This is a genomic window from Pandoraea pulmonicola (genome assembly GCF_000815105.2).
Taxonomy (GTDB): Bacteria; Pseudomonadota; Gammaproteobacteria; order Burkholderiales; family Burkholderiaceae; genus Pandoraea; species Pandoraea pulmonicola.
The window spans coordinates 5,345,731-5,461,073 of the sequence record NZ_CP010310.2; the positions used below are offsets into that span (position 1 = coordinate 5,345,731).

The window sequence follows — 115,343 nt, forward strand, 5'->3', positions numbered from 1 at the left end:
CGAGATCCTCGCACAGCAAGCGCAGGCGCACCGGCGCGCCGTCGCACTCGGCGATCTCCTCGGAGAGCAACGCGGGCAGCCAGAAGCGACGGAACAGTTCGCCCATGGGCGTGCCGGGACCGACGCTCGTGAGGGTTTCGTTGTCTTGCCTGGAAAGCATGCCTGCCTCCTTGCAGGTGGGGCCGGCGCGTCGCCCTCTGCGGGGCGTGCGCGACCGATGGCCTTAGTCGGCCGGGTGCCAGAGCACGAAGCCCATGGCGTTGCCCGTGCCCGCCGCCGAGCGGTAGCACGGCACGTAATCGACCAGCTGCATCATCATCGCTTCGGCGTTCGCCGCCGCAATGACCGGCAGCCAGTTCTTCACTTCCGAGGTGCCCGACTGCAGCAGCGCTTCGTCGATGCCGCGCAGGTAAGCGGTGTCGGCCCGCGCCATCGCGTCGAGCAACGCCCGATCGAACGCTTCGTCGATGACGAAATGGCTCAGCCCGCCCGAGGCGATCAACGCGACGCGGGCGTCGTCCGGCCACACATGCAGCGCGTCGCGCAGCGCCAGCCCGAGGTCGACGCAGCGCGTCGCCCGTGGCTGATTCGGCGGATAGAACGTGTTGAGCATGATCGGCACATGCGGCGGCACGCGCCCGTGCATGAGCCGTTGATAGACGAAGCCGAAGGCGTGCGGCATGCCGGTCGGACCCTCGTTGCCGCGTTGCGGGACTTCGGTCGAGAGCGTGATGTCGTGTCCGCGATCGGTGAACGCCGTCGCCAGATGCCGCGCCAGCGGCGCATGCGCCGGATACTCTGTGCGCACACCCGGTTTGATCGCGGCCGACGAGATCGAGATGCCCGGCGGCATCTTCGCCAGACGCGCGGCGCTTACCGGCTCGTCGAAAACGGACTCGCCGCCGTAGAGCCACAGCGCGGGCGTGATGGCGGGCCCGAACACTTCGCGCTGGTCGTTGCCGACGATCACGACGACATCGGGGGCGGCGTCGTGCAGCGCCTGAGAGAGTGTCTCGAGCGCCGTCGCGCAACGCGCCGCGTGCGCCTCGCGCGCGGCCAGCGCGACCTGCGCGTCAAGGTTTTCGCCGGCACGCAGCGACACCAACTCGTCGAAACCGTACGTCCGGCCACGAAACGGATGGGCCGGCTCGGCGTGATCGGCGCGCACGCGCAAGTCCCAGTCGGCGGGCGGTGTGGAAAGCATGGGGCCGTGGGACGTGCCCACGGCCAGCACGATCTTAGCCATGGCGCATGTCCCGCGGCGGCTGCGACGGCAGTTCGGCGTCGACCACGTTGCCGTGCTCGTCGACACGCACGCCCATCGCATCGTGGAACGCGCGCTTCACCGCTTCGGGCTGTCCTGCCTGAAAGGCGTATTCCTTGAGATGCTTGCCGATGATCGGATGCGCCTTGAGTTCGTCGCGCGTCAAGCCGTCGACGAACAGCCGGCGCGCCGCCACGGGCAGATCGATGCGGACGTTCTTCTCTTCGTCGCGCACCAGCCCCTTCGGATCGCGGCCTTGCGCGACGGCATCGAGTTCGTCGAAGAAGTGGCGGCGCAACATGGCGATGCCGCGGTCGCTCGCGCCGAGGTTCTCCCGCGTGCGGTCGGCGATGCGTCCCTGGCCGACCCACGCGACGAAATCCTGGTTCATCACGTGGCTCGATATCCATTGACCGGTCGCCTCGTCCTTGACCGGTCCGTACCATGCCGGAATCTTCTCCTGGACGTACGGCTCGCGCTCGCGCGGCACGCGGTTGAACGCCCAGGTGATCGACAGCGTGTTCTCGTCATCGATCGGTACACGCCATTCAAAGTGGTCGCCCAGGCAAAAGACGTTCGGCCACAACGCCAGACGCCCGACCGCCCACAGCGGATGCTTCTCGTCGGTGTCCTCGCGCACGCGCTTGTAGATCAGGCCGTATTCGAATTCCTCGAAGCCCAGCTTCGTGTGCGTCGGCGCGTAGGGGCCCGTGTCGCCGCGCAGGCGCACGCTCCAGTTCGAATGCATCCATTCGAAGTGCACTGGATCGATGGAGTTTTCCTGGCACTGGAACCAGTTGCACGGCACCTCCGAGATCACCACCTGGCGAAAGCCGTTCGCCCAGGTGAAGGGCTCCCAGGTCGGCACGAGCGGCGCGGGCAACGGTCCCATGTAAGCCCAGATCATCCCCGCCTTCACCTGCACCGGGTACGACTTGATCTTGATGCGATCCTTCAGACGCACCTGCGGATTGGCGATGTCCTCGTATGGCTGCTCGGTGCACTGCCCCTTCTCGTCGTACAGCCAGCCGTGATAGTTGCAGCGCAGACCGCACTTCTCCACGAAGCCGTAGGCCAGGTCGGCGCGACGGTGCGGGCACTGACGATCGACCAACCCGTAGTTGCCCGACAGATCCTTGTAGAGCACGAGGTCCTCGCCGAACAGCCGCGCCGGGCGCACCGAAATCTCGTCGAACTCGCTCTCGGCTCCGATCGGATGCCAGTAACGTCGCAGCAAATCGCCCATCGGCGTGCCGGGCCCGACTTGCGTCAACAACTGGTTCTTTGCCTCGCTGAGCATGGATGTCTCCGTCCGTTTCTTGTGGGATGCGCACCGCTATCGACGATGCATTTGCGCATACTGTATGCGTGTTTATTTTGCATGTCAACGCCCTTTGTCGGGCGAATTGCGTTCCCACGTCTCGCTTCACATCCTGCCGACGCCCCGGCGACGGCGCGAAAACCCGCGGGTTTAGGCGGTTTCGCCTATTGACGAGACACGCTTACAAACATACTGTATGCGTATTATACACCGTTGCACGCACCGTTTGATCGGCATCGAGGTCACTCGGCAAAGCGTGCCCTACGCTGCGACGACCATGTTCCGAACGTCCGATTTTCTGCCTCGTTCCCCATCATCAGCGTCCACCGAATCCAGCGACTCCGCCGTGCCAGCCACCCCGGACCGCTTGCCGGTCACGCTCCTCACCGGCTTTCTCGGCAGCGGCAAGACCACGCTGCTGCGCTCGTTGCTGGGTCACGCCGGCATGCGCGACACGGCGGTGATCGTCAACGAATTCGGTGAAGTCGGGCTGGATCATCTGCTCGTGCAGACGCTCGATGCCCATACGGTGCTGCTCGAGAGCGGTTGCGTCTGCTGTGCCGTGCGCGACGACTTGAGCGAAACATTGCTGTCGCTGCACGCGCAATTGCGCAGCGGCGACATCGCGCCATTCTCGCGCGTGGTCATCGAGACAAGCGGATTGGCCGATCCGAGCGCCGTGGTGGCGATGCTGCTGCGCGATCCCGCCCTCTCGCGACGCTTCGTGCTCGACGCCGTCATCGTCACCGTGGACGCCGTGCACGCGCTTACGCAGCTCGCGCAGCAACCGGAGGCGCAGCGTCAGGTCCTGCTCGCCGATCGGTTGCTCATTACCAAGACGGATCTTGTCGACGACGAGGGGCTCGACGCGCTACAGGCCACGCTGACCGAGCACAACCCCGCCGCGTCCCAGCGTCTGTGCGAGCACGGTCGCATCGCGCCGTCGGAAGTGCTCGGGCTGGGCATGCACGCCGCGCGCCACGTCGCCGAGGACACGCTGCGCTGGCACGATGCCTCCGCGCCGCGCTATCGATCCGTGTGCCGCACGCACGGTGTGCCCGGCGCACAGGATTGCGTCGACTGCGGCCCGCTCCGGCTGATGCCGGGGACCGAGCCTTCGCACCGTTCGGATGTCGTGGCCCACTGCATCACGTTGGAGGCGCCACTCGAGTGGGACGTCATGAGCAGTTGGCTCGGCGCCGTGGCGTTTCATCACGGCGCCGATATGCTGCGACTGAAGGGACTGGCCGACGTGTGCGGAGAAGCCGGCCCTGTCGTCGTCCACGGCGTGCAGCATCGCCTGCATCCGCCCGAGACCCTGCCCGCATGGCCTGCACGGCCCTCGGACGGCGGCCCGACGAACACAGGACGATGCTCGCGCTTCGTCTTCATCATGCGCAACGTGCCGCGCGAAGCCCTGCTCGCACATCTGGCACACGCGCAGTGCGTACCCACATAGGCTATGCGCAATGTAGTATCTTGTTGCCGACAAAACGACCAGGAATCCCATGCCACGAGAAAAAACAGAAACACCCGTCTGGAAACTCGGCCGCGCCGAATCGACCGCCATGCGCGTCGAACGTCAGATCAAGGAGGCATTGCTCGACGGGCACTTCGCCCCGGGTGATTTCCTCGGCTCGGAAAACGATCTCGCCACGCAGTTCGGCGTGAGCCGTCTGCCGATTCGCGAGGCGTTGGGTCGTCTGCAGGCGCTGGGCGTCGTCGATATCCGCACGGGCGCCGGCGGCGGCGCGCGCATCGCCCAGGGCAATCCGGCGCTCTTCTCCGAAGCCCTGGCCATTCAGCTCAAGCTCGTGGGCATGTCGGCCGAGGAGATTTTCGACGCGCAGTTCACGATAGAAGTCGCCGTCGCGGGACTTGCCGCACAGGCAGCCACGGCGGAAGACATCGAGGCGCTCGAAGTGGCGCTGGAGAACGCGCAGGCACTGGTGGGCACGCAGCACGAGTTCACGCAGGCGTCGATGGCGTTTCGCAATACCGTCGCGCATGCGTCGCACAACCATTTCCTCGAAGCGATGATGCAGGCGATCGTGCACGTGCTGTACCGTTCGCTCACGCCGTACACGACCGAGACGGTGGCCAAGGGCGTGATCAAGCGCCACCGCGAGCTGCTCAACGCGATCCGCGCTCGCAACGACGAAGCCGCACGCCAGGTGGTGTCGCAGAACCTCACCGTGTTGCGAGAGAAGTACCTGGCCGCGCGCGACGCGGCGGCGAAGGCCGCGGCCAAGCGCTGACTTCCGGCGCGGGTTCCGGCAAAAAAAGAACCGCGTCCCCCGACGCGGTTCGCAAAACCGGCTCACCCCCAAGCGAGCCGGCACTGCCCGATGGCGAGCGCGGCAACGATCGGTTCGACCGCCGCCCGCTCACAGGAACGCGCCGTCAGCGGTTCCAGCCGTAGATGTCCAGCGACGCTTCGCCCGCCTCCAGCCGCCGGATGATTTCCGCTTCCTTCGCTTCCCGCTCGTGCGCGGCGCTCAACACTGCATCGAGCGACGCCTGCGGCAGCGCCACGACACCGTCGGCGTCACCCACGACCACGTCGCCCGGCTGGATGACAATGTCTTCGAAGCGCACCGGATAGCCGATCCATCCACGCGCGGCGAAGTCCTTGCCGGTACCGCGGATGCACAACCCTCGCGCGAAGACGGGGAAGCCGAAGCGCTCGAGAATCGCGCCGTCGCGCACGCAACCGTCGATCACCAGTCCGCCCAGCTTCCTGGCGCGGCCCATCGTCGACATCACTTCGCCCCAGTAGCCGGCGTCGTAGTGACCTGCGACGCGTACGACCAGCACGTCGCCCGGGCTCGCCAGCGCCAGTGCGCGGTGCAGCCAGAGGTTGTCCGCCGGGGGCGCGTCCACCGTCAGCGCCGGACCGCACACGCGAAACGACGGCGCCATCGGTTTGATCGCCGCCGGCAGCGCGCCGATCTTGCCCGCGGCTTCGTGAAGCGTGGCCACAGGCAGCGCCGCCACGCGCGCAAGGCTGGCAGCGTCGGGTCGCGTGAAGTCGAGGTTGACCGTCGGCAAACGGGCGAAAGGATATTGCGACGTGAGCGATGTGGCGTCCATGCGTCGTCTCCTTAGCGTTGGCGCGTTTGCAGTTGGTGATAGCCCAGTTCCTTGCGCGCGTCGTCGAGTCGCTTGCCGCCGCGCACGGCATCTCGAATGTGACGCTCGGCGGCGTCGATGGTCTCGGCCGCGTTAAGCACCGCGGCCTCGTGCTCCCGCGGAATCACGACGACACCGTCGGCGTCGCCGCGCAGAATGTCGCCAGGATTCACGCGCGCGTTGCCGATGTTGACGGGCACGCCGACCGACTCGACCTGAACGCGATCCTTGCCGGTGCGCATCCAGTTGCCGCGGCTGAAGATCGGGTAGCCCAGTTCGAGCGCAAGCGACACGTCGCGGCAGATGCCGTCGATGACGGTGCCCGCGATGCCGCGTCGATGGGCGATCTCCGTGAGGATGTCGCCCCACACCGTACAGTCCTCGCGCCCGCCGTTGTCGAGCACGAGCACGGTGCCGGGCGGGATGTCGTCGATGTAGTCGCCGACGGTCCCGGGCGGCGTGCTGGCCGGGCCGTATTGCAGCGTATAGGCGCGACCCGCCATGCGGTAGCGGCTGTCGCGTGCTTTGACCTGATGGCATTGCCCGGCGATGCCGAGCCGGTCGAGCGCGTCGCTCAGCGTGGCGGTGTCGAGCGCCGCCGCGCGGGTGACGTTCGTGTCTTGCGGTTGTGTCATGGCATGTCTCCTGATGATGTGTCCGGCGTGTCGCTTGCCGTCGCTTGCCGTGGCGTGCTGCCGCTTGGCGTCGCTTCCCGATGCTCAGGCGGCGGCGTCGTGCAGCATGTGTTCGTAGTTCGCCCCCATCACCTCGGTAACGGGCTGTCCGGCCAGCAGCGACTTGGCCATGGCGGCTTCGCGCGCCGCGATCTGTTCGGCGGCGGCCAGCACGCGGTCGATGTCCGCGGCGCTCACGAAGACCACGGCGCTGTTGTCGGCGATCACGTAGTCGCCGGGCGCGACCGTGAATCCATCCACGTTGATCGCAACGTTGGTGCCCGCTTCGGCAACTCGGCCGCGTGCGGTGCGCGCCGTCAGCGCGCGGCAGAAGACCGGTAGATCGTAGTCGCGCGCCTCGTCGATGTCGCGCACCGGCCCATCGGCGACGATGCCGGCAATGCCGCGCTGCACGGCGGCGAGCGACAGGATGCCGCCCCAACTGCCGGCGTCGAGGCCCGTGCGTTGTTCGACGACGATGATGTCGTCAGCCCCCGCGAGCATCACGGCGGTCGTGCCGAGGTGACGGGGCGCGCCGGTGGAAGGCGGCGCATCGGCCGCGGCGACGAGCTTCACGGTGACCGCACGCCCGGCGATACGGCGCGAGCCCGCGCGCTGCGGCAAATGACTGACGGTGCTGGGCAACCCGAGTTTGTCGAGCGCGTCCGAGACGGCGCAGGCATCGAGTTTTCGCAGCCGCGAGACGGCGTCGGTGCAAGCGTTCATGGCGTGTCCTTGCAAAGTGAGGTGAGGAATCGGAAGCGATCGCGCGTCAGGCGGGCGCCCAGTAGGCGAACGCCATCGCGTTGCCGGTTCCCGCTTCGGTGCGATAGCACGGCACGTAGTCGACGAGCGTCATAGGCCAGTCGAGGTCGTGCATCGCAGCCGCGAGCGGATACCAGCTCTTGATCTCCGCCGTGTTGCCGTTGAAGTACGGCTCGGGAATTTCGGCCAGCGCGGCCTCGTCGCGCGCCGCGAAGGCGCTCAGCACGCGTTGATCCAGCGCCTCGTCGATGACGAAATGCGTCATCCCGCCCGAAGCCAGCACCGCCACGCGCATATCGCGCATATTGCCGGGCAAGCGCTCGATGGCGGCGCGCAGCGCGTGGCCGAAGTCCAGGCAGCGCGCCGCGCGTGGTTGATTCGGCGCCACGCCGACATTGAGGAAGATCGGCACGCTCGGCGGCGGAACGTCGCGCATGATGCGCCGGTAGAGAAAGCCGAAGGCATGCGGAATGCCGTGCTGGCGATCGTCGCCGCCCGGCAGGCGTGCCGACCGGGCGACGTCGAAGTGCGCGTCGCACAGTGAGCGGATAAGGGCGTCCGCCACCCCAGGCGCCCCCGGGTACGTGGCGCCCTCCGGCGGACAATGCCCCGCTTCGGCGATGGCGACGCCCGGCGGCAGACGCTCGACCTGCGCAGGCGTCAGCGGAATGTTCTCGATGCGCTCGCCCGCGTAGACGGTGATCGAGGGCGTCAGATCTTCCTTGAAGACTTCGCGCTGATCGTTGCCGAGCAGAATCACGACGTCCGGCCGCGCGGCGGCGAAGCGCTCGGCGAGCGTGTCGAGCGCGCGCTGGCAGGCGTCGAAACGCGCCTGCTTCGCCTCGGGCTCGATGGCTTCGGCAAATCGCGGCGCCTCGTGTGCACGCGCGGTGAGCAGCGCATCGTAGGACAGCGCTTCGCCGCGAAACCAGTGCTGCGGATTCTTGCGGTCGGCGCCGGCGCGCAGATGCCACATGTCCGGCGGCGTGGCCAGCATCGGCCCGTGCGAACATCCCATCGCAAAAACGATCCGTGCCATCAGCGCGCCTCCCGGCACGGCACCGACGCATGGCGCCAATGCACGACTCCTGCCTGCCTCATGTGTGTCTCCTTATGCCGGCATCCGTGACAAAAAGGGGGATGTCGGTCGAACCGATTGAGCGTCGAATCGCCGCTCAATCAGTATTACTGTATGCGTGTTTTGACGAAGAATAGGCGGGTTGCGTTTGGCTTGTCAACGCCCCGCCGGATATTTTTTCGTCGGGTTTGACACTGATCACAACAGACATATAGTATGCGTGTTATGTCGCGCCGTCCTGTGGACAGGCATTCGTTCATGAGCCGCAAGTCGCGCGCAACACTCACCACGATAACGATACTGGAGACAGACATGACCCAATCCGCGATGGACGCCCGACCGGCGAACGCGCCCCCGCCCGATCCCGCGCACGCCATGCCGGCGGCGCCATCCTCATCCGCCGCATCGAACGCAGCGGCGGCCCAACCCGCGGCCCGCCGCGTCGGTCTGCGCGACTGGTACATGCTGATCGTGCTCACGGCGATCTTCGTGCTGTCGTTCATCGATCGCTCGTCGCTCTCGCTCGTGGTCGGTCCGCTCAAGCAGGAGCTCGGCGTCAGCGACTTTCAGATGAGCCTGCTGCTCGGGCTTTCGTTTGTGGTGCTCTACAGCACGTTCAGCATTCCCGCCGGCTATCTCGCGGACCGGTTCAGCCGGCGCGGCATCATCGGCTGGGCCGTATTCGTGTGGTCGTCGATGACCGTGCTGTGCGGCTTCGCATCGAACTACCTCCAGCTCTTTCTCGGACGCACCGGCATCGGCATCGGCGAAGGCGCGCTGCAGCCGGCGGCCTATTCGATGATTCGCGACACCTTTCCGCCGGACCGGCGCGGGCGCGCGTTCGGCATTTATCACATGGGACCGATGCTTGGCGTCGGTTTTTCGCTTTTCGTCGGCGGCATGCTGCTGAGCGTGTCGCAAAGCGGCGATGTGGCGCACTGGCCGATTCTCGGCTCGCTCCGACCGTGGCAGTTCGTGATCGTGGTGCCCGGTCTCGTGGGTATTCCCCTCGCGCTGCTGATGCTCACGTTGCGCGAACCGGCGCGGCCCGCGAAGCAACAGAGCACGGATGCCCCCGGCTACCGCGATGCGCTTCGCTTCGTTCGCAGCGAGTGGCGTCTGTATGTTCCGCTGTGGGTGGCCGCCACGCTCTATGCCATGGCGATCTCGGGCTTCAACGCATGGTTGCCGACCGTCATCGCGCGCGCTTGGCAATTGCCGCTGCCGAGCATCGGCCGCATGCTCGGGCCGCTGATGATGGTATCGGTGCCCGCCGGGCTCGTCATTCTCGGGGCCGTCATGGACCGGCTTTCGCGCCGCGGACGCCGTGCCGCACCGCTCGAAGTGGCGATGGTTTCGACGTTCCTCTCGTGCCTGGCGACCCTCTTTCTGGCCTTCACGGACAACCATGCACTGGCCGTCGTGCTGTACGTCTGCCACACCTTCTTCGCCAGTCCGATTCCATCGTCCGCCGGCGCGACGATGGCGCAGATCACCCCCGGACGCATGATGGGCAAGCTCTCGTCGCTGTTCTTCCTCGTGCAGAACCTGCTGGGGCTGGCGCTCGGCCCCACGGTCGCCGCCACCATCTCGCACCTGTTCTTCTCGGGTCCGATGGCCATGGGCTACGCCATCATCACAACGTTCTGCGGCTGCACGGCGATCGCCGCCGTCATGTACGGTCTCGTCGCGGTGCAGGTCCGACGTCGAAACTTCGAATAACGCCCCGGGGCGGCACCGCCCCTCGCTGCGCGGCACTGCCTTTCACAGCGCGCCGTCTGTCTTCGGACAGCGGCGCGTTTTCCGTTGCTTTGCTTTGCCTTCCCTCACGCCGGCCATGGCGATCCGTTTCCCCGTCCCCATAAAAAAACCACCGCAAAATTCGCGGTGGTGAAGGTACGACGCCTGATGCCTTCAGGGGATTCGATTCAGAAGCGGTGTCGCAAACCGATACCCACGCCGGTCTGGTCCTTCCCGTTCGGGAATTCGGCGCGCTGCGCTCCGTGGCCGACGCTGTAGTCGACGGTGCCGTACAGCGTGGTGCGCCGTGAGAAACAGTACTCGGCCAGCAACACGTAGGTCTCGCGCGATCCCTTGCCCGCATCGCCGGTCACGCCGTTCACGTTGGTCGCGCGATCGTAGTAGAAGGCTGCCGACAGGGTGAGCGGCTTCGAGACCTGATACGCCACGCCGGCGAAGAACGCGTTGTCCTTGCGCGGGTTCGGGCCGCCGGCCACGCCGCGTCCCGAGAGGAAGCCGTCGACGAAGCCGGTCTTGTCATTGCTGTTGTAGTAGCCGAGCGTGAGCGTGGCCGGCCCCCACTCGTACTTGAGATCCAGGTTGTAGATCATCTGCGTGTTGGCCTGGATGTCGCGGTTCTGCAGCACGTTGGCGGCAATGCCGAACGGTTTGCCCACGTACGCCACCGAGAGCACATAGCCGGAATTGCGCGCCGTACTGCCTGCCACGCCGCCGACGATGTACTCGAGGCCGAACTGGATGTCCTGGTACCGCTTCATGTACTTGACGGCGTTGTTCGCGCCGTTCGGACCGTTCGTGCCGAACACGACGGGCATCCACTCGTTCTGGTCGTAGTTGCCGACGGTGAGCGGATCCCAGCCCTCGATCAGGAGTTCCCAGAGCGGGTTGTCCTGCGTACCCACGGTGAGTTTGCCGTAGTCGCCTTCCAGGCCGACATAGGCCTTGCGGTTGAAGATCTTGCCGTTGCGCTGCGACGTACCGTTATTCAGGTGATAGCCGCCTTCGAGCATGAACAGCGCCTTCATGCCCTGGCCGAGATCTTCCTTGCCGTGGATACCCCAACGGCTTTGCGAGATGGCGCCGTCGGTGAGCGCGAAAGTGCTCTTGTTGTCGCGGGTGGCGCCGGACAGATAGCGAAGGCTCGCATCCGCCACGCCGAACATCGTCACGCTCGATTGCGCGAACGCCGGCGAGGCGATCAACGCCCCGGCGGCCAGAGGAAATGCCCATGTCTTCATTTAATGCCTTCCCCAATGCGCCAACCGCCCTGCAGCGGCCGGCCATGATAGCACCGCCGCGACCTGCGCCACTCGCCGTCCATTCCGCAAACATCGGCAATATATTTCGTATAACTAATTAATTGTCGTGCATCTGCGGATACACCTCTTCCTCGCCTGTCTCCATATCGCTGGCGAAGCCAATGACGGACGATGACGACCCCCGACCGTCCGGCGCGTTCGAGCGCCGCCAGTCTCCCTGTCGCGACTATAAATTTGTATACCTAATTATTTTGATGTATGCTTTCCGTCGTGGCACCCTCCTGAATGGCAAGCGTCCTGCGCGCCGTTGAAGTGATTCGGAGGCGCGGCGCTCCATGCCCGGAGCGTCGCATTTTTCCGAACTCCCGCGACAAGCGATGCCCGCATCGGCACGCACCGCCCGTCTACCGCTACCGCCCGGCTTACTTCGCGCCGGCCGGCTTCACAGCGATCACTTCGATTTCCACCAGCCAGCCCGGGTCGACCAGGCGCGCCGCCTGCAGCACGGAGCGTGCCGGCAGGTTCTGGCCGTTCTTGTCGAAGAACTGGTAGTAGCCGTTCATGAAGCCACCGAAGTCCATCACGTTGTTCTTCGCGGGGTCGCCCACGAGGAATACCTGCATCTTCACCACGTCCTTCATGCCGAGATTCATGGTCGCGAGCAGGGCCTGAATCCGCTTGAGCACGCTCACGGTCTGCTGTTCCGTGTTGCCGTAGCCGCCGCCCTCGAGCTTCTCGGGAACCTGCCCGCTCAAATAGACCGTGGTGGCATTGGCCGGAACTTCGACAGCCAGAGCGAGCGGCCCCGGTGTTTTCGGCAGGTGGCGCACCACCTCCTGCGCGCCGGCCGCGTGCGTCCACCACATGGCGGCGCCCAGCGCCGCGATCTTCCACCAAGCATTTGCTGACATCGTCATATTGCTTCCTGAAGGTTGTTGAAACGATGGCGCGCGCGTGCCCACGCGCGCCGGATTCACCGACGCGTGACTGTCGCCGTGGCTTGCCGGGTACTGCTTCGAACCGGCGTGCCGCGTCATACCCCGCGGCACGCCGCGAACGTCAGTTGCCCTTGGTGCCGCCTTCCGCTTCCTTCGCCGCCACGGTCTTGCGCACGGCCGCGACCTGCTCGACCGTTACCGGAGCCGCGCTGTTGCCCCATTCGCCGCGAATGAAAGTCACGACCGCGGCGATCTGCGTGTCGTTGAGCGACGAATTGAACGTCGGCATGCCGCCGCGTCCGCCGATCACGGTCTCGACGACCTTGGCGGGATCCCCCAGCACGAACTTGGCGCCCTTGAGCGCGGGAAACGCGCCGGGAATACCCTGCCCGCCCGCCTGGTGGCAGGCGGCGCAGTTGTTGCCGAAAAGGGTTTTGCCCGAGGGCGTCTGCGCGTGCGAAATACCGGCCGCAAGTCCCAGCAACGCGATCGACCACAACTTTTTCATTGCCTCACTCCTATACTTTTCTTCTGACTGCCACTGACTTTGCTGCAAAAAACGAAAGTGCGAACTCGCTCGCCTCACGCGTTCAGGCGCGCGTGCAGCTGCTCGATCTGATACCAGGCCGACTCGATGGCGCCGGCCTGCCAGCCATTCAGGTGACTCATGTGCTCGCCGGCGAGGAGCGTGCGGCCCTCGCCCTTGAGCAGACGCGGATACGCGGTACGGCGGCCGGCTTCGCTCCAGTCCGCCCAGCCGCCGAGGTTGTACTTCACGCGATGCCACGCCACCGAGAACGACGACTCCGCCGAATCGCGGTACTGCCCCGGGAACACCTTTTCGCCGGCCGCCAGGCCGAAGTCGGTCCGATCCTTGAGCGACATCGCACTCACCTGCGCGGCCATCGCACCGAAGTTGTAGTAGGACAGCAGCGTGCCCTTCTTGCCCTGCCAGTTCGTGGAGGGCAGCGAGATCAGCGTGGCGCCCTTGATATCGGTCTGGATGTGACCGCCGTAGATGAAGTGGTCCTCTTCCCAGAAACGTCGCTTCATCTGCACGCCCAGCTTGCCGACCGGCTCGTAAGCAACCTGCATGGCGTCCTTGAAGCCATCGGAGAAGTCGGTGTCGATCTGCTTGAGCACCGACAGCGGAATCGTGCACAGACAGAAGTCGCCCTTGACGGTGCGCCCCGCGCCGGTGCGCGTATCCTTGCACTGCAGCACCACACCGCCGTCGGTGTTGCGCAGGCTCACGACTTCGGTGTTGTAGCGGATCATCTTCCTCGTGCGGCTCTCGAAGGCCTTTGCGATGTGGTCCATGCCGCCCACGGCCTGAAGCATCGTTTTCTGTTGCTCGATGTCGTTGGCCGAGCGATAGATGTTGCCCAGCTTCGACTTGAGCAGATCGCCGAACTGCAGCGGATCGGTGAGCACGCCGGCCTGCACGCCCGGGTAGGTCTTGTAGCCGCGCGCCGAGGTGCCCTTGTAGTCGAGATCCTTCTTGTTCAGGTAGCCCTCGTGCACGAGATAGTCGAGCAGCAGCGTCTTGTCGGCTTCGCTCAGTTGATCGTTGAGCTTGCCCGCGCGCAGTGTCTTGGCGAACAGCTCGTCGGTATAGCCGCGCATGTCGGCCTTGATCTCGAACTGGCGCAGGCGCTTGCCCGCGAGCGGGCCGTCGATGTTCTCCTTGTAGACGTAGGCGGCGTCGTTGTCGTTGTTGAAGAGCTCGAGCGGCACACCGAACTCGCGCGTGTAATGCAGCGTGGATTGCTGGCAGAACGGAATGCGCCACGGGCCGTGGTTGATGTATTGACCGTCGTCGAAGTTGCAGACCTGACGCTCGCCGCCCAGCTCCGTCAATTCGAAGCCGCGCCGTGCAGTCTGACAACGGCCGCCGGCGAAGCCGCGCGCTTCGATGATCTCGCACTGGTAGCCGAGCTTCGACAGTTCGTAAGCTGCCGTCATGCCCGCCAAACCGGCGCCGAGAATGACCACGCGCTTGCCGCGGCCGCTGCCCGACAGACGCGGGGGCGACGTGCGCACCGAAGCCAGGTCAACGCCCCATGCCTTCATCGTGGCCAGCATGAGACCGCTGCCGCCGATGGCCAGCGTGCGCATCAGGAAGTCCCGACGCCGCAGTCCGCCGCCCCCGCCTCCTGCTTCCGCCCCTGCGATCGAACCCATCGAACCGAACGTCTTACCCGTGGTGTGCTGCGCGTCTGACATGACTCTCCTCACTCGTGGATGATGCAACCTGTCGCAAATGCCAACGCCGTGCGCGCGATGTGCGAGGGCGCGCCACGGCCTTGCGGACGAGCGCAACCGTCTAGCGCACGCAGCGCTTCGGCGAACGAATACGGGGGAATGTGAGAAGGCTCAGGGCGAGTGGCCAGAGGACCGCATGATGTCTCCTTAAGCGCGAATTCCGGAGCGAGCTCGACGGTCTTGCGCCGTCGTAACGCCGGGTTCTTGTCTTCTCGTGAAACGTCACCCACCGAGCCGGCCGACCGCTGCTCCGGGGGGACGTGCGACCGGTCGAATGCGAAACACGCCGGCACTGCACTGCGGAGCCAATCCTGCTCAGGGGAATCGGGTATGCTTGCTCGCCTGCTGTGCTAGGTTTGCCCGCCACCATAACGACCATACTATATGCGTGTTATGGCTTCGGATATTAGCGTTACTACTTAGCGCTCGTATGCTTGGGGGTTGGTGCGATCAGCATCAGTGGCAGCGCCGCGGCGAGCGCGGCGCGCGAGGAATGGCGCAGCGACTCAGGAACTCAGGTCGCGCCGGCGTTCGCCAGTTCCCGGAAGTTCATCCAGTGCGAACTCACGAGCCAGCCCGCATCGACCGGCAGGCTCACGCCGGTAATCGCACTCGATTCGTCGCACATCAGAAAGCTCACCGCCGCGGCGATTTCATCGGTGCCGACGAGACGCCCCAGCGCCGAGTGCGCCTCGATGGCGGCCGCGCTGCGCTTGCCCGTGGCGAGCTTGTCTTCGAAGATCGGCGTGAGCGTGAAGCCGGGCGCGACGGCATTGACGCGAATGCCCGACGCTCCGAGCTCGCCCGCCGCGAGTTGGGTGAGCGCGCCCAATGCCACCTTCGCCGGGGAATAGGCGTGCAGCGGCAAAGGGCGCAACTCGTTGATCGAGGTGATGTTGACGACGGCTCCCGCACCGGCCCGCGTCATGAGCGGTGCGAAGGCGCGCAGGCAATGCTGCGCGCCGAAGTAATTGACCTCCCACACGCGGCGCTGCATGTCGTCGTCCATGGCAAGCATGGGCGTCACGTCCTGCAACACGCCTGCCACGTTCACCAGACCGGCGACACCGCCGCGCGCTTGCAGCGACGCAGCGAGTGCGTCCACAGCAGCGTGATCGGTCACGTCCAGCGCCGCCAGATGCATCCTCGCGTTCTCGGCGCGCTCGCCGAAAACATCGCGCAGACGCGTCAGGTCCAGGTCCGTCGCCACCACATGCCAGCCGTCATCGAACAAGCGATTGGCCACGGCCAGCCCGATACCACCGCTCGCTCCCGTCACGACAACGGCATGTCGTGCGTCACGCAATGCGTTCAGCGAAATGCGCCTGGGGCGAGCAGGGGAAGTGTTCATACACAGCGTCTCCGTCAGGTTGCGGCATCATTTTATTTTCTAAACCTTCCGTTTAGTTTATCCGCAAGCGCATCGGAGACGTCAAGCTTTTTTTGTCGGCGCCCGGGCACGCGTCGGTTTACCGCCACCCGCCCTGGACCCACGGGCGGTCTTCTTCGCCAGCGTGGGCACGGTGCCGTTCGGTCCGATCAGGCCTTGCATGACGAGGTCGACGTGCTCGCGCACGAAGGCGCGCGTGAGCGGTTTGTGCCCGACGAGCAGGCGGTAGTAGAGCGGTGCGTAGAGGATGTCGAGGACAACGTCGGGATCGCCTGGCTTGATCAGACCGCGCGCGATGGCGTCGCGCACGATCTCCACGCCCTGCTCGCGACGCGCCGAGACGTAGCCGTCGCGAAACGCCTGTGCGATCTCCGGATCGGACTGGCCTTCGGCGATCAGGGCGCTGATCATCGCGCCCATCGGCCCGCAGAATTCTTCCGCCATCTTGAGCAGTCGCGAGAAGATACTGTCGAGCTGCAACTCCTCCGGATACGGCAGCGCCTGCCCGGCCTCGCGCAGGAACGCCGTCATGATGACGGACGCGCGATTGGGCCACCACTTGTAGATGGTCGCCTTGCTCACGCCGGCGGCAGTGGCGATGGCCTCCATGGTCGTGGCGTGCAACCCCTGTTCGAGCAGCAGACGGTAAGCGGCGTCGAGCACGGCGCGCTCCGCTTCGACGCTGCGCTTGCGACCGCGCCGGCCTGGCGGGGGAGATTCGGGATTCGACTGACTTGACATTCGTGGCGCCCAGACAAATACTAAACTAAACGTTTAGTTCATAAATAACGTTACCGCCTTGCCGGACAGGATGCAAATATCCGGTGGCCTTGCCGGCAAGCGGTGCGTTGGCTCGGAGAACGGAATGCTGAAGTCTGACACAGTTTTTTCCTCCTTTGATCTGCCGGCGGCGGAGGTCATCGAGGACACCGGCGTCACACCGGCCGAACGGCGCGTGCGCGAGGACCTCGCCGCCGCGTATCGTCTGTGCGCGCGCAACGGCTGGGACGATCTCATCTACACGCACCTGTCGGCGCGCGTGCCCGGGCCGTCGCATCACTTTCTCGTCAACCCGCTCGGGCTGTCGTTCGACGAGATCACGGCGTCGAATCTGGTGAAGATCGATCTGGACGGACGCGTCGTGGGGCATTCGCCGTATCGCCCGAACGCGGCGGGCTTCGTCATTCACGGCTGCATTCATGCGGCGCGCGAGGACGCCACCTGTGTAATGCATCTGCATACCGAAGCCGGCATGGCGCTGTCCACGCTGGAGGAAGGGCTGCTGCCGATCACGCAGCACGCCATGCGCTTCGTGGGACGGCTCGGTTATCACGACTACGAGGGCATTGCGCTGACCATCGACGAACGCGACCGGTTGCTCGCCGACCTCGGCGACAACGCGGCGCTGATCCTGCGCAACCACGGCACCCTGACCGTCGGACGCTCGGTCGGTCACGCGTTCGTTGAAATGTTCTATCTCGAAAAAGCGGCGCGCGCTCAGTTGCTCGCGCAAAGCACGGGCGCCGCGCTGCGCACGCCGCCGCGCGAAATCGCCGAGTTGACCGCGCATCAGTGGGTGACCGACCTGCGCGGCTCGGGCGACCGGGAATGGCCGTCGCTGCTGCGTCAGTTGGAGCGCGACGGTCACGATTACAAGCAGTGACCGGACCATCGCCGACGGGGTCGATGGAAGATCGATCGGCAGCCGGGCCGTAGCGACGCGCAGCCGCGCGGGAAAGCAGTGGGTCGTAATACAGCTGTGCAGTTTGTGCAGTTGCGAATTTGCGAAGTTGCATCAGGTAGTTCGTATCATGCAGCAGGTAGTCGTCAGCATCCAGAATCAGAACCATGACGGAGACACCCCTTGAACCCGACCATCGCATCACAGGCGAGCCAGCCGGTGGCCGGCGGCGATAACGCCGCCGCCCTCGACTCGCGCATTGCGCAGGAGACCATCGGCCAGCTGTTTCGCCGCATCCTGCCCTTCCTTATCCTCTGCTACATCGTGGCGTTCCTCGATCGCGTGAACGTCGGTTTCGCGGCCCTGCACATGAACGGCGACCTCGGCTTCACGGCCACCGTCTACGGCTTCGGCGCGGGGATCTTCTCCATCGGCTACTTCGTGTTCGAGGTGCCCAGCAACCTGATTCTCCATCGCGTGGGTGCACGCGTCTGGATTGCACGAATCATGGTGACGTGGGGCATCGTATCGGCCGGCTTTGCGTTCGTATCGGGCGAGACGTCGTTCTACGTCATGCGTTTCCTGCTGGGCGTGGCCGAAGCCGGGTTCTTCCCGGGCATCGTGCTGTACCTGAGCCTCTGGTTCCCCGGACGGGCGATGGCGCGTGCGACCGCGATCTTCATTCTCGGCCTGCCGCTGGCGGTGCTCATCGGCGCGCCGCTCTCGACGGCGATCCTCACGTCGTTCCACGAATTCGCCGGGCTGCGCGGCTGGCAATGGATGTTCCTGCTCGAAGGCGGCCTCGCCGTGGTGGTCGGCGTGATCGCCTACTTCGTGCTGGGCAACTCGCCGGACAAGGCCGGTTGGCTCAGCGAGTCGCAGCGCGAATGGCTCGTACGCACGCTGGCGCAGGAGCGCGCCGCGAAGGAACGGACGCGCCAGTACGGCGTGATGGAGACGCTGCTCTCCGGCAAGGTGTTGCTGCTGGCGTTCGCGATCTTCTGCAACATCACGGCGCTGTTCGGCATCACGCTGTGGATGCCCCAGATCATCAAGGGCATCGGTGGCCTGGACAACACGCGGGCCGGGCTGCTCAGCGCGGTGCCGTACGTGTGCGCCGGCATCGCGATGGTCGTCAACGCAAGGCATTCGGACAGGACCGGCGAACGCCGGTGGCACATCCTGGTGCCCGCGGCCATCGGCGCCGTCGGACTGGTGATGGCGGGCAATGCCGCGTCGCCCTACGTCGGCATCCTCGGCCTGTGCATCGCCGCGGCCGGCATTCTCGCGTCGAACATCCTGTTCTGGCCGCTGACGCCCATGTTCCTCACGGGCGCCGCGGCGGCGGCCGGGATCGGTCTCGTGAACTCCGTCGGCAACCTGGGCGGCTTCGTCGGTCCCTATCTGACCGGCTGGGCCAAGGACACCTTCGAGGGCTACGGCGCGAGCATGACCACGCTCGGCGTCATGGTGCTGGCCTACGGTCTGCTGCTCTTCGTGTTCCTGACCATGACCACGCGGCATGCGATCGGCGCCGGCACTGCCGCCACCACCGGGGCGGCACGGCCGGCGTCTCACTGACGTCACAAGTTCGCCGCGCGGCCGAATCGTGCAGTCCGGCCGCGCCCACCTCCCCCACGCTTTCTCCACGCTTTCACCGGGTGTCGGGCGCCGTGCTGCGCGCGGCTTCGCGACATCGTGACACCGCTCTTCGCCATGAACATTGCCAACACGCTCGCTCGCGCGGCCCAGCGCCATCCCACCCACATCGCCACCTATCTCGGGGCTTCGCCGCGGCATGACTACGCCACGCTTGCGCGCCGCTGCGCCGGCATCGCCCAAGGTCTGCGCGAAATGGGGCTTGCCGAGGGTGCGCGCGTGGCGCTGTGGATGCGCAACCGTCCCGACTACCTCGAATGGCTTTATGCCATCTGGTGGGCCGGCCTCGTCGCCGTGCCCATCAACGCGAAGCTGCATCCGCGCGAGGCGGCATTCATCGTTGACGACTCGCAGGCCGCACTGGTGCTGGCCGAAGCCGACGATCTCGACGCGCTGGGCGCATTCGTGCCCGATGAAGTGAAGCGCATCACGCCGGACGACGCACCGATTGCCGCCTGGGAGGCGGCGCCGGCGGACGCGCTCCGTTCGCGCGACAACGACGATCTGGCGTGGATTTTCTACACGTCGGGCACGACGGGACGCCCCAAAGGCGTGATGCTGTCGCATCGCAACCTGTGGTCGATGGCGGCGTGCTATCTGACCGACGTCGATCCGGTCGGGCGCGGCGATCGCACGCTCTACGCCGCACCGATGTCGCACGGCGCCGGTCTCTATAGCGTCGTCTTCATGATGCAGGCGGCCGCGCACGTGTTTCCCGTCTCCGGCGGGTTCGACGCCGAAGAGATGTTCGCGCTGGCGAACGCACTCGGAAACCTCTCGTGCTTTGCCGCGCCGACAATGGTGAACCGGCTGGTTCGGTACGTGCAGGCGTGCGGCGTATCGTCGGCGGGCTTCAAGACCATCGTGTACGGCGGCGGACCATGTATGCCGCCGATATCGAACGCGCCCTGTCGGCGATGGGGCCGAAGTTCGTTCAGATCTACGGACAGGGCGAGTCGCCAATGACGATCACCGTGCTGCCGCGCGACGAGATCGCCGCGACGTCCCATCCGCGCTGGGCTCAGCGCCTCGCCTCGGTCGGGCACGCGCACGCCATGGTGGAGGTCAGTGTGGCGGACGACGCGGGTCGTCCGGTGCCGACGGGCACGCCCGGCGAGGTACTGGTGCGGGGCGACGTCGTGATGCAGGGCTACTGGCGCAATCCGGAGGCGACGGCGAAGACCTTGCGCGACGGATGGCTGTGGACTGGCGACATCGGGATACTCGACGACGACGGCTTTCTCACCCTCAAGGACCGGTCGAAGGACGTCATCATCTCGGGCGGCACGAACATCTATCCACGCGAGGTGGAGGAAGTCCTGCTGCGCGCCGAGGGCGTATCGGAAGTGGCGGTGATCGGCGAGCCCGATCCGGAATGGGGTGAGGTCGTGGTGGCCTATGTCGTCTGCGCGCCCGGTGCGGCGTTCGACAGCACGGCGCTCGACGCCCATTGCCTTGCGCACATCGCCCGATTCAAACGGCCCAAGCGTTACGTGAGTGTGCAATCGCTTCCGAAAAATCATTACGGCAAGGTGCTGAAGACCGCGCTGCGCGAAACGAAGCGTTGAGTGAAGACACACTTCGACCCACCCGCATGCGCCTTGCATGCCTCACATCGCCCCTGTCAAATTCGACAGGATGACGGCGCAATGGATTGACTGCGCACAATTAGTACTCCAGTATTCCGCACACTCGCGCCCGTCGTCACGGGCGCGTCACGGTGGAATACAACTATATGAAAGCTGGCGGATTCCTTTTCCGTCTTGCCATCGTCTTGATGATGGCCGTCTCGGGGCACGCAGCGGCCCAGGTGACCGACAAGACAGTCACGTTTGCAGGTGCGGCCTATGGCGGGGACGCCGCCAGCATCGACAAGCGCTTCCCCTACTCGCGCGCCTACGAGGCCGGACTGAAGGCGTCCGGCGACTCGCCGTACAAGCGTCTGCTGGCGGCCGTCAATCAGAGCCCGCCACAACACTTCAAGCTCACCACCGGCCCGATCGACCAGCTCAAGGGACGCGATCAGGCGCTTGTCGTGTCGCTCGTCGTGAATTCGGAGACGGTGTCCGTCGAACGATTCGGTGCGATTCGCAAACTGTTCGTTCTGCTGCGCGGCCAGGTGCTGTTCTTCGATTTCAAGTCGATGACCGTGCTGCGCTCCTATCCGGTGAGCTTCGGCTATGTCGACAATCTCGATCACGAGCCGACACGCGCCGAAGTGCTGGCGCGCGTGCGCATGGTCTACGAGGGCGCCGGCGACAAACCGGGCCTGTACACGCGCTTCGCCTCGGCGGTGAGCGCGGCGCAGTTGCCGGACCAGGCACCGCGCTACCTGCAGGTCACGCACGTGGACGTCACGCCCGAGGCGGCCGCCGTACTGCCCGAGTACCTCAACGCAACGCCGGGGGCGGCACAGACGTGGGTCGCCGACATGGTCAGCGAAGCGATCTCCACGCGCGTCGGCGTGCCCGTCGTCCCGTACTCCAAGGGCTACGCGATCGGCAACGTGATGTCGATGCAGGTCATGGACGGCACGGTCTTCAATCTGAAGCTGCCCCAGCCCGATTACGAAATCGACGTTTCGCTCAAGAACTTCAAGAAGATCAAGTACAGCGAAAACGCGGTCGGCACCGCCTATATCTATGGCAGCTACGCGGACATCTCCATTCGCGAGCCGCTGACCAATGCGACCTACCTCAATACCTCGCTCAAGAACGGCGAGGTGAAGCCGGTGCCGGCGTCGCAGACGTGGGTGGACGACTTCCCCGCGTACTACGACTCGGTCAACGGTCTGTTCGTGAAGCTTTCCGAGTCCATTGCCGGAAAGGACACGTCATGGGTGAAGTCCGCTGCGTCGGCGTCGGACATCTCGTCACAACTCGACAAGACGATGGGACTGATGAAGCTATGCAAGTGATGAAGAAACTGATTTTGCTGTTCGCGGCCGCGATGTTCGCGTCGACGGCGGCAGCCCAGGTGCAGCAGGCCCGCGGCAAGGCGACCGTGACGTACGAGGGCTGGTCGATTTCACGCGAGGACAAGGCGCGTGCCCTGTCCGCCGCCCAGATGAAGGCCGTGGAGTTCTACTACGCCGAAGCGGGCGAAGCCGAATCGGAGAACTTCGACGCCATCCGCCAGAAGATTCTTGCCGAACCGGACCGCTACATTCTCGACTCGACGATCCTCGCCGAAGACGAGAACTCGGACAAGAAGCAATACACGGTGGCGGTGCGCGTGTCGCTCAACGTGGCCAATCTGCGCCTTGCCGTGAAATCGAACTCCGCCGTCGCCAAGGGCGGCCCCGCCGGGCGCTCCCCGCTCGCCTTCATCTTCGTCTCGCGCGAAGTCGGCACGTCGCGCGCCTATGACGACCGGGTGTACAAACGCGTCGACGGCAAGGTCGACGTCAAGGGTCAGGTCAACGTCTCGGAGCAAGGCACCGAGGGCGAGAACATTCGCGGCAACCAGGTCGGCACCCATGCGTCGTCCAGCACGAAGATGTCGGCCTCGATGCAGCGTTCGGCATCGATCGAAACCGGCGGCAGCACCACCCGTCGCGCGACCGATACGACCTACCGTCTGATTCCGAGCGCGAACCTGTCGCAGGTGTTCACGTCGACGTTTGCCAAGGCCGGCTTCAAGGTCAACGAAGCCGCGCTGGTCGAGCCGTACACCGGCGGTCAGTTCAAGGTCGCCAACGTCGAAAACGACTACAAGACCGGCATGGATCTGAAGCCTGCCACGCTCGCGTCGATGGTCTCGGGCATGCGCGTCGCACGCATGGCGTACATCGCGCTGGGCACGCTCGACGTCGGCCTGGCCGATCGCGATCCGAACTCCGGACTGATGCGCGTGGCCGTCACGGTCAACGCGAAACTGCTCGACATCGGCCAGACGATCCCCGACACCATCGCCTCTGTCGGCCCCGTGCAGTACGCCGGCACCGGCCCGACCGAAGACGAAGCACGCACGAATGCGCTGCGTCTGGCCGCCAACAACGCCTCGCGCGAATTGACCAGCCAGATCACCAATCTCAGTTTGCGTTAATTGCACGACTTACCCTCCCTCCTGAAGAAGAGAAAGCAGATCATGAAGAAAATCATCGCTTGTGCCGTCGCCGCCGCTCTGGTCGGCGCCTCCGGTGCCTCGTTCGCTCAACTGGGCGGCCTGACCAGCCTCGTGGGCGGTGGCAGCAAGTCGAGCGAAGGCTCGGCCGATCTTTCCGGCCAGCAAGCGGCCCTGGTGAAGAACTACGTCGCCGCCAACGTCGACGTGCTCAACGCCAACGCCAAGATGGGCGAAGCGCTGGGCCTGAAGACGCAGGCCGAACAGGCCGAAGCCGTGATCGCGCAACTGAAGTCGGGCGCCACCGACGACAAGGCCGCGGCGTCGAAGGCTGCCACGGCCGTGGGCGACACGAGCGGCGCCATCGCGGCCAAGCTCAAGGAAAAGCCGGTGCTCGACGATGCATCGAAGAAGACCTTCGCGCAGGGCCTCGGCCATCTGGCGCTCGGCCTGGTGCACTACGTCGGCATGCGTAACGACGTCACGTCGATGGGCAACAACATGAAGAGCGCCTCGCCGATGGCGCTGACTTCGCTGGGCGGCGCCGCTTACGTGGTGTCGAACTTCCCGGGCTCGGTGACCGAAGCCGGCAAGGCACTCAAGAACGCCGTCGACTTCGCACGCAGCAATGGCATCGAAGTGCCGTCGGACGCCACCAAGGCACTCGCCGCGCTGTAAGCCGGACCACAGAACAACGACATGATGCGTAACTCGCTCACGGGGGCCCTCGCGGCCCTCTTTTTTATTGCCGGCTGCTCGCAAAAGGCAGCCGAGCCGCCCCAAGCCACCGCCTCCGCGCCGAGCGCCGCGGCGCCGGTCCCCGATGTGGGCAAGGTCGAGTCGGAGAAGACGACCGCCACCGGTTTCGGCAATACGGCCGGAGAAGCCATGCTCGAGGCCATGAAGGTCGCGCTCCTGCAGGTCAACGGCGCCGTCATGCAGTCGGAGAGCGTGGCGGCCAAGTATGGGCTCGACGTCAGTCTCAATCAGGACTCGGCGTCGCTGCGCGCAAGCGCTTTCGCCGAAGTGGTGGCGCAGCGCTCGGGCGGCGTCATTCAACGTTTGCGCGTGGTGAGTCTCGACGAACCGGGAGTGTTGACGAAGCGCTACAAGGCCACCATCGAGGCCGACATCGCGAAGTTCAAACCGTCGGCCGACATGCAGAAGCTCAAGGTCGTGGTCGGCCCCGTCGTGTTCGCACAGGCGACGCTGCCGATGGGCGACGCCAGCGTGCCGTCGCGCCAGGTCGCGGCAACGCTGCGCCAACGCGTGAGCGACGCTCTCGTGCAGACGGGCCGCTTCGCCGTGCTCGATCGCGAGATGAGCCCCGAGATCGAGCAGGAGCTCGACATGATCACGTCCGGCCAGGCGCCGAGCGCCGAACTGGCGAAGCTCTCCCAGGCCGCGAGCGCCGACCTCGTGTGGAGTGCGCGTGTGAGCGCGTTCAACTACACGCGGCATGCGCGTCAGTTGCGCACCAGCGATCGCGAGCTCGTGAGTTATTCGGGCGGTTGGGCACTGTCGCAGAAGATGGTGAACGTGGCGACGCGCCAGGTCTCGGCCGCAAGCAGCCTGAGCGCCACGCTGCCGGCAACGGCACCGACGACGCTCGGCACCGGCGTGGACAGCCAGCGCATTCTGACCGACATGACCGACCAGGCCAGCAAGGCCATCGTCAGCGCCATCCTGCAGGCGACGTTCCCGATCACGGTCATCTCGCGCGACGACACCAACGTGGTGGTCAGCCAGGGCGGTCAGGCGTTGCGCGAAGGCGGCCGCTACGCGGTCGTCGCGCTGGGCAACGAGTTCAAGGATCCGCAAACGGGGCAAAGTCTCGGACGCGCCGAGAACCCGTGCTGCGAACTGGTGGTCGAGCGGGTGACGCAGAATCTCTCGTATGGCCACCTCGACAACGTTCGCGGCAATCTGAATCTCGATACGCTGCCGATCGCCGGACTCCAGGTGCGCGGCGAGATCGCGGGCAAGCCGGCACAGGCGAGCGCCCGCGGCGATACCCAGGTCGCGGCGCAAGGCTCGCAACCGGCGCCGGCCGCGAAGGCCCCCAGGAAGAGCGCACCATCGGGCGGCGGCCAGGCCGCCCCGGCGAGCGCCCAGGACGACAAGTGGTAAACCGTCTGCGCGCCTAGTCCGAGTCGATGCGTTGAGAACCGCCGCCCCGCCAGGGACGGCGGTTTTCTTTTTTTGACTGTCCGGTCGACGCAACGGTGTTGCCTTCCCCAGCCTCGCCCTATCGCTCTATCGCCCTATTGCCCTCACGCGAACATCACGCGACGCGAGTAGAATCCGCATCGCGCGGCAGCATGCCGCAGCCTTTGACGGGACATCCTCATGAAGACAATCGTTGCGCTGGCGTTGATGGTCACCGCGAGCTGGGCGCATGCCGAGAAGATCGGCGACGTCAGCACCGCATTCAAGCTGTTGGGACCGGATCACAAGATCGTCGTGGACGCCTACGACGACCCGAAGGTGCAGGGCATCACGTGCTACGTTTCACGCGCCAAGACAGGCGGCATCAAGGGCATGGTCGGGCTGGCCGAGGACAAGGCGGAAGCGTCGATCGCCTGCCGTCAGGTGGGACCGGTCGCCTTCGGCAAACCGCTTCCCCAGGAAGAGGAAGTCTTCTCGGAAGGTCTGTCGCCGCTCTTCAAGAAACTGCGCGTCGTGCGCATGGTCGACAAGGCGCGCAACACGCTCGTCTACCTGACGTATTCCGACAAGCTCATCGACGGTTCGCCCCAGAACAGCGTGACCGCCGTGCCCATCGACCGCGCCACGCCGATTCCCTCGAAATAGTCGCCGACCGGCGGGAGTCAGGCGCGCAGCAAACCGAATCGCTTCAGCTTCCGGTAGAGCGTGTTGCGGCTCACGCCGAGCTTGCGGGCCGCGGCGCTCACCTGCCCCTGGCAGGCGTCGAGCGCCGCGCGCAGCGCCTGACGTTCGGCCAGTTCCAGCGGCGCATCCGCGCTCACCGTCGGCGCGTCGGTCCCCGGCGGCGAGGCATCGGCCTCGCGCAATTCGTCCGGCAGATCCTCCAGCGTGACGACACCGCTCTCGCAAAGCGCCACGAGCGTGCGGATGACGCTGCGCATCTGACGCACGTTGCCCGGCCAGGCATAGGCACACAGCCGATCCTGTACCGCTGGCGTCACACTGAGCGAGCCGTCCGTCCGCGCCTGTGACAACAACCGTTGAATCAGGTCGATCTTGTCCTCGCGCTCGCGCAATGGCGGTATGTTGACCTCCAGACCGCTCAGCCGGTAGAACAGATCCTCGCGGAATTGCCGCTCCGCGATGCGTTCCGACAAATCGCGATGCGTCGCGCTGAGAATGCGGATGTCGAGCGGCACCGGCTCGCCGCCGCCCAGTGGCACCACCATCCGCTCCTCCAGCACGCGCAGCAGCCGCGTCTGCATGGCGAACGGCATATCGCCGATCTCGTCGAGAAATAACGTGCCGCCGTTGGCCTGCCACAGCTTGCCGTTCATCCCCTCCTTGCGCGCCCCGGTGAAGCTGCCGCCGACGTAGCCGAACAACTCGCTCTCGATCAGCGATTCGGGAATCGCCGCGCAATTGAGGGCGACGAACGGGCCGTTCGCGCGAGCACTCGCCGCATGCACCGCGCGCGCGAAGACTTCCTTGCCACTGCCGGTTTCCCCGCGGATGAGTACGGGAACGTCGTGCGCGAATACGCGGCAGGCGCGCGAAAACGCTTGCGCGAGCGCCGGGTCCGCAAACGGTTTCGCCACCGCTTGCGCCGCGGCGTCCGGGAGACCGTCGGTGCGACGCGTCGCACGGATTGCCGCACGCGCGGGCGCTCGCACCATGGCGAGCAACAGTTCGCTCGTGTGGGTGCGAATCGGCCAGCAGGTGCTCGGTGCGGGATGTCCTTGCGCGAAGAGAGAATCGAGCGTGGGCGCGAACCATCGATCGATGCGCGAGCCGACGATCTCGTCGCGCGCGATGCCAAGACGATTGAGGGCGCTCTGGTTCGCGGCGAGCACGCGTCCCGTGTCGTCGAAGGCGATCAGCGCCTGCGCGAAACCGCCGAGGTGATCCGCCTGCTCCTGCAATTGCAGCAGCCACTCGTCGCGATATTGCTGAAAGAAATACTCGCTCTCCACGACCTTGGCGCTGAGATTCACGAGGGCGAGCGTATGGAACTGGCTCTGCCGGGTGACGTCGGCGCTCGTGGACGACACGTCGATGACGGCGAGCAATTCGCCCTGCGGCGCGAACACCGGACTCGCGGTACAGGTGAGCGGCGTGTGCAGCGCACGGAAGTGATCCTGCTGGCAAATGATCACCGGCGCGCGTTCGACCACGCAAGTGCCGATACCGTTGGTGCCTTCGCACGACTCGCTCCAGTCCGCCCCCGGCCACAGGCCGGCGCGATGAAACGCATCGCGCGAGCGCTCGTGCAGGCGCGAATCGACGATCACGCCGTCGGGGCCGGTGAGCAGCACGGCCTGGTCGGGATGCGTCAGTTGGCGTTGCAGGCGTTCGAGCACGGGCATCGACACGTGACGCAGACGTTCCATGGCATTGCGCCGCTCGCGAAGTTGCGTCGACTCGAGCACGCGTGGCGCCATGCGTGCGCCCGGGTCGAGCGCATGCTCGTCGAAGCAGCGGCGCCACGAACTGGCGATGTTCGGGTCCGTCGCCGCGACGGCAGACGTCATGTCGCCCTGAACAACGTTCAACACGCGGCGTGCGTGCGCGAATTCTGGAGTCGCTGGCATTGGTCGTCTCCCCCTGCCGGATGGTCTCGTAGTCGTTCCCCGAAGCATCTCCCATGCCGGGGAGGAACGCAATGCGGGAAATCAATCGCGCAGCGCGCGGCGATTGCCTGTCTCACGCCTGGGACAGGCGGTGTCACGGGTGGTGACACACCTGTCACGGATTCGATACACGTTGCTTGCCCGCATGCAGCGGCGATGTCCGTCCAGACGGCATTCGGCGCGGGTGGCCCGCGAATTGCTTACCGGTCTCGCGTGGCCGATGCGCCACCGACACGACAATATCCGGAGACACGACATGCGATACGCCCCACCCGGCACGCCCGGTGCCCTGCTGTCCCTGCAACCCCGTTACGAAAACTACATCGGCGGCAAGTTCGTCCCGCCGGTGGAAGGACGCTACTTCACCAATACGTCGCCGGTCACCGGAGGCGTCATCGGGGAGTTTCCCCGCTCCGGCAGCGCCGACATCGAACTGGCCCTCGACGCGGCGCACGCGGCGGCGGCCAAGTGGGGCAGGACGTCGGTGCAGGCACGCTCGCGCATTCTGTTGCAGATCGCCGATCGCCTCGAAGACCATCTCGAGCGCTTCGCCGTGGCCGAGACGTGGGACAACGGCAAGGCGGTGCGTGAAACGCTCGCCGCCGACCTGCCTCTCGCCATCGATCATTTCCGCTACTTCGCCGGCTGCATCCGTGCGCAGGAAGGCACGGCGGCGGAGATCGACGAGCACACCGCGGCCTATCATTTCCACGAACCGCTGGGTGTCGTCGGTCAGATCATTCCGTGGAATTTCCCCTTGCTGATGGCCGCGTGGAAGCTCGCGCCGGCGCTCGCGGCAGGCAACTGCGTGGTGCTCAAACCGGCCGAGCAGACGCCGCTGACGATCACGCTGTTCGCCGAGTTGGTCGGCGATCTGCTGCCCCCGGGCGTACTCAACATCGTCCAGGGTTATGGCAGAGAAGCCGGCGAAGCGCTCGCCACAAGCCGCCGCATCGCGAAGATCGCCTTCACGGGATCGACGCCCGTGGGCGGACAGATCCTGTCCAAGGCCGCGGCCAACCTGATTCCAAGCACGGTGGAACTCGGCGGCAAGTCGCCGAACCTCTTCTTCGACGACATCATGCGCGCCGAGCCGGAATTCATCGAGAAGGCCGCCGAGGGGCTCGTGCTGGGCTTCCTGAACCAGGGCGAAGTGTGTACGTGTCCGTCGCGCGCACTCGTGCAGGAGTCGATCTACGAACCGTTCATGGAGGTCGTGATGGCGCGCGTGGCGCGCATCAAGCGCGGCGATCCGCTGGACACGGAAACGGCAGTCGGCGCGCAGGCATCGCAGCAGCAGTTCGACAAGATCCTCACGTATCTCGATCTCGCTCGCAAGGAAGGCGCGCAGGTGCTCACCGGCGGCGGCATCGAGAAGCTGGACGGTCCGCTCGCCTCGGGCTTCTACATCCAGCCCACGCTGCTCAAGGGCGAGAATCGCATGCGCGTGTTCCAGGAAGAGATCTTCGGGCCGGTCGTCGGCGTGACGACGTTCCGCGACGAAGCCGAAGCGCTGGCGATCGCCAACGACACCGAGTTCGGTCTTGGCGCGGGCGTGTGGTCCCGCGACATCAATCGCGCCTATCGCGTTGGCCGTGCGATCCAGGCCGGGCGAGTATGGACGAACTGCTATCACCTTTATCCGGCGCATGCGGCCTTCGGCGGCTACAAGAAGTCCGGCATTGGTCGCGAGACGCACAAGATGATGCTCGATCACTATCAGCAAACGAAGAACCTGCTGGTGAGCTACGACACCCATCCGCTCGGCTTTTTCTGAGCGCCCCTTCTTCACCCTCCACCCTCTATTCGACACCGAGTTTGCAGCAGGTCAAGGACGTATCGCGCTTCGGGTGCGATGCTGTCCTCAGCATCTGCAATGAATCGTGACATCGTCACCGAATCGCGTCCGGCGCCGAAGCGCCCGACGCGCGGGACGGTGCATCCTCCACAAAACCGATAAGGAGCATGACCATGAGCACGACTTTCTTCATCCCGGCCGTCAACATGATGGGCATCGGCAGTCTCGACGAGGCGATCGCCGCCCTGCGGCAGTACCACTTCCGTCGCGCGTTGATCGTGACCGACGCCGGGCTCGCCAAGGCCGGTGTGGCCGAGAAGGTGGCGAAGCTGCTGGCGCAGCAGGACATTCAGTCGGTGACTTTCGATGGCGCGAAGCCGAACCCGACGGTCGGCAACGTCGAAGCCGGGCTCGCGATGCTCCAGCAGCATCAATGCGACTTCGTGATCTCGCTCGGTGGCGGTTCGCCGCACGACTGCGCGAAGGGCATTGCGCTGTGTGCGGCCAACGGCGGGAAGATTGCGGACTACGAAGGCGTCGATCGTTCGAAGAAGCCCCAGTTGCCGCTCGTCGCCATCAACACGACCGCCGGAACCGCGAGCGAGATGACGCGTTTTTGCATCATCACGGACGAAAAGCGCCACGTGAAGATGGCGATCGTCGACCGGAACGTGACGCCGCTGTTGTCCGTGAACGATCCGGCATTGATGGCGGCAATGCCCAAGGGACTCACGGCGGCCACCGGCATGGACGCCCTCACTCACGCGACCGAGGCGTATGTGTCGACCGCGGCGACGCCGATTACCGATGCATGTGCGTTGAAGGCGGTGACGCTGATCGCGCAGAACCTGCGACGCGCGGTGTCGCACGGTGACGACATGACGGCGCGCGAGAACATGGCGTACGCGCAGTTCCTCGCGGGGATGGCGTTCAACAACGCGTCGCTCGGCTATGTCCACGCGATGGCGCACCAGCTCGGCGGCTTCTACGATCTGCCGCACGGGGTGTGTAACGCCGTGCTGCTGCCGCACGTGGAGGAGTTCAACGCCAGCGTGAGCGCGGGGCGGCTGAAGGACATCGCTCAGGCAATGGGAGAAAAGGTCGATGGACTGAGCGACGACGAAGGCGCCAAGGTCGCGATTGCCGCCATTCGCCGACTGTCGAAGGACATCGGCATTCCGGCAGGTCTGACCGAACTCGGTGCGAAGCTGGAGGATATTCCGACGCTCGCGGCAAATGCGATGCAGGACGCGTGCGGGTTCACGAATCCGCGGCGAGCCGAACAAGCCGAGATCGAGGAAATTTTCCGGCGGGCGTTCTGATCGCGTGGGTTGATCGGCCACGGTGACCGGCGCGCTGCGACGCGGTGCGAACGTGGAATCGACAGTAGTTTGAGATTGACGCATTGCCCCTCAGGCACTGGATTCGGATCCGGGGTCTGAGGGGCTAATGAGATGGTCACCCCCACCCTACACGCGGGTAACGCGGTAGGGTGTTTTCATTTTGGAGGGCCATCATGCAAACCGTGACGCTGGTAGGAATCGATCTAGGCAAGCATACGTTTCACCTTCATGGGCAGGATCGGCAAGGCAAAGCCGTGTTTCGCAAGAGGGTGAGTCGCAAGCAACTGGTCGAGTTTTTCGCGACATTTCATGCTTGCACGGTGGTCATGGAGGCGTGCGCCGGAGCCCATCATATGGCCCGGCAACTTGCGGGCTTTGGGCATCAAGTCAGGCTCATCTCGCCGCAATTCGTGCGGCCTTTCGTCAAAAGCAACAAAAACGACTTCGTGGATGCCGAGGCGATTTGCGAGGCGGCATCTCGTCCGGCCATGCGGTTTGTGACACCAAAGACCGAATCGCAGCAGACGCTCGGGGCATTGCATCGGGTGCGCGAATCGCTGATTCGGGATCGGACCAAGACGATTAACCAACTCCATGGGTTTTTGCTCGAATTCGGCATCAGCCTGCCGATCGGTCAGGCAGTCATCAGGCGTTTGCCTGCGGTGTTGGCCGAGTATTCGCTGCCGCCACGGCTTATCGCTGTGCTCGAGCGATTACACGCTCACCACAAGTACCTTTGTGAGCAAATCTGTGAAATCGAAAAGGAGCTGACGCGCCAACTTGCCGAGGACGATCTGGGGCAACGTCTGCTGAGCATCCCCGGTGTTGGACCGATCACCGCCAGCGTGTTGGCCGCTGAGATGGGCGATGGCAAGCAATACGCATGCAGCCGCGATTTTGCCGCAGCCACAGGGCTTGTGCCACGCCAGTACAGCACGGGCGGCCGTGCGACTTTGCTGGGTATAAGCAAGCGTGGAGATAAGAACTTGCGGCGTTTGTTAGTGCAGTGCGCCCGAGCATATATGCAGCGGCTGGAACGTCAGACAGGCCGCCTCGCCGACTGGGTGCGCGCGATGCTCACACGTAGGCATTCGAACGTAGTGGCCTGTGCGCTAGCGAACAAGCTGGCACGAACCGCATGGGCGCTGGCCACACACAACACGATATTCGATGCGAGGCCGAGCGCCATGCCAACTTGAGCGCCTACTCCCTAACTATTTTCCGAGAAACACCCACCTGGTTTTGCGACGACTGAAATTGGATGACGTGAACGGCACACCGGCCTGACGAACAACCTGATAAAACAATTGGCTCTTGAAGCCGAGGGGCTTTTTAGGAGTGTCAGGCGCGACTCTCATCGTGGCGCGGGGAGAAACTCCCCACATCGACGCCGGATAGATTTAGGCAAGCCAAACACTGCATCAAATCAGTCTTGCAAAAATGGGGGTGACCATAGATTTTGTTTTTTTGATGCCGAAAGGCGTTGAATGACCTATTTGCCGCTGCGGTACCCCGTCGGTTGCCCTGATGCCGATTCGTTCGCGCCGCCGCACGTCCGCGCTCGCGCCAATGCGGAAAATACCGGAAGCGCGCACATCGTTGCCCGATCCGCTATATTTGCGGCTTACACCCCGTACGTCATGTGACACGGAACATGATGCTGACACACGGGTGCAACATGCGGGCGCCACACAAGACAAAACGAATCGAGTATCAGCTCCAACGACCAGTATTTTTGAGCCACCCGAAAATGAACATCTATCCGGTAGTCCTCTGCGGCGGAAGCGGTACGCGTCTTTGGCCAATGTCGCGCGGCGGGAACCCGAAACAGTATCTGAAGCTCCTGGGCGATCGGACGCTGCTTCAACAGACCGTGGCGCGTCTGCACGCGATTCCGGACGTCACGGCCCCCATTGTCATTGCCAGCAACGATCAGCGGTTCCAGGTCGCGGAGCAGCTTCGCGAATCGGGCGTCGAGCCGCTCTCGATCGTGCTCGAACCTCATGGCCGCAATACCGCACCGGCCATTGCGGTCGCGGCATCGATCGCGGTGCGGCGAGACCCCGATGCCCTGCTGATGGTGCTGCCTTCGGATCACGTGATCCAGAACGAAGCGGCATTTGCGCGAGCCGTGCGCGCAGCGACTGTCATCGCGGCCGACGGACGTCTGGTTACCTTCGGCGTCGCGCCGACGCAACCCCACACGGGATACGGCTATATCCGGCGAGGCGCGCCGATTGGCGGCAATCCGAACGCGTTCGTCATCGACGCCTTCGTCGAGAAGCCCGACATGCAAACCGCTGCGGCGTTTGTCCAGGATGGGGGTTACGACTGGAACAGCGGGATGTTCCTGCTCAATGCGGGGACTTACCTCGACGAGCTCAGACGCCATGCGCCCGACGTCGCCCGGCAGAGCGAGTTGTCGCTCTCGCAAGCGCAACAGGACAACGATTTCCTGCGGCTCGATGCGGCTTCGTTCTCGGCCTGCCCCAGCGTTTCGATCGACTACGCCGTCATGGAAAAAACGGACCGCGCGGCGGTGGTCGTCACGAACGACCTTGGCTGGAACGACATCGGCTCCTGGACGGCGCTCGCCGATCTCGCCGAACGCGACGAGAACGGCAACGCGCTCATCGGCGACGTTCTGGTGGAATCGGTGTCGAATTCATACTTGCGCGCCGAACACCGGATGCTGGCGGTAATTGGCGTGGAGGATCTGATCGTCGTCGAAACGGCGGACGCGGTATTGGTCGTCCACCGCGACAAGGCGCAGGACGTCAAGAAGATCGTCGAAACGCTCAATCGCTCGGGCCGCAAGGAGTCCGTGACGCATCGACGCGTTGCGCGGCCCTGGGGCTCGTACGAAGGTATCGACGAAGGCGACCGGTTCCAGGTCAAACGCATCGTCGTGAATCCGGGCGCGCAGCTCAGCCTGCAGATGCACCACCATCGCGCGGAACACTGGGTGGTGGTCAGAGGCACGGCGCAAGTCACCAACGGGGACGACGTCGTCCTGCTGACGGAAGACCAATCGACCTATATCCCGCTGGGCGTGAAGCACCGCCTCGCCAATCCCGGCAAGATTCCGCTCGAGCTTATCGAAGTGCAGTCAGGCGCCTATCTGGGCGAGGACGATATCGTGCGGTTCGACGATCGGTATGGGCGGGGGTCTGGCTGATCCCGCCGCATCCTGCTGGCCGATCGCACGCGGCTCAGCGCACGGACAATTGTCGATGTCTTCAGTCGAAAAGCACTGGCCATGGACGTTGGGCAGCGGCGGCGAGCCGAAAAAGTTGTTGCCGTGTCGAACCGGCTCGTCGCGGTTCAAGCCACGGTGAAGTTCATGGTGCACTGCAACGTCGGCACGCTTCCCACGGATTGCAGGGCAACCGCGCTGTACTTTCCTGGCGTTGCGATCCGCGCCGTTGTCCGCCACAAGCCGTCTCTCCCGACGATCACCGGGGGAAGATTCATGGCCACCGCCGACTCACGTGCAATGAGCCGAATGCGAATCATTGCGCCAGGCTCTCCAGATCCAGAAAAAAGCACTTGTCCCGGGGGGACATGGCCACCAGCCTGCGGCGCAGAAATCACCACCTTTGCAAAATTTATCTGAACTGGAGTCGTTGTATTATCTTTGATACTCGTCGTCCATATTGTGTGTGATTTTTGATCCACCGCGATCCCATCCGATAAATCTCCAACATATGCCGGTAGGCTCGCATAGTTCGTATCTGTCTTGATGGCGTATAAAAATGATTTGAAAGCGTTGTCTTGGTAAATGACATACAAAATTTGATACGCTTCGTCGACCGCCATACAGCTTATACGACCCACCGGACTTTTCGGAACGTCCAAGGAACCTATGGATGATGTATTGTCACTGGTATAAACGATGGAGATTTCGTCGTTGTCGATTCCCACGTACAGCAGCTGATTTGTCTTGTCGAACACCATCGCCCAAGGGGCTACTCCTATTGGAATCGGATTCCCCTTTGGGGCATATGGCGGCGTGGCGCTCAGAGGAAGGACATATCCTTGAGGATCCTCCTCTCCATAAAGGACGTAGAGTGTATCGTTGGTTTCGTCGACCGCTATGTCACCCGGCTTGACGGATAGATAGATGGGGGACCCCGGAGTTGGTTTTCCGGTCGCCATGTCAATGCAATGTATCTGTGATGCGAAGTAATTGGCGACGAATAATATATTATTCCTTTCGTCTACATCCACGCTTTCCGGGTCAAAACCTACGCTAATATTGGTGCCAGGTGTGTTGTTCTTGGTGTTGATAGGTGTGATGTACCCATCAATGCTTAAAGCGTATAAAGTGCTGTTGACTTTGTTGAGCAACAACCAAACTGGCTCGTAAGCTAAATTGATTTTCTGTCCCGGAGTAAGAGAATCCGTATTGATGGGAGTTATTGTTGTCTCGCCGGAATTGGCAATATATGCAGTGTGGTTAACTTCATCCACCGCGACTCCCCATGGCTCCGATCCAACGGGTATGACTTGTCCGGGGATTAAATTCTTGACGATGCGGCGTGCCTTGTTCGTGGATTGGCGGGACATTAGGTGGCTCCTTTGATGATCCGATCGCGTATTTATCCGGCAGCTTGCCTGACTTCTCTCCTATCTGCGGAACTGGAATATCGGTGATTCACATTCCGGCCGTGCGGCGCCGCGCTTTGATCCCTGGGCACCAACCCGATTTCATGACGCATTTCCTTCGCAACCCACGGCGGGCAGCCGCATTGTGCGCCTTCCTCCCTCGCCCCGGGAACTGTCGATGTTGACAGTTGTGCCCGGGCAAGGCGTATGTCGTAATGGATGGCTGTGCGAGCAAACGGTACTCGATTGCGGCCAGGTGAATCGACTTGGCTGGGGGCATCCTCAACAGGATTGCGAATGGATGTTCGTAGCGATCGGATTCGTCGGCCAACACACCGCCGCGGACGCTCCGGCCACGCATTTCCCGCTTACCAGGACGGGATAACGGTCCCGTTGAACTTGGCGAGGATTAGCTGCTTGATCTTGTCGGACTCGAAGATCTTGATGAAGCGCGCGATGCGCGGGTCGTCCTTGCGGTCGGCGCGGGCGGCCCAGATGATCGCCCACTGCGACGTCTTGTCTTCCAGCAGCAGGGCATCCTTGGGATCGAGGCCGGCCAGTACGCCCTTGTTGAGGTTGACGACGCCGGCGTCGACGTCGACCAGCACGCGGGGCACCTGAACCTCGTCGAGCAGCACAATCTTCAGATGCTTGGGGTTCTCGCTGATGTCGGCCAGACCGACATTGATGCCGGCTCCGGTCTTGAGCTTGATCAGACCCGCCTTCTGCAACAGAAACAAGGCGCGCGCCTCATTCGCAGGATCGTTGGTGATGGCGATCTTCGCGCGATCGGGCAGACGATCCAGCGACTTCACCTTGGCCGAGTAGATGCCGGCTGGCGCCACGTAGCTGGGTTTGATCGACACGATCCTGTAACCACGCGACTCATTCTGCTTGAGCATGTACGGCACGTGCTGGAAGTTGTTCAGGTCGATGTCGCCGGCCTGGGTCGCTTCGTTGATCTGCGTCGGTTCGGTGAATTCGATCACCTTCACGGGGAATCCCTGCGCATTGGCGATCTTGGCCGCCTCCTGCAGGAAGTCGCTGTACGGCCCGGGCGAGGCGCCCACGCGCAGCGGCGCGTCCGCCGCGATAGCCGACGCCGCGCAAGTCAGGGAAAGCGCGACAGACAACAGGTTTTTCTTGGCGAAGCGAAGCAGGTTCACGATGATCTTCCGGAGTAAGCATTGAGTCGAGACTAGAGATTTGGATTCCTACTTGATGCGACGTACCTATTGCACCGCAAACCGCCGGGGACGCAATCCCGCCTGGAACCAGTTCACGAGCGACACCGTGTCGTAGACCGGCACCCCATAGGCGGCCTGGATATCGGCCGAAAACGGGGCGAGGTTGGTGCACTCCAGGACGATTGCGCCCACATTCGGGTGCGCCTTTACGAGACGCCCCGCCAGCGCCAGCACTTCCTCGCGCAGCGTGGCATAAGGCACAGTGTCGTCGCCCTCCCTGATCGAGCGTACGAATTCCGAATCGTGCGCCATGCCGAGCACCGGCGTCCCAGGGTCGATACCAACGGCTTCCAGGTACTTTCCGCCCAGCGATTCGGCGTTGTAGGTGAGAATGCCGACCTGTTTGTCCGAGGCAATGAGCCGCTTGACGATCGGAACCTGCAGCAGGGCGCTGGTCGCGACGGGAACGCCACAGTGATCGGCCAGTTCCTGCTGGTAGATGGACAGGAACCCGCAGGTGGTAGTAATGCCTTCGACGCCCGCTTCGACCAGCTCGCGCGCCGCCTTCTCGAAAGGCTCCAGCAGACTGCTGTTGTGCAGTTCGGTCATTCTGGCCGGCACGGCCTCCTCGACGATGCGGTATTGCACCGGGAACGACCACGTCCCCGCGTGCCCGATGTCGCCGAGGTAGCGCCGGAAATGCGTCTTCACCATCAGAATGCCGACGCTCACACCGTAGTAGGTCTTCGGCTGGTGTTGTTCGCTCATCGTCGCTCCTACGAGATCGCGTACGCGTAGACATTGAACGCCCGTTTTCCGAGCAGCCTGATCAATTCCGCCTTGATCGGATAGGAACCGTGATAGGCCCGGTGCGCCGCCAGGGAACGCAGGATGGTGGTCTTCATGTTGGTGACGCGGCCGACGCGTGCCATCTCGTCGTCATAGGCGTGCCGACGTTCGGGGTCGAGCGCTGCGCGATCGGCCAGTGGGATACGTGCCATTGGGTTCCTTCCGGAGAGCGATGGATCGGGCTTGAGGGGATCGGTATTCAGGCGTCGAAACGCTGCGGGCGGAACGTCGACAGCTCAGGTCGCGCCACCCGATTGAGGATTTCGTCGGCGACGGCGTCGCCGAGAAACGGAGCGAGGGTGACGCCGCTGTGGGTGACAGCGCTGTAGAAGCCCTCGACGTTGCGCGCCGGCCCCACGGCGGGGTATTGATCGGCCGGCAGGGCTCGCACGCCCACACGTATCGCTTCGGCTCGCACGCCCTTGAGCATCGGCAAGACGCCGGTTGCCTTCTGCAGCAGACGCCGTATCTCGTTTGCATGCTGTGAGGGGTCACTGCCGATCGGCACTTCCAGATCGTTTTGGCAGATCAGCAGACGTCCTGCGCCATCCGGGCGAATATGCACCTCGGGGGAGAAGATCACACGCTTGACGGCATGCGCCAGCGGCGGTGTGAAGACCATCAGCCCGGCGGAAGGCATCAGCGGGATTTTCTGGATGGCGGCGAACGCCGGCTGATCGGCCCAGCGGCCGGTACAGTTGGCGACTGTGTCGGCGCCGAATTCCTCGCCGCTTTCGGTGCGCACGCCCACGATGCGCTCGGATCTTCGCAGCAGGCTCGTCACGCGGGTGTGGGTTACGACGCGCGCGCCTCGTTCGCGGGCGGCGGTCAACAGCGCCTGGCAGTACACCGGGGGATCGATCCAGCCATCGTCGGGGAAATACGCCACCGGCGCCTCGCCAATGGCATCGACATCGATATCGGGCTCCAGTTCGCGTACGCCCGCGTGATCGAGCCATTGCACGCGGTACCCCCAGTCCTCCAGGGTGGCGACCTTGCGTCGGTAGGTGTCGGAATTGCCGCCCTCCCATTCCAGCGTCCCGCCGCCGTGCCACCACGGCGCGGACTCGAACTGATCGCGCAAAGCCGCATTCGCCTGCATGCCCGCGACATTCAGGGCGTGGTAAGACCGCGGTTTCTTGTTGTGCGCATTTACCCAGGCGAACGTAGTACTGCTGGTCCCCCCTGCAATGCGGCCACTGTCGAACACCGTCACCGGAACACCGGCGCGAGAAAGGAAATACGCGACCGAAGCACCAATGACACCGGCGCCGACAACGATATACATGGCGGAGTTTCCGAATGACCGACAGAAGCTTACAGCGCAAACGGGAACCATCCAAGGCAGTCCCGTCGCTCGAACATGGCTGCAGACTATCGTAGTGACTCCGCCAGGCGAACCACTGATTTCGTATAAGCAAATTCTGTACGGCGCGACGCGCCTGGACTTGTTCGACGTCCGCGATCACCTTCCACCGAAAGCACAGATCAAGCGACGGACCTCGATCGTATTCAGTTGCATGCTTGACCCGCAGTTCGATTTGGGCGTGCCGCCGACGGACGCTGCGCACTGAGCGATTCATGCAAGCGCGGATGGCGAGACCATGAGACAGTGAATGCTGATCGCAAAAATCTCTGTCGTGTGAAGCCATGGATGGCGTTTCCAGCACTGGAGCCACGCGCTCCCTGTTCTCAGTGACGGCGTCAATGTCGAGGCCGCCTACTGCGCTGGCAACTAGCGTGCGCGTGGTGCATCAAGCCGAGGGGCGGCCTGACATGCCGTCGAGTTCGGTACAACGACCGTTACCTCCAGAAACACCGCAAATGCTGGATGGGCTTCTGGATTACCAATACAGCGCACTCGCACCCGACGCCAATGCCGAAGCGTTGGCCGGCATGCTGTCGAGCCCGGTGCAACGACCGCCACCTCTCGAAACACCGCAAATGCTGGATGGGTTTCCGGACTACCTATGCAGCACACTCGCGCCTGATGTCAATGCCGAGGCATTGGCCGGCATGACGTGGAATGCGACACAACAACCGCTGCCTCCCGAAACACCGCCAATCATTCGACAGGCGCTGCAAGGCACACGGGAGCCCGACATGACGTGGAATTCGACACAGCGACCACCGCCTCCCGAAACACCACCCTTCATTCCACAGGCGCTGCAAGACATGTGGGAGTTCGACATGACGTGGAATTCGACGCAGCGATCACCGCCTCCCGAAACACCACCCTTCATTCCACAGGCGCTGCAAGGCACATGGGAGCCCGACATGACGTGGAATTCGACGCGGCGATCACCGCCCCCCGAAACACCGCCCGTCACTCGACAGGGGCCGCAGGGCATATGGAAGCCCGGCATGGCGTCGAGCGGGAGAGCGAAGATTACCGACGCCATGTTGCAGTCGTGGAGAAACCTCGGCAAAGGGGGGATTGACGCCGCGGGTGGGCTCGACGGTGTGGCCAGGCTGCACAATGTCCCGCTTGCGACACTGAGAAATTACCTCCGTGTAGACGGCCGCCTGACTCAGTTAAGCGAAGACCGACTCAACCCCGACAAGAGAGCGAAGATCACCGACGCCATGTTGCAGGCGTGGGCGGCCCTCGGCAAAGCGGGGATTAAGGCCGCGGGTGGGCTCGACGGTCTGGCCAGGCGATACAACGTCGTGGCCGGGACACTGAAAAGTTACCTTCGTGCAAACGGCACGCTGACCCAGCGCGGCGAAGATCGACTCAACCCGGACAAAGAAACGAAGGTCACCGATGCCATGTTGCAGTCGTGGAGACACCTCGGCCAGGCAGGGATTGAGGCCGTGGGTGGGCTCGACGGTGTGGCCAGACGGCACAATATCTCGACTGTAGCGCTGAAACACTACCTTCGTGCAGACGGCAGCCTGACCCAGCGCGGTGAAGACCGGCTCCACCCGGACGGAAAAACGAGGATCACCGACGCCATGTTGCAGTCATGGAAAAACCTCGGCCAGGCAGGGATTGACGCCGCGGGTGGGCTCGACGGTCTGGCCAGACGGGCCAATGTCTCGGCTGTAGCGCTAAGAGGTTACCTTCGTGCAGACGGCAGCCTGACCCAGATCGGCGAAGACCGGCTCTACCTGGGTGGGAAAACGAAGATCACCGACGCCATGTTGCAGACGTGGAATGGCCTCGGCAAAGCGGAGATTGAGGCCGCAGGTGGGGTCGACGGTCTGGCCAGACAGGGCAATGTCCCCGCTACGGCACTGAGAAGTTACTTTCGTACGGACGGCAGGCTGACCCAGAAAGGCGAAGATCGGCTCAACCGACGCAGGAAAGTGAAAATCACCGACGCCATGTTGCAGTCGTGGAGACACCTCGGCCAAGCGGGGATTGACGCCGCGGGTGGGCTCGATAGTCTGGCCAGGCGGAACAATGTCCCGGTTGTGTTACTGAGAAACTACCTTCGTGCGGACGGTAGCCTGACCCAGCGCGGGGAAGACCGGCTTAACCCGGCCAAAAGAGCGAAGGTCACCGACGTCATGTTGCAGACGTGGAAGGACCTCGGCAAAGCGGGGATCGAGGCCGAGGGTGGACTCGATGGCGTAGCCAGGCGTGCCAATGTCCCGACTGCAACATTGAGCAATTACCTTCGTGTGGACGGCAGCTTGACCCAACTCGGCGAAGACCGGCTCGACCCGCATAAGAAAGCGAAGATCACCGACACCATGTTGCGGAGGTGGAAGGACCTCGGCAAAGCCGGGATCAAGGCTGCGGGTGGAGTCGACGGTATAGCCAGACGGGAGAATGTCCCGGCTGCGACATTGACCAATTACCTTCGTGCCGACGGCAGCTTGACCCAATTCGGTGAGAACCGCCTCCGCAAGGCTGGCGCACGGCCAGCGTGAACGGCAGTGTTTCCAAGACCGTTGAATGTTAGGACACCAACCGTACTTTCCTGACAAATGCCTGCGCAATGAATGCCATCGCGTGATCGGCGAGATGATCGTCAACGGTGAGCCAGGCTACCCGCCGCGTGAGCGATTCATGCAAGCGCAGACGGCGAGACCATGCGACAGTCAATTGCGATCCCAGAAATTTCTGTCATGTGAGAAGCCATGAGTCAAGTTCCCAGCACTGGAGCCACGCGCTCCCAATCCCCAGCGACGGCCTCCACGTCGGCGCAACCTCGACAGAACGGACAGCCGCCTACTGCGCTGGCTGCCAATGTGCGCGGGGTACGTCAGGCCGATGGAGAGACCGACATGCCGTCGAGCTCGACCCAACGGCCACTTTCGCTCGCAACACTGGCAATCACCTCGAACGGTGGAACGGACAGGCGTCCAGCGCCACAGGACGCGAGCCGTGGAAGGGATGCTGTTGTCATGCAGCCTCCGGCCAGAATCCCTGAACAAAGGCCTGGCGCGGCGGGCATCGAGGCAGCGGGTGGGCCAGTCGGTCTGGCCAGGCGGGAAAATATTCCGCCGGCGGTACCGAGACATTTCCTTCATGGAGACGGCCGCCTGCCCCAACGCGGCGAAGTCCAGCATAACCCGCGCGGGAATGTGGGGATCACCGATGCCGTGTTGCGACAGTGGGCGGGCATCGAGGCAGCGGGTGGGATCGAAGGTCTGGCCAGACGATTCCATGTCTCGCTTGCGGCAATAAGACATTACCTTCGTGCCGATGGCCGCCTGACCCGGTACGGCGAAAACCGGCTCAACGCGCGCAGGAATGCGAGGGTCGACGATGTCATGTTGCGACAGTGGGTGGACCTCGGCCGGGCGGGCATCGAGGCAGCGGGTGGGCTCGAAGGTCTGGCCAGACGATTTCATGTCTCGCTTGCGGCAATAAGACATTACCTTCGTGCCGATGGCCGCCCGACCCGGTACGGTGAAGACCGGCTTAACGCGCGCAGGAATGCGAACGTCCCTAACTAACGGCAGGTAATCGCGCTCTCGGAAATTTCTATCGTGTGAAGCCATGGGTCAAGTTTCCAGCACCGGAGCCATCTGCTCCCAGCCGCGAGTGACTGCGTCGACGTCGGCGCTGCAGCCTACTGCGTTGGCTACCAATGTGCGCGCGGTACGTCAGGCCGATGGGAGGGCCGACGTGCCGTCGAGCTCGGCCCAACGACCGCAATCGCTCGCAACGCTGGCAATCACCTCGGGCAATGGATCGGAAAAGCGTTCATCACCACAGGATGCAGGCAGCGGAAAGGATGCTGTTTTCATGCCGCCGCGCCCGGCCAAAATCCCTCGACAAGAGACTGGCGCGTCGGGCGGGAGAGCGCAGATCACCGACGCCATGTTGCAGACGTGGAAGACCCTCGGCAAAGCAGGAATTGATGCCGAAGGTGGACTCGACGGTCTGGCCCGACGGGCCAATGTCCTGACTGGGACACTGAGGATGTACCTTCATGCCGATGGCAGTCTGACCCAGCGCGGCGAGGACCGGCTCAACCCGGACAAAAGAGCGACGATCACCGACACCATGTTGCAGGCGTGGAAAGACCTCGGCAAAGCGGGACTCGAGGCCGAGGGTGGGCTCGACGGTCTGGCCAGGCAGCACAATGTCTCGACCGGGGCACTGAAAAATTACCTTCGGGCAGACGGCAGCCTGACCCAGCTCGGCGAAGACCGGCTCAACCGGGGCAGGAAAGCGAGGATCACTAACGCCATGCTGCAGACGTGGAAGACGCTCGGTAAAGCGGGGCTCGAGGCCGAGGGGGGACTCGACGGTCTGGCCAGACGGGACAAGGTCGCGATTGCGGCACTGAAACACTACATTCTTGCAGACGGCCGACTGACCCAAGTCGGCGAAGACCGGCTCAACCCGAGCGGGAAAGCGAAGATCACCGACGCCATGCTGCAGGTGTGGAAGGACCGCGGCAAAGCAGAGCTCGAGGCCGCGGGTGGGCTCGACGGTCTGGCCAGGCAGCACAACGTCCCGGCTGGGGCGCTGAGAAATTATCTTCGTGCCAACGGCAGCCTGACCCAGCGCGGCGAGGACCGGCTCAATCTGCGCCGAAAAGCGAAGATCACCGACGCCATGCTGCAGACGTGGAAAGACCACGGCAAAGCGGAGATCGAGGCCGCGGGTGGGATCGACGGTCTGGCCAGGCAGCACAAGGTCCCAGCTACGGCATTGAGAAAATACCTTCATGCAGACGGCAGCCTGACCCAGTTCGGCGAAGACCGGCTCGACCCGCACAGGAAAGCGAGGATCACCGACGCGGTGCTGCAGACGTGGAAAGACCTCGGCAAAGCGGGGATTGATGCCGCGGGTGGGCTCGACGGTCTGGCCAGGCAGCACAATGTCCCGGCTACGGCATTGAGAAAATACCTTCATGCAGACGGTCGCCTGACCCAACTCGGCGAAGACCGGCTCAACTCACACAGGAAAGCGAAGATCACCGACGCCATGCTGCAGACGTGGAAAGACCTCGGCAAAGCGGGGATTGAAGCCGCGGGTGGGCTCAACGGTCTGGCCAGCCAGCACAATGTCCCGGCTATGGCCCTGAAAAATTACCTTCGCGCAGACGGCCGCCTGAGCCAACGCGGCGAAGACCGGCTCAACTCGCTCGGAAAAACAAAGATCACCGACGTCATGCTGCAAAGGTGGAAAGACCTCGGCAAGGCGGGGGTCGAGGCCGCGGGTGGGCTCGACGGTGTGGCCAGGCGGGACAAGGTCCCGGTTGCGGCATTGACCAATTACCTTCGTGCCGACGGCACCCTGACCCCGATCGGCGAGAACCGGCTCCGCAAGGCTGACGCACAGCCAACATGAACGACAATGTTCCGAGCTATTTAAAAGTCAGGATACCTAACAATATTGTTCACCTGCCCCCCGCGCTGGCGAGTACCGACTCGTCAGCGTACGAGTGTCACTTACATGGCGAGCGTCTTTTGACACCCGCCGCACCACATCCACTGGTGACGACAATGCAGATTGCCAAGTACCAAAATTATGGCTTTGAGCCAAGCCAGTACCGTATCGATAGCCTCCGTTCACTTGAAGACTACGATCTGACGGCCCCGGAGGAGCGGGAACACTTCCGCAGGAGGTTCTCCCATATGGGGTGCTGGGAGAAAATCAAGGATTGCGTCAGGGGCGAGGGAAAAAAGCAGGTCCTGCATGACCTGTCCACGGCGGCCATCGCTGCAAAGTTGCTGGAGATGGGGGAATATCGGCCGAGTCATTCTGGAGAACCGAACGAGCCCGGTTTTCTGGTCCCGCCAGAGGAAGCGGCAGTTTGCGCACGATTGCTAAGGAACCTGACAGAGGACGCACGGTGGGAGGCGCTTGATCGGCCAATATTGCTGGGAGACGAGTGTGCGCTGGCTCTCAAGCTCAGATTCGGCGACAGCGAATTTCTGAAACTTCCGATAGTGGCGGAGTGCTTCAAGGGCGGCGAGGGCGGGCTGACGGGAAATGAGATCCGCCGTGTGTTCGAGGCCCGCATCGGAAACCAGTCACTCATCGAGAAAGCGACTCAGACGGTACTTCAAGCCGGGATCGATCAGGAGATCGAGAGGGATAACGGGCCAACTGGCAATACCATTGGCAATACGCATCGGGAGCAATACTGGTTGGACTTCGGCCGGGCAGGCGATGTCCAGTTTGTCCTCGCCGATGGAAGCCGGGTCCAGGCCAAGGATCATCTCCCACAGCCCAGGGACTTGGATGCTGTCATGGCAAAGGGTGACGGAGCAACCAATGCCGCGGCTTTACTCATCGACCAAGGCTATCCGACGCTGCTGACTTCCAAACTTGTCCAGTGGCAAGCCTCCCTGCGGGAGATCGATGACTTCTGCAAAAAGTTCCTGACGGAAGGCGAGGTGGACCACGTATCGTCAGGTGCGAGAATTACATGGCAAATCCCCACTGAGTTTCACCAAACCCGGACGGTGCGCGGCACATTTGAAACAAGAAGCCACACCGAGGAATACAACGTGACGATCAGGGCCGACCTGCGATTCTCGCGAGATTTCTATAAGCAAATCTTGAACGGTAGTGCCATGGATCTCCGTCGGCTTGGCGTGGAGCGCGCGACCATAACGCGTCTGGTCATGGCCGAAGCGGAATGACAGGCTCATCGAGATAGTGCCCGCGTCGAGCGGGTTTGACCGCGCCTTGATGGGGGTTGAAAACCGCCCCTGATGCCTGACGGACGACATGGGGCAGCCCCCGTGAGCTTCCACCACATAACACGTCCTCGCGACTCCGGCGCAAACGGGCACAGCTTTCAGCGTGATGCCGTCCCGATGCCCGTTTTTTTATAGCCATCCATGCGGTTCATCGTCCAGCATGCAGCTATCCAACCGGCGATGCCTGTACGGCAACCCGTCGCGCAAACCAAGCCGACTACAGACAACGTGAGAACAGTGCCAGCGTGTCCTGCTTCACGCAGAACCGTTGGGAGTCCCCGGGGGCGATGCCCTCCTCCATTACCATTTCATTCATGATACTGATCACGCCCACTGGATCATCCTCGCTGGCCGCGATGGCTCGGCTGTTGTGCGCGCCGTTCCGCTCGCCCCGGCAAGTCGATGAAGTGAAAGGGTTGGTGCTCGAGTACGCGGGCCAGCGCAACGACCCGGATCATGAACGGCGCTGCACGGCGTTATTGGCCGCGCTTGCGTGGGTCCATCGCCAGTTCAGCCGGACGGGCGGTGCCGACATCGAGTCGGTGTACCGGGACTTGGCGCGGCATCTGGCGCGCTCATGCCATGAAGGCATGGACGTCGAGGCATTGGCCGACGTTCTCGCAAGCGTTTGCTCGGAAAATTCGCCTGGTGGCCAGCCCACCAATCGCTCTCCGACGTATGTTCAGCTCGCCAGTGACGTACTTGCTACGCTGAAGACTGGCGTGAAAGCGGACCAATTCCTGAGCGAACTGAGCGGGAGCTTATCCGGGCAGCGCGAGGGACAAGACAGCGGCATCGATGAGCTCTACCGGTGTGCAGTATGCGCATGGGCGGCAATCGTGCCGCCGGATGGGGCTGAGAGTATGGGTCGAGCCATCGCGAGAGACAGAATTCTCAACCTGGAGGATGGAAAACTGGATTTGGAGCGCCTGGGTTTATGCAGCCTGCCGGATTTGCCCAAGGGCCTCATGGCGCTTAACGCTCGATTCAACGACCTGACCCAACTACCGGAATTGCCCGCGGAACTCACTGTGCTTAGCGTGAGCGGCAACCCGTTGCCTCAACTCCCGACCTTGCCCAAGGGCCTTACAGCGCTTGATGCAGTCGGCGGCCATTTGACTTGCCTGCCGGAACTACCAGCAGGCCTCAGGACACTTGAGGTAAGCAACAACTATCTAACCTATCTGCCGGAATTACCAACGAGCCTCACGAGGCTTATCGTGAACATGAACGAGTTGCGCCAACTCCCGACATTGCCCCCGGGGCTTGTGTGGCTTAGTGTGAAAGACAACCAACTGCGGCGGCTCCCGGCCCTGCCCGCCTCTCTCACGAATCTCGACGCGTATATCAATCGGTTGACCCAGTTGCCGCCAAGCGTTTTCAACATGCCTCACCATGGTCGGGTATCTGTTGAAGGCAATCCATTGTCGCCCGCCTTCCTGCAACAATTGCTCGCCGCCACATCTGCGCCTGGGTATAGCGGGCCTCAGATCCACTTCTCCATGGAGGCTCCCGATGTGGCCGATACGGAGGCACGTCCGCTCCACGAGGCGGTTCGGGTCTGGTTGAACAACAACGAGCGCGCACGCACGAGCCAATGGCAAGCGCACGGCAAGGAAGCAAACGCCGCGGAGTTCTCGCGTTTTCTGGACCGTTTGGAAGCGTCCGTCAACTACAGTCCTGAATTCAGGACGACGGTGGCCGAATGGTTGGCCAAGCTCGGTCAGGATGCCGAACTTCGCCGACTGACTTTCCAGGTTGCCCGAGGGGCCACCGAGACCTGCGAGGATCGCGTTGCGTTGACGTATAACAACCTCAGGAAACTCAGTCATGAGCACGCCGTCAGCCGTGGCGATTATGACGACAGACTCGGTGAGATCGTCGAGCGCGGGCGCGGGGCATTTCGCCTGGACGCACTGGAAAAGATTGCTCGCAAGAAAGCCCAGACGTTGTGGCTGGTCGACGAAATCGAAGTCTATCTGGCCTATCAGGTCCAACTGCGCGACCGGCTGCACTTACCCACCGACATCGCAAACATGCGCTTCTTCGATGTCTCGGGGGTGAATGCGCAGGATCTGGAGGATGCCGAGCGGGAGGTTCTTGCTCGGGAGCAGGCGGAATTCCCGCAGTACTTCCTGACCGAATGGGCGCCTTGGCAGCAGGTGCTGGCGCGGTTGGACCCTGAGGGAACGAAGCGTGCGCGTCAACAAATGCACGATATGCTCCCGGACTACGATCGGGAAGTGACTGCGCGGCTGAACCGCATCAACCTGTCCGGCGATATTGGGGCGCGGGCGGAACTCGGGCTCGAAATCATCAAGCCCCGGCAGTTGGCGGTCTATAAAGAGCTCACGCAAGAGCTCTTGCGCAAGCGGGGTGAAGAGGCACTGATGAAGCGGATTATGGGGACTGGCAACCAAAGACAGTCGTTTTTTCGATGACCGAGGACAAGTTGGCGAGTGTCAAGAACCGCGAAGACTCTTTCGCGTCCTTCGCCAAAAGGAACGATTCTTGAAAGATTTTTGTGGGCCGTATCAAACATACTTCGCTGCATTGCTCATTCGCATTCGCCCGCCTAGTCAGTTCTTACCCCTATTCGCCAGCAATGGCGCAAAAATCGTAAGCACGTGCCGAGATGAACCTCCCGACCTCTACTCACCCCAGCGGACCCCATACCTCGTCGACGCAGTTTCCGATCGGTGAGACTTCTCCCGGCACCCACCGCGCGAATGGCAGCGGGAGTGGCATGGCCGCCAACATTCGTGCCATTTTTTTGCACGTGGGCCAATCGCTCGCGAGTAAGCTCGGCCAGGCTCGCGATTTTGTGCAGAGCGCGCCCTCCAGCTTCATGCACGCCGTCAGGTCGGTTTTTGTGGGGAGCACCACCTCGGCTGGTCAGCCCCAGGACACATCGCCGGTCGCGGAAGCATGGACTGCTATCTCATTGGAGACGCAAACGCCAGGGGATGCACCTGGGCGCGTCGTTGTCGAGCATGGGACCGCACCGTCATCCCTGGAGTTGACAGCGGCGCTGCACAACGTCATCAAGGATCTGGAGTCCGGATTTTTCTTCCGTCAGCCAAGACTGGTCAGCGATGCAGTGGAATGTCTGAGGCCACTTGCCACCAAGCGCGAATTGACGCGCCTGGATCTGATGGATCTCATCGACGCTACATACACCTTGCGGAACTTTCCGCAAAAAGATCGGTTTACCGCCGCACAGCACGCCAGCATCGAGCGCCTGGAACGTGCCACCCATCTGTTCGTGGGACCGACCTCCGGGTTGCGCACCAGCCTGAGTAGTTTGAGCGCCAGGTTGGAGGCCAAGCAAAGTGTGCCGGACTTCGCCGCTTACCTGCGGGCGCATCATCCCGCCATGATCGATCGTGACCCGATATCGGGAGCTGATCGGCTAACTGAGACGGGGATGAGAGACTATGAGGGTGTCAAACGGGCATTCAATAGCGTGACGAAGCGCCCTCACGTGATTCGCCCTGTCGAGCCCAATATGGACGAGCACGAAAAGGACGTCGCGAAACTCATAGGAGGCGAATACTTCCGATATCAGAATGCCATTCGAGGGACGGACGATCAGCTCGGCACCAAAAAATTGCTGATCGAATATTCCCAGATCGTGGAGAGTCTCGCGCGAGCCAACCCGGAGCGGGTGAGTCGCGAGCGCTATGCAACGGTCTTTCCGGGGGGCGTTACACATCCGGATCAGTTGGTCGCGGGGCACGAGTACACTGAGCCAGGTATCGTCTTTGTCGGCGGCGAGCGACCTAACGATAAAGGTTATCGGATGATCATCTCCCTGGCGAAGGGCATCCCAGTCGATGCGCGGGCACTTTACGGTCACAGCCGTGGTGACAGAGACAAAATGCAGTGGCTTACGCTACCCGGCGCAAAGTTCCGGTTCGACGGCCTTGAGGGAGGCAGGTCGGAGAGGTACACGACTTACTACTTCACTCAGATTGAGCGCTGAATGACGGCCACTATTCGCGTGGGAATGGGTCGGTAAAACTGTCGCGCTGGGATGGATTGGGAAGGCGTTAGTGTTTTTGGGAAATCGAAGGGGTTACGTTTTAATCGCGTAACCCCTTGTTTTATTGGGTGTGGCGGTAGGACTCGAGCCTGCTATCTGGTGATTTAAAAAACCGAAATATCCTTTCGAATCAATGCCGCGCTAGGATTTTCGTTCCACATTTCGGCGGATGACGCCTACTACCAGCCGAGCTGGTCGAAAGTCGATTGTGGAACGGAATTTCCATGCCTCATCCCGGCGTACGCCGCCAACATTTTCGTGTCACGGCGTTACGTTCCGAGTGTTCACGCATCGGAGAAGTTATTCGGAGTTTGCTGAAGCTCAAGGCTCGATACTGCTGCGATGATGGACTTGGCCAACCTACCGGCCGATTCCAACAACATCAAAGGAGACCTTGATGAGCACTTCAAACGGTTAAAATGGCAAGGGCTGTGGCGCCGGCGGAGACGATGGACTCGCCCTCCCAACGTCATTGGTGCGTGGAGGGCATGTCGTTTGGTTTTACAAGCACAGGAAATTCCTTGGGTTCGAGTGGGATGAGTCGGCGAAGGAGTTAAGGAAAGCGCCTGTCACCGATCCCGAAAACGGGACCTATCCGTGATTTCGTGGGCGGGGCATATCATGAGGGGTAAAAGCCATGGATATGCCGATGAAGAAGAAAAGACAAACCGTAGCGCGTCAGGCAGCGGCCCGAGGGCCGCTGCCTGAACTTCCCGAGGAACTGCTGGACCAGTTGGTCAAGGGGCCGATGACGCCGACCGAGGTCCAGGATCTGATGCTGGCGTTCAACAAGGCGATCATCGAACGCGCAATGGGCGCCGAGATGAATCTGCATCTAGGCTACCCGTCGGGCCAGTCCAAGCCGGCCGGGCAAGCCAACGAACGCAACGGTGCCAGCGGCAAGACGGTAATCACTGATCGCGGTCCAGTTCGAGTCGAAGTCCCCCGCGATCGTGACGGCAGCTTCGAACCAATCCTGATCCCAAAGCATGAGCGCCACTTCACTGGCTTCGACGAACGCATCATTGCGATGTACGCGCGCGGCATGAGCGTGCGCGAGATTCAAGGGTTTCTGGCCGAGCACTACGGCACCGAGGTGTCGCCCGACTTCATCAGTTCGGTCACCGACGAGGTGATGGCCGAGGCGCTGAGCTGGCAGAATCGCCCACTCGAGGCGATGTATCCGGTCGTGTTCTTCGACGCGCTGAGGGTCAAGATCCGCGACGACGGCGTGGTCAGCAACAAGGCCGTCTATCTGGCCTTGGGCATTCAGGCCGACGGCCAGCGTGACGTGCTGGGCCTCTGGATCGAGCAAACCGAGGGCGCCAAGTTCTGGCTCAAGGTGTTCAACGAACTGAAGATGCGCGGTTGCCAGGACATCCTGATCGCCGTGGTCGATGGTTTGAAGGGGCTCACCGAGGCGATCGGCGCGGCCTATCCCAAGACGACTGTCCAGACCTGCATCGTGCACCTGATCCGCAACAGCCTCGAATACGCCAGCTACAAGGATCGTAAGGTGCTCGCCGCCGCGCTACGCCCGATCTACGCCGCCGCCAGCGAAGAGGCAGCAAGGCAAGCGCTGCAAGACTTCGCCGATGGACCTTGGGGCGCAAAGTACCCGACGATCGTGCAGTCGTGGCAACGCGCGTGGGAGCACGTCGTGCCGTTCTGCGTGTTTCCGCCGGAGATTCGACGGGTCGTGTACACCACGAACGCCATAGAAAGTTTAAACATGCAGTTGCGCAAGATCATCAAGACCCGCGGTCACTTCCCGAATGACGAGGCCGCAGTCAAACTGCTCTGGCTGGCGCTGCGCAACGTACTGGCCAAGACCGTGCGGTCCGCCTTCGACTGGAAATCAGCAATGAACCAGTTTGCTATCCTGTTCGGTGAACGATTCACGCAGGCGCGCGGATAACCCGCTGTTCAACCGCCTCGCCCACAAAAGTGCGGACAGGTTCCGAAAACGCGATCTATTTCGACACCCGCGCGCATGCGGTGTTTAGCGCGAACTGTGATGTCCATTAACGTGTGCTTTACGGTGGTGGTTCTCCCGGAAAGCCCCATCGAGACCGATTCCTCACCTCACGAAATACCTTCTGAAAATATTACTCACAGGGCGAATTGAAAGACTACATCGAGCAAACTCTACAGCGTGATGTGTTCATGTGTGCGATTCGCAGACATCGTTTCACTTTTTTTCAGGCAGTTTCTTTGGCATGTCGGAACCCGTGGCGCCCGTGGGGAACACCGGTTCCGACACGCGCCGATGATGTTCGCCGAGGATTTTGTTGACCCGCCATTCGCGGTGCCGAATTCGCTCTTTCCGCTCGTCGTACGCACTTTCCACCTCCTCCGCGAGAGGCGTGATTTCACCGAGCTCCGCAATACGGTCCACAGGAGTCTTTCCACCGAGTAAGCCGTGTGGCCGACGCCAGTTCTAGTCGAACTGCCACTCTTCGATTCGCGAGGTGATTGCCTGCTCTGTCGGGGCATGGTGGAACCGGAACTCGTTCGGGTCAGTAAGCTGCGAGCGTTCAACCTTGCCATTGAGGTGCGGCGAGCGTAGTGGGATTGGCCGGAATTTGATGCATTCGTTCATCAGGCGCTGTTGCACGGATTCGGCGAAAACTCACCGCCGCGATCGGTCTGGATACGTTGAATCGGAAACGGCATCTCCTCGATGACACGATTAAGAAATAACAGCGTATTTCGGGCATTTCTGCAGGGGTAGACGGCCAGCGCACGAAGGCGTGAACAGTCGTCGATAGCCGTGTACTGGTAGATGCTCCGCGGAATCTTCATCGTGTCCATCTGGACGCGGTCTCCGGGAACCGGACGACTGTAGCGCCTCGGCTGTGCCGGCCTCCTGGGACGAACCAACGGCTTCACTGACGCTTCGCACAGAGCCTTGTGAATAGTCGCGAGAGATAGTTCTCTTTGCTTGTGCAGACGCAATTCATTCCGAATCCGTCGCGCTCCCTTGTGCTCAGCCCGCAGGCGAAGAATCGTTGCTCAATCGGCGCCAGAAACCTTTCGATTCGGGCTGGTCAGAGGACGACGGCCTTGAGACTGAAGGCTCGCTTCGCCAGCCTCTTGATAGCGACGCGCCCATTTTCGAAGTGTTAGCCAGGATACGCCGCACCGTGCGCACACAGGACCGGCACTGCCGGTCTTTTGATACATGCGCACCCAACGTAATCGCGCTGCAATCTCCCGATCCATCTCCCCAGTTTAGTTGAAACTATGTCTATGAATCACACAGTTCATGGTCGGGCCGGGGACCGCCTTCGTTTTTACCAACACTGAAGCAGAGCAGCGCTTCAGCGCCGGCCGCTACCGACACAAGGGCCTCGCTCAGCGACTCTTAGTCACTCGCGCACCTAAACCGGCGAAGGTACTCGATCCAGTAATCGAGTATTTCGACTCCATACGGCTCACCTACGGCTTTGCGTCAGTCGAACTTACACGAAATATCCGGCGCGGGATTGCGCCGGAGCTCGATCAACATGCTGCGTGCGAACACAGACCACGGGGTGCATTTGTGTGCAATCGTGGCGGTGCAGCTTGCGATTTCCTTGTCGAAGACGAAGACATGCGCGACGTCGTCGAATAGATTATTGCCAATCTACCGTTCGACCGACTCTATTTCTACGGGCCCGATAGATCCATTCACGTAAGCTACGCGCCCGAGCCCGCACGGCTGTCATACCAAATGGTTTCGACGCTTGAAGGGCAGTCAATGCCACGCCTATTTTTGTTGAAAGTCTAACGCTCATTCCAATTCCTTGACCCTGCGCGGCAAATTGACATGCTCACCCCTAACCTCAATCCAACGCGCTCGCAATTCAGCCGCAGGTGGCGTCTTGGCACCACACATGTACAGCAGTAGGTCGCGGCACAAGACACGGTGTTTCGGATCCATCGTATTGCGATAAGACCAAATCGTCCCAGCAAACGGCGCTTGATCCAGTCTTCGCGGCAAGAGTGCTAGCCAATCCCACCAATTTCCTTCCTTCTCTTTTTTGAGGCGCATGGCCACTTCCGTCATCAAGGCGAGCCCCATAGGTCGGAAGTAGACACTCCCCCCCGCGGGAGACCTATATCGTTGGCAAACTTCTTTTAGGTCGCTCGCGTTGAAATACTCAGCCAACGCCGGCTCAACGACAGACAGTCTTTCGAAATATTTGGTCGCTAGTTTGTAGTACCTTTCGATTTCTGCATCGGGCGGCCGGTTGTATTCGAGGTCTTTCTTTTTTGCGCCACTTGCTTCGAGGAACAGCTCACGCAGTACGTCATAAAGATTTCCAATCGTCGTCAGCGCAACACTATCTTCGCTGCCCAGATTGTTGGTGTGGTGCAGGGCGATACGAGGCGATTGGAACCAGGCATGATCCTCGACCATGCGACGCGCCGCAATAGACATCACATCGTTCTCGTCGAGCGCGATACGCTCCATCTTCGATACTGGAATCGCAGTCTTGTTTAAGGTCGTAAAAAGTCGCCGCGTACGTTCCCTCCTATCAACCCGATGGGCAATGAACAACACGGACACAAGGTCAGAGATTGCAGTTGACTTGGCTCCTGCAACCTCTTCTGGCGGTGACTCCATGAGTCGCTTCATCCCCGCGAGACGGTGCTGCCCATCAACTGCGAAAAGCTCTTCGCTTCCGCTCAGTTCAAGAATCCCCAGTGACTCTGCTGCGCTACCGAGGTTCGGACTACCTTCTCGCCCCTCCTGCAAAGCCAACGGAACCCACTCAGGCGTTCCGCCGTAAAGGGCAATCACGAGTGAATTGAAGAAGCGCTCGGGCTCCTTCCTCAAATAGTCCGCGATCTCATCCGCACGGCCGCCTTTCAGCGAGCGCTGAATCCAAGCGGAGAGCTCTTTGTTGTTGTGAAGCTCGTTCCCAAACGATACGCGTCGAGCCAGTTCAGGAAGCGAAACGACAGCGCTGTAGTAGGTCCAATCACCAAACGTGCCGCGCAATGCCGGCAGGGCAAGTGCCTGATTTGACTTGGTGGCAACTCTAGAAGGCATGGCGAGGACTCATGTAGGAGGCGGGATACGTTCTGTCAGTAAACGGAGGCCTGAAGGCACCCAATAGTTGAGTTTCTAGATTCTCCAGATCCGCCTTGCGAGTCGGCAACGACGCATAGAAAAAATCTAGATCACCATCCCATGCGTTAAGCATGTAGAAGATAGCGGGACGATTGGGAACTCGCTTATCACGCAAATACTGGCCAAACCGACTCTTCAAGGTCGCCGCGCTTGATCCGTCTCCCGCCTGCCCGATATACAGTACCCAGCCATGCGGTGGTAACCCACCAAAAGGAACTCTCACCACAAAGGCGTAGAGGCCAGGCTCATTCGGCACCCCCCTTTTTGCTGCCGCTGAGAACTTGACCGACTTCCATGTGAGCCGCGGAACGATATCCGCCCGGTGGAACTCTGAAGGCGAAATCACGAACGTCGCGCGATGCGTCTGAGTTTCGATGAGAGACGCACCCACCGGATCTTTCCTAAGATCGTCTACCCAGCTCATAAGTCGCTTTGCGGTCTCCCCGTGTATTAATTGTTTTTCTTAACGCAGCCAAGAGACGCCCATACGTGCTTTACGTTGCGGCGTCTCACCGACTAGAACGCCTTCACCTTGATGGGCTTCGAATCCTTGACCGTCATGAACACGCCGGTCGGAAGTGCCGCAAAACTTACCTTGCCGCGAAACATGTTCTGCAGTACTTGGTTACTCGCCGCGTTCGTCTTGAAACATAGTGGAAGACCAATGTTTTCAAGGTGATCGTCGCCTGCGCCGTCATAGTCGTCTGGGCTCTGCGAAGCGAGCGCCACCATCAGACCCTTTGACCGGTGCAGCCGAATGTTGTCTGACAGCGCCTTGTGTCGCGAAGCGAGCAAATGGCGAGCTTCATCAACCGCGAGCACTGAACGAACGGCCCGATGGCCGTTCGCGTCCTGCGGCGCTTCGGCCGTACGCTTAAGGAAGTTGTTCAGCGTATCGAGAAGCATATAGGCGGCAAGATTCTTTTGCGTGTCGTGCGCACCCGCGAACGTGATAATCCAGCTCTGAGCAAAGAATGCCGCTGGTGGCATTTCCGGCCGGAAGATGGTGCGCTCGGTTAAATCGCTGATTGTGGAAATGACGCTGTCGGTCTTGAGGCCCCGATCCTGATAAAAGTCCCGTAGCGTCTGACCAACGTCCTCAAGGCTAATTTCTTTGCGCAATGAGAAGAGCGGACGGAGTGCATCTTTTATGGCCTCCAACTGCACCGCCCCGGCTTTGCTTTGCATTACCTTCGCAAACGAATCGCGGAAGCCCATGATCGCATCGGAGGCTGCAAGGTCAGACTCGTCCGAACCAAAAAACATGTCGAGCGGGATCGGCTCATCAGGCACACGCACGACGCGCGCACCGATAGCCTTAATGAAATCATGGCGATTGGCGAGGTCGCCTTTACCAAGATCAAGCAAGATCACCGGTGCACCGCTCTGCTTCCGCACCTGGGCGATCATTTCCAGCATCGTGCGGGTTTTGCCCGAACCGGCCTGGCCCATAACCGCCACATGCGGAGAATACCCGACGCCATTAACCGTCCATCGGAACGGTTCGTCAGAGTCCACTGTCCTGCCAAGGTCGACAATTATGGGGGAGGGGTCTCGGTTTAATCCTTCCCACTGCGTGCCAGAGCCGACCATCGTTGGCGTCGGACTTACCCCCCCGCTTTCCGGAAGATTCGCTCGCCGCCGGACAAGCACGTCGACGAACTTGTTGTAGTCTTCTCCCGCCTCCTCCCAATCTTCAAACAGCAACGCGATGCCACGATTCCAGTGCCTTTTGACCAAGTCCTGTAGCGTCGATAGGGTCATCTCGGCACGAGGGTCAGTCCGGCGCAGGTGCGTAAACAACAAACCGACCCAGAGTGGGAGTTCGTCCACGCCGAACAGCACATCTCCTTTAATCGACTTCCCCGCCCCGTCCAGGCTACCGGTCGGATATGTTCCTTCCGAGAGTGAGCGCCCAATAGCAAGCCGCGCAACGCGGTTCCTCGCTTGAAGCCCGAGATTTGAGCGTAGCTGCTCCGTGCGCTTGTCCGCGTCCGCTGATGTCTGAAAACCCGCGAGAAGCACCTGTTCCAAGGTGACCGCATTCATTGCGTCAGATCCATAAAGTACTCATTCTCGATAGCCGTGGTGCGACCAACGCCACTGCCAATTTCCGCGTGCTGTAGCAAATACGTCATACCGACGTTGGGCTCCATCGCTGCGTAGGTGTCACGGTCAATTTCCTTATCCTGCGACAACAGAATTACTTGTCGCTTCTTATCCGAAACCCAATATTTGAGAATGTTCGCTCGATGTGAGCTGTCCAGACGGCCCAGAGGGGTGTCAACAACCAGTGGCGCATCGATACCAGAAATATCAGCCAGGCCCGCGAGCAACGCAGTAGCAAACACTTGATTTTCTCCGGCTGATTTGTCGAACGGTATCTCTTCGCCTTCCTTGCTTAGGATTGTCGTCTTTCCCGATTCGTCGATGTGAATGCGATGCACGTGCTTCTTGTGGGCAAGCTTTTTATATACGCCAGTCATAGCGTCAGCAAGCTGCTCCACCTTCAGCGCGTACAGCTGAGGGATCAGTTCATTAATAAGGTTGCAAACGCGTTCGGCCCGACCGACCATGGACTTGACCGGATTCGCCTGGACAAACTTCTCGTGCTCACGGGCGTAGAGAGCACGCTCTTGATCAATGGTGCCCTTGAGGCCCGACATCAGGCGCTCAACATCCCCCAATTCCCTTTGGCGCTGATCTAGTGTTGCATTTACCGCTGTCAATTCCCCATTCAGCTTCGCAAGCGACCCGTCACGGTCCACACCCTCAATCTTGGTGTAGCGATTGACCAATTCGCGAATCTTCTTTTGTAGAGATTCACGTTTCGCTACGAGGCCAAGTACATCCTGCGCCCCCATGCGAAGGCCGTTCATAGCATGAAGCAGCGCTGTGCGCTTTGGCCCGAGGTAATCGTGCACCACGATCTCGGCACAGCCCGCCGGCATCGGGTAGAACAAGCTTTCCCATGCCGCATTTAAACGGGCCTGCAATGCAGCCTCTTGCTCTGCAGTCAGCTCCGGGGACATTGACGGTTCGGTGGTGGCGTAGAACGTCCCAATGAACTTCGCCTTCTCTGGCTCCAAGCTCCGCTTTCGGGCGTCCCAGCTATCGCGCGCAATTTCCTCCTGCACCTGCTTCGAAAGTCCCTCCATCAGATCACGAGCCACTAAATGGAAAGGAAGCTTGCTTGCAACCAAATCGTCCAGCGCATCCTCCGTCACTTTGAGCTCGGTTTCAGCGTCCGCTTGTTGCTTCACAACGTCCGATACGCTGGCCACATCGCCCGCGCCGGCACCAAGTTGCATCATCCTATTGGTCAAATCGCTGCGCTGCGTTTGCAAGCTCTTAACCGACTCATCGAGAGTTTGATGCTTGCGCTCCGCCTCCTCGTATTCCCGTTCGTGTTGCGATAAGGTTTCGAATAGCTCACGGTGCTTCTGCTCGTCCATGACCGAGATGCCGGTCGATCGATTTGTCTGGAACTCCTCCAACCGCTTCTTCAACTTGCGCAGCAAAACAACGCCTAACAGCCCCTCGATACCGGTGCGAATTTGATCCCCACGACTCTGGTCTGCGAGTTTCTTAACTTCCTCTCCGTCGAAGAAGAAAAAGGGCGCGACATGTGCGGGTATGAATCTCTGGTCCAGCAGCTCAGGAAGACGATCTGAGGCGAGAGCCCGGCCCCGAATTCCATCACGGACTTCATAGATAACAACCTCGTCCTCGCCCGTCCAATCGCCCGACCGGCTGAAGAACCACTTGCGAGTTACTTCAAATCCCTCAGCCTTAGACTGGTTGATTTGAATCTTCACCCACATGGAGTCGCGCCCGGTGCGAATCGCCGTGCCGTGTAATGCGCGCTCGACGAACTTCCGATACCCTACGTCGTCCTTCAGGCCGGCGCGACCTAGATGCTCTACGGCTTCTTTACCAAAGAGACCGAGATAGAGAGCCTCCAGCACCGAGGTCTTCCCATATCCATTCATGCCACCTATGAGCACAATGTTCCTGCCCGCGCGCGGCTGAGGGAACTCAAATAACTGATGCTGGTAGCTCTTAAAGTTAAACAGTTCGATCTTTGCAATCCACATGTCGTCGTTTTTTTAGTCCATGCGGCTAAGGGTTTCTTCGATACGCGGGTATACGTTGCGTGCCCGCTCCTCACCCGAACGCTCTCGTTGGATGCCTACCAGATCTTCAAGCACATCCATCGGCACGCCATGCTTTATGCATAACTGCTCTAGGACTGCTCGGGCGTCAGCATCCGACCACAGTGGCAAATCGCCAAGAAAAATGTCGCTCATTATTTTCCCCCTCGGTGTTTAGCCGGCCGACTTATTTCTTCGGCCCAAATCGCCTGAATTCGTTCGATTTCATCTGTGGATATCAGTGTATCGCCGTACTCAGCTTGCGTTTCAAGCAACCTATCCAAGATCATCTTCCGTGCCTGAATCGTGAAAGGACCCGGTACGTGCTGAATCTGTTCGCCACGCGGATTAAAACGAATCTCCCCGTTGCGTCGCTCGACCGAGCGGTACCGCGGATCATTGCGGATGTCTCTGAGCCATTGCCGGAATTCAATGAGCGCAGAAAAGTGATGGTTGCCGGAATCCACAAAGCCTTGAAGACTCTTGTCCTTCTCAACCACAGTGCATGTCCAGCACCCGAAGCGACTGTTGGCGGTCCCGCATCCAGGAGCCTCGTCCTTGCTCAGAACCACGGGGCACTCGCCGCCTTCAGCGTCTCTATAGAGCTGAATCAAGTCACGGTGAGTTCCGCCCCAAGGCGGTTCACGCCCGCCAAGTACTTCCCACACATCGTCGATCGTCAGATGCACGATCGGCCGATAGATAAAAGCACCTGGCAGTTCCGAATGCGGCGTCAGGTTGGAGTCGGCTAGATTCTGGAATTTGTTGATCGAATTGCGTCGGCTATCGCTCTCGTCAAGTCGCACGCCCAACGCAACGATCGCGGCTCCATGCGCCGAAACATGTTCAAGGATGTAACGGCTAGTCGGTTGAATCTTAAGCCGATCAGTACACCAGCGCATAGTTTGATTAGGGCTCGGATAGCCTTTGCCGATAAGCAACGTCCAGAATGTCTTGTCAGAAGCTGGTCGTGTCGTGACCACGGTTACAGGCAAACGGAGGCTGTCCGCCATTTCTCGAATCGCCGTTTGCACTTTCGCGAGATGTGCTATGACGAGCGGGCTTTCCACCAGCGTATCGTTTGAGACAATGTGTACATGTCGCTTTCGCCGCGACGGCGGGACCTGCAGTAGCGCCTCGAAAATCGCCTGTGCCACGACAGTTGAGTCTTTGCCTCCGGAAAACCCAATAATCCACGGGTAGTCCTGGACATCGGACAAGTATTCCGCCCGCACAGAAGCGACAACGTCCTCCCAGACGGACTGCGTGTCGCGCAGGGCGACCGGCTCAGCTCGAGCGGAAGGTCCAGCAGTGGTTTGTTCTATTAACATTTATAATTCTTGCCCTAGGCGGTTCGAGAGTCACGGAGAGCCTACTGGCCGGTCCGCTCGAAAGTGATCTTGAGACGCGCGCCTACGGCGTCTGCGAATTTCGTGAGCGTTCTGGTCGATGGAATTGTTCGCCCCGCCTCCAAGCGAGCGATGTTGCTCTGTGTTGTGCGCATACGCCTGGCAACCTCTTCCTGTGTCAACCCTGCGCGGTCTCGAGCGCTGACGATGGCTTCCGCTAATACACGCCCCGCATCCGGCGATGCATCCGTACTTGCATCCTGCGAGACTTCCGCCGACTCTGAGGCCACATTACTCCGACGTGTCATACAACGCCTTTTGCGGATCTTTCGGTGAACATGTAGGTTACTAATGACCAATAGACGCAGATCCAGCCGCAAAGAGCGGGAGATTGATCAGTATGTCTAATGCATCGGTTACTCTTGCCGCACATATCTTAACATCATATCGAAATTGATATGTAATGTCTCATCAATCGCATCATTCTTGAGTTGGCCTGACCGCTTGCATGATGTCGCGGTGGAGAACTAGCCCCAAAAGACAGGCTTGAAATCTCCTGCTACCTTCGCTCTCGGTCAACTCAGCGCTGCCGCGCTGTGATCGATCTACACCTGTATATGACTTGGCGGAGGCGGAAGTGAGCCACGTGTTCTCCACGACCCCCTGCACATCAAATATTTTAACCATATATCACCTCATTGGACTTGCCCCCTCGGTGTGTTCAAGGCAGCGTCGTCCTGGATCCTCATGAGGTAATACATGACTCTCTCTTCCATTTGTCCCCGTTGCAAATCCACTGACGTCGCCACTCTCAACTATGCCCGTAAGGCAGGCGGCGCCGTGGGAGCCGCCGCCGGTACTGCAGATAGCGCGGCAGCAGGACTCGAACCCGCCACCTGGCGATTACAAAGCCTTTGCAAAAATCCTAAAAATCAAAGAATTAGGTACTTTTCCGCGTTTCCAAAACCATTCGGAATAGCGGTCAGAAGGCCTTATACCACCGCGCATCTGATCCCGGTCCTTACATTGGCGGGAAATGACTGAAGATGACCAATCTCGTCGAAATGCAGGCGCAGATTGATTGCACAATCGCCACTCTTAGTTGTCGCGACATCAGGAACACGGAACGCTGGCTACATGATGGTAGAGCGAGACCAAGTAGGCCTTCGAGAATAAATGAAGATCGAGTCTCGACTTACTCTAGCCAACCGAAGACACCACCTTGAACGGAGTGCAATTGTGAAGAAAGAAATATCGTTCAGGTTTGTGACGGGCGCCGCGACGTTGTGTGTCTTTGATCTGGAGTGCTTAAAACATCGACTCAACGAGGACGCTGACTAGTGGTCAGTTCACGCGACGAGCTCAGTGAGGCGAATGCCTGCAACGTGGCGTTCGTGGGACTGTATGCTGATGGCGATTACGTTGTTTCCCTTGTACCTTGTAGATGAAATACCAATCTTCGACGCAGAGATTTCGATCAAAGTGCCATCGGGAAAGATCTTCATAGGGGGCCGGAGAGGAAGTCACTTCGGCTGGGCTCTAGCCAGAGTGCCTTCGCGGCATATTTCACTACATTCCTGCCGGAAATTATGCATTGAAAATGCGACGGTCCGACGCCAATAGTGAAATCCAAATTGCGATTTCCACCAGCGGATTGGGAAAAATGCATTTTCGAGTTCGGTCCAGATTTAGCCGACGTCAACCTTACGTATGCCTTCCGCCGAACGGAATTGGAAACGCGAAGGGGCTACGTGAAAACCACGTAACCCCTTGATTTATTTGGTGCCGGCTGCAGGACTCGAACCCGCCACCTGATGATTACAAATCAACTGCTCTACCAGATGAGCTAAGCCGGCGAAGTCGCACATTGTAACCGATTCGTCGGTCACTGCGGTAATCTGAAAGTGCAAAATCGTCCGTCCCAGCGGACCGTCGAGGCCGCGATCGCTCACCGCCTCGACTCGTCCGCCGTCGCGGATTATTACTTCACGACCTTCAGGCGAGCGCGTCCGGCATTTCCGCCAGCCGCACCACCACCAGGACGCGTGGGATCCGAATCGTCATCGTCGGACGCCTGCACCGGCGGCGCAGCTTCAAGCACCGCACCATCGTCCGCAGACGCCTGCTTGTCGACCGGGAATGCCATCCCCTGGCCATTCTCGCGGGCATAAATCGCCAGCACATTCGGCACCTGCACTTCCACCTTCTGTGAGATGCCGCCGAAACGAGCACTGAACTCGATCCAGTCGTTGCCCATCTGCAGTCCGCTCGTGGCATCGAAGCTGATGTTCAGCACGATCTCGCCATCTTTCACAAACTCGCGCGGCACCCGCGTCTTGGCATCGACATGCACGGCCAGATACGGTGTGTAACCGTTGTCGGTACACCACTCGTACAGCGCGCGCAAAAGGTAAGGCTTGGTAGACGTTTCAGGCATATGACCAACTCGCCCCGTCGCGAAATCCACCCATCACACTCGACAGGCCGACCTCGCCAACAGGCAATCAACGCATTAGCGACGCATGACCTTTTCGGACGGCGTCAGCGCTTCAATGTACGCCGGACGGCTGAAAATCCGCTCGGCATACTTCATCAACGGCGCAGCATTCTTCGACAACTCAATGCCGTAATGATCCAAACGCCACAGCAACGGCGCAATCGCCACGTCGAGCATCGAGAATTCCTCGCCCAACATGTACTTGTTCTTCATGAAAATCGGCGCAAGCTGCGTCAGACGATCACGAATCGACAGTCGAGCCTTCTCGTGCAACTTCTCAGCCGCCTTGCCCTTGTCGTTCTCGAGCGTGCTCACGTGCACGAACAACTCTTTCTCGAAATTGAACAGGAACAGGCGCGCGCGAGCACGCTGCACCGGATCCGCCGGCATCAACTGCGGATGCGGAAACCGCTCGTCGATGTACTCGTTGATGATGTTCGATTCGTACAGAATCAAATCGCGTTCGACAAGGATCGGCACCTGACCGTACGGGTTCATCACCGCAATGTCTTCCGGCTTGTTGAACAGGTCGACGTCACGGATTTCGAAATCCATGCCTTTTTCAAACAAAACCAGCCGGCAACGCTGGGAGAAGGGGCACGTAGTGCCCGAGTACAAAACCATCATAGCGCGTCTTCCTTAAAAACCAACGGGGCCGGGGCGGGAAATCGACGCTTCCCATACCCTGGCCCCGTCGTACAGACGTTATTTTACTTCACGTCCTTCCAATAGGCCGCATTCAGGCGCCAGGCAAGCACCGTAAAGAGTCCCAAGAACAACAAAACCCAGACACCCAACTGCCGACGCGTACGCTGCGCCGGTTCCGACATCCAATCCAGATAAGATACCAGATCGGCCACGGCAGAATCGAATTCCACCGGTTTCATCGTCCCCTGCGTGATCTGCACGAACTGCGCCGGACCATGCTCCGCACCCTCCACATGCTTCAACCCACGCTGCCCCTGCAACTGCCAGAACGGGTTCGGCATGCCCACATTCGGAAACGCCAGATTGTTCCAGCCAGTCGGACGCGCATCGTCTCGATAGAAGGTACGCAGGTAGGTGTAAAGCCAGTCCGTGCCGCGCGCGCGCGCCTCCACCGACAAATCCGGCGGCGCCGAGCCGAACCACGACTTGGCGTCCGCCACACGCATGGCAACGGTCATCGTGTCGCCGATCTTGTCGGTCGTGAACAACAGATTGTTCTTGATCTCCGCTTCCGACAAACCCAGATCCTTGAGCCGCGAATACCGCATCGAGGCCGCCGAATGGCAGTTCAGGCAGTAGTTCACGAACAGCTTAGCGCCCCGCTGCAGCGACGCCAGATCGTCGATCCGGTTCGGCGCCGTGTCCAGCGCCACCCCCTCTTCAGCCATGGCCGGCGCTGCGAAACCACTGAGGAGCGCCAGGATGAGCAACAGTTTTTTCATCTTGATATCCCTAGTCGTCGATTCAGTGCGCTCAATGCGCCGCAAAAGTCACGCGATCCGGCACCGGCTTGAACGTGCCCCGTTTGCTCCAGAGCGGCATCAGCCAGAAGAATCCGAAGTAATACAGCGCGCCGACCTGCGAGATCGCGGTCTTCACCGGGGTCGGCTCCTGAATCCCCAAATACCCCAGCACCGCGAAAACGACGACGAGAATACCCAACAGCACCTTGTGGAAACCCGGACGGTAGCGAATCGACTTCACCGGGCTCTTGTCCAGCCACGGCAGGAAGAACAGCGTCACCACCGCGCCGCCCATCACCACCACGCCCCAGAACTTGGCTTCGGTCAGATACATGGCGAGCAACAGCAGCACCACACCGCCCGACGCCGCCACCTTCGTGGTCACGGCCGCCTTGCCCTTGATCCACCATACCGCCGTGACGATCACCGCCAGCGCCATCAGCACATGCTTGAAGTCGTCGGTCGTGGCACGCAGCATCGAATAGAACGGCGTGAAATACCACACCGGCGCAATGTGCGGCGGTGTCTTGAGCGGATCGGACGGCACGAAGTTGTTCGCTTCGAGGAAATACCCACCCATCGTCGGCGCAAAGAACACGATCGCCGAGAACACCATCAGGAACACACCCACGCCCATGATGTCGTGCACGGTGTAGTACGGATGGAACGGAATCCCGTCGAGCGGCCGGCCGTTGGCGTCCTTCTTGTCCTTGATCTCCACGCCGTCGGGATTGTTCGAGCCGACTTCATGCAGCGCAATGATGTGCGCCACGATCAGGCCGATCAGCACCAGCGGAATGGCGATCACGTGGAAGGCGAAGAAGCGGTTCAGCGTGGCGTCCGACACCACGTAGTCGCCGCGAATCCACAGCGACAGGTCCGGACCGATGAACGGAATCGCCGAGAACAGGTTCACGATCACCTGCGCGCCCCAGTACGACATCTGCCCCCAGGGCAGCAGATAGCCCATGAACGCTTCGGCCATCAGGCACAGGAAAATCAGGCAGCCGAACACCCAGACCAGCTCGCGCGGCTTGCGGTACGAGCCGTAGAGCAGCCCGCGGAACATGTGCAGATACACCACGACGAAGAACATCGAGGCGCCCGTCGAGTGCATGTAGCGAATCAGCCAGCCCCACGGCACCTCGCGCATGATGTACTCGACCGAGGCGAACGCGAGGTTGGCGTCGGGCTTGTAGTTCATCACCAGGAAAATGCCGGTGAGGATCTGGATCACCAGCACCAGCATGGCCAGCGATCCGAAGAAATACCAGAAGTTGAAGTTCTTGGGCGCGTAATACTCGGCGGCGTGATCCTTCCACAGCTGCGTCAGCGGAAACCGACGATCGATCCAGCCCAGCAAGCCCGTCGTGTCGACCTGTTTGTCGGCGGCCATGATTACGCTTCTCCTTTTTCGTCTTTACCGATCACGATCTTGGTGTCGTTCACGAACATGAAACGGGGAACGTCGAGATTCAGTGGCGCCGGCTTGTTCTTGAACACGCGGCCCGACATATCGTAGGTGGAACCGTGGCACGGGCACAGAAAGCCCGGATCCTTGCCCAGCGCGGGGATCGCGTTCGCCTGGTAAGGGCCGGAAGGAATGCAGCCGAGGTGGGTGCAGATGCCGACCACGACGAGCACGTCCTTGTGCTCGGCACGCGCGCGATACGCGTTCTTGCAGTATTCGGGCATCGGGTAGGAAAACGTTCCCTTGGAGTCCGGATCGGCCAGCTCGGACGTCACTTTGGACAGCGAAGCCATCTCCTCGGGAGTGCGGCGCACGATCCACACGGGCAAGCCGCGCCACGCCACGGTCATCTTCTCACCGGGCTTGAGATTGCTGATGTCGGCCTCGACTGGCGCCCCGCCCGCCTTGGCGCGCTCCGAGGGTTCGAGGGAACTGACGAAAGGAACCAGAGTTACAACGCCGCCCACGCCTCCAGCTACGGACGTTGCAATCAGCAGATTCCGGCGGCTACTGTCGACGGCCTTTTCTTGATTGTCACTCATCACAAGCCCCACACGGTTGAATTTGTATTTCCGTCAACCTTAAATCATACGCGAGCGTAAATGCCTGAAACAACGGCAAAACACCTCAGTCTCCTAGTGGTTTTCGCGTATTTTCAAAGGATTGACGTACCCTGCGTGTGGCCGACGGCCACCCGGGGTTTCGTTTCTGGGATGCTGCTCGAGAACCGCTATGATCGCCGCTTTCGTTGACGCGTGCACGACATTTAGTCATCATTTTCCCTGTCTCGTCCCGGTGACACCTGGCGGGACTGTGGCAAGCGCGTGACATCGACCCGATGCCACCTATGCCGTTGCCCTTTCAGCCCGCCGGTGTCTGCCGGTAACAATCAATGCCAATTCGTGAGGGCTGGTGCAGCAATGCTGTCCCCGGCGACTCATCAAAACAGCGGAGGAATGGCATGAGCTTCATGTCGGAATTCAAGGAATTTGCCGTCAAGGGCAATGTGATCGATCTGGCCGTCGGTGTGATCATCGGCGGCGCCTTCGGCAAGATCGTCGACTCGGTCGTCAAAGACCTCATCATGCCGGTCGTCGGCGCCATCTTCGGCGGCCTCGACTTCTCGAACAAGTTCATTCTTCTCGGCCCGATCCCCCCCGACTTCAAAGGCAACCCCACGTCCTATGCCGACCTGACCAAGGCCGGCGTAGCCGCCTTCGGTTACGGCAACTTCGTCACCGTCGCCCTCAACTTCCTGATCCTGGCCTTCATCATTTTCGTGATGGTCAAGCAGATCAACCGCCTCAAGCGCACGGCTCCCGAAGCCCCGGCGGCGCCGGCGCCCACCCCGGAAGACATTGTTTTGCTGCGCGAAATTCGCGATAGCCTCAAGAAGCAGAACGGCTGACTCACCCCCGTTCGTCGTCTCCTGCCGGGGTGCTCCAGCCCCCGGTCCCGCCCAGGCCGGTCCGTGAGAAATCAGACCGGATTCGGGATGTCGAAGAACCGATGCTCGAGCCCAAAGCGATCGGCGAGATGTTCGCCCAGCGCCTTGGCCCCCCACCGCTCGGTCGCGTGGTGCCCCGCCGCCAGATACCCTACGCCGCTCTCGCGTGCCAGATGGGTGGTCGGTTCGGACACTTCGCCGCTGATGTAGACGTCCGCCCCGGCTGCGATGGCCGACTCGAAGAAGCCCTGCGCCCCACCGGTACACCATGCCACGCGGCGCACCTCACGGTCCGGCTCGCCCAGCATCAACGGCGCACGACCCAGTCGGGCTTCGACATGCGCGGCCAGCGCGGCGAGGGTCGTCGGCTTCGCCGGCGCCCCCAGCCATCCGAGTTGATCGGGGCCAAACCGCCCGCCATCGTCGGTGAATCCAAGCAATTTGCCCAGTTGCGCGTTGTTGCCGAACTCGGGATGGGCGTCCAGCGGTAGATGGAACGCAAACAGGTTGATGTCGTTGCCGATCAACACACCGAGACGGCGTCGCTTCATCCCGGAAATGCGGGCATCCTCGTTTTTCCAGAAATAGCCGTGGTGGACGAGGACGGCGTCGGCACCCCAATCGCGGGCGGCTTCGAGAAATGCCAGGCTGGCGGTCACGCCACTGGCGATTTTCCGGACCTCCGCACGGCCTTCGACCTGTAGGCCATTCGGGCAGTAATCGCGAAATTGCCCGATTTGCAGGGTATCGTTCAGATACAATTCCAGTTCAACACGATTCATTATAAGGCCTCGCTCTTTCATGCTCAGACGCTTCTGGCTACTGTTCGCGCAAGCGGTCACCGTGCTGCTTGCGTTGCTCTTCATCATCGCCACCCTCAAGCCACAGTGGCTGCAACGCCAGGGTTCGTTCGGCAAGCAACTCGCCAATCCGATCATCGCATTGCAGGAAGTCGCCCCCAGCCTGTCCGACAAGCCGGCGGCCGGCTCGTACGCCGATGGCGCGCAAAAGGCCATGCCTGCGGTCGTCAGCATTTTTTCCAGCAAGGAGCAAAAGCAGAACCGCGACCCGCGCCTCGATGATCCGCTGTTCCGCTACTTCTTCGGCGACGGCGGTGGCACGGTGCGGCAAGACCCGGTGTCGAGCCTCGGCTCGGGCGTGATCGTGAGCAGCGAAGGCTATATTCTCACGAATCACCACGTGGTGGACGGTGCCGACGAGATCGAAGTCGCCCTCGCCGACGGCCGCAAGGCCCGCGCCAAGCTGGTCGGCAGCGATCCCGAGACGGATCTGGCTGTGCTCAAGATCACCCTCGACAATCTGCCCGCCATCACCCTCGGGCGCATGGAACAGGTACGCGTGGGCGATGTGGTGCTCGCCATCGGCAACCCGTTCGGCGTCGGCCAAACGGTCACCATGGGCATCATCAGTGCGCTCGGTCGCAACCACCTCGACATCAGCACGTTCGAGAACTTCATTCAGACGGACGCCGCGATCAACCCCGGCAACTCGGGCGGTGCGCTCGTCGACGTGAACGGCAACCTGCTCGGCATCAATACGGCGATCTACTCGCGCAGCGGCGGCAACATGGGCATCGGGTTCGCCATTCCGGTGTCGACAGCGCGCACCGTGCTCGAGAGCATCATCACCACAGGCACGGTCACGCGCGGCTGGGTCGGCGTGGAGCCGCAGGACATCACGTCGGACATCGCCGAGTCGTTCGGGCTGCAGCAGGACTCCGGCGTGATCATCGCCGGCGTGGTGCAGGGCGGCCCGGCCGACAAGGCCGGCGTGCAGCCGGGCGACATCCTCACGAAGGTCGACGGCGACTCGATCCGCGATACGACCGAACTGCTCAACGTCATCGCGCAGATCAAGCCGGGCACGCAGGCCAAGCTGCATGTCACCCGCAAGAAGAAGGAAATCGATCTGATGGTGACGATCGGCAAGCGCCCGCCGCCACCCAAGCGGCCAGTGCAGGAGGAAGACGACGGCAGCGACGACAACAGCAGCGATTGACCGTCTTCTTCCCCTTATCTTCCCTCAGATTGGCAAGGAAAAACGGCTGCGCTTCGGCGCGGCCGTTTTATTTGGGATGACGCCGCCGGTGCGTCACGCCGACGGAGTGGTGGAGGGATTCAGGCCACTTCCGGGCCACGCGTTGTTGACCCCTTGGCCGTTCATTGACGCCGTTTGGCGCCCGTTAACGAAAAATGCACGGGACATCGCCCGTGCATTTCCCCATTCGGCCACCCGCCTTGCCAACCTGGCCCGCCCACCACCTCAAGCATTGGGCCTCCGTCAACCGCCCACAGTGCCGGCAAGGCCCGCGTTCGCTTACGGCGTCGCCTCGCCGTTCTGCTCGCTCTCGTCCGGCGCCTTGCCTTGCTTGACGAACAAACGCGCCGCAATCAGCCCCAGTTCGTAGAGGATGCACAGCGGAACCGCGAGCATCAGCTGCGAAAGGACGTCGGGCGGCGTCACCACGGCGGCCAGCACGAACGCGCCAACCACCACGTACGGACGCACCTGCTTGAGCTTCTCGATGCTCACGACGCCCATGCGCGCTAGCACGACCACCACGACCGGCACCTCGAACGTCACCCCGAAACATAGGAACATGGTCAGGACGAAACTCAGGTAGTTGTCGATATCGGTGTTCATCTCCGCGCCAAGTGGCGCGTTGTAGTGCGCGATGAAGTGGAAAACCGTCGGAAAGACGAGGAAGTAGGCAAACGCCATCCCGATGAGAAACAGCGTGTAGCTGCTCACGACCAGCGGCATGACAAGCTTCTTTTCGTGCTGGTACAGCCCCGGCGCCACGAACGCCCACGCCTGATAGAGCACGATGGGCAACGCGATCACGAACGCCACCATCAGCGTGACCTTCATCGGCACGAAGAACGAACCGGTGATGTCGGTGACGATGAGCTTGCCGTCGGCCGGCAGCGATTGCATCAGGGGGCGGGCGAGCAGCCGGAAGATGTCCGGCGCCCAGTAGACGAGCGAAAGGAACACTACGATCACCGAGGCGCCCGCGCGAATGATGCGGTTGCGCAACTCGATCAGATGCGAGATGAAAGTCTCTTCGGTGCCCCCCGCGGGGATTTGCTTCTCGTCGCTCACGTCGACTTATCCAGGAATGAGGCCGCTTACCGTGATGGCGTGCAGTGCGGTGCGCGGCAACCTCAGAAGAACTTGACCGGCCGGCGCAGCTTGGCCGGCGTATGACGCGCCACACGCGCCGCCCCCGACTGCACCCGCGTGCGCGTTGCGCTGGCCTGCTTGAACCACACGGGCGTTGCCGCGCGTCGCACGCGCCAGTTGCGGCGCTTGGCGGACGCACGATAGCCGGAACTCACCACCGGCTCGGCGAGGTAGCTGTCGGAATACCCGGTCGCCGCATCGGTACCGCCACCGTCGGTTGTCGACGTGCCCGTCGCACTCGCCCAGGCGTCGTTCAACGACGCCTCCTGCTCGTGCAACTGCTTCTGAATGGTGTTCTGCGCGTTGCGGGCGGCGTCCTCGAACTCGCTGCGCATGTTGCGCAGCTCGTCGAGCTCCATCTCGCGGCTCACCTCGGCCTTGACGTCGTTGATGTAACGCTGTGCGCGGCCGAAGAGCGCGCCCGCCGTACGAGCCACCTTGGGCAAACGCTCGGGACCGATCACGACCAGCGCCACGACGCCGATCAACATCAGTTTGGAAAGGCCGAGATCGATCATGTCGACGCGAACTTAGCCTTGCTTGTGATTGCTGGCGTCCTTGGCCTGCACATCGATGGTGGTCGAATCGCGCAGTTCCTTGGCGCTCGCCGGGTCTTCCTTGGCGCCGGGGGCGCCTTCGCCCTCCTTCATGCCGTCCTTGAAGCCCTTGACCGCACCGCCCAGATCGCTACCGATATTGCGCAGCTTCTTGGTGCCGAAAACCATCATCACGATCACCAGCACGATCAGCCAGTGCCAAATACTCAACGAACCCATGACCACTCTCCTTGCGTTTCCTACCCCGGTCGCTTTTCGCCGGGATCTTGTCGAGCCCACATGCCCGCGGAACGGCTGTGCGCCATTTCTGCCCCCGTGTCCGCAGCAACATGCCCCATTGTGGCACATCGTGCGTCACGTCCAGCATCGTAACCGCGCCGGACGCCGGGTAGAAATAAATGTTTTGCGAAACCATTCCCTATGCGTAACGAATGCGTCCCCGGTGCGACCGGCGCGGCGATTCGTCACGCCCGTCGGCACCGTCGCGCTGGTCATTCCGCCAACACCGGCACCCGTCTGGCCTTACATGCGCTTCCAAGGCCGCGGCCCGGCCAGAATATGCATGTGCAGATGATAAACCTCCTGCCCACCGCCCGGCCCGGTGTTGGTCACGACGCGAAAGCCGTTGCCATCGCCCCTCTGAGTATCCCCATCGAAGCGATAACCCTGCTCGGCGGCCACCTTGGGCGCCAGCAGCATCATCTTGCCGAGCAGCGCCTGGTCCTCGGGCTGGCAGTCCTGCAGCGTGGCGATGTGCTTGCGCGGCACCATGAGCAAATGGAGATCGGCCGCCGGGTTGATGTCCTTGAACACCACCACGTCGTCGTCGGCATAGACCTGTGCGCTCGGGATCTGCCCGGCGATGATCTTGCAGAAGATACAGTTTTCGTGCGTCATGCGTGTGTCTTCCTCTCGAATTCCCGAATGAGTCTGCGCAGCGTCCGTCGTCCTCAGACACGCGCGGCGTACATGGGCTTGTTGTCGTTCAGATAGAGCCAGCCCTTCACGATGCGATACAGCGTCCAGATGCCGAGCACCCACAGTATCGCGAAACCGACCATCACCACGGCCAGCGCCACGCCGAGCACGCCCCAGAGCACCAACCACCAGAAGGTGCGGATCTGCCACGTGAAGTGCGAGGCGTAGAGCGTACCGACGGTGTCGTCGCGCTTGATGTAGTTGACGATGATCGCCACGATGGCGGTCACGCCGCCCGTGAGCCAGAACAGGGCATAGAGCGCGTAGAGCACGTGCGTGAGCTTGCGCAGCGCGCGCTCCTGCTCGGCGCTGGGGACCGTTGCGACGTAGGGATTGTCGGTACTGCCCGGGGAGCCGGCGGAACGGGTCGAGCCGGGGATCTGCGGATCGTTCATGAAACGTCTCCTCGTGTAAGCCGGCGCGGCATTTCGGCAAAGTTGGCCGGAGTGAAAAACATGGGCATCGTGACGGCAGTGCGGCGAGTTCGGCGGCGGCGGGGTAATCGGCACGATCGCGGCGATGTCGGCGCCCGCCCTGCACCGCTCGTGCGCATCAGTCGGCGTGTTCGCCGCGCGTGCCGCGCTGCGCCTTCTCCACGAGCCCGGAGAGCCCTTCGCGACGCGCCAGCTCGGCGAGGACTTCATCGGGACTGAGGTCGTGGTGGGCGAGCAGCACCATGCAGTGAAACCAGAGATCGGCGGTTTCGTTGACGAGCTTCTGGCGCAGGTCGGCAGCGCCGCCGATGCGAATATCCTTCGCCGCGAGCACCACCTCGGTGGCCTCTTCGCCGATCTTCTTGCAGATGGCGTCGTCGCCCTTGTGGAACAGGCGGGCGACGTACGACTTGTCGGGATCGCCGCCCTTGCGCGAGGCGATCACTTCGGCAACACGCGCGAGCGTATCGTTCATGGCGGTCACTTGTAGATCTTGTGCGGGTCCTTGAGCACCGGCTCGACGGTGGCCCAACGGCCATCCTCGGCGCTGCCCTCGAACTTCTGGAAGAAACAGGAATGGCGGCCGGTGTGGCACGCAATGCCATCGATCTGCTCGACCTTGAGCAGCACCACGTCCTCATCGCAATCCAGACGGATCTCGTGCACCTTCTGCACGTGTCCCGACTCCTCGCCCTTGTGCCACAGACGCTTGCGCGAGCGCGAGTAGTAGACGGCTTCGCCCGTCTCGACCGTGCGCACGAGCGCGTCGCGGTTCATCCAGGCGAACATCAGCACGTCGTTGCTGCCGACTTCCTGCGCGATCACGGGCACGAGGCCCTGCGCGTCCCAACTCACCTTGTCCAGCCAGTCTTGCGTCATGATGCTTCGATTCCCGTTCAGAGCCGCACCGAAATGCCCTTGTCGGCCATGAAGCGCTTGGCCTCGCCGACGGTGTGCTCGCCGTAGTGGAAGATGCTCGCGGCGAGAACGGCGTCGGCGTGGCCTTCGGTCACACCGTTGGCCAGATCGGCCAGCGACCCGACGCCGCCCGAGGCGATGACGGGAATGCTCACGGCGTCCGACACGGCGCGCGTGAGCGCCAGGTCAAAGCCGCTCTTCGTGCCGTCGCGATCCATGCTGGTGAGCAGGATCTCGCCCGCGCCGAGCGCTTCGATCCGACGCGCCCATTCCACGGCGTCCAGGCCGGTGCCCTTGCGTCCGCCGTGCGTGAAGACTTCCCAGCGCGGCGCTTCGCCGTCGGCCGAGACGCGCTTGGCGTCGATCGCCACGACGATGCACTGCGAGCCGTACTTGGCGGCCGCGTCGGCAACCAGTTGCGGATTCGCCACGGCCGACGAGTTCATGCTGACCTTGTCCGCACCGGCATTGAGCAGGCGGCGCACGTCGGCCACCTCGCGGACCCCGCCGCCCACGGTGAGCGGGATGAACACCTGCGCGGCCACCGCCTCGATGATCGGCAGGATGAGGTCGCGTCCGTCGGAGGTCGCCGTGATGTCGAGGAACGTCAGTTCGTCGGCGCCCTGCTCGTCGTAACGGCGGGCGATCTCGACGGGGTCGCCCGCGTCGCGAAGTTCGACGAAGTTGACGCCCTTGACCACGCGGCCGGCCGTCACGTCCAGACACGGGATGATGCGTTTAGCGAGAGCCATGATGTTGGCACGCGAGACGGCCGCAGCCGCGATCCCGCTTATGCCGCTCCTTCGGAAAGCTCGTCCGCGCGCGTTTGCGCCGACGAGAAGTTCAGGTCGCCCGAGTAGATCGCCCGGCCGCAGATGACGCCCTCGATGCCCTCGTTCTCGACCTTGCACAGCGCGTCGATGTCGCCCAGATTCGACAGGCCGCCGCTGGCGATCACCGGCACGCTCACCGACTGCGCAAGGCGCACGGTGGCGTCGATATTGATGCCCTGCAGCATGCCGTCGCGGCCGATATCGGTGTAGATGATCGACTCGATGCCGTAGTCCTCGAACTTGCGCGCCAGATCCACGACTTCGTGGCCGCTCAGCTTGCTCCAGCCGTCGGTGGCGACCTTGCCGTCCTTGGCGTCGAGACCCACGATGATATGACCGCCGAACGCGCTGCAGGCGTCCTTCAGGAAGCCCGGATCCTTCACCGCCGCCGTACCGATGATCACGTACGACAGGCCGTCGTCCAGATAGCGTTCGATGGTGTTCAGGTCGCGAATGCCGCCGCCCAGTTGCACCGGGATATCGGCACCGACTTCCTGGATGATCGAGCGGATGGCCGCTTCGTTGCGCGGCTTGCCGACGAATGCGCCGTTCAGGTCCACCAGGTGGAGGCGGCGCGCACCTTGCTCGACCCAGTGTCGGGCCATTGCCGCGGGGTCCTCCGAGAATACGGTGGCTTGATCCATGTCGCCTTGTTTGAGGCGCACACATTGACCGTCTTTAAGGTCGATGGCCGGGATGAGCAGCATAGGCAATCGTGAAACGTCGCTAGTGGAAAGTAAAAGAAATACGCAATTTACGCGGACAACACGAAACCGACCCCAGCCCTGCCGGGCGACGGCACGTCGGGATCGGATTCATCAACATGACACACAGTATAAGCGGTGGCAGGGAGTACGCTCTGGGAGACGCCCCGGGCGCCGATGCGCCGCTCGGGGATGATCAGGGCTTCCACTGCGCAAAGTTGCGATAAAGGGCAAGACCCGCCTGGGCGCTCTTTTCCGGGTGGAACTGGGTGGCGAAGATATTATCTTTAGCCACTGCACAGGTAAAGGGCACGCCGTAGACCGTCTCGCCGGCGGTCAATTCGGGCTTCGCGGGCACGACGTAATAGCTATGCACGAAATAGAAGTAGCTGTCGTCGGCCACACCCGCCCAAATCGGGTGGGACCGGGTCTGACGCACGCGGTTCCAGCCCATTTGCGGGACTTTGAAGCGCGAACCGTCGTCCTGCACCTGGCCGTCGAGCTCGAAGCGCACCACGCGCCCCGGCAGCAGACCGAGTGCCGGCGTGTTGCCTTCTTCCGACAGGTCGAACAGCATCTGCTCGCCCACGCACACGCCGAACATCGGCTTCGTTGCGGCCGCCTCGAGCACCGCCTCGCGCAGCCCCGATTCGTTCAGGCAGCCCATGCAGTCGCGCATCGCGCCCTGTCCCGGCAGCACCACGCGATCGGCGGCGCGAATCTCGGCGGCGTCGCTGCTGATGCTCACGTCGGCCTCCGGCGCGGCCGCACGCAGCGCCTGGTAGACCGAGCGCAGGTTGCCCATCCCGTAGTCGACAATCGCAATCTTGTTCATCTCAAACCCGGCAGCAGTATTTTCAAACCATCGATAATGAATTCCACGGCCAGCGCCGAGAGGATCAACCCCATCAGGCGCGTGCCGATATTGATGCCCGTGCGTCCGAGCCAGCCTTCGATACGCCCGGCGCTGCGCAGCGCCACCCAGCACACCGCACCCACGCCCACTCCGATCGCCACGAGCGCCAGAATCTGCGCCCAGCCATGCGCGCGGCCCGAGTAGATGATCACGGTACTGATCGTGCCCGGCCCGGTGAGCAGCGGAATCGCCAGTGGCACCACGGCGATGTTCGGCCGCTCCTCCGCCTCGTGACGCTCTTCGGCCGTCGCCCGCGTGTTGCCGGTCTGGGCGTTGATCATGTTGACGGCCATGAGCAGCATGATCACCCCGCCGCCGACTTCCAGCGACGCGATCGAAATGCCGAAGAACCGGATGATCGACTCGCCGAACAGGCCCGATCCCGCCACGACCAGCGCCACGGCAATGGCCGCAACGTTGATCGTATGGCGCTTCTCCTCGCGCGTCTGCGTGGACGTCAGGCTGATGAACAGCGGGATCGCACCCAGCGGGTTGATCAGCGCCAGCAGCGAGATGAAAAACTTGAAGGCATCAAGCGTCATAGGGCGTCATAAGGGCGTCGTCGGGACGTCATGGGGCCGCATGGCGCCGGCATCCGGCCGGCCGATGATGCGTCTCGCAGGGCGCCGGCAACCACACCGGCGGGCTATTCGGCAATCGGCGGGCACCGCCCGCCCATCTCGCGTTACAGGCTGCCCTTCGTGGACGGCACCACACCCGCGGCGCGCGGGTCGATCTCGACGGCCATGCGCAGCGCGCGACCAAACGCCTTGAACACCGTTTCGCACTGGTGATGGGCGTTGATGCCGCGCAAGTTGTCGATGTGGAGCGTCACGCCCGCGTGGTTGACGAACCCGCGGAAGAATTCGATGGTCAGGTCGACGTCGAAGTTGCCCACGCGAGCGCGCGTGAACGGCACGTGAAATTCGAGGCCCGGACGACCCGAGAAGTCGATCACCACACGCGAGAGCGCCTCGTCGAGCGGCACATAGCTGTGACCGTAGCGCACGATGCCCTTCCTGTCGCCAATGGCCTTGGCAACGGCCATGCCCAGCGTGATACCGACGTCTTCCACCGTGTGATGGTCGTCGATGAAGGTGTCGCCCTTGGCTTCGACTTCCATGTCGATGAGGCCGTGGCGCGCGATCTGGTCGAGCATGTGGTCCAGAAACGGCACGCCGGTATCGAGCGTCTTCCGGCCGGTGCCGTCCAGGTCGATCTTGACGCGTATTTGCGTTTCGCTGGTATCGCGAACGACTTCCGCAATGCGCATGATGGTGAGTTCTCGTCGTATGGCTTGTTAGAGTGATGCGGCCAGGGCGTCGACCATCGCCGCATTCTCCGTGGGGGTGCCGACCGTCAGCCGCAGGCAATTGGCCAGCAACACGTGCATTTTACCCACGTTTTTGATCAGCACCTTGTGCGCGAGCAGCCCCGCGTGGGTTTTGTCGGCGTCGGGAACCCGAACGAGCAGGAAATTCGCGTCGCTGGGGAACACGGTCACCCCCGGCAGGGCTGCCACGGCGGCCGCCAGCCGGCCGCGCTCGTCCCGCAGCCCGGCCGCCTGCGCGTCGAGCACGTCGAGATGGTCGAGCATGAATTCGGCGCAGGCCTGCGTGAGCACGTTCACGTTGTACGGCGGGCGCACCTTGTCGAGCTGATCCAGCCATTCGGCGCTGCCCGCCACGTAGCCCAGGCGGATGCCGGCCAGGCCCAGCTTGGAGACGGTGCGCATGACCAGCAGATTCGGAAATTCCGGGAGCCGCGGCATCCAGGTCTTGCCCGCGAACGGCTGATAGGCCTCGTCGACGACCACCAGGCCGTGAGCGGCCGCGCGCACGAGCGTCTCGATGTCGGCATCGTCGAACAGGTTGCCGGTTGGGTTGTTCGGATAGGCCAGGTACACGACCGCGCCGGGATGTGCCGCAATGGCATCGAGCATGGCCGGCATGTCGAGCGAGAAGTCCGCGCGCAGCGGCACGCCCACGAACGCCACGCCCGCCAGACGCGCCGACACCTCGTACATCACGAAGCCGGGCATCGGGGCGATCACGGTCGCCCCGGGGCGCGCCGTGGCCACCGCGATCATGCTGATGATTTCGTCCGAACCGTTGCCCAGCAGCAGACTGGCGCCGGCCGGCACACCCATCGTGCGCGAGAGCTTCTCGAGCAGCGCCGCCGGACGCGGCGCTGGGTAGCGGTTGAGCGCCACGTCGGCCAGACGCTGGCCCAGCGCGGCGCGCAACGCGTCCGGCAAGCCGTACGGGTTCTCCATCGCGTCGAGCTTCAGGAAGCCGCTGGCATCGGGCACGGGGTACGTGCTCATGGCGAACACGTCGGAGCGAATCACTTGATCGACGGACATGGGGCGCGGGTTTCGGGGGTAGGCGTTGGGGGATGGGATCAGTTGAAAGCGAACGTCAGCATGCCGGCATCGGCGCCGTCGATCTTCACGCTGCAACGGCGGCCGGTCTCGACACTGCCCAGCGCGTCGGTGATGCGCTGCACGCGCACGCCCGTCTGCCAGGAAAGCGCCTGCGCCACCGCCGGGCTCACGCGCGCGGGCACCGCCTCGGCTTCGCAACGCATGGCGACGAGCCGGTTGCCGACACGACCGAACACACCATGCGCGACTTCTTCGTCGGTGCCGCGCAACGCGGTCTTGCCGTCGAGCCGCAACACGTAGACGTCGTTATCGAACGCCTGCCGGTGCACGCACACGGTCATGCGCTCGACGGACGCGCCGCCGACCGTGGCGTACCGGCAATAGTTGCCGGCCGCATGCGCCGTCGCGCCCGCACTAGCCCCCACGGCGAATACCGCGAACGCGGCCGCCATGCGCAGCGCCGCGCGATGCGGCAACGAGAACGAAAGGAAAGAGAAAGGAGCCGCGTTGGTGCGTGAGCGACGCCGGGCGGTCACCGGCGTCGTCTGGCAATACGCGGGCCGCAGGGCGTCGTCGCGCATGTCAGGACTCGTGATGCAGACGGTATTCGGCGCTGCGCGCATGCGCCTGCAGCCCTTCGCCGTATGCCAGTTCGGCCGCGATCTCGCCGAGCATGCGGGCGCCGCCCTCGCTCACTTCGATGAGGCTCGAACGCTTGATGAAGTCGTACACGCCCAACGGCGACGAGAAGCGCGCGGTGCGCGACGTCGGCAGCACGTGGTTGGGGCCCGCGCAGTAGTCGCCCAGACTCTCGCTCGTGAACTTGCCGAGGAAGATGGCGCCCGCGTGACGGATCCTGTCGCCCCATTGCTGCGGCGTCTCGGCCGAGATTTCGAGGTGCTCCGGCGCGATCAGGTTGGCGATCTCGCACGCTTCGTTCATGTCGCGCACCTTGATCAGCGCGCCCCGGCCTTGCAGCGAGGCGGCAATCACGTCGCGGCGCGGCATGTCGTCGATCTGGCGCTCCAGCGACGCGCGCACGCGGGCAATGTAGTCCGCATCCGGGCACAGCAGGATCGACTGCGCGAGTTCGTCATGCTCGGCTTGCGAGAACAGGTCCATCGCGACCCAGTCGGGGTCGGTCGTGCCGTCGCAGATCACGAGGATTTCCGACGGGCCTGCGATCATGTCGATACCGACCGTGCCGAACACGCGGCGCTTGGCCGCCGCGACGAAGGCGTTGCCCGGACCGACGATCTTGTCGACGGCCGGCACCGTCCCGGTGCCGTACGCGAGCGCACCGATCGCCTGCGCGCCACCGATCGTGAACACGCGATCGACCCCGGCGATGTGCGCCGCGGCGAGCACCAGCGGGTTCTGCACGCCGTCCGGCGTGGGCACCACCATGATGATGTCCTTCACGCCGGCCACACGCGCGGGAATCGCGTTCATCAGCACGGACGACGGATAGGCCGCCTTGCCGCCCGGCACGTAGATGCCCACGCGATCGAGCGGCGTGACCTTCTGGCCGAGCACCGTGCCGTCCGACTCGGTGTATTGCCAACTGTGGCTGCCGCACTCGATGCGCTGCTTTTCGTGATAGGCGCGCACGCGGGCCGCCGCCGCCTCGAGCGCCGCGCGACGCTTCGGCTCCAGGCTTTCGAGCGCCGCCGCCAGCGCCTCGGCGGGCAGTTCCAGCGCGGCCATGTCGGGCGCGCTCAGGCGGTCGAACTTGTTGGTATATTCGATGACGGCCGCGTCGCCGCGCGTCTTCACGTCGGCAAGAATTTCGGCAGCCGCGCGGTCGATGGCGGCGTCTTCGCTCGCCTCGAACGCCAAGACTTCACGCAGTTGCGCGTCGAAACCTTCGGCGACGGAGTCGAGATTGCGAATATCGAGTTTCATGCTTTTTGGCGGGAGGCCCGTTCGAAGGCATCCAGAATGGGCTGCAACGACTCGCGCTTGAGCTTGAGCGCAGCCTGATTGATCACGAGGCGGGACGAGATATCCATGATCTCCTCCACTTCCACCAGATTGTTGGCCCGCAGCGTGCCGCCGGTGCTCACCAGATCGACAATCGCGTCGGCCAGACCCACGAGCGGCCCCAGCTCCATCGAGCCGTACAGCTTGATCAGATCGACGTGCACGCCCTTGGCCGCGAAGTGCTCGCGCGCCGTCTGCACATATTTGGTCGCCACACGCAGGCGCGCACCCTGACGGACGGCATTCGCGTAATCGAAGCCCTTCGGTACAGCCACAGACATGCGACAGCGCGCAATGTTCAAATCGATCGGCTGGTACAGACCGCCGCCGCCGTGTTCGATGAGCACGTCCTTGCCGGCCACACCGAAGTCGGCGGCACCATATTGCACGTAGGTCGGCACGTCGGTCGCGCGCACGATGATCACGCGCAGATTCGGATCCGTGGTCGGCAGAATCAGCTTGCGCGAGGTCTCCGGGTCTTCCGTGACCTCGATGCCCGCGGCCGCGAGCAGCGGCAGCGTTTCCGTAAAGATACGCCCTTTCGAGAGCGCCAGCGTGAGCGGCTGACTGAGCGGCTGGGCCGGCTTGGCGGAACTCATGCAATCTCTCCCTGGCGTGCTTCGACACGCCGGATTCGCGCGCCCACGGCGCGCAACTTTGCCTCGATACGATGATAGCCGCGATCGAGGTGATGAATGCGGTCGACGAGCGTACGGCCCTCGGCCGTCAGGCCCGCCACGATCAGGCTGGCGGACGCCCGCAGGTCGGTCGCCATGACGTGCGCACCGGAGAGGCGTTCGACGCCCGAAATCCGCGCCGTGTTGCCTTCGATGCCGATATTCGCGCCCAGGCGCTGCAATTCCTGCACGTGCATGAAGCGGTTCTCGAAGATCGTCTCGACGACCTGCGACGCGCCCTGCGCAATGCAATTGAGCGCCATGAACTGTGCCTGCATGTCGGTCGGGAACGCCGGGTATTCCGACGTCCGGAAGCTCACGGCTTGCGCGCGTCGGTCCATCGTCACGCGCAGCCAATCCGCACCGGCGCTCACCGCCGCGCCCGTTTTACGCAATTTCTCGAGCACTGCGTCGAGCGTGCCCGGCGCCACGCGGCGCAGCGTGATGTCGCCACGCGTGGCCACCGCCGCGCACAGGAATGTGCCGGCCTCGATGCGATCGGGCACGACGTCGTGCGTGGCGCCGTGCAGGCGCGGCACGCCGGTCACCACCAGGCGGTCCGTGCCGATGCCCTCGATCTTCGCGCCCATCTTCACGAGCAAATGCGCCAGATCGGTCACTTCGGGCTCGCGCGCCGCGTTCGCCAGCACGGTCACGCCGTCGGCAAGCGTGGCCGCCATGAGCAGGTTTTCGGTGCCCGTGACGGTAATCATGTCGGTCACGAGCGTCTCGCCGCGCAAGCGCGCCGCGCGGGCGAGGATGTCGCCGTGCGTGAGCGTGATCTCGGCGCCCATCTTCTGCAGGCCCTTGATGTGCTGATCCACGGGACGCGCCCCGATCGCACAACCGCCTGGCAGCGAGACCCGCGCCTCGCCGCAACGCGCGAGCAGTGGACCGAGCACGAGGATCGACGCCCGCATGGTCTTGACCAGCTCGTAGGGCGCGGCGGGCTCGGTAATCTGCGACGCGTCGAGCGTCACCGATTCGCCGTGGCGCTCGACCTTCACGCCCATGCGCGCGAGCAGCGTGAGCATGGTGCGCACGTCGTGCAGGTCGGGCACATTGCCCAGCACCAGCGGCTCGGCCGTGAGCAGGCTCGCGCACAGGATCGGCAATGCCGCGTTCTTGGCGCCCGAAACGGTAATCTCTCCCGCCAGCCGCTCGCCACCTTCGATTTCCAGGTGGTCCGCGGCCACGCGCTCGCCGGCGCAGACCTCGCCGTTGCCGGCCGCGCCAGCGCTTTCTTGCGTAATCCTCATTGCGCCCGATACTCCGCCGGCGTGAGCGTCTTCATCGACAATGCGTGGATTTCCGCTTTCATGCGATCGCCGAGCGCGGCGTACACGAGCTGGTGACGGGCAATGAGGCGCTTGCCTTCGAACTGCGCGCTCACGATGGTCGCGAAGAAATGCTGGCCGTCGCCTTCGACGTCCACGTGTTCGCAAGCCAGGCCGGCTTCGATATATTGTTTGATTTGTTCAGGGGTGGGCAGCATTTGCCGATCCTAGGAAAGTTCAGTGACGCAGTTTGTAGCCGCGGCGCAGCAGGTGAAGCGCCACGGTTGCGAGAATCAGGAAAGTCGCGCCGACGACCGCGAGGCTCGTCTGCGGGGCAACGTCGGACACGCCGAAGAAGCCGTAGCGGAACCCGTCGATCATGTAGAAGAACGGGTTGAAATGCGAGACAGCCTGCCACAGCGGCGGCAGCGAGTGAATCGAGTAAAACACGCCCGCGAGAAACGTCGCCGGCATGATCAGGAAGTTCTGGAACGCGGCGAGCTGGTCGAACTTCTCCGCCCAGATCCCCGCGATCAGTCCCAGCGTGCCGAGAATGGCGGCGCCGAGGAACGCGAAGCCGAGAATCCACAGCGGCGCGGCGAACGTGAGATGCGTGAACGCCACCGTCACCGCGAACACCCCCAGCCCGACGCACAGCCCGCGCACCACGGCGGCGAGCACGTACGCGCCGTACATCTCCCAGTGCGAGAGCGGCGGCAGCAGCACGAACACGAGGTTGCCCGTGATCTTCGACTGGATCAGCGACGACGAACTGTTGGCGAACGCATTCTGCAGCACGCTCATCATCACCAGCCCCGGCACGAGGAAGGATGTGTACGTGATCTGGTCGTACACCTTCACGCGGTCCTCGAGCACGTGACCGAAGATCATCAGGTACAGCAGCGCCGTGAGCACCGGCGCGGCCACGGTCTGGAAGCTCACCTTCCAGAAGCGCAGCACTTCCTTGTAGAAGAGGGTGCGGAACCCAACGAAGCCGCCGATCATGCTGCCACCTCCTGCGCGCGCGAACCGGACATGATCTGCACGAACACGTCCTCCAGATCGGCCTTCTGAATGTCGATGTCCTCGACGATGCCGCCCGCCGCGCGGCAAGTGGCGAGAATCGATTCCACTTCGTCGCAGCCGGCCAGCCGCAAGGCGAACTGGTGAGCGTTCACGTCCGAGCCGTCGACCAGCAGCGGACGCAACTCGGCGGGCAACGTCCCCTGCCTGAAGCGCAGCACCAGGCGCGTACCGGCAAAGCGTTGCAGCAGCGAGGCGGTGCGCTCGAGCGCCACGACTTCGCCGCGCTTGAGCATGGCGATGCGGTCGCACAGCGTTTCCGCTTCTTCGAGATAGTGCGTGGTCAGCACGATGGTGTGGCCTTCGCGATTCAGGCGGGAGATGAACTTCCAGAGCGTCTGACGCAGTTCCACGTCGACCCCGGCAGTCGGCTCGTCGAGCACGATCACCGGCGGACGGTGCACGAGCGCCTGCGCCACGAGCACGCGACGCTTCATGCCGCCCGAGAGCTGACGCATGTTCGCTTCGGCCTTGTCGGTCAGATCGAGGTTGGCCATCACTTCGTCGATCCAGTCGTCGTTGCGCGTGAGCCCGAAGTAGCCGGACTGGATACGCAACGTCTCGCGCACGGAGAAGAACGGATCGAAGACGAGTTCCTGCGGCACCACGCCGAGCTTGCGGCGGGCGTTGCGATAGTCGCGCACGACGTCGTGGCCGAGCACGCTGATATTGCCGGCGTCGGCGCGCGCGAGGCCCGCGAGAATGCTGATCAGCGTGGTCTTGCCTGCGCCGTTCGGGCCGAGCAGACCGAAGAACTCACCTTCTTCGATCGAGAAGCTGACGCCCTTGAGCGCCTGCAACGCCTGATAGCGTTTTTTGACGTTACGGATTTCGATGGCGGCCATGGACTGCACGCACCCGTCGTTGCGAGTACGCCATTTTTGTTCTCCGGCCACGGCCGACCGTGTGCGCGGACCGCGGCAATCGCGGCGGCGCCGGCGGTGTCGGTGCCCGGATGGGGGGTAGCTGCCCAAAAGTCGGCAGAAAACCCCTGATTATAAAGGAAGCTGGTGGCGGCCGTGCTGATGGCGGTCCATCGACCCGCGGCCCTTGCCGCCACGACCGTCGGTCTCGCCGCCCTCGCCATGCATGCCCTCAACCGCGTCGGGTGCTCCGGTCCCGAGACGGATCGCCCGCGCATAAAAAAGCGCCGTCCGAAGACGGCGCCCCTGTGCCCGGCGGCAGTCCGGCCTGACGATCAGCTCGAGAGCAGATGGTCGACGCCGTACACCAGCGCGAGGCTGGCCAGCCCAGTCGGCAGGTTAGTGAACACCAACGTCTTGCCGCGCTGCGACGCGTGACGGCGCAAGGCGAGCAGCACGGCGATCGCCGACGAATCGAAGTGCTTGAGGCCGGCGCAGTCGACGTGGGTTTCGCCCGCGTCGATGCGATCGATGACCTGCGCGAGCACGTCGCCGGCGGTGTCGTGAGTGAGATCGGTCTGCAACGCGAGCATGCGCTTACTTGCCGCCCGCGAGTTGCTGGTTGCGCTCGGTCAGGAACTTGATCAGACCGTCGACGCCCGACTGGTTGACCTTCTCCGCGAACTGGTTGCGGTACGTCTGGATCAACCAGGCGCCCAGCACGTTCAGGTCATAGAGCTTCCATTCGCCGCTGGCCGTCTTGTACAGACGATAGTCGAGCTCGATCGGCTGACCGTTGTGGACCACGTCGGTGTACACCACGACGTCGGTATCGCTCGGCTGGCCACGGAACGGCTTGTAGTTGACCTGCTGGTCGCGGATCTGTGCAATGGCGCCGGCGTACGTGCGCAGCAGCAAGGTCTTGAACTGTTCGGTGAGCTGCTGGCGCTGCTGCGGCGTGGCGTTGCGCCAGGCGGCGCCGGTGGCGAGCTGCGTGGTCTTCGTGAAGTCGGCGTGCGGCATGATCTTCTGCTCGACCAGACGCGTGATGCTGTTCAGATCGCCCTTCTGGATGTTCGGGTCGCTCTTGGCCGCGGCCATCACTTCGGTCACGGTCTGCTTGACCAGGGCGTCCGGCGCCTGAGCCTGTGCCATGGCGGAGCCGGCGGCGGTATACGTCATGAATGCCATGACGGGAATGAGCCAGAACTTCTTCATTGTGGACTTCCTCTTTCGAGTGACGAGTGTTGCGCGTTTGGATACCCGCGTCGCGTCTGGAGTTCTCGGATTGACGGCAGCGTCGTGTAACAAACTGTTGCCCGTCGGGCCTGCCGACGGTGCAATGGGCATTGCGGAGAACGGCGCCGACTCGGCGAGCGATGCGTGCAGTTCGTGCACGCCTCTTCCGAATCGGCGTCGACGGACCCGCGCTCAGCGACGGAACGGCAGGCCGCCCGGCACCATCTTGCCCGGTACCGGCGAGCCTTGCGGCGCCTCCGACTCGGCCGGCGCGCTCGCACCCGAAGCCGGGGCTGCCGCACCTGCTGCCCCCGCCGAACCGGCCGGCATCGGCTGGCCGCCTGCACCGGCACCGGCACCCGCGGCTGCGGCGCCGGCGGCACCGTCCTCTTCGTAGTTCGGCAGTGCGGCGCTATTCGACGCACCACCGTTGATCAGGTACTTGCGGCGCGCCAGATAGGCGTCGCGCATGAACGAGTACGGATCGAGCGCGGCGGCGTCGAGCAGATTCGACGCGTCGAGCAGGTTGGCACGGGTATTGACGAGACGCACGCCGTAGAGCGAGTAGCTCACCCACTCCGGTTTGATGTACGACGTCGGGTCGATGAACATGTTGCCCGCCATGCCGACCGTGTCGCGCACCGTACTCGGGCCAAGCAGCGGCAGCACGAGGTACGGGCCGTCGGGCAGGCCCCACTTGCCGAGCGTCACGCCGAAGTCCTGGCTGTGCTTGGGCAGACCGGCGGGCGAAGCGAAGTCGATCAGGCCGCCGACACCGAACACGGTGTTGATGGTCAGGCGCATCAGATCCTGCACGGCGGCGGTGACTTCGAGCTGCAGCAGGTTGTTGGCGAAGTTGTAGACGTCGCCGACGTTCGAGAAGAAGTTCGTGACCATGTCGCGCGCCGGTTCCGGCACGACGAAGCGGTAGCCCTTGGCCACCGGGACCATGACAGTCTTGTCGAGCTTGTCATTGAACGTGTACATCGAACGGTTGAAACCTTCGATGGGGTCCGCGGGATTCGGGTTGGTGACAGTGGCGCAACCGGTCAGCGCCATCGCGCCGGCGGCCAGCACTGCCGAAGTACGGAAGCTGGTCATTTCTCTTATTTTCCTTGGGTTACCGTCGCTGCCGGTGCCGAGGCTGCCGCCGCGCCGCCCGTCTGGGCACCACCGGCGTCCGCCGCCTTGTTGTACAGAAATTGGCCTATCAGGTTTTCCAGCACGATCGCCGATTGCGTGAGCGTGATCGTATCACCGGCCTTGAGCATCTGGTCATCACCCCCGGCTTCCAGTCCGATGTACTGCTCGCCGAGCAAGCCCGAGGTCAGGATCTTGGCCGACGAGTCCTTCGGGAATTGGTATTGCGAATCGATGTTGAGCGTGACGTCGGCCAGATAGCGCTTGTCGTCGAACTTGATCGACGCCACGCGTCCGACCACCACGCCCGCGCTCTTGACCGCCGCGCGCGGCTTCAGGCCGCCGATGTTGTCGAAGCGAACCGTCACCGGATACGAGCTCGAGAACGACAGCGAGCTCATGTTGCCGGCCTTGAGCGCGAGAAAGAGCAGCGCCGCGAAGCCGAGAACCACGAACAGGCCGACCCAGAAGTCGAGGGGGTGTTTTTTCATTGTGTCAGTGTGCGCAAACTGTCTGTCGATAGGGTTGGCAGGCAAGCCGGTCCGTTAGCTGAACATCAGGGCCGTGAGCAGGAAGTCGAGACCGAGCACGGCAAGCGACGCCTGCACCACCGTGCGCGTGGTCGCACGCGAGACGCCCTCCGGCGTCGGCTGTGCCTCGAAACCCTGATACAGCGCGATAAACGTGACGGCGATACCGAAAACGAGGCTCTTGACCACACCGTTGGCGACATCCGACCAGACATCCACGCCGCCCTGCATCTGCGACCAGAACGCGCCGGAATCCACGCCAATCAACTGCACGCCCACGAGATAGCCGCCAAAGATACCCACCGCCGAGAAGATCGCCGCCAGGATCGGCATCGCGATCACGCCCGCCCAGAAGCGCGGCGCCACGACGCGTGCGATCGGGTCGATGGCCATCATCTCCATCGCGGTCAACTGCTCGCCCGCCTTCATCAGGCCAATTTCGGCCGTGAGCGACGTGCCGGCACGACCCGCGAACAGCAGCGCCGTGACCACCGGCCCGAGCTCGCGCACCAGCGAGAGCGCCACGAGCAGGCCGAGCGCCTGTTCCGAGCCGTACTTGTTGAGGGTGTAGTAGCCCTGCAGCCCGAGCACGAAGCCGACGAACAGCCCCGAGACCGCAATGATGACAAACGAATAGTTACCGACGAAATGAATCTGGTCGGTCACGAGTCGCGGGCGACGCAGCAGCGCGCCGCTCGACGCCAGCATGCGCAGGAACATGCGGGCGCCATATCCCAGGCGCTCCACGTGGCCGCGAACGAAACTGCCGATGGTGGTGATCATGCACGCGCTCCGATACCGAAATCTTCCGCGAGCGGCGGCGCGGGATACTGAAACTTCACGGGGCCGTCCGGCTGCGCGTCGATGAACTGACGCACCGTGGGATCGCTCGAGGCACGCAGCGCGTCGGGCGCGCCCTCGGCGGCGATACGGCCTTCACTGATGAAATAGATGTAGTCGGCAATGGCGAAGGTCTCCGCCACATCGTGCGACACGATGATCGACGTGGCGCCGAGCGCGTCGTTGAGCTTGCGGATCAGGTTCGCGGTGATGCCCATCGAGATCGGATCCAGGCCGGTGAACGGCTCGTCGTACATGACGAGGTCGGGATCGAGCGCAATCGTGCGCGCGAGTGCCACGCGGCGCGCCATCCCGCCCGAAATCTCGGCGGGCTTCATGTCGCGTGCACCGCGCAGGCCCACGGCGTTGAGCTTCATGAGCACCAGATCGCGGATGAGCGACTCGTCCAGTCGAGTGTGTTCGCGCAGCGGAAACGCCACGTTGTCGAACACCGTCATGTCGGTAAACAAGGCGCCGAACTGGAACAGCATGCCCATGCGGCGACGCAACCGGAACCAGCCGTCCCGATCGAGCGTCGACACGTCGGTGCCGTCGAAATCGACGCTGCCGCGGCTCGCATGCACCAGCCCGCCGATGAGGCGCAGCACGGTCGTCTTGCCACAGCCGGAGCCGCCCATGACCGCAATGACCTTGCCGCGGGGAAACCGCATATTCAACCCGGAAAGCACCAGACGTTCGCCATAGCCGAAGCTGACGTCACGCAGTTCGAGCAGATTTTCCGGATTCAGGGTGGGCACGTTACGGGTCTTATAGTGCGGCGCAAAACGCCAATTATAGGGGGGAATGCCGATCGATGCCGCTCACGGGCAGCCCGCCAATGCGAGTACCGGCGCCGTCGGGCGGCATTCTACAGGCCTTCGCGGATTCGCGATGGGACGTTCCGATGGCCGCAACGAACAAAAAGCCAGCGGCAGCAAGGACTTACCGCCGCTTGCACGGCGGCGGTGTTGCGCCGTTGCTACAATGTTCCGCTTGACGCAACGACCTGTTGACTCGGATGCCCTCCGCCAAACTCCCGCCTTTCGCACCTTCCTCTCCTTCCGGCCGCCCACAACCGCCCGCTGCCTGCGCCCCCGAATTTCAGATTCGTCCGATGCAGCCGAACGATCTTCCCCAGGTTCTGGCCGTGCAGGCGCAGGCGTACGGCGACGTCATGCTCGAATCGGAAGCGACGCTCGCATCGCGCCTGCGGCTCTCCCCCGAGACGTGCTGGGTCGCCGTCGACGCCGGCACGGCAGCGGAACCGCGCGTGGCCGGCTATCTGTTCACGCATCCGTGGCAGATCGCAGCGCCGCCGTCGCTCGATACCGTGCTCGACACACTGCCCGACTCTGCCGACTGCTGGTACGTGCACGACATGGCGCTGGCGCCCCGGACGCGAGGTGCGGGCGTCGCCAGCCGGCTCTACGCGGCCGCGCTCGCCTCGGCACGGAAATTGGGGTTGCAGACTTCCGCACTCGTTGCGGTGCAGCAATCGCATGGGTTCTGGGCGCGCTTCGGCTACGCCGCGGCGACGAACGTTTCGCCGATCATCGCCGCCAAGCTCGCCGGCTACGGCGAGGGCGCAGTGTTCATGACGCGTCGCCTGTAACACCATTTCGCCATCGCAGTCCGCAAGGCGACCGCATGTGACGTCGCCAGAACTTCACGCCCGCTTCGCAAACTCGCGTTGCATGCCCTTCACCGCGGCGCTCACGTCAGGCGCCTCGGTCACGGCACGCACGACGGCGGCACATCCCGCGCCGGTATCGAGCACATGAGGAAGATTGCCCGCGTCGATACCGCCGATGGCAACGAGCGGGTAATGCGGCGCGATGAGTTTCACGTAGCGCGCGAGCTTCGCCAATCCTTGCGGCGCGGTGGCGATCACTTTGGTCGTGGTCGGGAAGACCGCACCGACCGCAAGATAGCTCGGCCGAAAGTGATGCGCGGCCAGAATCTCGTAATAGCCGTGCGTGCTGATGCCGAGCCGCATGCCGCTCGCGTGCAGCGTCGCGACCTCGTCGGCCGAGAGCGCCGCCATGTCTTCCTGCCCCAGGTGAACGCCGTAGGCCTTGGCCTCGGCAGCCTCGCGCCAGTGATCGTTGATGAACCAGGCGCTGTCGTGCGTGACGCGCTTGCCGGCGGCCACCGTCCGAACGATCTGATCGCGCAGCTCCGGATGCGCCGGATCCTTGATCCGCAACTGCACCGTGCCGACCTGCAGATCGGCCATGCGCTCGCACCATGCGGCGTCGGGCAGCACGGGGTACAGGCCCAGACGCGCCGGGCATGGCGGAAAGTGCCCAGGCGATGGCGCCTGGCCGAGCACGACGGGGAATGTCTCGAGGACGGTCGGCCATTCGCCGAGCGTGGCGGCATCTTCCGTGCGGGCATGGCTGCCGTCGCTGCGCCATGCGCGCGCCAGCACCAGCGCATCGTGCGGCGCAAAGCCGCAGTCGAGGAACGCCGCGAACGCCGGGAAGAATGCCGGGTCGTCGACGCCGGCAATGCGATAGACCGCATCCGTTGTGTACAGGGTGTCTTCGGCATGCCCCTGGGCCATCGCGCGCGAGACGAGCACCACCGCACCCGCGGCGCGCCACACGTCGAGCTGCAACGATCCCGCACTTGCCAAACCTGACTCGTGCGCCGACGGTAGCGACAGCCAAACCACATCTCCCTTGCTTGCGCCAGCAGGCGGTTCGACGTGCAGACGCCAGGACGGCGCACTGTCCTCCGCGACCGATGGCCACGGCGCGAGTCGCGCACGAATCGCTTCGGCGGCTTGCTGCCACGCCATCACGACCGACGTGCCGGCAGGCAGACATTGCACGTGGGTAAGCTCGGCGGCGCGGACGGGCGTCGTCATCAAAGGTCCTTGTTCGACGGATTGGGGTGGGTTACGTCAGGCGCCTGTCTGGTGCCAGAACGGCACACCGACAACCGGTGTGCTCGCTTCGGCGCTCTCGCGCTCGGCCATCGGCCCGGCCAGCCACGCCGCACGCCCCGCCTTGATCGCGGTGGCGAATGCACCGGCCATCTCCACCGGTTGCGCGGCGAGCGCCACGGCGGTGTTGAGCAACACGCCGTCGAAGCCCCACTCCATCACCTGACAGGCGTGCGACGGCAGACCGAGGCCGGCGTCGACGATAAGCGGCGTGTCCGGCAGACGATCACGCAGCAGACGCAGCCCGTACGGATTGATCACGCCCTTGCCCGTACCGATCGGCGCCCCCCACGGCATCAGCGCCTGACAGCCCACGTCGAGCAGACGACGGCACAGCACCAGATCTTCCGTGCAGTACGGCAGCACCTTGAAGCCGTCGCGAATCAATTGTTCGGCGGCGGTCACCAGACCGAACGGATCGGGTTGCAGTGTGTAGTCGTCGCCGATCAGTTCGAGCTTGATCCAGTCGGTTTCGAAGACCTCGCGCGCCATTTGCGCGGTGGTCACCGCCTCCTGCACCGAGTGGCAGCCGGCCGTATTCGGCAGCACCGGCACCGCCAGACGTCGCAGCGTCTCCCAGAAGTGGCCTTCCGACGCCTGCGCACCCGTGCCCGAAAGCTGGCGGCGCAGCGCCACCGTCACCATGCCCGGACGGGCGGCGTCGATGGCGTCGTTAAGCACCTGCAGCGACGGGTAGCGCGCCGTGCCGAGCAGGAAGCGACTGCCGAAGCGGGTGTCGTACAGCGTGAGGGCGTCGCGCGCGCTGCCCGCGGCCACGTTGGCCGATTCCGTGAATGCGTTCATCTCAGCCTCCAGCCACCGGTTGCACGACGTCGATCCTGTCGCCATGCGCGAGCGAGCGCGCGGCGTATTGCGTCTTGGGCACGAATTGCCCGTTGACCGCCGCCGCGAACGGCGGCTTGGCGCCGTAGGCGGCCAGCGCCTCGGCCAGCGTCGCCGTCTCGGCCACGCTCAGTGTCTGTTGATTGATATGGATGTCCATCGCGTACCGCTCCCTCTCATGCCAGGCGGAACAGATCCGGCCACGGCCGGCCCGCTCGCCACGTCTCCCAGTCGAACGCGTACCCGGGTCCCGTCGGCGCGCCCGTCGTTTGCATCAATGCCTGCGCCAGCGCACACGCCTCGCCCGTCACCGCCGGCGCAAGAAGATAACCGTGGCGATACAGGCCGTTCAGGCGCAGCACCCGCTTGCCGTCCCACTGCACGCGCGGCAAATGGTCGGGCAGCGCCGGCCGGCAATTCACGTTCAGCTCGACGATGCGCGCCTCGCCGAACGCCGGATTCAGCGAATGCGCCGCCGACAGCAGCTCGAGTGCGGAGCGCACCGTCATCGGCGACATGTCCTCCGACTCGAGCTCGGTCGCACCGATCACATACAGATCGTTTTCCTTCGGCGCGATGTAGATCGGATAGCGCGGATGCAGCAGGCGCACCGGGCGGCGCAGACCGACGCCGGGTGCGTGAATGCGCGCCACTTCGCCACGCACGCCCCGCAGTTGCGTGAGGAGACCGCGCGCACCGAGGCCACGGCAGTCGATGACGAGGCCCGCGTCCGGATAGGCGCCTTCGTCGATTTCGGTATGCCAGTGCAGGTCCGCACCGGCCTTTCCCAGGCCGGCCGCCAGCGCGCGCAACAGTTGACGGTTGTCGAGCTGGCCCTCGTTGGGCAGCAGCCAGCCTTCCTGGAAACGACCCGCGAGCGCGGGTTCGACCTCGCCCAATTGCGCGCCAGACACACGCTCCACACCACCGCGCAGCAATTCGGGCGGGGCGTTGGCGCGCATGCGTCGATCGAACATCACCGCCTCCGCGCGATCGGGCTGGTGCCAGACGACGAGCGTGCCGTTGCGCTGGAAAAACACAGGCTCGGGCAGACCGTCGATCAGCGACGGCCAACGCTCGAGGCCCGCCGCGCCCATCTCGACGATGCTCGGTTCGGCCACGGCGGCCTCGGCCAGCGGCGCGAGCATGGCCGCGGCGACCCAGCCGGCCGCGGAGGAACCGTCGGCGTCGCCGCGCTCGTAGAGCGCCACGCGCGCGCCGGCGCGAATCAGTTGCCACGCGAGCAGACGGCCGGACAGACCGCCGCCGAGCACCGCGACGTCGGGATGCAAGGGCGAAGCGCTCATACGCGCACCGCCACGCGGGCCGTCACGGCGCACAGGCACGCAGAGGTATTCGAAGGAAAAATCGCAGGGACTTGCGAAAGGCAGCGCATGGGGTCCTTTCCTCATGAAAGCAAAAGGACGAAACGGTGTTGGACACCTTACCCCACTGGAGGAGTCGGAAACTTCCCACGCCGGTATTACCCGGGTCGGGTGCAAAGGGTCTCTCTCAGCCCCGTGTCACTCGTTACGCATGGTTCACACCCGCGTTCGGCACGGAGCACCCCTGTTTCGCCCGCAGCCATTACAACATAGATGCCGACGCCCGTGCAAGCTGGCCTTCCGGGCGGTTGCACGCTCATCGCGTCTCGTTTTTTGACGAATCCCCGGGGTCTCGTAACAGCACGTAAACTGAATTCCGGCGGCACGCGGGTTTCGGGCCGGAATTCATGCAACGCACCATCGAAAACGGTGATCAAATTAATCGTCGGACAGCAGCAAATCCGGGCGTGGCGCTCCTTCGTCCCGAGATCGCTGCCCACAGGCGTCCCCAATAACACGTTGCATCACAGCGGCAGCACCGCCAGACGATCATGGCCCACACGCCGAAGCCTTCCCTGCCCGCCGGCACGTCGCCGGCCAATGACCCCGCCACGCCCCCACCGAAGCCTCCGAGCGCCTGGCAGTTGATCCGCCCCTATTGGGTGTCGGAAAAGCGCTGGGAGGGGCGACGGCTTCTGGCGCTGGTCATCGTGCTGAACCTCGCGGTGGTGTTCATCAATGTGCGACTCAACGCCTGGAACGCGGGCTTCTACGACGCGCTCGACAAGCGCAACTGGCCGGTCTTCAGGTCGTCGCTCGCCGAATTCGCGATCCTCGCCTTCAGCTTCATCATCATCGCGACGTTTCGCACCTACTTCCGGCAGATGCTGGAAATCAGATGGCGACAGTGGGTGACCGACACCAACCTGACGAAGTGGTTTGCACGGCAGGCGTACTACCGTATCGAGCGCGATCATCTCGCGGACAACCCCGACCAACGTATTTCGGAAGACATCCGCACGCTCGTCAGCTCGTCGCTGTCGCTTTCGCTCGATCTGCTCACCACGCTCGTTTCGCTGTTCTCGTTCGTGACCATTCTGTGGACGATTTCGGGCGCCGTGTCGTTCGCCCTCGGCGGCATGAACATCACGATTCCGGGCTACATGGTCTGGGTCGCGGCGCTGTACGCGATCGTGGGCTCGTTCTTCATTTTCAAGGTCGGCCGCCCGCTCGTCGGCCTGAGCTATCGTCAGCAACAGGTCGAGGCTGATTTTCGTTTCCTGCTGGTGCGTCTGCGCGAGTCGGCCGAGCAGGTCGCGCTCTATCGCGGCGAAGGCGCCGAGCTCTCGCGGCTGAAGTCGGCCTTCGGCGCCGTGCGCGACAACTGGTGGCAGATCATGGTGGTGACCAAGCGCCTGATCTTCGCGAATTCGATCTACGCGCAGATCGCCATCGTGTTCCCGATCATTGCCGCCGCACCCCGCTACTTCGCCGGCGCCTTCACGCTGGGCGTACTCATGCGCCTCATCGACGCCTTCGGACAAGTCAGCGATGGCTTCTCGTGGTTCGTGAACAGCTTCGCGACATTGGCCGAGTGGAAAGCCACGGTCAACCGTCTGCGCGAATTCACGCGCGTCATCGACGAGCCGCCGCGCCAAGGCGGCATCTCGGTCGTCGCCACGCAGGCGGACTCGCACGCGAGTGCCTATGCGGCGACGGATCTCCGTCTCGCGCTGCCCAATGGCGCACCGCTCGCCACCGCCGGTTCGTTCGCGTTCACCCCCGGATCGCGTTGGCTCGTCCGCGGACGGTCGGGCTGCGGCAAGAGCACGCTGCTGCGCGCGCTGGCCGGCTTGTGGCCATTCGGCGACGGGCGCGTGGACGTTCCCGCCGGCGCGCGCGTGCTGTTCCTTTCGCAACAGAGCTATTTGCCCATCGACACTCTGAAGGCCGCGCTCGCGTTCCCGTCGTCGCCGGAGACATTTACCGACGCCGAGTGCCGCGACGCGTTGGTCGCCGTGAATCTCGGCCAGTACGTGGATGACCTGCAAACGGTCGCCCACTGGGCGCGGCGCCTCTCGGGCGGCGAGCAGCAACGGCTCGCCGCTGCGCGAGCGTTGCTGCAAAAGCCCGACTACCTGTTCCTCGACGAGGCCACCAGTGCGCTCGACGTGGAAACCGAGGAGGCCGTATACAGCGCGCTGCATGCCAACCTGCCGACGACGACGATGGTCAGCGTGGCGCATCGCGAAACGCTCGCGCGCTTCCATCAGCACACCATGACGCTGCGCGGTGCGATCGACCCCGAGCCCATCAAGCCTGACGAGCCCGTCAAACCCGTCGACCCGTCGCACGCCGTCGGCGCGGCGTAGTTCGTTCACCTGCTAAATAATATTGACGCGCCTGTCCCGGAGCACAGGGGGTTTGGCATAATCACGAGCACCCTAGGCATTGCACGGGCTCATCGTGACCACCCTCACCTCCTCGTCCGGCACCTCCGACGCGAGCACCGGCCGGACCATCGTCGTCACCGGCGCCGCTTCTGGCATCGGCGCGGCCATCGCCCTCCGGCTCGCCTCTCCCGACACCCGCCTCCTCCTGCACACACGCGGCGCCTCCGACGCCAGTCAAGCGCGACTCGTCGACGTTCGACAGGCATGCGAGGCAGCCGGTGCGCAATGCGCGATCTGGCTGGGCGATCTCACCGACGCCTCGGCGGCCACGCAATTGATCGACGCCGCACACGACGCCTTCGGCGCCGTCGACCAGATCGTGAGCAATGCCGGCTTCGCCACGCGTGAGCGCGTGGCCGATATCGACGCCGACGCGTTCGCCCGCACCCTCTCGGCGATGCCGGGCGCGTTCGCCGCGATGCTGCGTGCGGCGCTGCCCGACCTGCAGCGTTCGACGTGCGCCAGCGTCGTGGCGGTCAGCTCGTTCGTCGCGCATCGTTTCGCGCCGAACCAGGCCGGCTTCCCCGCGACCGCGGCCGCCAAGGCGGCAATCGAGGCGCTCGCGAAGAGCGCCGCCGCCGAATACGCGCGCGCTGGCGTGACGATCAACTGCGTCGCCCCCGGTTACACGCGCAAGGACAGCGGTCACTCGGCGATCGACCCAACCGCATGGCAACGCGCGGCCGACGCCACACCGACGGGGCGTCTTTGCGAGCCCGACGACATCGCCGCGCTGGCCGTCTTCCTGCTCGGTCCGCACGCGCGACAGATCACGGGACAGGTGATTCACGTCGACGGCGGACTGACACTCTGAACAGGCGCCGGCACGAGCGCCAGACCACAAAAAACCAACGTCACACATAACGACAAGCACGCGATCCACCGAGGAGTCTTCATGGCATTCTTTTCCTGGTTCAAGGAACTCAACACGAAGGAGCGCAAGGCCCTCTATGCGGGCTTCGGCGGCTACGCCGTCGACGCGTTCGACTTCATGATCTATTCGTTCCTCATCCCCACGCTCATCGCCGCCTGGGGCATGTCGAAGAGCGAAGCCGGCATGATCGCGACGAGTTCGCTGATCTCGTCGGCCATCGGCGGATGGCTCGCGGGCATTCTCGCGGACCGCTACGGCCGCGTGCGCGTGCTGCAGTGGACGATCGCCACCTTCTGCCTGTTCACGTTCCTCTCGGGTTTCACGCATTCGTTCTGGCAGCTGCTCATCACACGCACACTGCAGGGCGTCGGCTTCGGCGGCGAATGGACGGTCGTCACCATGATGATGGGTGAGATGATCCGCTCGCCGCAGCATCGTGCGAAGGCGGTCGGCACCGTGCAAAGCAGCTGGTCGGTCGGCTGGGGCGCCGCCGCGCTGCTCTACTGGTTCTTCTTCGCCGTGTTCGACGCCGACACCGCATGGCGCGCCTGCTTCTGGATCGGCATCGTGCCCGCGCTGTGGATCACGTACGTGCGTCGCAACGTGTCGGACCCGGAGATCTTCACGCAAACGCGCAAGCAAGTCGCCGAGGGCGCGCTCAAGGGCAACTTCGCGCAGATCTTCGCCCCCGCGCATGTGAAGACGACAATCCTCGGCAGCTTGTTGTGCAGCGGCATGCTCGGTGGCTACTACGCCATCACGACGTGGCTGCCCACGTACCTGAAGACGGAGCGCGGACTGTCCGTCTTCAACACCAGCGCGTATCTCATCGTGCTGATCGTGGGCTCGTTCGTCGGTTACATCGTCGGCGCGATCCTGTCCGACAAGTTCGGGCGTCGCGCCGCGTTCGTCTTCTTCGCCGTGGCGTCGTTCCTGCTCGGCATGGCCTACACGATGCTGCCGATCACCGACGGCGCCATGCTGCTGCTCGGCTTCCCGCTGGGCATCGTGGTGCAAGGCATTTTCGCTGGCATCGGCGCATATCTGACGGAACTGTATCCGAACCATATCCGCGGCTCTGGGCAGGGCTTCTGCTACAACCTCGGTCGCGGGATCGGCTCGTTCTTCCCGATCGCCGTCGGCATGCTCGCGCAGACCGGCTCGCTCGTGAAGGCGATCGGCATCGTCGCCGGGGGCGGCTACCTGCTCGTGGTGGTGTGCGCGCTACTGTTGCCGGAGACGCGCGGCAAGGCACTCACGGCGGCCGAGCCGGCGCACTGAAGACGTCGGCGCATCGGGCAGGTCGGACGCCCGGTGCGCGCCGCTTATCGACTGCCGCGCGGCGTCGCGACCGTTATCCTCCCCCGCCTACGCGCCTGCCGCCGGCAACGCCCCCGCAAAGGACACCTCCGGAAGTCCTTTCACGCCGCAGCGCACGGCAAAGACGTGGCCGTCCTGTTCGTTCGCGCCCGTGCCGGGGCGGATCGACGTCACGAACAGCGTGTCGAAGTCGCGCCCGCCGAACGCGCACATCGACGGCTTCGACACCGGCAACACGATCTCGCGATCCAGTTCGCCCGCCGGTGTGAAACGCAGCAGGCGACCGCCGTCGTTGGCGCACGTCCAGTAGCCTCCGTCCGCATCGACCGCGGCGCCGTCCGGCCGCCCCGGATATCGATTCATGTCGACGAACAGACGCCGCGCGCTGATCGCGCCGCTCGCGGCATCGAAATCGTACGCCCACACGCGCCGGCGCGCGGGATGCGAATCACTCAGATACATGGTGCGGCTGTCGGGCGAGAAGGCCAGGCCGTTCTGCGTCACGAGTCCATCGACCAGCGGCGCGGACAAGCGGCCCTGGGCATCGAAACGGAACAGCGAACCGGCGTCGCTCGCGAGCGACATGTCCTGCACCATCGTGCCGGCCCAGAAGCGGCCCTGACGATCACAACGACCATCGTTGAAGCGCATGCCCGCCGCCGGGAACACCGGGGCGGCCAGTCGCTGCCATTGCGCTGCGCCAACATTCGCGCCTTCACCCAGCGCAGCCGCGAACAACCCCGTCTCGGCGCCCGCGAGCAGCGTGCCCGACGCATCGAACGAGAAGCACGCCACCTGCTCGGGGAACGTCCATTGACGATGCACGCCGTCGGCCGGCGTCACACGGTGCAGTTGCTTCGCGGGGATGTCGACCCAGTACAGCGCCTGCTCGTCGACACGCCACAGCGGACTCTCGCCCACAGCGTACGGCGCCTGTCGCGACGGCTCGAGCCGCTCGATCGACACGCTCACGCCTTGGGCTCCATCGGCCCGAGCAGCACGAACGGCCCGCCCTGGTAGCGCTGCGTCCAGTCGTCCATCCGCGGGTCGGGCGCCTTGGGCGGGAACAAGCCGGCAAACTCGGCCGAGCTGTCCTGCGGACGGTAGCCGAGGAACGCCGCCTTGGTGTTGTCGACCCACAGCGTCGGGTTGTTCGACACCCCGTAGACGATCGCATGCCCCACACGGTTCGTGAACAGCGAGCAACGCACGAGCTCGACGAAATCGCGATAGCTCAGGTACGTCACCATCATGCGTGGATTCTTCGGTTGCTCGAACGATGAACCGATGCGCAGGCACACTGTCTCCAGACCGAAGCGATCGAAGTAGTAGCGCGACAGATCTTCGCCGAAGCACTTCGAGATGCCGTACATGCCGTCCGGGCGATGCGGCGCGTCCACATCGAGCACTTCAGTGACCGGGTGGAAGCCGACCGCGTGGTTCGAACTCGCGTAGACAATGCGCTTCACGCCTTGCTTCTGCGCCGCGCTGTAGACGTTGTAGAGCCCCAGGATGTTGGCTTGCAGGATGTCGTCGAACGGCGCTTCGACCGAGATGCCGCCCAGATGCACCAGAGCGTCAACGCCTTCGAGCAGTGCATGCACGGCGGCGCGGTCGGCAAGATCCACCTGCATCGCTTCTTCATACGGCGCGTCGGCCGTGATCGGCACGATGTCGCTCACGCGCACGATGTCCGCCCATTCGGCAAGCTTGCCACGCAATTGTTTGCCGAGGTTGCCCGCCGCGCCCGTCAACAGCAGACGGCGATACGGTTTGCCGGAAGTCTGACTCATGTCACTCCTTGTTCATCGCTAAATCGCCATGCACGTCACGGTGCGTCGCCACACCTGGAGAGGCATCCTACGTTAGACGATGTACGATGACAAGGCTCGAAAGTCGTGTTTACGGATAATCCCTAGGGTCTGTCGTCAGCTTTTTCTTTTCGAACATTGGCCTATTATAGCGAAGCTGGCACATAGGGGAAGTGTTTTCCCGCGTGGCGAGGCATCACCGAAAATCTCATGTTGTATGACATCTTATATTATGAGAATTTTCACGCCTCGCCGAGAAGGCCAAACGCAGCCATTCCCCCGGAGAAGGAAGGAAAAAACCGCCCGGACGTTGCCATCCGGGCGGTTTCTTCACAGCGACGCGGCGGCCTACCACCGCGCCTCCTCCTCTCAACTTCTCCCTGCCCCGTATTCACGTAGTTTCGGCAGATCCAACCCGCGCACACCGACGAGCATGCGATGACGCGTTTGATGCTCAGCGCGGCAGTTCGGAATGGCCCATCAGGAATTCATCGACGGCGCGCGCGCACTGGCGGCCTTCGCGAATCGCCCACACCACCAACGACTGACCACGACGCACGTCGCCGGCTGCAAACACCTTCGGCAGGTTCGTCGTGTAGGCGCGCTCGCCTTCCGTCGAGGCGCGCACGTTGCCGCGCGCATCCTTGTCCACACCGAAGGCGTCGAGCACGGTCTGCAGCGGCGAGACGAAGCCCATCGCGAGCAACACCAGATCTGCCTTGAGCTCGAACTCCGAGCCCGCGACTTCCTGCATCTTGCCGTCCTTCCATTCGAGACGCACCGCGATGAGCTTCTCGACCTTGCCGTTCTTGCCTTCGAAGCGCTTGGTGGCGACCGACCAGTCGCGCTCGCAGCCCTCTTCGTGGCTCGACGAGGTGCGCAGCTTGGTCGGCCAGTACGGCCACACCATCGGCTTGTTCTCCTGCTCGGGCGGCTGCGGCAGCAGTTCGAACTGCGTGATGCTCTTTGCGCCATGGCGATTCGACGTACCCACGCAGTCGGAGCCGGTGTCGCCACCGCCGATCACGATGACGCTCTTGCCCGTGGCTACCAACTGCTTGGCCAGCTTGTCGCCGGCGTTGATCTTGTTCTGCTGCGGCAGGAATTCCATCGCGAAATGGATGCCGTCGAGCTCGCGGCCCGGCACCGGCAGATCGCGCGGCTGTTCGGCGCCGCCGGCGATGACCACCGCGTCGAACTGCGCCTGCAACTGCTCCGGCGAAATCGTCTCTTTGGAGAAGTTGTTGATGTGGCCTTCCGGTGCGTCCTTGCCGATGTACACGCCGGTGCGGAAGGTCACGCCCTCGGCTTCCATCTGGCGCATGCGGCGATCGATCAGCCACTTCTCCAGCTTGAAGTCGGGAATGCCGTAGCGCAGCAGGCCGCCGACGCGATCGTTCTTCTCGAACACGGTCACGTCATGACCGGCGCGCGCGAGCTGTTGCGCCACCGCCAGACCGGCGGGGCCGGAGCCGACCACGGCGACCGTCTTGCCGGTCTTGTGTTTCGCCGGCTGCGGCTCGACCCAGCCTTCGCTCCACGCCTTGTCGATGATGGCGTGCTCGATCGACTTGATGCCGACCGCGTCGCTGTTGATGTTCAGCGTGCAGGCGGCCTCGCACGGCGCCGGACAGATGCGGCCCGTGAACTCGGGGAAGTTGTTCGTCGAGTGCAGCACCGAGATCGCCGACTTCCAGTCCTGGCGATACACCAGATCGTTGAAGTCGGGAATGATGTTGTTGACCGGGCAGCCGTTGTTGCAGAACGGAATGCCGCAGTCCATGCAGCGTGCGCCCTGCACCTTTGCCTGATCGTCGGAGAGCGCGAGCACGAACTCCTTGTAGTGCTTCACGCGTGCCAGCGGTGCTTCGTAAGACTCGCTCTGGCGCTCGAATTCGAGAAAACCTGTGACCTTGCCCATGTTTCTTCAGTCGGAAAGTTTTGTGGTTACCGTGCCTCGTCCGCGCGCGGCACGCCGCGGGGCCCTCACCCCGTGGCAGTGCCGCGCGAGCGGCGTCAGGCCGCCAGTGCTTGCTTGTCGTTAGCCTTCGCCATGTCGCCCAGGGCGCGCTTGTATTCGCTCGGGAACACCTTCACGAACTTGCGGCGCGCGCCGTCCCAATCTTCGAGCAACGCCTTGGCGCGCGTCGAGCCGGTGTACTGGAAGTGACGCTCGATCAGCTCTCGCAGTTGCGCCTCGTCCGTCTGGCCGCGATGCCACAGCCCCTGGCTCACCGTACGCTCCTGTTCGCCGTGCGGCAGCACCGGATCGAGCGCGACCATGGCCGTGTTGCACTTGGCCGCGAACGTGCCATCGGCGTCGTACACGTAAGCCACACCTCCCGACATACCGGCAGCGAAGTTGCGGCCCGTCTCGCCGAGCACGACCACCGTGCCGCCGGTCATGTACTCGCAACCGTGGTCGCCCGTGCCTTCCACCACCGCCGTGGCGCCCGAGTTGCGCACGCAGAAGCGTTCGCCGGCCACACCGTTGAAGAAGGCTTCGCCCTCGATCGCGCCGATCATCACCGTGTTGCCCACAATGATGTTGTCCTCGGCATTGCCGCGGAAGTCATTGGTCGGACGCACGATGATGCGGCCGCCCGACAGACCCTTGCCCACGTAGTCGTTGCCGTCGCCCACGAGGTCGAGCGTGATGCCGCGCGCGAGGAACGCGCCGAAGCTCTGTCCCGCCGTGCCCTTGAGCTGCACGTGGATCGTGTCGTCCGGCAGGCCGTCGTGACCGTACCGCTTGGCCACTTCGCCCGAGAGCATCGCACCGACCGTACGGTTGCGGTTGCGCACCGGCTGGATAAACGACACGTGCTCGCCCTTCTCGAGCGCCGGCAGTGCCTTCTCGATCAGCGCGTGGTCGAGCGCACCGGTCAGGCCGTGGTCTTGCGATTCGACATGCAGGCGCGGCACTTCGGCTGCCACTTCCGGCAGATGGAAAATGCGCGAGAAGTCGAGACCCTTCGCCTTCCAGTGCTCCACGCCCGCCTTGGTGTTGAGCAGGTCGGCGCGGCCGATCAGGTCGTCGAACTTCGCAATGCCCAGTTGCGCCATGATTTCGCGCACTTCCTCGGCCACGAAGAAGAAGTAGTTGACGACATGCTCCGGCTTGCCCTGGAATTTCTTGCGCAGCACCGGATCCTGCGTAGCCACCCCCACCGGGCAAGTGTTCAGGTGGCACTTGCGCATCATGATGCAGCCCTCGACGACGAGCGGTGCGGTGGCAAAACCGAATTCGTCGGCGCCAAGCAGCGCACCGATCACCACGTCGCGGCCGGTCTTCATCTGACCGTCGGCCTGCACGCGGATCCGGCCACGCAGGCGGTTGAGCACCAGCGTCTGCTGCGTTTCGGCCAGCCCCAGTTCCCACGGCGTGCCGGCGTACTTCACCGACGACAGCGGCGACGCGCCCGTACCACCGTCGTGACCGGCGATCACCACGTGATCGGCCTTGGCCTTCGCAACACCGGCCGCCACCGTGCCGACGCCCACTTCCGAGACGAGCTTCACCGAGATCGACGACGAGGCGTTGACGTTCTTCAGATCGTGAATGAGCTGCGCCAGATCCTCGATCGAGTAGATGTCGTGGTGCGGCGGCGGCGAAATCAGGCCCACGCCCGGCACCGAGTAGCGCAGTTTGCCGATGTACTCGGTCACCTTGTGACCCGGCAGCTGACCGCCTTCGCCCGGCTTCGCGCCCTGCGCCATCTTGATCTGGATCTGATCGGCCGAGACCAGATAGTCGGCCGTCACGCCGAAGCGGCCCGAGGCCACCTGCTTGATCTTCGAGCGCAGCGAGTCGCCGTCCTGCAGTTCGATATCGGTCTCGATGACGTCGCGACCCACGATCGAGGCGAGCGATTCGCCCTTCTTGATCGGAATGCCCTTCAGTTCGTTGCGATAGCGGCGCGGATCCTCGCCACCCTCACCGGTGTTCGACTTGCCGCCGATACGGTTCATGGCGACGGCCAGCGTGGCATGCGCTTCGGTCGAGATCGAGCCGAGCGACATGGCGCCGGTGGCGAAGCGCTTCACGATGTCCTTGGCCGACTCGACCTGGTCGAGCGGAATCGCGCGCTGCGGATCGACGCGGAACTCGAACAGGCCACGCAGCGTCATGTGACGCTTGCTCTGATCGTTGATGAGGTTCGCGTATTCCTTGTACGTCTGGTACGAATTCGAACGGGTCGAGTGCTGGAGCTTGGCGATGGCATCCGGCGTCCACATGTGGTCTTCGCCACGAATGCGGAACGCGTATTCGCCGCCGGCGTCGAGCATGTTCGCCAGCACCGGGTTGTCGCCGAAGGCGTCGCGATGCAGACGCACCGCTTCCTCGGCCACTTCGAAGATGCCGATGCCGCCGACGTTCGACGCCGTGCCCTGGAAGTACTTCCGGACCAGCTCCTGCGACAGGCCGATGGCTTCGAAGATCTGCGCGCCCGTGTACGACATGTACGTCGAGATGCCCATCTTCGACATGACCTTGTGCAGGCCCTTGCCGATCGCCTTGACGAAGTGCTTGACCGCCTTTTCCGGCGTCAGGTCGCCGCCCTGCTTGCGCGCGATCTGCGCGAGCGTTTCCATGGCGAGATACGGATGAACCGCTTCCGCACCGTAGCCGGCGAGCAGCGCGAAGTGATGCACTTCACGCGCCGAACCGGTCTCGACCACGAGGCCCGTGCTCGTACGCAGGCCCTGCGCAACCAGATGCTGGTGCACGGCGGACGTGGCGAGCAGCGCCGGGATCGCCACCTGCTCGCGATTCGTCAGGCGGTCCGAGACGATGAGGATGTTGTAGCCCGACTTCACGGCGTCGACGGCTTCCGCGCACAGCGATGCGAGGCGCGCTTCGATCCCTTCCTTGCCCCATGCGACCGGGTAGCAGATGTTCAACTCGTACGAGCGGAATTTGCCGCCGGTGTACTTGTCGATGTGACGGATCTTCGAGATTTCCTTGAAGTCCAGCACCGGCTGCGACACTTCGAGCCGCATCGGCGGGTTGATGTTGTTCGTGTCGAGCAGGTTCGGCTTCGGGCCGATGAACGACACGAGCGACATCACCATGTTCTCGCGGATCGGGTCGATCGGCGGGTTCGTCACCTGTGCGAAGAGCTGGCGGAAGTAGTGATAAAGCGTCTTGTTCTTGTTGCTCATGACCGCGAGCGGGCTGTCGTTGCCCATCGAGCCCACGGCTTCCTCGCCGTTGATCGCCATCGGCGTCATCAGCAGCTTCACTTCTTCCTGCGTGTAGCCGAACGCCTGCTGCAGGTCGAGCAGCGGCGTGGCCGTGTCGTGGTGCGCGCCGGCTTCCTCGACCTTCGGCTCGATCTCGTCGAGCTTGATGCGCACGGCGTCGATCCAGCTCTTGTACGGCTTGGCGTTGGCCAGGTTGTCCTTGAGCTCCTTGTCGTCGATGATGCGGCCCTGATCCATGTCGATCAGGAACATCTTGCCCGGCTGCAGGCGCCACTTCTTGACGATCTTCGACTCGGGGATCGGCAGCACGCCCGATTCCGACGCCAGGATGACGATGTCATCGTCGGTGATCACGAAACGCGCCGGACGCAAACCGTTACGGTCGAGCGTGGCACCGATCTGGCGGCCGTCGGTGAACGCGATGGCGGCGGGGCCGTCCCACGGCTCCATCATCGCGGCGTGGTATTCGTAGAAAGCGCGACGGTTCTCGTCCATCAGCGTGTGCTGCTCCCAGGCTTCCGGGATCATCATCATCACGGCGTGGGCGAGGGGGTAGCCGGCCATCGTGAGCATTTCGAGGCAGTTGTCGAACGATGCCGTGTCCGACTGGCCCGGATAGATCAGCGGCCACAGCTTCTGCAGGTCGCTGCCGAGCACGGCCGAGGAGATCGCGCCCGTGCGGGCGTTGATCCAGTTCACGTTGCCCTTCACGGTGTTGATTTCACCGTTGTGCGCCACCATGCGATACGGGTGCGCCAGCTCCCAGGCCGGGAATGTGTTGGTCGAGAAACGCTGGTGAACGAGGGCAAGCGCGGAGACGGTGCGCGGATCGGCCAGATCGCGATAGTAGCGGCCGACCTGATCGCACAGCAGCAGCCCCTTGTAGACGATGGTGCGCGCCGACATCGACGGCACGAAGTATTCCTTGCCGTGCTTGAGCTTGAGCGCCTGGATGCGGTGGCTGGCGGTCTTGCGGATGACGTACAGCTTGCGTTCGAGCGCGTCCGTCACCATGATGTCCTGACCACGACCGATGAAGATCTGGCGGATCACCGGCTCGGTGGCCTTCACGTTGGGCGACATCGGCATGTCACGGTCGATCGCGACGTCGCGCCAACCCAGCACGACCTGGCCTTCCGCCTTCACGGTGCGCTCGAGTTCCTGTTCGCAGGCCAGGCGCGACGCGTGTTCCTTCGGCAGGAAGATCATGCCGACGCCATATTCGCCGGCCGGCGGCAATGTCACCCCCTGCCTGGCCATCTCTTCGCGGAAAAACTGATCGGGAATCTGCAGCAGGATCCCGGCGCCGTCGCCCATCAGCGGGTCGGCACCGACGGCGCCCCGGTGGTCGAGGTTCTCGAGAATCTTCAGACCCTGCTCGACGATGGCGTGGCTCTTGACGCCCTTGATATGGGCAACGAAGCCGACGCCGCAGGCATCGTGTTCGTTGGCCGGGTCGTACATGCCCTGTGCGTCCGGCGCCGAGTACGCCTCACCCGGCAGCGTTGCTGCCGTCGCAATCGGTTGCTGTTTCTTTTCCACGAGTTACACCGTCTCTTGGCGAGGTCGCCGCACGCATGCTCGTCGCGGTCGACCGGGTTAAGTGGGGTTGGCCGGGCCGGCCAGAGCTGCGGATTCGCGCGCGTCGAAGATCTTTCTCGGGCGTTGCCACAGGAAGCCGACTCAGCGCGCACGGTTTTGCGCATCGCACCAATCGGCCGAAGTTGGAATATACGCCATGAAATTCACAATGACAAAATATTTTAATAGGGTCAGATTCCAATTAAAAACCGCACCAAAAGGAGGCTTGTTTTTATTGGGGTCAGATATAAATCGCGCAAACCTTGGCCGGCAAAAAAATTTTTGATTTCAAGCATTTAGTGGAAAAACGGCAGACCTCGAGTGGTCTGCCGGGAGGGATGTCAGGCGGCGTCGGAGGCCAGTTTGCGAGGACGGCCTCGTGTGAGCGGACTCACGCGACGATTGGCGGCAAGCGACATGCGGGCCTGGTACTCAGGTCCACCGAGCAGCCAGCCCTTCTGCGTAGCTGTACGCAATGCGTCGACTTCGGGCGCCGGGAGCGGGATCGAGCACCCCTCCGCGTAGGCGCGCTGGCGTTCGAACGGCGTATTGCCGAGCGCCCAATACAGCGCGTGGTCGGTGACCAGGCTGTCGACCGTCAGGCCGACGTGGTGGTTGTAGCTCGACCACGCGTAATTACCCGGTTCGTCCACGAAGCCTGCGCGCACGGGATTGAGTTCGACGTAACGGCTCGCGAGCAGCAGGTAGTGTTCGGCTTCGATCACCGTCGCGCGGTACCGCCCCTCCCAGAGGGTGCCGGTACGTTGATGGCGCCGGTTGAAATAGAGCACGTAGTAACGACCGACCGCTTGCAGCGTGGCCGGCAGACTGCGCTCATCGGCGGGCGTGGCGACCAGATGCAGGTGATTCGGCATCATGCACCACGCATGAATCGCCAGTCCGTGAGCACGTGCGGCGTCGCGCAAACGGTCGTGAAATACGCGCCGGTCCTCGTCGTCTACGAAGATCGCCTGCCGGTTATTGCCGCGCAGAATTACGTGTTGCGGTTGGCGCGGAATGAAGAGTCGCGGTAATCGGGCCATGCGTATTCAAATGTAATGCTTTAAAACTCGATATCACGATTTCCAAGGGACTTTTATTTCAAAAAACCCTTTAAATACTGATATCTAGCTAAACCCCTTTGATTCGTACAAAAGCTCTACTTTCAACAATTGCACTACCAAATCCCAAGCGCATAATGCAGCGAAAAATAAATAAATAATCTTGGGAGGATAGACAAATGACAACTCGGACCCATCGGTCCGCGGCGCGTTCATGCGCGCTCGGATTCGGCATTTCTCTGGCGTCCACCGGCGCCTTTGCTCAACAGGCTGGCGACAACGTCATCAACCTGGGGTGGTTTCACATCGCCCCTCAGGATTCCAGCAAACCGATGACCACCAACGTGACCCAGGAAGGTCTCACCCCGGCTCTCGTGCCATCGAGCTTCACCTCTCCGGGCAGCGGCGCCAAGGTCAGCAATGCCGACACGCTCGGGCTGGTCATCACGCACTTTCTCACCGACAACATCGCCGTGCAGACGGTGGCGGGCGTTCCCGCGAAGTTCAAGCTTACCGGACAGGGCGTGATTGCGCCGCCAGGCATTGCCGGCGCGCTCACCAGCATCGATCTCGGTGCGCCGCAGAACAACCCGATCGTGCAAAGCGTGCGCCAATGGAGCCCGGCGCTCGTATTTCAGTATTACTTCGGACAGGCCAATTCGACGTGGCGCCCTTTTCTTGGCGTCGGCGTGAGTTACACGTTCTTTACCAACGTGAATCTCAACCCGAATTTCGAATCGGCGCTGAATCAGAATTTCGGCAGCGTGCTCGCGTTCACCTCCGGGCATAACGGCCCGACGAGCGTGGAGGCCAAATCGTCGGCGTCGTGGCAACCGGTGTTCAATGCCGGCTTTTCCTATGCCTTCGACAAGCACTGGGTCGCCAGCGCATCGGTCTCCTATCTGCCGCTCAAGACGACCGCGAACATCAAGATCAAGGCACAGGACGGCACGGTGCTGTCGTCGTCCGACGCCGAAATCAAGCTCAATCCGATTGTGACGTTCGTCTCGCTCGGCTACAAGTTCTAGACCCAGCGTGCGGGACGCCTATTGCGTCTGGCATGTCGGACTCCGCAGTTAATTCCTAAAGCGTGCCTGACATATAAGGGCACGCTTTTCTTTCGTCCAGCGCTTTTTTCTAAGGGCATTCCATTAGGCGATGCGTGGATACAACACCTTTAGAGCGGAGCCTCCAGACTCGCGCTACCCCCGGCCTTTCCACCGTCGGCATAATGGCCCTGAATTTCATTTAACGAAATTCCCGACAATAAAGAATCTTGAGCAGGAGACGAATCGATGAAGTTGAAATACTTGACGATTGCTGCCGCGGCCATGCTGACGGCATCGGGGGCCGCCTTCGCGCAACAAGCCGGCGATAACGTTATCAACCTTGGCTGGTTCCACCTCTCGCCCCAGGTTTCGAGCGATCCGCTGCGGGTGACCGGTTCGAGCGTACCGGGCCTCGCCAACGCACTGAACAGCCGGCTGGGCAACACGGGCGCACAGGTCGATGACGCCGACACGCCGGGCCTGACGTTCGCGCACTTCTTTACCGACAACATCGCCGTGGAAGCCGTGGTCGGTCTTCCGCCGAAGTTCCGCCTGTATGGCCAGGGATCGCTGGCGCTGCCGGGTGGCGGATCGCTGGCCTCGGCCAAGCAATGGAGCCCGGCCCTGTTGCTGAAGTATTACTTCGGTCAAGCCAACGACACGTGGCGTCCGTTCGTCGGGATCGGTGCGAGCTACTTCTTCTACTCGAACATCGAACTCACGCCGGGCTTCCAATCGCTTGCCAGCAATGCGCTGACCCTGGGTCCGGGCGGCAACACCACGGCTACCCTCACCAATTCGTGGGCACCGGTGTTCAATGCCGGTATCAACTACAACATGGACAAGCACTGGACGCTCGCCTTCTCCGTGTCGTACATCCCGGTGAGCACCACGGCCAAGCTGACCACGACCCGCGGCCCGATCACGACCACCAGCGAGGCCAAGGTCAAGCTGAACCCCGTGGTGACCTTCCTGTCGCTGGGTTACCGCTTCTAAGTTGCTCACGTACTGCCCCGATGCGGCGAGAGTCGCATCGAATGCATCAAAAAACGCCGCCCTGTGCGGCGTTTTCGCATTTCTGGACACATCTCTAGGAGGGGTCAGTCGTCTCTGACATCATCTTCGGCCATCGTGCTGCAACTTTCCTTTTTCGCTGACTGTCTCTCATGACGGATGCGAGTGAGAGTCCTCGTCACTGCGGCCGCTCGCCTCAGGGTTCCACCGGCGTCTGCCTCCTCCTCTGGACACGCGAACGTCGTATTTCAATACCACTTCTTGGGAGTCTGAAAATGGGAATTGCCTCAAAAGCGGAAACTGCACTGAGTAGCGGCCTGGAGGACGCACGCTACGCCGGCCGTCGCACCGCGCGCGCCGCACGTCTGGCCAGCGGCGATGTGACCTCCCGCGTACGCGATCTCCTCGACGATCTCGACCATGCGCTGGCCAATGCGAAATCGGCGTCGGACGTCGAAGCGTTGCGCGACGAAATCGGTGACAAGCTGCGGCAGGCTCGCCGCGACTTCAGCGACGCACGAGCCAATTTGCGTCGCCGCGCAAGCGAGGTTTGGGACGAGGCCGACGGTTACGTTCATGAGCGCCCGTGGCAGGCGCTCGGCACGGTGGCAGCCGTTGCGCTGGTGCTCGGCTTCATCGCCGGTCGCAGCTAAGTCGCGGCGTCCCCCACACATGCGGCGATAGCCCGCGCAACAGGCGCTTGGCTCGGCGGGCCGCAAGGATTGCCCGCAACGTCCTTTTGAAAAGAAGACAGCCGACAACATGCCGGCTGTTTCGTTTTCCACTACACGCCGGGACGCCGCGTCTTCGGCTGCCTCACGCCTTCCCGGTCAGCGAACGGGTTGGGCGTTCGGAGGCCCGGATCAAAGCGTCGGCGCGATGGTGAAGAGCCGGCTGTACTCCTTGATCGCGTAGCGATCCGTCATGCCGGCGATGTAGTGTGCGATCCAACGCGGTTGATCCGCCGCGTTCTGCGCGCGGTAGTTCGGCGGCAGCAAACGCGGATCGGAGAGAAACGCGTCGAACAGCTCTTGAACGATGCGCTGCGCCTTGGCAGCCATGCGCATGACAAGATAGTGCCGATAGAGGTTTTCGAACAGGAATCGCTTGAGTTGACCGGCCTGCTCGCGCATCTCGTCGCTGAAGGCCACCAGGGGTCCGGCGTCGCGCACTTCATCCATCGAGCCAGGCGAGGCGTCCGCCACGCGCCGGCGCGTGGTGGCGATCAGATCGACGATCAGCGCATTGATGATCCGGCGCGTCGTCTCGTGCACCAGGCGTCGGCCAGCGATTTCCGGCCACTCCAACCGCGCTTCGGCACAGTAACGCTTCCAGAGCGGAACGTCGTCGAGCTGTTCGAGCGTGAGCAGGCCCGAACGCACGCCGTCGTCGATATCGTGATTGTTGTAGGCGATCTCATCGGCCAGATTGGCGATCTGCGCCTCGATGCCGGGCTGACGCCCTTTGAGAAAGCGCTCGCCCAGCTCACCCAGGCCTCGGGCGTTGGCACGCGAGCAATGCTTGAGAATGCCTTCTCGCGTCTCGAAGCACAGGTTCAGACCGTTGAAGCCTCCGTAGTGCTCTTCGAGTTCGTCGACCACGACGAGGCTCTGCAGGTTGTGCTCGAAGCCACCGTACTCACGCATGCTTGCATTGAGCGCGTCCTGCCCTGCGTGACCGAACGGCGTGTGCCCAAGGTCGTGGGCCAATGCAATCGCTTCGACGAGATCCTCGTTCACGCGCAGATTGCGTGCAATCGAGCGGCCGATCTGCGCAACTTCGAGGCTGTGCGTCAAGCGCGTGCGGAACAGATCGCCTTCGTGATTCACGAAGACTTGTGTCTTGTATTCGAGCCGGCGAAATGCGGTCGAATGGATGATGCGATCGCGATCGCGCTGGAATTCCGTGCGTGTCGCGGGTGCGGGCTCGGCGAACCGTCGCCCGCGTGAAGTCGCCGAGCGCGCCGCGTAGGGGGCAAGCGACGCTTCGTAATCGATCATCGCTCCCCTCCTTCCTTACACGTTGGCGCGCAGCGTAGCGCGCATATCGGCGTCGGGGACGCTCGTCATGAACGCGCCGCCCAATCGGTTGAGCAGCACGAAGCGGATATCGCCGCCTTCGGCCTTCTTGTCCACACGCATCAGGTCGACGTAGCGAGCTTCACCGAGGTCCGGCCCCGTCACCGGCAGTCTGGCCGCTGCCACCAACGCCTTGATGCGCGTCACGACGGCGTCGTCGACGAAACCCAGGCGCGCCGAGAGATCGGCCGCCATCACCATGCCGCAGCCCACGGCTTCGCCATGCAGCCACTCGCCGTAGCCAAGTCCCGCCTCGATGGCATGGCCGAACGTATGGCCGAAATTCAGCGTGGCGCGCAGGCCCTGTTCCCGCTCGTCGCTCGCCACGACCTGTGCCTTGATCTCGCATGAACGCCGCACCGCATACGAGAGCGCCGCCGTATCGCGGGCATTCAGCGCATCGATGTTCGCCTCGATCCAATCGAAGAACTTCTCGTCGGCAATCGCCCCGTGCTTGATCACCTCGGCCAACCCCGCCGCCAGCTCACGCTCGGGCAACGTGGCAAGCGTACCGATGTCGGCCAGCACGGCGCTCGGCTGCCAGAACGCGCCGATCATGTTCTTGCCCATCGGGTGGTTGATGCCCGTTTTGCCACCGACCGACGAGTCGACTTGCGCGAGCAGCGTCGTCGGCACCTGCACAAAAGGCACACCACGCATATAGCAAGCCGCGGCGAAACCGGTCATGTCCCCGACGACGCCCCCGCCCAACGCGATCAGCGTCGCCTTGCGATCGGCCTGTGCGCCCAGCAGCTCGTCGAAAATCAGGTTGAGCGTCTGCCAGTTCTTGTACGCCTCGCCATCCGGCAATACGGCGGTGACCACGCGCTTGCCCAGTCGCTGCAGCGTGGCGGCGACACGCTCGGCATACAGCGGTGCGACAGTCGTGTTCGTCACGATCACGGCATGGGTGCCGCACACGTGAGGTGCGAACAGCGCGTCCTGCGTCAACAGATCGGTGCCGATGTGAATGGGATAGGCGCGCTCGCCCAGATCGAGTTTGAGGGTAATCATGCCGCTTGTTGTCATGTTCGCGATATCGGTCAGCGGATATCAGCGGGGAAAGTTATCACGGACGGGTGACATGGGCGTCGCCTGTCCCTGATCATCGCCATTCGGCGGTGTCGCATCCTGGCCGCCGACGTTCGCGTCGTCCTTCGATAGCGAGGCCGGTGCACCCTCGAAAAGCGCACTGTCCGGCACGCCATGCGCGACGTCCGGCGTGCTGGGCACGATGCCCGCGACTTCCAACTGCATCAGCACCATGTTGACGAGCGCGTTGACGCTCGGCCGCCCGGTTTCAATCACAAAGGTCGCGCACTCGCGATAAAGCGCGTCTCGCTCCTGAAACAGCTGTTCGAGACGCGCGCGCGGATCCGCCGTCTGCAGCAACGGGCGATTCTTGTCGCGTCGGGTGCGCAGCCAGAGGTCATGCGGATTGGCGCGAAGATAGACGACCGTGCCGCGCGACTTGATGCGTTCGCGATTCTCCGCCCGCAATACAGCGCCCCCGCCGGTCGCGAGAACGATGCCACTGCGTTGGGTGAGCTCGTCGATGGTTTGGGCTTCGCGCTGGCGGAAACCGTCTTCGCCCTCGTGCTCGAAGATGACCGGAATGCGCACGCCCGTGCGCGCCTCGATCTCGTGGTCGGAATCATAGAACTGCCGCCCGAGACGTCGTGCCACTGCGCGTCCAACCGTGGTCTTGCCCGCCCCCATCAGTCCGACAAGTATTACGTTTTCCAGCATAAATCGCTGATATTTGGGTTCCAGTCCCTGATGATACCGGGATATCCCATTGGCGTGCGGAACGCGTCGCCCCGGGCATCCCCTCGGTGAGCCTGGGATGGTTGACGGGCAGGTCGTTTTTTGACGCCGGCGGCGCCACCCGCACGGCTGGCGCGACCGTGGCGGGCAAGGCGGGCGGTGGCCCGGATTCCGGCACCGCAGGCAGGTCGGATGACGTTTCCACTGCGATCGAAGCGCCCTCGGACGAGCCGCCCCCCTCTGGCACCACGCTCGGCGTCAGGAAGACGAGCAGCTCCGTGCGGCGGTTTTCCTCGGTGCGATTGCGGAACAGAGCACCGAGCACCGGTACCTCCCCCAGCCACGGCACTCGGGCGCGGCTGTCGCGCTGCTCCTCCTGATAAATGCCGCCAATGGCAACCGTTCCGCCATTTTCGACCTGCACCTGGGTCTTGACCTGCCGAGTGTCGACGGCAAATCCGCCGGCGACCTCCTGCCCGACGCTGTCCTTGCGCACGTCCACGTCGAGAATCACCCGACCGTCGGGCGTGATCAGCGGTGTGACCTCCAGCCGCAGCGTCGCTTTTCTGAAATGCACCGACGGCAGGCTGCGTCGGCCCTCCCTCGTCAGGTATGGCAGTTCCGTGCCCTGCTCGATAACTGCCTGAATCTTGTCCGCCGTCACCACACGAGGCCGCGAAATCACCCGTCCGCGCCCGCTCGTCTCCAGCGCGGCGAGCTCGATCTGCAGAAACCGCGTCGCCGAACGTCCGAACAGCGTGATGGCCAGACTCGGCGGCACCACGCCTGCAAGCGCCGCCGCAGGCAGGCCGACATCGAGCGAGCTGCCCCGCGGTTTGTCGTCGTCACCGCGCTTACCCTCGGGCTTGTCGGTGCCGCGTGCGTCACCTGAGCGACCACGGCCACCACGATCCGAGGTCTCACCGCCGCGGCCGCCATCCGGCGCGCCGCTGTACCCCGCCAGCCGCACGCCCAGCGAGTCGCTGAACCGGTCGTCGACCTCGACGATGCGGGCTTCGATCAGCACCTGCCTCACCGGCACATCGATGCGCGCGATGAACGAGGCCAACGCCTCGAGCTTTTCGGGCAGGTCTGTCACGAAAAGCTGATTGGTACGCGGGTCCGCGATCAGACTTCCCCGCGCAGAGAGAAGCCTCCGCCCCTTCGCGTCCTTCTCTCCCACGATGATCTCCCGCAAGGCCAGCGCACGCGGATAGTTGAGCGTGAAGCGGCGGCTGGTGAGCGGCAGCATCGCCTCTCGTTTGGCAGCGGCCTCCAGTTGCGTCTGCTCATCGGCCAGCAATTGCGCACGAGGGGCGATCCAGTCCACTCCGCCGATGGACCGCACGCCCAGCCCAGCGCTACGGATCATGACGTCGAATGCCGTCGCGGCCGACACACCCCGCACGTCCATGTCGAGACTGCCCTCCACGGGCTCACCGATCACCACACTGCGCCCCGTGAGCTGTGCGAACGTCCGAAGCACGTCTGCGGTCTGTACGCCGTGCAAGGTCACATCGACGGTATCCGCGCCGCCGGGTTTCGCGCGACGCCCATGGTTCGGCGGGTCTTCACGCCAGGTCGCCTCGAGTCCGGCAACACCACGTCGAAGCACGACATGGCGCGAGCCGGCTCGCATCGATCCTGCCGGCTTGGTCTCGTCGGTCGGCTGGCGCTGGCCGGACGCCGCCATCGTCACGGCATCCTGCGCCGGACGACGTGTCAGCGGCGTGCGAAATACGTCGGTCATGTCCGCCGGCAAGTCCCATGCGGGCAAAAGGGCCGGCATCGCGGGCAGCGTCGGTGTCGCTGTCGGACTGGCGAGGTTCGCGGGTTTGCGCCAAAGATAGGCCGCGATGGTCACCGTAAGCACCGCATGCGCATCCGCCGTCCCGGCGGTTCCCTGTGCGGGGCCCTGGAGCGAAAATCGCTCGATTGCCAGATGGCG

Annotated in this window: 103 protein-coding genes, 1 tRNA gene, 3 pseudogenes and 1 riboswitch (2 of these 108 only partly in view); of the genes and pseudogenes, 33 read left to right on the plus strand and 74 right to left on the minus strand. The window is 62.9% G+C overall.

Annotated elements, in window-relative coordinates; all coding sequences use genetic code 11:
* The 3 genes from RO07_RS23035 to RO07_RS23045 form a co-directional block, all read right to left on the minus strand.
* Positions 1-160: the 5' portion of a Rieske 2Fe-2S domain-containing protein gene (locus RO07_RS23035; RefSeq protein ID WP_039406158.1), read on the minus strand. The gene continues 1,118 nt to the left of window position 1, outside the view; the window shows 160 of its 1,278 coding nt (coding positions 1-160); its start codon is at positions 158-160; its stop codon lies beyond the left edge, outside the window.
* 63 nt (positions 161-223) lie between these two features.
* Positions 224-1,246, minus strand: coding sequence for a DODA-type extradiol aromatic ring-opening family dioxygenase (locus RO07_RS23040; protein WP_039406159.1), 1,023 nt, complete (start codon positions 1,244-1,246; stop codon positions 224-226).
* Positions 1,239-2,564: an aromatic ring-hydroxylating dioxygenase subunit alpha gene (locus RO07_RS23045; RefSeq protein WP_039406161.1), complete on the minus strand. Its 1,326-nt coding sequence runs from the start codon at positions 2,562-2,564 to the stop codon at positions 1,239-1,241. Before RO07_RS23045 ends, RO07_RS23040 begins: the two co-directional genes overlap by 8 nt.
* Before the next feature lie 367 nt (positions 2,565-2,931).
* On the opposite strand from RO07_RS23045, the gene RO07_RS23050 reads away from it, so the two are divergent.
* A complete protein-coding gene (locus RO07_RS23050; RefSeq protein WP_039406163.1) occupies positions 2,932-4,044 on the plus strand; it encodes a CobW family GTP-binding protein in 1,113 nt (370 codons plus the stop codon).
* A 49-nt stretch (positions 4,045-4,093) separates the two neighbouring features.
* Entirely contained in the window at positions 4,094-4,843 is a 750-nt protein-coding gene (locus RO07_RS23055; RefSeq protein WP_084072772.1) for a FadR/GntR family transcriptional regulator, read from the plus strand.
* A 145-nt stretch (positions 4,844-4,988) separates the two neighbouring features.
* Here RO07_RS23055 and RO07_RS23060 read toward each other — a convergent pair whose 3' ends face one another.
* From RO07_RS23060 to RO07_RS23075, 4 genes are all read right to left on the minus strand, one after another.
* Entirely contained in the window at positions 4,989-5,678 is a 690-nt protein-coding gene (locus tag RO07_RS23060; protein WP_052266832.1) for an RraA family protein, read from the minus strand.
* 11 nt (positions 5,679-5,689) lie between these two features.
* Positions 5,690-6,352, minus strand: coding sequence for an RraA family protein (locus RO07_RS23065; protein WP_039406167.1), 663 nt, complete (start codon positions 6,350-6,352; stop codon positions 5,690-5,692).
* 84 nt (positions 6,353-6,436) lie between these two features.
* Positions 6,437-7,117, minus strand: a complete 681-nt coding sequence (locus RO07_RS23070) for an RraA family protein (protein ID WP_039406168.1) — start codon at positions 7,115-7,117, stop codon at positions 6,437-6,439.
* 46 nt (positions 7,118-7,163) lie between these two features.
* A complete protein-coding gene (locus tag RO07_RS23075) occupies positions 7,164-8,195 on the minus strand; it encodes a DODA-type extradiol aromatic ring-opening family dioxygenase (protein ID WP_039413431.1) in 1,032 nt (343 codons plus the stop codon).
* Positions 8,196-8,546: 351 nt separating this feature from the next.
* Here RO07_RS23075 and RO07_RS23080 point away from each other — a divergent pair, with 351 nt between their 5' ends.
* Complete coding sequence (locus RO07_RS23080; RefSeq protein WP_052266834.1) at positions 8,547-9,956, plus strand: MFS transporter; 1,410 nt, start codon at positions 8,547-8,549, stop codon at positions 9,954-9,956.
* A 206-nt stretch (positions 9,957-10,162) separates the two neighbouring features.
* Here RO07_RS23080 and RO07_RS23085 read toward each other — a convergent pair whose 3' ends face one another.
* From RO07_RS23085 to RO07_RS23110, 6 genes are all read right to left on the minus strand, one after another.
* Positions 10,163-11,233, minus strand: a complete 1,071-nt coding sequence (locus tag RO07_RS23085) for a porin (protein ID WP_039406170.1) — start codon at positions 11,231-11,233, stop codon at positions 10,163-10,165.
* 443 nt (positions 11,234-11,676) lie between these two features.
* The gene (locus tag RO07_RS23090) at positions 11,677-12,165 is read right to left on the minus strand and encodes a RidA family protein (RefSeq protein WP_039413435.1); all 489 of its coding nucleotides are present in this window, start codon (positions 12,163-12,165) and stop codon (positions 11,677-11,679) included.
* Positions 12,166-12,313: 148 nt separating this feature from the next.
* Positions 12,314-12,700: a c-type cytochrome gene (locus tag RO07_RS23095; protein ID WP_039406172.1), complete on the minus strand. Its 387-nt coding sequence runs from the start codon at positions 12,698-12,700 to the stop codon at positions 12,314-12,316.
* A gap of 74 nt (positions 12,701-12,774) precedes the next feature.
* Positions 12,775-14,418, minus strand: coding sequence for a flavin monoamine oxidase family protein (locus RO07_RS23100; RefSeq protein ID WP_237171330.1), 1,644 nt, complete (start codon positions 14,416-14,418; stop codon positions 12,775-12,777).
* A gap of 553 nt (positions 14,419-14,971) precedes the next feature.
* Positions 14,972-15,808, minus strand: coding sequence for an SDR family NAD(P)-dependent oxidoreductase (locus RO07_RS23105; RefSeq protein ID WP_052266835.1), 837 nt, complete (start codon positions 15,806-15,808; stop codon positions 14,972-14,974).
* Between the two features lie 81 nt (positions 15,809-15,889).
* Positions 15,890-16,588: a TetR/AcrR family transcriptional regulator gene (locus tag RO07_RS23110; RefSeq protein ID WP_052266836.1), complete on the minus strand. Its 699-nt coding sequence runs from the start codon at positions 16,586-16,588 to the stop codon at positions 15,890-15,892.
* Between the two features lie 124 nt (positions 16,589-16,712).
* On the opposite strand from RO07_RS23110, the gene RO07_RS23115 reads away from it, so the two are divergent.
* The 9 genes and pseudogenes from RO07_RS23115 (at position 16,713) to RO07_RS23150 (ending at position 26,066) form a co-directional block, all read left to right on the plus strand.
* Positions 16,713-17,510, plus strand: a complete 798-nt coding sequence (locus RO07_RS23115; protein ID WP_039406174.1) for a class II aldolase/adducin family protein — start codon at positions 16,713-16,715, stop codon at positions 17,508-17,510.
* Positions 17,511-17,711: 201 nt separating this feature from the next.
* On the plus strand, positions 17,712-19,109 hold the full coding sequence (locus tag RO07_RS23120; protein ID WP_052266837.1) for an MFS transporter: 1,398 nt from the start codon (positions 17,712-17,714) through the stop codon (positions 19,107-19,109).
* 135 nt (positions 19,110-19,244) lie between these two features.
* Positions 19,245-20,284: pseudogene (locus RO07_RS23125) on the plus strand (AMP-binding protein); the annotation flags it as partial.
* Positions 20,285-20,329: 45 nt separating this feature from the next.
* Positions 20,330-20,755, plus strand: a complete 426-nt coding sequence (locus RO07_RS26820) for a class I adenylate-forming enzyme family protein (protein WP_335645820.1) — start codon at positions 20,330-20,332, stop codon at positions 20,753-20,755.
* A 167-nt stretch (positions 20,756-20,922) separates the two neighbouring features.
* Complete coding sequence (locus tag RO07_RS23130) at positions 20,923-22,104, plus strand: hypothetical protein (protein WP_039406176.1); 1,182 nt, start codon at positions 20,923-20,925, stop codon at positions 22,102-22,104.
* Positions 22,104-23,234 carry a hypothetical protein gene (locus tag RO07_RS23135; RefSeq protein ID WP_237171331.1) on the plus strand — a complete coding sequence of 377 codons (1,131 nt, stop codon included), beginning with the start codon at positions 22,104-22,106 and terminating at the stop codon, positions 23,232-23,234. The genes RO07_RS23130 and RO07_RS23135 overlap by 1 nt, the downstream gene beginning before the upstream one ends.
* A gap of 42 nt (positions 23,235-23,276) precedes the next feature.
* Positions 23,277-23,930 (plus strand): hypothetical protein, encoded by a 654-nt coding sequence (locus RO07_RS23140; protein WP_039406180.1) that lies wholly within the window; start codon positions 23,277-23,279, stop codon positions 23,928-23,930.
* Positions 23,931-23,951: 21 nt separating this feature from the next.
* Positions 23,952-25,382 carry a CsgG/HfaB family protein gene (locus RO07_RS23145; protein WP_052266838.1) on the plus strand — a complete coding sequence of 477 codons (1,431 nt, stop codon included), beginning with the start codon at positions 23,952-23,954 and terminating at the stop codon, positions 25,380-25,382.
* A gap of 219 nt (positions 25,383-25,601) precedes the next feature.
* A complete protein-coding gene (locus RO07_RS23150; protein WP_039406182.1) occupies positions 25,602-26,066 on the plus strand; it encodes a CreA family protein in 465 nt (154 codons plus the stop codon).
* Positions 26,067-26,083: 17 nt separating this feature from the next.
* Here the strand turns inward: RO07_RS23150 and RO07_RS23155 are convergent, their stop codons facing one another.
* On the minus strand, positions 26,084-28,012 hold the full coding sequence (locus RO07_RS23155; protein WP_039406185.1) for a sigma-54-dependent Fis family transcriptional regulator: 1,929 nt from the start codon (positions 28,010-28,012) through the stop codon (positions 26,084-26,086).
* A 295-nt stretch (positions 28,013-28,307) separates the two neighbouring features.
* On the opposite strand from RO07_RS23155, the gene exaC reads away from it, so the two are divergent.
* The 4 genes from exaC (at position 28,308) to RO07_RS23175 (ending at position 34,370) form a co-directional block, all read left to right on the plus strand.
* Positions 28,308-29,828, plus strand: a complete 1,521-nt coding sequence (gene exaC, locus RO07_RS23160) for an acetaldehyde dehydrogenase ExaC (protein WP_039406187.1) — start codon at positions 28,308-28,310, stop codon at positions 29,826-29,828.
* A gap of 194 nt (positions 29,829-30,022) precedes the next feature.
* Positions 30,023-31,171, plus strand: a complete 1,149-nt coding sequence (gene yiaY / locus RO07_RS23165) for an L-threonine dehydrogenase (RefSeq protein WP_039406189.1) — start codon at positions 30,023-30,025, stop codon at positions 31,169-31,171.
* A gap of 194 nt (positions 31,172-31,365) precedes the next feature.
* A complete protein-coding gene (locus RO07_RS23170; RefSeq protein ID WP_039405255.1) occupies positions 31,366-32,391 on the plus strand; it encodes an IS110 family RNA-guided transposase in 1,026 nt (341 codons plus the stop codon).
* A 551-nt stretch (positions 32,392-32,942) separates the two neighbouring features.
* Complete coding sequence (locus RO07_RS23175; protein WP_039406191.1) at positions 32,943-34,370, plus strand: mannose-1-phosphate guanylyltransferase/mannose-6-phosphate isomerase; 1,428 nt, start codon at positions 32,943-32,945, stop codon at positions 34,368-34,370.
* Between the two features lie 146 nt (positions 34,371-34,516).
* Here RO07_RS23175 and RO07_RS26205 read toward each other — a convergent pair whose 3' ends face one another.
* From RO07_RS26205 to RO07_RS23200, 5 genes are all read right to left on the minus strand, one after another.
* Positions 34,517-35,761 (minus strand): YncE family protein, encoded by a 1,245-nt coding sequence (locus RO07_RS26205; RefSeq protein ID WP_147284590.1) that lies wholly within the window; start codon positions 35,759-35,761, stop codon positions 34,517-34,519.
* 407 nt (positions 35,762-36,168) lie between these two features.
* Positions 36,169-36,966, minus strand: coding sequence for a MetQ/NlpA family ABC transporter substrate-binding protein (locus RO07_RS23185; protein ID WP_052266839.1), 798 nt, complete (start codon positions 36,964-36,966; stop codon positions 36,169-36,171).
* A 66-nt stretch (positions 36,967-37,032) separates the two neighbouring features.
* Positions 37,033-37,755: an aspartate/glutamate racemase family protein gene (locus RO07_RS23190; RefSeq protein ID WP_039406195.1), complete on the minus strand. Its 723-nt coding sequence runs from the start codon at positions 37,753-37,755 to the stop codon at positions 37,033-37,035.
* 8 nt (positions 37,756-37,763) lie between these two features.
* On the minus strand, positions 37,764-37,988 hold the full coding sequence (locus RO07_RS23195; RefSeq protein ID WP_039413450.1) for a hypothetical protein: 225 nt from the start codon (positions 37,986-37,988) through the stop codon (positions 37,764-37,766).
* A 47-nt stretch (positions 37,989-38,035) separates the two neighbouring features.
* A complete protein-coding gene (locus RO07_RS23200) occupies positions 38,036-39,175 on the minus strand; it encodes an NAD(P)/FAD-dependent oxidoreductase (RefSeq protein WP_084072774.1) in 1,140 nt (379 codons plus the stop codon).
* A gap of 485 nt (positions 39,176-39,660) precedes the next feature.
* On the opposite strand from RO07_RS23200, the gene RO07_RS23210 reads away from it, so the two are divergent.
* Positions 39,661-41,718: a hypothetical protein gene (locus tag RO07_RS23210; RefSeq protein WP_147284589.1), complete on the plus strand. Its 2,058-nt coding sequence runs from the start codon at positions 39,661-39,663 to the stop codon at positions 41,716-41,718.
* Positions 41,719-42,375: 657 nt separating this feature from the next.
* Positions 42,376-42,750: a hypothetical protein gene (locus tag RO07_RS23215; RefSeq protein WP_039406201.1), complete on the plus strand. Its 375-nt coding sequence runs from the start codon at positions 42,376-42,378 to the stop codon at positions 42,748-42,750.
* 150 nt (positions 42,751-42,900) lie between these two features.
* Here the strand turns inward: RO07_RS23215 and RO07_RS26210 are convergent, their stop codons facing one another.
* Entirely contained in the window at positions 42,901-43,044 is a 144-nt protein-coding gene (locus RO07_RS26210; protein ID WP_157118226.1) for a hypothetical protein, read from the minus strand.
* Between RO07_RS26210 and RO07_RS23220 the strand changes: the two genes are divergently transcribed.
* From RO07_RS23220 to RO07_RS23240, 5 genes are all read left to right on the plus strand, one after another.
* Entirely contained in the window at positions 43,043-44,599 is a 1,557-nt protein-coding gene (locus RO07_RS23220) for a hypothetical protein (RefSeq protein ID WP_039406203.1), read from the plus strand. The two genes, RO07_RS26210 and RO07_RS23220, sit on opposite strands and share 2 nt — an antisense overlap.
* Positions 44,596-45,900 (plus strand): hypothetical protein, encoded by a 1,305-nt coding sequence (locus RO07_RS23225; protein WP_147284588.1) that lies wholly within the window; start codon positions 44,596-44,598, stop codon positions 45,898-45,900. The genes RO07_RS23220 and RO07_RS23225 overlap by 4 nt, the downstream gene beginning before the upstream one ends.
* 374 nt (positions 45,901-46,274) lie before the next feature.
* Complete coding sequence (locus tag RO07_RS23230) at positions 46,275-48,401, plus strand: NEL-type E3 ubiquitin ligase domain-containing protein (protein ID WP_160118094.1); 2,127 nt, start codon at positions 46,275-46,277, stop codon at positions 48,399-48,401.
* A 305-nt stretch (positions 48,402-48,706) separates the two neighbouring features.
* The gene (locus RO07_RS23235; protein WP_039406206.1) at positions 48,707-49,945 is read left to right on the plus strand and encodes a hypothetical protein; all 1,239 of its coding nucleotides are present in this window, start codon (positions 48,707-48,709) and stop codon (positions 49,943-49,945) included.
* A gap of 703 nt (positions 49,946-50,648) precedes the next feature.
* Positions 50,649-51,923 carry an IS256 family transposase gene (locus RO07_RS23240; protein WP_418303694.1) on the plus strand — a complete coding sequence of 425 codons (1,275 nt, stop codon included), beginning with the start codon at positions 50,649-50,651 and terminating at the stop codon, positions 51,921-51,923.
* Positions 51,924-52,196: 273 nt separating this feature from the next.
* Here RO07_RS23240 and RO07_RS25605 read toward each other — a convergent pair.
* The 8 genes and pseudogenes from RO07_RS25605 to RO07_RS26825 form a co-directional block, all read right to left on the minus strand.
* A pseudogene (locus RO07_RS25605) lies at positions 52,197-53,230 on the minus strand (IS481 family transposase).
* 550 nt (positions 53,231-53,780) lie between these two features.
* The gene (locus RO07_RS23250) at positions 53,781-55,046 is read right to left on the minus strand and encodes a DGQHR domain-containing protein (protein ID WP_039406208.1); all 1,266 of its coding nucleotides are present in this window, start codon (positions 55,044-55,046) and stop codon (positions 53,781-53,783) included.
* Positions 55,036-55,551: a hypothetical protein gene (locus RO07_RS26215; RefSeq protein WP_147284587.1), complete on the minus strand. Its 516-nt coding sequence runs from the start codon at positions 55,549-55,551 to the stop codon at positions 55,036-55,038. Before RO07_RS26215 ends, RO07_RS23250 begins: the two co-directional genes overlap by 11 nt.
* Before the next feature lie 92 nt (positions 55,552-55,643).
* Positions 55,644-57,176 carry a DndE family protein gene (locus tag RO07_RS23255; RefSeq protein WP_039406209.1) on the minus strand — a complete coding sequence of 511 codons (1,533 nt, stop codon included), beginning with the start codon at positions 57,174-57,176 and terminating at the stop codon, positions 55,644-55,646.
* Positions 57,173-59,224 (minus strand): DNA sulfur modification protein DndD, encoded by a 2,052-nt coding sequence (dndD, locus tag RO07_RS23260; protein WP_039406210.1) that lies wholly within the window; start codon positions 59,222-59,224, stop codon positions 57,173-57,175. The genes RO07_RS23255 and dndD overlap by 4 nt, the downstream gene beginning before the upstream one ends.
* Before the next feature lie 12 nt (positions 59,225-59,236).
* Positions 59,237-59,437 carry a DNA modification system-associated small protein gene (locus RO07_RS23265; RefSeq protein ID WP_039406211.1) on the minus strand — a complete coding sequence of 67 codons (201 nt, stop codon included), beginning with the start codon at positions 59,435-59,437 and terminating at the stop codon, positions 59,237-59,239.
* On the minus strand, positions 59,437-60,612 hold the full coding sequence (gene dndC, locus RO07_RS23270) for a DNA phosphorothioation system sulfurtransferase DndC (RefSeq protein ID WP_084072776.1): 1,176 nt from the start codon (positions 60,610-60,612) through the stop codon (positions 59,437-59,439). Before dndC ends, RO07_RS23265 begins: the two co-directional genes overlap by 1 nt.
* 41 nt (positions 60,613-60,653) lie before the next feature.
* Positions 60,654-60,938: a helix-turn-helix domain-containing protein gene (locus tag RO07_RS26825; RefSeq protein ID WP_072637138.1), complete on the minus strand. Its 285-nt coding sequence runs from the start codon at positions 60,936-60,938 to the stop codon at positions 60,654-60,656.
* Between the two features lie 868 nt (positions 60,939-61,806).
* On the opposite strand from RO07_RS26825, the gene RO07_RS26970 reads away from it, so the two are divergent.
* The gene (locus tag RO07_RS26970) at positions 61,807-61,971 is read left to right on the plus strand and encodes a DUF6386 family protein (protein ID WP_418303695.1); all 165 of its coding nucleotides are present in this window, start codon (positions 61,807-61,809) and stop codon (positions 61,969-61,971) included.
* Between the two features lie 439 nt (positions 61,972-62,410).
* On the opposite strand, the gene RO07_RS23280 is transcribed toward RO07_RS26970, so the two are convergent.
* From RO07_RS23280 to petA, 6 genes are all read right to left on the minus strand, one after another.
* Positions 62,411-62,486, minus strand: a tRNA-Thr gene (locus RO07_RS23280).
* A 125-nt stretch (positions 62,487-62,611) separates the two neighbouring features.
* The gene (locus RO07_RS23285; protein ID WP_039406212.1) at positions 62,612-63,067 is read right to left on the minus strand and encodes a ClpXP protease specificity-enhancing factor; all 456 of its coding nucleotides are present in this window, start codon (positions 63,065-63,067) and stop codon (positions 62,612-62,614) included.
* Positions 63,068-63,142: 75 nt separating this feature from the next.
* Positions 63,143-63,754, minus strand: a complete 612-nt coding sequence (locus RO07_RS23290; protein ID WP_039406214.1) for a glutathione S-transferase N-terminal domain-containing protein — start codon at positions 63,752-63,754, stop codon at positions 63,143-63,145.
* Between the two features lie 83 nt (positions 63,755-63,837).
* Positions 63,838-64,557 (minus strand): cytochrome c1, encoded by a 720-nt coding sequence (locus RO07_RS23295; RefSeq protein WP_039406215.1) that lies wholly within the window; start codon positions 64,555-64,557, stop codon positions 63,838-63,840.
* Positions 64,558-64,588: 31 nt separating this feature from the next.
* Positions 64,589-65,974 (minus strand): cytochrome b, encoded by a 1,386-nt coding sequence (locus RO07_RS23300; protein WP_039406217.1) that lies wholly within the window; start codon positions 65,972-65,974, stop codon positions 64,589-64,591.
* Positions 65,975-65,976: 2 nt separating this feature from the next.
* Positions 65,977-66,591, minus strand: coding sequence for a ubiquinol-cytochrome c reductase iron-sulfur subunit (gene petA, locus RO07_RS23305; RefSeq protein ID WP_039406219.1), 615 nt, complete (start codon positions 66,589-66,591; stop codon positions 65,977-65,979).
* Positions 66,592-67,010: 419 nt separating this feature from the next.
* Between petA and mscL the strand changes: the two genes are divergently transcribed.
* Complete coding sequence (gene mscL / locus RO07_RS23310; RefSeq protein ID WP_039406221.1) at positions 67,011-67,457, plus strand: large conductance mechanosensitive channel protein MscL; 447 nt, start codon at positions 67,011-67,013, stop codon at positions 67,455-67,457.
* 71 nt (positions 67,458-67,528) lie between these two features.
* Here the strand turns inward: mscL and RO07_RS23315 are convergent, their stop codons facing one another.
* Positions 67,529-68,278, minus strand: coding sequence for a Nif3-like dinuclear metal center hexameric protein (locus tag RO07_RS23315; protein ID WP_039406223.1), 750 nt, complete (start codon positions 68,276-68,278; stop codon positions 67,529-67,531).
* 19 nt (positions 68,279-68,297) lie between these two features.
* On the opposite strand from RO07_RS23315, the gene RO07_RS23320 reads away from it, so the two are divergent.
* Entirely contained in the window at positions 68,298-69,515 is a 1,218-nt protein-coding gene (locus RO07_RS23320) for a Do family serine endopeptidase (protein ID WP_039406225.1), read from the plus strand.
* 318 nt (positions 69,516-69,833) lie between these two features.
* On the opposite strand, the gene tatC is transcribed toward RO07_RS23320, so the two are convergent.
* The 26 genes from tatC to RO07_RS23450 all read right to left on the minus strand — a co-directional run bounded on the left by tatC (position 69,834) and on the right by RO07_RS23450 (position 88,810).
* Complete coding sequence (gene tatC, locus RO07_RS23325; protein WP_052266842.1) at positions 69,834-70,622, minus strand: twin-arginine translocase subunit TatC; 789 nt, start codon at positions 70,620-70,622, stop codon at positions 69,834-69,836.
* A gap of 62 nt (positions 70,623-70,684) precedes the next feature.
* Entirely contained in the window at positions 70,685-71,221 is a 537-nt protein-coding gene (gene tatB / locus RO07_RS23330) for a Sec-independent protein translocase protein TatB (RefSeq protein ID WP_039406227.1), read from the minus strand.
* Positions 71,222-71,233: 12 nt separating this feature from the next.
* A complete protein-coding gene (tatA, locus tag RO07_RS23335) occupies positions 71,234-71,479 on the minus strand; it encodes a Sec-independent protein translocase subunit TatA (RefSeq protein ID WP_039406229.1) in 246 nt (81 codons plus the stop codon).
* A 303-nt stretch (positions 71,480-71,782) separates the two neighbouring features.
* Positions 71,783-72,157, minus strand: a complete 375-nt coding sequence (locus tag RO07_RS23340) for a histidine triad nucleotide-binding protein (RefSeq protein ID WP_039406231.1) — start codon at positions 72,155-72,157, stop codon at positions 71,783-71,785.
* A gap of 53 nt (positions 72,158-72,210) precedes the next feature.
* Complete coding sequence (locus RO07_RS23345) at positions 72,211-72,633, minus strand: DUF4870 family protein (RefSeq protein ID WP_039406234.1); 423 nt, start codon at positions 72,631-72,633, stop codon at positions 72,211-72,213.
* Between the two features lie 157 nt (positions 72,634-72,790).
* Positions 72,791-73,147 (minus strand): phosphoribosyl-ATP diphosphatase, encoded by a 357-nt coding sequence (locus RO07_RS23350; RefSeq protein WP_039413465.1) that lies wholly within the window; start codon positions 73,145-73,147, stop codon positions 72,791-72,793.
* Between the two features lie 5 nt (positions 73,148-73,152).
* Entirely contained in the window at positions 73,153-73,551 is a 399-nt protein-coding gene (hisI, locus tag RO07_RS23355; protein ID WP_039406235.1) for a phosphoribosyl-AMP cyclohydrolase, read from the minus strand.
* Positions 73,552-73,568: 17 nt separating this feature from the next.
* On the minus strand, positions 73,569-74,342 hold the full coding sequence (gene hisF, locus RO07_RS23360; protein ID WP_039406237.1) for an imidazole glycerol phosphate synthase subunit HisF: 774 nt from the start codon (positions 74,340-74,342) through the stop codon (positions 73,569-73,571).
* 38 nt (positions 74,343-74,380) lie between these two features.
* The gene (hisA, locus tag RO07_RS23365) at positions 74,381-75,130 is read right to left on the minus strand and encodes a 1-(5-phosphoribosyl)-5-[(5-phosphoribosylamino)methylideneamino]imidazole-4-carboxamide isomerase (RefSeq protein WP_039406239.1); all 750 of its coding nucleotides are present in this window, start codon (positions 75,128-75,130) and stop codon (positions 74,381-74,383) included.
* A 193-nt stretch (positions 75,131-75,323) separates the two neighbouring features.
* Positions 75,324-75,962 carry an imidazole glycerol phosphate synthase subunit HisH gene (hisH, locus tag RO07_RS23370; protein ID WP_039406240.1) on the minus strand — a complete coding sequence of 213 codons (639 nt, stop codon included), beginning with the start codon at positions 75,960-75,962 and terminating at the stop codon, positions 75,324-75,326.
* Positions 75,959-76,585: a MarC family protein gene (locus tag RO07_RS23375; RefSeq protein ID WP_039406243.1), complete on the minus strand. Its 627-nt coding sequence runs from the start codon at positions 76,583-76,585 to the stop codon at positions 75,959-75,961. Before RO07_RS23375 ends, hisH begins: the two co-directional genes overlap by 4 nt.
* Positions 76,586-76,728: 143 nt before the next feature.
* On the minus strand, positions 76,729-77,316 hold the full coding sequence (gene hisB, locus RO07_RS23380; RefSeq protein WP_039375162.1) for an imidazoleglycerol-phosphate dehydratase HisB: 588 nt from the start codon (positions 77,314-77,316) through the stop codon (positions 76,729-76,731).
* 27 nt (positions 77,317-77,343) lie between these two features.
* The gene (hisC, locus tag RO07_RS23385; RefSeq protein ID WP_039406245.1) at positions 77,344-78,408 is read right to left on the minus strand and encodes a histidinol-phosphate transaminase; all 1,065 of its coding nucleotides are present in this window, start codon (positions 78,406-78,408) and stop codon (positions 77,344-77,346) included.
* Between the two features lie 38 nt (positions 78,409-78,446).
* Positions 78,447-79,010 carry a hypothetical protein gene (locus RO07_RS23390; protein WP_039406247.1) on the minus strand — a complete coding sequence of 188 codons (564 nt, stop codon included), beginning with the start codon at positions 79,008-79,010 and terminating at the stop codon, positions 78,447-78,449.
* Position 79,011: 1 nt separating this feature from the next.
* Positions 79,012-80,334, minus strand: a complete 1,323-nt coding sequence (gene hisD, locus RO07_RS23395; RefSeq protein ID WP_039406249.1) for a histidinol dehydrogenase — start codon at positions 80,332-80,334, stop codon at positions 79,012-79,014.
* Positions 80,331-81,011, minus strand: a complete 681-nt coding sequence (gene hisG / locus RO07_RS23400) for an ATP phosphoribosyltransferase (RefSeq protein ID WP_039406251.1) — start codon at positions 81,009-81,011, stop codon at positions 80,331-80,333. Before hisG ends, hisD begins: the two co-directional genes overlap by 4 nt.
* The gene (gene murA / locus RO07_RS23405) at positions 81,008-82,348 is read right to left on the minus strand and encodes a UDP-N-acetylglucosamine 1-carboxyvinyltransferase (protein WP_115089022.1); all 1,341 of its coding nucleotides are present in this window, start codon (positions 82,346-82,348) and stop codon (positions 81,008-81,010) included. The genes hisG and murA overlap by 4 nt, the downstream gene beginning before the upstream one ends.
* Positions 82,345-82,584, minus strand: coding sequence for a BolA family protein (locus RO07_RS23410; RefSeq protein ID WP_039406252.1), 240 nt, complete (start codon positions 82,582-82,584; stop codon positions 82,345-82,347). The genes murA and RO07_RS23410 overlap by 4 nt, the downstream gene beginning before the upstream one ends.
* Before the next feature lie 19 nt (positions 82,585-82,603).
* The gene (locus RO07_RS23415) at positions 82,604-83,371 is read right to left on the minus strand and encodes an ABC transporter permease (RefSeq protein WP_039406254.1); all 768 of its coding nucleotides are present in this window, start codon (positions 83,369-83,371) and stop codon (positions 82,604-82,606) included.
* Positions 83,368-84,294 carry an ABC transporter ATP-binding protein gene (locus RO07_RS23420; RefSeq protein WP_039406255.1) on the minus strand — a complete coding sequence of 309 codons (927 nt, stop codon included), beginning with the start codon at positions 84,292-84,294 and terminating at the stop codon, positions 83,368-83,370. Before RO07_RS23420 ends, RO07_RS23415 begins: the two co-directional genes overlap by 4 nt.
* Before the next feature lie 353 nt (positions 84,295-84,647).
* On the minus strand, positions 84,648-84,905 hold the full coding sequence (locus RO07_RS23425) for an STAS domain-containing protein (protein WP_039406258.1): 258 nt from the start codon (positions 84,903-84,905) through the stop codon (positions 84,648-84,650).
* 4 nt (positions 84,906-84,909) lie between these two features.
* Positions 84,910-85,530, minus strand: a complete 621-nt coding sequence (locus RO07_RS23430; protein ID WP_039406260.1) for an MlaC/ttg2D family ABC transporter substrate-binding protein — start codon at positions 85,528-85,530, stop codon at positions 84,910-84,912.
* 213 nt (positions 85,531-85,743) lie between these two features.
* Positions 85,744-86,652: an MlaA family lipoprotein gene (locus tag RO07_RS23435; protein ID WP_039406263.1), complete on the minus strand. Its 909-nt coding sequence runs from the start codon at positions 86,650-86,652 to the stop codon at positions 85,744-85,746.
* Positions 86,653-86,657: 5 nt separating this feature from the next.
* A complete protein-coding gene (mlaD, locus tag RO07_RS23440; protein WP_039406266.1) occupies positions 86,658-87,182 on the minus strand; it encodes an outer membrane lipid asymmetry maintenance protein MlaD in 525 nt (174 codons plus the stop codon).
* Positions 87,183-87,236: 54 nt separating this feature from the next.
* Positions 87,237-88,004: a lipid asymmetry maintenance ABC transporter permease subunit MlaE gene (gene mlaE / locus RO07_RS23445; protein ID WP_039406269.1), complete on the minus strand. Its 768-nt coding sequence runs from the start codon at positions 88,002-88,004 to the stop codon at positions 87,237-87,239.
* On the minus strand, positions 88,001-88,810 hold the full coding sequence (locus RO07_RS23450; RefSeq protein ID WP_418303730.1) for an ABC transporter ATP-binding protein: 810 nt from the start codon (positions 88,808-88,810) through the stop codon (positions 88,001-88,003). The genes mlaE and RO07_RS23450 overlap by 4 nt, the downstream gene beginning before the upstream one ends.
* A gap of 365 nt (positions 88,811-89,175) precedes the next feature.
* On the opposite strand from RO07_RS23450, the gene RO07_RS23455 reads away from it, so the two are divergent.
* A complete protein-coding gene (locus RO07_RS23455) occupies positions 89,176-89,673 on the plus strand; it encodes a GNAT family N-acetyltransferase (RefSeq protein WP_039406277.1) in 498 nt (165 codons plus the stop codon).
* 54 nt (positions 89,674-89,727) lie between these two features.
* Here the strand turns inward: RO07_RS23455 and RO07_RS23460 are convergent, their stop codons facing one another.
* The 4 genes from RO07_RS23460 to RO07_RS23475 are packed head-to-tail and all read right to left on the minus strand — an operon-like array spanning position 89,728 to position 93,161.
* Complete coding sequence (locus RO07_RS23460) at positions 89,728-90,933, minus strand: thiamine phosphate synthase (protein ID WP_237171333.1); 1,206 nt, start codon at positions 90,931-90,933, stop codon at positions 89,728-89,730.
* 36 nt (positions 90,934-90,969) lie between these two features.
* Positions 90,970-91,815 carry a thiazole synthase gene (locus RO07_RS23465; RefSeq protein WP_052266843.1) on the minus strand — a complete coding sequence of 282 codons (846 nt, stop codon included), beginning with the start codon at positions 91,813-91,815 and terminating at the stop codon, positions 90,970-90,972.
* Between the two features lies 1 nt (position 91,816).
* Positions 91,817-92,014 carry a sulfur carrier protein ThiS gene (gene thiS, locus RO07_RS23470; protein ID WP_039406280.1) on the minus strand — a complete coding sequence of 66 codons (198 nt, stop codon included), beginning with the start codon at positions 92,012-92,014 and terminating at the stop codon, positions 91,817-91,819.
* A gap of 16 nt (positions 92,015-92,030) precedes the next feature.
* Entirely contained in the window at positions 92,031-93,161 is a 1,131-nt protein-coding gene (locus RO07_RS23475; RefSeq protein WP_039406281.1) for an FAD-dependent oxidoreductase, read from the minus strand.
* A 145-nt stretch (positions 93,162-93,306) separates the two neighbouring features.
* A riboswitch (TPP riboswitch) is annotated at positions 93,307-93,435 on the minus strand.
* 295 nt (positions 93,436-93,730) lie between these two features.
* Between RO07_RS23475 and RO07_RS23480 the strand changes: the two genes are divergently transcribed.
* The 3 genes from RO07_RS23480 (at position 93,731) to RO07_RS23490 (ending at position 97,787) form a co-directional block, all read left to right on the plus strand.
* The gene (locus tag RO07_RS23480) at positions 93,731-95,551 is read left to right on the plus strand and encodes an ABC transporter ATP-binding protein/permease (RefSeq protein WP_084072777.1); all 1,821 of its coding nucleotides are present in this window, start codon (positions 93,731-93,733) and stop codon (positions 95,549-95,551) included.
* Between the two features lie 94 nt (positions 95,552-95,645).
* Positions 95,646-96,446 (plus strand): SDR family NAD(P)-dependent oxidoreductase, encoded by an 801-nt coding sequence (locus RO07_RS23485; RefSeq protein ID WP_052267461.1) that lies wholly within the window; start codon positions 95,646-95,648, stop codon positions 96,444-96,446.
* An 81-nt stretch (positions 96,447-96,527) separates the two neighbouring features.
* Complete coding sequence (locus RO07_RS23490; RefSeq protein WP_039406283.1) at positions 96,528-97,787, plus strand: MFS transporter; 1,260 nt, start codon at positions 96,528-96,530, stop codon at positions 97,785-97,787.
* A gap of 87 nt (positions 97,788-97,874) precedes the next feature.
* Here RO07_RS23490 and RO07_RS23495 read toward each other — a convergent pair whose 3' ends face one another.
* The 5 genes from RO07_RS23495 to RO07_RS23515 form a co-directional block, all read right to left on the minus strand.
* Positions 97,875-98,798 (minus strand): SMP-30/gluconolactonase/LRE family protein, encoded by a 924-nt coding sequence (locus RO07_RS23495; RefSeq protein WP_039406285.1) that lies wholly within the window; start codon positions 98,796-98,798, stop codon positions 97,875-97,877.
* On the minus strand, positions 98,795-99,619 hold the full coding sequence (locus RO07_RS23500) for an NAD-dependent epimerase/dehydratase family protein (RefSeq protein WP_039406287.1): 825 nt from the start codon (positions 99,617-99,619) through the stop codon (positions 98,795-98,797). Before RO07_RS23500 ends, RO07_RS23495 begins: the two co-directional genes overlap by 4 nt.
* A 472-nt stretch (positions 99,620-100,091) precedes the next feature.
* Positions 100,092-101,558, minus strand: coding sequence for a glutamate synthase subunit beta (locus tag RO07_RS23505; protein WP_039406290.1), 1,467 nt, complete (start codon positions 101,556-101,558; stop codon positions 100,092-100,094).
* Between the two features lie 95 nt (positions 101,559-101,653).
* Entirely contained in the window at positions 101,654-106,387 is a 4,734-nt protein-coding gene (locus tag RO07_RS23510; RefSeq protein WP_418303696.1) for a glutamate synthase-related protein, read from the minus strand.
* Positions 106,388-106,767: 380 nt separating this feature from the next.
* Entirely contained in the window at positions 106,768-107,469 is a 702-nt protein-coding gene (locus RO07_RS23515) for a transposase (RefSeq protein ID WP_039406293.1), read from the minus strand.
* A gap of 197 nt (positions 107,470-107,666) precedes the next feature.
* On the opposite strand from RO07_RS23515, the gene RO07_RS23520 reads away from it, so the two are divergent.
* The 3 genes from RO07_RS23520 (at position 107,667) to RO07_RS23530 (ending at position 110,203) form a co-directional block, all read left to right on the plus strand.
* On the plus strand, positions 107,667-108,515 hold the full coding sequence (locus tag RO07_RS23520; protein ID WP_039406295.1) for an OmpW/AlkL family protein: 849 nt from the start codon (positions 107,667-107,669) through the stop codon (positions 108,513-108,515).
* Between the two features lie 267 nt (positions 108,516-108,782).
* The gene (locus tag RO07_RS23525; protein ID WP_039406298.1) at positions 108,783-109,532 is read left to right on the plus strand and encodes an OmpW/AlkL family protein; all 750 of its coding nucleotides are present in this window, start codon (positions 108,783-108,785) and stop codon (positions 109,530-109,532) included.
* Positions 109,533-109,825: 293 nt separating this feature from the next.
* Positions 109,826-110,203 (plus strand): ElaB/YgaM/YqjD family protein, encoded by a 378-nt coding sequence (locus RO07_RS23530; protein WP_052266844.1) that lies wholly within the window; start codon positions 109,826-109,828, stop codon positions 110,201-110,203.
* Between the two features lie 210 nt (positions 110,204-110,413).
* Here RO07_RS23530 and RO07_RS23535 read toward each other — a convergent pair whose 3' ends face one another.
* From RO07_RS23535 to pilQ, 4 genes and pseudogenes are all read right to left on the minus strand, one after another.
* Positions 110,414-111,550 (minus strand): deoxyguanosinetriphosphate triphosphohydrolase, encoded by a 1,137-nt coding sequence (locus tag RO07_RS23535; RefSeq protein WP_039406300.1) that lies wholly within the window; start codon positions 111,548-111,550, stop codon positions 110,414-110,416.
* A gap of 15 nt (positions 111,551-111,565) precedes the next feature.
* Complete coding sequence (gene aroB / locus RO07_RS23540) at positions 111,566-112,642, minus strand: 3-dehydroquinate synthase (protein WP_039406303.1); 1,077 nt, start codon at positions 112,640-112,642, stop codon at positions 111,566-111,568.
* 216 nt (positions 112,643-112,858) lie between these two features.
* A pseudogene (locus RO07_RS23545) lies at positions 112,859-113,377 on the minus strand (shikimate kinase); the annotation flags it as partial.
* On the minus strand, positions 113,283-115,343 hold the 3' portion of the coding sequence (pilQ, locus tag RO07_RS23550; RefSeq protein WP_160118093.1) for a type IV pilus secretin PilQ. Its footprint extends 504 nt past the window's final position; 2,061 of the gene's 2,565 nt are visible here — the last part of the coding sequence; the start codon falls outside the window, past its right edge; its stop codon occupies positions 113,283-113,285. The pseudogene RO07_RS23545 and the gene pilQ, both read right to left, overlap by 95 nt.

Bases quoted from the DNA above. Each gene is read 5' to 3' on its own strand.
- dndC (WP_084072776.1), bottom strand. From the start codon at position 60,612: ATGTTAATAGAACAAACCACTGCTGGACCTTCCGCTCGAGCTGAGCCG.
- RO07_RS23090 (WP_039413435.1), bottom strand. From the start codon at position 12,165: ATGTCAGCAAATGCTTGGTGGAAGATCGCGGCGCTGGGCGCCGCCATG.
- RO07_RS23290 (WP_039406214.1), bottom strand. From the start codon at position 63,754: ATGATGGTTTTGTACTCGGGCACTACGTGCCCCTTCTCCCAGCGTTGC.
- RO07_RS23040 (WP_039406159.1), bottom strand. From the start codon at position 1,246: ATGGCTAAGATCGTGCTGGCCGTGGGCACGTCCCACGGCCCCATGCTT.
- RO07_RS23195 (WP_039413450.1), bottom strand. From the start codon at position 37,988: ATGGCACGTATCCCACTGGCCGATCGCGCAGCGCTCGACCCCGAACGT.
- RO07_RS23150 (WP_039406182.1), top strand. From the start codon at position 25,602: ATGAAGACAATCGTTGCGCTGGCGTTGATGGTCACCGCGAGCTGGGCG.
- RO07_RS23170 (WP_039405255.1), top strand. From the start codon at position 31,366: ATGCAAACCGTGACGCTGGTAGGAATCGATCTAGGCAAGCATACGTTT.
- RO07_RS23480 (WP_084072777.1), top strand. From the start codon at position 93,731: ATGGCCCACACGCCGAAGCCTTCCCTGCCCGCCGGCACGTCGCCGGCC.
- hisB (WP_039375162.1), bottom strand. From the start codon at position 77,316: ATGCGCATTGCGGAAGTCGTTCGCGATACCAGCGAAACGCAAATACGC.
- RO07_RS23415 (WP_039406254.1), bottom strand. From the start codon at position 83,371: ATGATCGGCGGCTTCGTTGGGTTCCGCACCCTCTTCTACAAGGAAGTG.
- RO07_RS26215 (WP_147284587.1), bottom strand. From the start codon at position 55,551: ATGAGCTGGGTAGACGATCTTAGGAAAGATCCGGTGGGTGCGTCTCTC.
- RO07_RS23490 (WP_039406283.1), top strand. From the start codon at position 96,528: ATGGCATTCTTTTCCTGGTTCAAGGAACTCAACACGAAGGAGCGCAAG.
- RO07_RS23235 (WP_039406206.1), top strand. From the start codon at position 48,707: ATGGCCGCCAACATTCGTGCCATTTTTTTGCACGTGGGCCAATCGCTC.
- RO07_RS23055 (WP_084072772.1), top strand. From the start codon at position 4,094: ATGCCACGAGAAAAAACAGAAACACCCGTCTGGAAACTCGGCCGCGCC.
- RO07_RS23460 (WP_237171333.1), bottom strand. From the start codon at position 90,933: ATGACGACGCCCGTCCGCGCCGCCGAGCTTACCCACGTGCAATGTCTG.
- hisH (WP_039406240.1), bottom strand. From the start codon at position 75,962: ATGAACAAGATTGCGATTGTCGACTACGGGATGGGCAACCTGCGCTCG.
- RO07_RS23320 (WP_039406225.1), top strand. From the start codon at position 68,298: ATGCTCAGACGCTTCTGGCTACTGTTCGCGCAAGCGGTCACCGTGCTG.
- hisI (WP_039406235.1), bottom strand. From the start codon at position 73,551: ATGACGCAAGACTGGCTGGACAAGGTGAGTTGGGACGCGCAGGGCCTC.
- RO07_RS23420 (WP_039406255.1), bottom strand. From the start codon at position 84,294: ATGGCCGCCATCGAAATCCGTAACGTCAAAAAACGCTATCAGGCGTTG.
- RO07_RS23240 (WP_418303694.1), top strand. From the start codon at position 50,649: ATGCCGATGAAGAAGAAAAGACAAACCGTAGCGCGTCAGGCAGCGGCC.
- RO07_RS23065 (WP_039406167.1), bottom strand. From the start codon at position 6,352: ATGACACAACCGCAAGACACGAACGTCACCCGCGCGGCGGCGCTCGAC.
- RO07_RS23155 (WP_039406185.1), bottom strand. From the start codon at position 28,012: ATGCCAGCGACTCCAGAATTCGCGCACGCACGCCGCGTGTTGAACGTT.
- RO07_RS23175 (WP_039406191.1), top strand. From the start codon at position 32,943: ATGAACATCTATCCGGTAGTCCTCTGCGGCGGAAGCGGTACGCGTCTT.
- hisG (WP_039406251.1), bottom strand. From the start codon at position 81,011: ATGAGTTCCGCCAAGCCGGCCCAGCCGCTCAGTCAGCCGCTCACGCTG.
- mscL (WP_039406221.1), top strand. From the start codon at position 67,011: ATGAGCTTCATGTCGGAATTCAAGGAATTTGCCGTCAAGGGCAATGTG.
- dndD (WP_039406210.1), bottom strand. From the start codon at position 59,224: ATGTGGATTGCAAAGATCGAACTGTTTAACTTTAAGAGCTACCAGCAT.
- RO07_RS23295 (WP_039406215.1), bottom strand. From the start codon at position 64,557: ATGAAAAAACTGTTGCTCATCCTGGCGCTCCTCAGTGGTTTCGCAGCG.
- RO07_RS23130 (WP_039406176.1), top strand. From the start codon at position 20,923: ATGAAAGCTGGCGGATTCCTTTTCCGTCTTGCCATCGTCTTGATGATG.
- RO07_RS23410 (WP_039406252.1), bottom strand. From the start codon at position 82,584: ATGCTGCCCACCCCTGAACAAATCAAACAATATATCGAAGCCGGCCTG.
- mlaD (WP_039406266.1), bottom strand. From the start codon at position 87,182: ATGAAAAAACACCCCCTCGACTTCTGGGTCGGCCTGTTCGTGGTTCTC.
- RO07_RS23465 (WP_052266843.1), bottom strand. From the start codon at position 91,815: ATGAACGCATTCACGGAATCGGCCAACGTGGCCGCGGGCAGCGCGCGC.
- RO07_RS23285 (WP_039406212.1), bottom strand. From the start codon at position 63,067: ATGCCTGAAACGTCTACCAAGCCTTACCTTTTGCGCGCGCTGTACGAG.
- hisC (WP_039406245.1), bottom strand. From the start codon at position 78,408: ATGTCCGTCGATCAAGTGATTCGCTCCGACGTGTTCGCCATGAGCACG.
- RO07_RS23230 (WP_160118094.1), top strand. From the start codon at position 46,275: ATGATACTGATCACGCCCACTGGATCATCCTCGCTGGCCGCGATGGCT.
- RO07_RS23115 (WP_039406174.1), top strand. From the start codon at position 16,713: ATGCTGAAGTCTGACACAGTTTTTTCCTCCTTTGATCTGCCGGCGGCG.
- RO07_RS23520 (WP_039406295.1), top strand. From the start codon at position 107,667: ATGACAACTCGGACCCATCGGTCCGCGGCGCGTTCATGCGCGCTCGGA.
- RO07_RS23100 (WP_237171330.1), bottom strand. From the start codon at position 14,418: ATGTCAGACGCGCAGCACACCACGGGTAAGACGTTCGGTTCGATGGGT.
- RO07_RS23505 (WP_039406290.1), bottom strand. From the start codon at position 101,558: ATGGGCAAGGTCACAGGTTTTCTCGAATTCGAGCGCCAGAGCGAGTCT.
- yiaY (WP_039406189.1), top strand. From the start codon at position 30,023: ATGAGCACGACTTTCTTCATCCCGGCCGTCAACATGATGGGCATCGGC.
- RO07_RS23435 (WP_039406263.1), bottom strand. From the start codon at position 86,652: ATGACCAGCTTCCGTACTTCGGCAGTGCTGGCCGCCGGCGCGATGGCG.
- RO07_RS23375 (WP_039406243.1), bottom strand. From the start codon at position 76,585: ATGACGCTTGATGCCTTCAAGTTTTTCATCTCGCTGCTGGCGCTGATC.
- RO07_RS23060 (WP_052266832.1), bottom strand. From the start codon at position 5,678: ATGGACGCCACATCGCTCACGTCGCAATATCCTTTCGCCCGTTTGCCG.
- RO07_RS23110 (WP_052266836.1), bottom strand. From the start codon at position 16,588: ATGTCAAGTCAGTCGAATCCCGAATCTCCCCCGCCAGGCCGGCGCGGT.
- RO07_RS23530 (WP_052266844.1), top strand. From the start codon at position 109,826: ATGGGAATTGCCTCAAAAGCGGAAACTGCACTGAGTAGCGGCCTGGAG.
- RO07_RS23340 (WP_039406231.1), bottom strand. From the start codon at position 72,157: ATGACGCACGAAAACTGTATCTTCTGCAAGATCATCGCCGGGCAGATC.
- thiS (WP_039406280.1), bottom strand. From the start codon at position 92,014: ATGGACATCCATATCAATCAACAGACACTGAGCGTGGCCGAGACGGCG.
- RO07_RS23350 (WP_039413465.1), bottom strand. From the start codon at position 73,147: ATGAACGATACGCTCGCGCGTGTTGCCGAAGTGATCGCCTCGCGCAAG.
- RO07_RS23515 (WP_039406293.1), bottom strand. From the start codon at position 107,469: ATGGCCCGATTACCGCGACTCTTCATTCCGCGCCAACCGCAACACGTA.
- RO07_RS23045 (WP_039406161.1), bottom strand. From the start codon at position 2,564: ATGCTCAGCGAGGCAAAGAACCAGTTGTTGACGCAAGTCGGGCCCGGC.
- RO07_RS23105 (WP_052266835.1), bottom strand. From the start codon at position 15,808: ATGAACACTTCCCCTGCTCGCCCCAGGCGCATTTCGCTGAACGCATTG.
- RO07_RS23500 (WP_039406287.1), bottom strand. From the start codon at position 99,619: ATGAGTCAGACTTCCGGCAAACCGTATCGCCGTCTGCTGTTGACGGGC.
- RO07_RS23210 (WP_147284589.1), top strand. From the start codon at position 39,661: ATGCTGGATGGGCTTCTGGATTACCAATACAGCGCACTCGCACCCGAC.
- tatB (WP_039406227.1), bottom strand. From the start codon at position 71,221: ATGATCGATCTCGGCCTTTCCAAACTGATGTTGATCGGCGTCGTGGCG.
- RO07_RS23080 (WP_052266834.1), top strand. From the start codon at position 8,547: ATGACCCAATCCGCGATGGACGCCCGACCGGCGAACGCGCCCCCGCCC.
- RO07_RS23535 (WP_039406300.1), bottom strand. From the start codon at position 111,550: ATGATCGATTACGAAGCGTCGCTTGCCCCCTACGCGGCGCGCTCGGCG.
- RO07_RS23345 (WP_039406234.1), bottom strand. From the start codon at position 72,633: ATGAACGATCCGCAGATCCCCGGCTCGACCCGTTCCGCCGGCTCCCCG.
- RO07_RS23200 (WP_084072774.1), bottom strand. From the start codon at position 39,175: ATGGTTCCCGTTTGCGCTGTAAGCTTCTGTCGGTCATTCGGAAACTCC.
- RO07_RS23300 (WP_039406217.1), bottom strand. From the start codon at position 65,974: ATGGCCGCCGACAAACAGGTCGACACGACGGGCTTGCTGGGCTGGATC.
- RO07_RS23315 (WP_039406223.1), bottom strand. From the start codon at position 68,278: ATGAATCGTGTTGAACTGGAATTGTATCTGAACGATACCCTGCAAATC.
- petA (WP_039406219.1), bottom strand. From the start codon at position 66,591: ATGAGTGACAATCAAGAAAAGGCCGTCGACAGTAGCCGCCGGAATCTG.
- RO07_RS23455 (WP_039406277.1), top strand. From the start codon at position 89,176: ATGCAGCCGAACGATCTTCCCCAGGTTCTGGCCGTGCAGGCGCAGGCG.
- RO07_RS23075 (WP_039413431.1), bottom strand. From the start codon at position 8,195: ATGGCACGGATCGTTTTTGCGATGGGATGTTCGCACGGGCCGATGCTG.
- RO07_RS23265 (WP_039406211.1), bottom strand. From the start codon at position 59,437: ATGAGCGACATTTTTCTTGGCGATTTGCCACTGTGGTCGGATGCTGAC.
- RO07_RS26210 (WP_157118226.1), bottom strand. From the start codon at position 43,044: ATGAAAACAGCATCCTTTCCGCTGCCTGCATCCTGTGGTGATGAACGC.
- RO07_RS23085 (WP_039406170.1), bottom strand. From the start codon at position 11,233: ATGAAGACATGGGCATTTCCTCTGGCCGCCGGGGCGTTGATCGCCTCG.
- RO07_RS26970 (WP_418303695.1), top strand. From the start codon at position 61,807: ATGAAGATCGAGTCTCGACTTACTCTAGCCAACCGAAGACACCACCTT.
- RO07_RS23390 (WP_039406247.1), bottom strand. From the start codon at position 79,010: ATGCGCGACGACGCCCTGCGGCCCGCGTATTGCCAGACGACGCCGGTG.
- murA (WP_115089022.1), bottom strand. From the start codon at position 82,348: ATGAGGATTACGCAAGAAAGCGCTGGCGCGGCCGGCAACGGCGAGGTC.
- hisD (WP_039406249.1), bottom strand. From the start codon at position 80,334: ATGAAACTCGATATTCGCAATCTCGACTCCGTCGCCGAAGGTTTCGAC.
- RO07_RS23145 (WP_052266838.1), top strand. From the start codon at position 23,952: ATGATGCGTAACTCGCTCACGGGGGCCCTCGCGGCCCTCTTTTTTATT.
- RO07_RS23095 (WP_039406172.1), bottom strand. From the start codon at position 12,700: ATGAAAAAGTTGTGGTCGATCGCGTTGCTGGGACTTGCGGCCGGTATT.
- RO07_RS23070 (WP_039406168.1), bottom strand. From the start codon at position 7,117: ATGAACGCTTGCACCGACGCCGTCTCGCGGCTGCGAAAACTCGATGCC.
- RO07_RS23225 (WP_147284588.1), top strand. From the start codon at position 44,596: ATGAACGACAATGTTCCGAGCTATTTAAAAGTCAGGATACCTAACAAT.
- RO07_RS23430 (WP_039406260.1), bottom strand. From the start codon at position 85,530: ATGAAGAAGTTCTGGCTCATTCCCGTCATGGCATTCATGACGTATACC.
- RO07_RS23250 (WP_039406208.1), bottom strand. From the start codon at position 55,046: ATGCCTTCTAGAGTTGCCACCAAGTCAAATCAGGCACTTGCCCTGCCG.
- tatA (WP_039406229.1), bottom strand. From the start codon at position 71,479: ATGGGTTCGTTGAGTATTTGGCACTGGCTGATCGTGCTGGTGATCGTG.
- RO07_RS23135 (WP_237171331.1), top strand. From the start codon at position 22,104: ATGAAGAAACTGATTTTGCTGTTCGCGGCCGCGATGTTCGCGTCGACG.
- RO07_RS26820 (WP_335645820.1), top strand. From the start codon at position 20,330: ATGCAGGGCTACTGGCGCAATCCGGAGGCGACGGCGAAGACCTTGCGC.
- hisF (WP_039406237.1), bottom strand. From the start codon at position 74,342: ATGGCTCTCGCTAAACGCATCATCCCGTGTCTGGACGTGACGGCCGGC.
- RO07_RS23190 (WP_039406195.1), bottom strand. From the start codon at position 37,755: ATGAGCGAACAACACCAGCCGAAGACCTACTACGGTGTGAGCGTCGGC.
- aroB (WP_039406303.1), bottom strand. From the start codon at position 112,642: ATGATTACCCTCAAACTCGATCTGGGCGAGCGCGCCTATCCCATTCAC.
- RO07_RS23425 (WP_039406258.1), bottom strand. From the start codon at position 84,905: ATGCTCGCGTTGCAGACCGATCTCACTCACGACACCGCCGGCGACGTG.
- exaC (WP_039406187.1), top strand. From the start codon at position 28,308: ATGCGATACGCCCCACCCGGCACGCCCGGTGCCCTGCTGTCCCTGCAA.
- RO07_RS23475 (WP_039406281.1), bottom strand. From the start codon at position 93,161: ATGAGCGCTTCGCCCTTGCATCCCGACGTCGCGGTGCTCGGCGGCGGT.
- mlaE (WP_039406269.1), bottom strand. From the start codon at position 88,004: ATGATCACCACCATCGGCAGTTTCGTTCGCGGCCACGTGGAGCGCCTG.
- RO07_RS23525 (WP_039406298.1), top strand. From the start codon at position 108,783: ATGAAGTTGAAATACTTGACGATTGCTGCCGCGGCCATGCTGACGGCA.
- RO07_RS23140 (WP_039406180.1), top strand. From the start codon at position 23,277: ATGAAGAAAATCATCGCTTGTGCCGTCGCCGCCGCTCTGGTCGGCGCC.
- RO07_RS26205 (WP_147284590.1), bottom strand. From the start codon at position 35,761: ATGTCCCGCCAATCCACGAACAAGGCACGCCGCATCGTCAAGAATTTA.
- RO07_RS23255 (WP_039406209.1), bottom strand. From the start codon at position 57,176: ATGAATGCGGTCACCTTGGAACAGGTGCTTCTCGCGGGTTTTCAGACA.
- RO07_RS23220 (WP_039406203.1), top strand. From the start codon at position 43,043: ATGCCGCCGCGCCCGGCCAAAATCCCTCGACAAGAGACTGGCGCGTCG.
- hisA (WP_039406239.1), bottom strand. From the start codon at position 75,130: ATGCTGCTCATCCCGGCCATCGACCTTAAAGACGGTCAATGTGTGCGC.
- RO07_RS26825 (WP_072637138.1), bottom strand. From the start codon at position 60,938: ATGACACGTCGGAGTAATGTGGCCTCAGAGTCGGCGGAAGTCTCGCAG.